Origin of the sequence: Butyrivibrio sp. VCD2006, from assembly GCF_000423925.1 — a bacterium.
GTDB lineage: Bacteria > Bacillota > Clostridia > Lachnospirales > Lachnospiraceae > Butyrivibrio.
The window spans coordinates 1-107,488 of sequence record NZ_KE384105.1 but is presented as its reverse complement, the minus strand read 5'-3'; the positions used below and the strand labels follow the sequence as shown (position 1 = coordinate 107,488).

Annotated in this window: 96 protein-coding genes, 2 tRNA genes, 2 pseudogenes and 1 riboswitch; of the genes and pseudogenes, 86 read left to right on the top strand and 14 right to left on the bottom strand. The window is 41.3% G+C overall.

What is annotated here, in order from left to right:
- Window positions 1–1,299: leucine-rich repeat protein (locus G586_RS0117500; RefSeq protein WP_026528746.1), on the top strand; the 1,299-nt coding region annotated here is incomplete at its 5' end.
- Between the two features lie 58 nt (window positions 1,300–1,357).
- A complete protein-coding gene (locus G586_RS0117495) occupies window positions 1,358–2,233 on the top strand; it encodes an NAD-dependent epimerase/dehydratase family protein (protein WP_026528745.1) in 876 nt (291 codons plus the stop codon).
- 83 nt (window positions 2,234–2,316) lie between these two features.
- Here the strand turns inward: G586_RS0117495 and G586_RS0117490 are convergent, their stop codons facing one another.
- On the bottom strand, window positions 2,317–3,153 hold the full coding sequence (locus G586_RS0117490) for a DegV family protein (RefSeq protein WP_026528744.1): 837 nt from the start codon (window positions 3,151–3,153) through the stop codon (window positions 2,317–2,319).
- Between the two features lie 149 nt (window positions 3,154–3,302).
- Between G586_RS0117490 and G586_RS0117485 the strand changes: the two genes are divergently transcribed.
- The 3 genes from G586_RS0117485 to G586_RS0117475 are packed head-to-tail and all read left to right on the top strand — an operon-like array spanning window position 3,303 to window position 5,920.
- Complete coding sequence (locus G586_RS0117485; RefSeq protein ID WP_026528743.1) at window positions 3,303–3,779, top strand: DUF5721 family protein; 477 nt, start codon at window positions 3,303–3,305, stop codon at window positions 3,777–3,779.
- Window positions 3,780–3,831: 52 nt separating this feature from the next.
- A complete protein-coding gene (locus tag G586_RS0117480) occupies window positions 3,832–4,911 on the top strand; it encodes a S66 family peptidase (protein WP_051204884.1) in 1,080 nt (359 codons plus the stop codon).
- Window positions 4,904–5,920 (top strand): acyltransferase family protein, encoded by a 1,017-nt coding sequence (locus G586_RS0117475; protein WP_196811631.1) that lies wholly within the window; start codon window positions 4,904–4,906, stop codon window positions 5,918–5,920. The genes G586_RS0117480 and G586_RS0117475 overlap by 8 nt, the downstream gene beginning before the upstream one ends.
- Window positions 5,921–5,986: 66 nt before the next feature.
- On the opposite strand, the gene G586_RS0117470 is transcribed toward G586_RS0117475, so the two are convergent.
- From G586_RS0117470 to G586_RS0117460, 3 genes are all read right to left on the bottom strand, one after another.
- Window positions 5,987–6,745 (bottom strand): hypothetical protein, encoded by a 759-nt coding sequence (locus G586_RS0117470; protein ID WP_026528740.1) that lies wholly within the window; start codon window positions 6,743–6,745, stop codon window positions 5,987–5,989.
- Window positions 6,746–6,759: 14 nt separating this feature from the next.
- On the bottom strand, window positions 6,760–7,053 hold the full coding sequence (locus G586_RS0117465; protein WP_026528739.1) for a DUF1294 domain-containing protein: 294 nt from the start codon (window positions 7,051–7,053) through the stop codon (window positions 6,760–6,762).
- 228 nt (window positions 7,054–7,281) lie between these two features.
- Window positions 7,282–8,505 (bottom strand): argininosuccinate synthase, encoded by a 1,224-nt coding sequence (locus G586_RS0117460; protein WP_026528738.1) that lies wholly within the window; start codon window positions 8,503–8,505, stop codon window positions 7,282–7,284.
- Window positions 8,506–9,137: 632 nt separating this feature from the next.
- Between G586_RS0117460 and argC the strand changes: the two genes are divergently transcribed.
- The 13 genes from argC to G586_RS0117395 all read left to right on the top strand — a co-directional run bounded on the left by argC (window position 9,138) and on the right by G586_RS0117395 (window position 23,990).
- Window positions 9,138–10,193: an N-acetyl-gamma-glutamyl-phosphate reductase gene (gene argC, locus G586_RS0117455; RefSeq protein ID WP_026528737.1), complete on the top strand. Its 1,056-nt coding sequence runs from the start codon at window positions 9,138–9,140 to the stop codon at window positions 10,191–10,193.
- A gap of 57 nt (window positions 10,194–10,250) precedes the next feature.
- Window positions 10,251–10,694, top strand: coding sequence for a GNAT family N-acetyltransferase (locus G586_RS0117450; protein ID WP_026528736.1), 444 nt, complete (start codon window positions 10,251–10,253; stop codon window positions 10,692–10,694).
- A 58-nt stretch (window positions 10,695–10,752) separates the two neighbouring features.
- Window positions 10,753–11,976: a bifunctional ornithine acetyltransferase/N-acetylglutamate synthase gene (gene argJ / locus G586_RS0117445; RefSeq protein ID WP_026528735.1), complete on the top strand. Its 1,224-nt coding sequence runs from the start codon at window positions 10,753–10,755 to the stop codon at window positions 11,974–11,976.
- A gap of 135 nt (window positions 11,977–12,111) precedes the next feature.
- The gene (gene argB / locus G586_RS0117440) at window positions 12,112–12,996 is read left to right on the top strand and encodes an acetylglutamate kinase (RefSeq protein WP_026528734.1); all 885 of its coding nucleotides are present in this window, start codon (window positions 12,112–12,114) and stop codon (window positions 12,994–12,996) included.
- A gap of 103 nt (window positions 12,997–13,099) precedes the next feature.
- Entirely contained in the window at window positions 13,100–14,281 is a 1,182-nt protein-coding gene (locus tag G586_RS0117435) for an aspartate aminotransferase family protein (protein WP_442852459.1), read from the top strand.
- Between the two features lie 56 nt (window positions 14,282–14,337).
- Window positions 14,338–15,876, top strand: a complete 1,539-nt coding sequence (locus G586_RS23665) for a sugar ABC transporter substrate-binding protein (RefSeq protein ID WP_051204883.1) — start codon at window positions 14,338–14,340, stop codon at window positions 15,874–15,876.
- A gap of 179 nt (window positions 15,877–16,055) precedes the next feature.
- Complete coding sequence (locus G586_RS23660; protein WP_051204882.1) at window positions 16,056–16,805, top strand: helix-hairpin-helix domain-containing protein; 750 nt, start codon at window positions 16,056–16,058, stop codon at window positions 16,803–16,805.
- Window positions 16,806–16,827: 22 nt separating this feature from the next.
- On the top strand, window positions 16,828–17,508 hold the full coding sequence (locus G586_RS0117420) for a response regulator transcription factor (RefSeq protein WP_026528732.1): 681 nt from the start codon (window positions 16,828–16,830) through the stop codon (window positions 17,506–17,508).
- Window positions 17,509–17,569: 61 nt separating this feature from the next.
- Window positions 17,570–19,042 (top strand): sensor histidine kinase, encoded by a 1,473-nt coding sequence (locus G586_RS0117415; protein WP_026528731.1) that lies wholly within the window; start codon window positions 17,570–17,572, stop codon window positions 19,040–19,042.
- An 8-nt stretch (window positions 19,043–19,050) separates the two neighbouring features.
- On the top strand, window positions 19,051–19,989 hold the full coding sequence (locus tag G586_RS0117410) for a GerMN domain-containing protein (protein WP_035773493.1): 939 nt from the start codon (window positions 19,051–19,053) through the stop codon (window positions 19,987–19,989).
- A gap of 36 nt (window positions 19,990–20,025) precedes the next feature.
- Window positions 20,026–22,254 carry a ComEC/Rec2 family competence protein gene (locus tag G586_RS0117405; RefSeq protein WP_026528729.1) on the top strand — a complete coding sequence of 743 codons (2,229 nt, stop codon included), beginning with the start codon at window positions 20,026–20,028 and terminating at the stop codon, window positions 22,252–22,254.
- Between the two features lie 192 nt (window positions 22,255–22,446).
- Window positions 22,447–23,469, top strand: a complete 1,023-nt coding sequence (locus G586_RS0117400; RefSeq protein WP_026528728.1) for a bacteriophage abortive infection AbiH family protein — start codon at window positions 22,447–22,449, stop codon at window positions 23,467–23,469.
- Window positions 23,470–23,693: 224 nt separating this feature from the next.
- Window positions 23,694–23,990, top strand: coding sequence for a hypothetical protein (locus tag G586_RS0117395; protein WP_026528727.1), 297 nt, complete (start codon window positions 23,694–23,696; stop codon window positions 23,988–23,990).
- Window positions 23,991–24,517: 527 nt separating this feature from the next.
- Here the strand turns inward: G586_RS0117395 and G586_RS0117390 are convergent.
- Entirely contained in the window at window positions 24,518–24,922 is a 405-nt protein-coding gene (locus G586_RS0117390) for an amino acid-binding protein (protein WP_026528726.1), read from the bottom strand.
- Between the two features lie 89 nt (window positions 24,923–25,011).
- On the opposite strand from G586_RS0117390, the gene holA reads away from it, so the two are divergent.
- From holA to G586_RS0117375, 3 genes are all read left to right on the top strand, one after another.
- Window positions 25,012–26,028, top strand: a complete 1,017-nt coding sequence (gene holA / locus G586_RS0117385) for a DNA polymerase III subunit delta (RefSeq protein ID WP_051204881.1) — start codon at window positions 25,012–25,014, stop codon at window positions 26,026–26,028.
- Between the two features lie 128 nt (window positions 26,029–26,156).
- A complete protein-coding gene (locus G586_RS25805) occupies window positions 26,157–26,915 on the top strand; it encodes a DUF1653 domain-containing protein (RefSeq protein WP_081674446.1) in 759 nt (252 codons plus the stop codon).
- Window positions 26,916–27,046: 131 nt separating this feature from the next.
- A complete protein-coding gene (locus tag G586_RS0117375) occupies window positions 27,047–28,072 on the top strand; it encodes a glycosyltransferase family 2 protein (RefSeq protein WP_026528724.1) in 1,026 nt (341 codons plus the stop codon).
- A 160-nt stretch (window positions 28,073–28,232) separates the two neighbouring features.
- On the opposite strand, the gene G586_RS0117370 is transcribed toward G586_RS0117375, so the two are convergent.
- A complete protein-coding gene (locus G586_RS0117370) occupies window positions 28,233–28,949 on the bottom strand; it encodes a phosphatase PAP2 family protein (protein ID WP_026528723.1) in 717 nt (238 codons plus the stop codon).
- A gap of 130 nt (window positions 28,950–29,079) precedes the next feature.
- Window positions 29,080–30,057, bottom strand: coding sequence for a diacylglycerol/lipid kinase family protein (locus G586_RS0117365; RefSeq protein WP_026528722.1), 978 nt, complete (start codon window positions 30,055–30,057; stop codon window positions 29,080–29,082).
- Between the two features lie 159 nt (window positions 30,058–30,216).
- On the opposite strand from G586_RS0117365, the gene glyA reads away from it, so the two are divergent.
- Window positions 30,217–31,455: a serine hydroxymethyltransferase gene (gene glyA, locus G586_RS0117360; protein WP_026528721.1), complete on the top strand. Its 1,239-nt coding sequence runs from the start codon at window positions 30,217–30,219 to the stop codon at window positions 31,453–31,455.
- A 764-nt stretch (window positions 31,456–32,219) separates the two neighbouring features.
- A complete protein-coding gene (locus tag G586_RS0117355; protein WP_051204880.1) occupies window positions 32,220–33,509 on the top strand; it encodes a glycoside hydrolase family 3 N-terminal domain-containing protein in 1,290 nt (429 codons plus the stop codon).
- A 115-nt stretch (window positions 33,510–33,624) separates the two neighbouring features.
- Here the strand turns inward: G586_RS0117355 and fliD are convergent, their stop codons facing one another.
- On the bottom strand, window positions 33,625–34,419 hold the full coding sequence (gene fliD / locus G586_RS25225; RefSeq protein WP_026528719.1) for a flagellar filament capping protein FliD: 795 nt from the start codon (window positions 34,417–34,419) through the stop codon (window positions 33,625–33,627).
- Between the two features lie 147 nt (window positions 34,420–34,566).
- Between fliD and G586_RS0117345 the strand changes: the two genes are divergently transcribed.
- From G586_RS0117345 to G586_RS0117290, 12 genes are all read left to right on the top strand, one after another.
- Complete coding sequence (locus tag G586_RS0117345; protein WP_026528718.1) at window positions 34,567–34,995, top strand: hypothetical protein; 429 nt, start codon at window positions 34,567–34,569, stop codon at window positions 34,993–34,995.
- An 81-nt stretch (window positions 34,996–35,076) separates the two neighbouring features.
- Entirely contained in the window at window positions 35,077–36,720 is a 1,644-nt protein-coding gene (gene rlmD, locus G586_RS0117340; protein WP_155834260.1) for a 23S rRNA (uracil(1939)-C(5))-methyltransferase RlmD, read from the top strand.
- Between the two features lie 116 nt (window positions 36,721–36,836).
- Window positions 36,837–37,073: a hypothetical protein gene (locus G586_RS0117335; protein WP_026528716.1), complete on the top strand. Its 237-nt coding sequence runs from the start codon at window positions 36,837–36,839 to the stop codon at window positions 37,071–37,073.
- A 126-nt stretch (window positions 37,074–37,199) separates the two neighbouring features.
- On the top strand, window positions 37,200–38,066 hold the full coding sequence (locus G586_RS0117330) for a phosphate ABC transporter substrate-binding protein (RefSeq protein ID WP_026528715.1): 867 nt from the start codon (window positions 37,200–37,202) through the stop codon (window positions 38,064–38,066).
- A gap of 9 nt (window positions 38,067–38,075) precedes the next feature.
- Window positions 38,076–38,978, top strand: a complete 903-nt coding sequence (gene pstC / locus G586_RS0117325; protein WP_026528714.1) for a phosphate ABC transporter permease subunit PstC — start codon at window positions 38,076–38,078, stop codon at window positions 38,976–38,978.
- Window positions 38,968–39,831, top strand: a complete 864-nt coding sequence (gene pstA / locus G586_RS0117320) for a phosphate ABC transporter permease PstA (RefSeq protein WP_330363295.1) — start codon at window positions 38,968–38,970, stop codon at window positions 39,829–39,831. The genes pstC and pstA overlap by 11 nt, the downstream gene beginning before the upstream one ends.
- A 2-nt stretch (window positions 39,832–39,833) precedes the next feature.
- Window positions 39,834–40,592 carry a phosphate ABC transporter ATP-binding protein PstB gene (pstB, locus tag G586_RS0117315; protein WP_026528712.1) on the top strand — a complete coding sequence of 253 codons (759 nt, stop codon included), beginning with the start codon at window positions 39,834–39,836 and terminating at the stop codon, window positions 40,590–40,592.
- 43 nt (window positions 40,593–40,635) lie between these two features.
- On the top strand, window positions 40,636–41,289 hold the full coding sequence (gene phoU, locus G586_RS0117310) for a phosphate signaling complex protein PhoU (protein ID WP_026528711.1): 654 nt from the start codon (window positions 40,636–40,638) through the stop codon (window positions 41,287–41,289).
- Window positions 41,273–41,935 (top strand): HD domain-containing protein, encoded by a 663-nt coding sequence (locus G586_RS0117305; protein WP_034446596.1) that lies wholly within the window; start codon window positions 41,273–41,275, stop codon window positions 41,933–41,935. Before phoU ends, G586_RS0117305 begins: the two co-directional genes overlap by 17 nt.
- Window positions 41,936–42,052: 117 nt before the next feature.
- The gene (locus G586_RS0117300; protein WP_026528709.1) at window positions 42,053–43,849 is read left to right on the top strand and encodes a Na/Pi cotransporter family protein; all 1,797 of its coding nucleotides are present in this window, start codon (window positions 42,053–42,055) and stop codon (window positions 43,847–43,849) included.
- Window positions 43,850–43,858: 9 nt separating this feature from the next.
- Complete coding sequence (locus G586_RS0117295; RefSeq protein ID WP_026528708.1) at window positions 43,859–44,527, top strand: response regulator transcription factor; 669 nt, start codon at window positions 43,859–43,861, stop codon at window positions 44,525–44,527.
- The gene (locus tag G586_RS0117290; protein WP_026528707.1) at window positions 44,524–45,849 is read left to right on the top strand and encodes a sensor histidine kinase; all 1,326 of its coding nucleotides are present in this window, start codon (window positions 44,524–44,526) and stop codon (window positions 45,847–45,849) included. Before G586_RS0117295 ends, G586_RS0117290 begins: the two co-directional genes overlap by 4 nt.
- Before the next feature lie 2 nt (window positions 45,850–45,851).
- Here the strand turns inward: G586_RS0117290 and G586_RS0117285 are convergent, their stop codons facing one another.
- Window positions 45,852–46,664 (bottom strand): helix-turn-helix domain-containing protein, encoded by an 813-nt coding sequence (locus G586_RS0117285; protein WP_026528706.1) that lies wholly within the window; start codon window positions 46,662–46,664, stop codon window positions 45,852–45,854.
- Window positions 46,665–46,870: 206 nt separating this feature from the next.
- Here G586_RS0117285 and G586_RS0117280 point away from each other — a divergent pair, with 206 nt between their 5' ends.
- The 6 genes from G586_RS0117280 (at window position 46,871) to G586_RS23640 (ending at window position 52,166) form a co-directional block, all read left to right on the top strand.
- Window positions 46,871–47,221 (top strand): plasmid mobilization protein, encoded by a 351-nt coding sequence (locus tag G586_RS0117280; protein ID WP_026528705.1) that lies wholly within the window; start codon window positions 46,871–46,873, stop codon window positions 47,219–47,221.
- A 162-nt stretch (window positions 47,222–47,383) separates the two neighbouring features.
- A complete protein-coding gene (locus G586_RS0117275) occupies window positions 47,384–47,656 on the top strand; it encodes a hypothetical protein (protein ID WP_022755230.1) in 273 nt (90 codons plus the stop codon).
- Window positions 47,657–47,707: 51 nt separating this feature from the next.
- Window positions 47,708–48,004 (top strand): hypothetical protein, encoded by a 297-nt coding sequence (locus G586_RS0117270; RefSeq protein ID WP_022755229.1) that lies wholly within the window; start codon window positions 47,708–47,710, stop codon window positions 48,002–48,004.
- A 75-nt stretch (window positions 48,005–48,079) separates the two neighbouring features.
- Window positions 48,080–49,132 carry an ORF6N domain-containing protein gene (locus G586_RS0117265; RefSeq protein WP_035773523.1) on the top strand — a complete coding sequence of 351 codons (1,053 nt, stop codon included), beginning with the start codon at window positions 48,080–48,082 and terminating at the stop codon, window positions 49,130–49,132.
- A gap of 13 nt (window positions 49,133–49,145) precedes the next feature.
- The gene (locus G586_RS23645) at window positions 49,146–50,906 is read left to right on the top strand and encodes a recombinase family protein (protein WP_081674444.1); all 1,761 of its coding nucleotides are present in this window, start codon (window positions 49,146–49,148) and stop codon (window positions 50,904–50,906) included.
- A gap of 219 nt (window positions 50,907–51,125) precedes the next feature.
- Window positions 51,126–52,166 carry a DUF3089 domain-containing protein gene (locus G586_RS23640; RefSeq protein ID WP_051204879.1) on the top strand — a complete coding sequence of 347 codons (1,041 nt, stop codon included), beginning with the start codon at window positions 51,126–51,128 and terminating at the stop codon, window positions 52,164–52,166.
- On the opposite strand, the gene G586_RS0117250 is transcribed toward G586_RS23640, so the two are convergent.
- A complete protein-coding gene (locus tag G586_RS0117250) occupies window positions 52,136–52,534 on the bottom strand; it encodes a hypothetical protein (protein ID WP_155834258.1) in 399 nt (132 codons plus the stop codon). The two genes, G586_RS23640 and G586_RS0117250, sit on opposite strands and share 31 nt — an antisense overlap.
- Window positions 52,535–52,681: 147 nt before the next feature.
- Here G586_RS0117250 and G586_RS0117245 point away from each other — a divergent pair, with 147 nt between their 5' ends.
- From G586_RS0117245 to G586_RS23630, 10 genes and pseudogenes are all read left to right on the top strand, one after another.
- Window positions 52,682–53,545: a sensor histidine kinase gene (locus G586_RS0117245; RefSeq protein ID WP_026528702.1), complete on the top strand. Its 864-nt coding sequence runs from the start codon at window positions 52,682–52,684 to the stop codon at window positions 53,543–53,545.
- Complete coding sequence (locus tag G586_RS0117240; protein WP_026511605.1) at window positions 53,546–54,385, top strand: response regulator; 840 nt, start codon at window positions 53,546–53,548, stop codon at window positions 54,383–54,385. It abuts the gene before it with no gap.
- Window positions 54,386–54,435: 50 nt separating this feature from the next.
- Window positions 54,436–55,329: a phosphatase PAP2 family protein gene (locus G586_RS0117235; protein WP_026528701.1), complete on the top strand. Its 894-nt coding sequence runs from the start codon at window positions 54,436–54,438 to the stop codon at window positions 55,327–55,329.
- Between the two features lie 50 nt (window positions 55,330–55,379).
- Window positions 55,380–56,189, top strand: a pseudogene (locus G586_RS27110) (acetolactate decarboxylase).
- Window positions 56,190–56,403: 214 nt separating this feature from the next.
- Window positions 56,404–56,625, top strand: coding sequence for a hypothetical protein (locus G586_RS0117225; RefSeq protein WP_155834256.1), 222 nt, complete (start codon window positions 56,404–56,406; stop codon window positions 56,623–56,625).
- 80 nt (window positions 56,626–56,705) lie between these two features.
- Entirely contained in the window at window positions 56,706–56,912 is a 207-nt protein-coding gene (locus G586_RS0117220; protein ID WP_026528699.1) for a helix-turn-helix domain-containing protein, read from the top strand.
- A gap of 106 nt (window positions 56,913–57,018) precedes the next feature.
- The gene (locus G586_RS0117215) at window positions 57,019–57,588 is read left to right on the top strand and encodes a hypothetical protein (protein WP_035773491.1); all 570 of its coding nucleotides are present in this window, start codon (window positions 57,019–57,021) and stop codon (window positions 57,586–57,588) included.
- 61 nt (window positions 57,589–57,649) lie between these two features.
- A pseudogene (locus tag G586_RS0117210) lies at window positions 57,650–57,832 on the top strand (recombinase family protein); the annotation flags it as partial.
- A 55-nt stretch (window positions 57,833–57,887) separates the two neighbouring features.
- On the top strand, window positions 57,888–58,013 hold the full coding sequence (locus tag G586_RS27255; RefSeq protein WP_255346265.1) for a hypothetical protein: 126 nt from the start codon (window positions 57,888–57,890) through the stop codon (window positions 58,011–58,013).
- A complete protein-coding gene (locus G586_RS23630; protein ID WP_155834254.1) occupies window positions 58,010–58,246 on the top strand; it encodes a GNAT family N-acetyltransferase in 237 nt (78 codons plus the stop codon). The genes G586_RS27255 and G586_RS23630 overlap by 4 nt, the downstream gene beginning before the upstream one ends.
- Window positions 58,247–58,447: 201 nt before the next feature.
- Here G586_RS23630 and G586_RS0117195 read toward each other — a convergent pair whose 3' ends face one another.
- Window positions 58,448–59,683, bottom strand: coding sequence for a lanthionine synthetase LanC family protein (locus G586_RS0117195; RefSeq protein ID WP_026528695.1), 1,236 nt, complete (start codon window positions 59,681–59,683; stop codon window positions 58,448–58,450).
- Between the two features lie 231 nt (window positions 59,684–59,914).
- Between G586_RS0117195 and G586_RS0117190 the strand changes: the two genes are divergently transcribed.
- The 19 genes from G586_RS0117190 to truA all read left to right on the top strand — a co-directional run bounded on the left by G586_RS0117190 (window position 59,915) and on the right by truA (window position 84,906).
- Complete coding sequence (locus tag G586_RS0117190) at window positions 59,915–60,193, top strand: hypothetical protein (protein WP_026528694.1); 279 nt, start codon at window positions 59,915–59,917, stop codon at window positions 60,191–60,193.
- A 62-nt stretch (window positions 60,194–60,255) separates the two neighbouring features.
- Window positions 60,256–62,823 carry a DUF4135 domain-containing protein gene (locus tag G586_RS0117185; RefSeq protein ID WP_026528693.1) on the top strand — a complete coding sequence of 856 codons (2,568 nt, stop codon included), beginning with the start codon at window positions 60,256–60,258 and terminating at the stop codon, window positions 62,821–62,823.
- Window positions 62,817–64,742 (top strand): RiPP maturation radical SAM C-methyltransferase, encoded by a 1,926-nt coding sequence (locus G586_RS0117180; RefSeq protein WP_026528692.1) that lies wholly within the window; start codon window positions 62,817–62,819, stop codon window positions 64,740–64,742. The genes G586_RS0117185 and G586_RS0117180 overlap by 7 nt, the downstream gene beginning before the upstream one ends.
- Before the next feature lie 11 nt (window positions 64,743–64,753).
- On the top strand, window positions 64,754–65,266 hold the full coding sequence (locus tag G586_RS0117175; protein WP_026528691.1) for a hypothetical protein: 513 nt from the start codon (window positions 64,754–64,756) through the stop codon (window positions 65,264–65,266).
- 24 nt (window positions 65,267–65,290) lie between these two features.
- Window positions 65,291–67,471: an ATP-binding cassette domain-containing protein gene (locus tag G586_RS0117170; protein WP_051204876.1), complete on the top strand. Its 2,181-nt coding sequence runs from the start codon at window positions 65,291–65,293 to the stop codon at window positions 67,469–67,471.
- 4 nt (window positions 67,472–67,475) lie between these two features.
- A complete protein-coding gene (locus G586_RS0117165; RefSeq protein ID WP_035773490.1) occupies window positions 67,476–69,662 on the top strand; it encodes an ATP-binding cassette domain-containing protein in 2,187 nt (728 codons plus the stop codon).
- Between the two features lie 207 nt (window positions 69,663–69,869).
- The gene (locus G586_RS0117160) at window positions 69,870–71,129 is read left to right on the top strand and encodes an ATP-binding protein (RefSeq protein ID WP_026528688.1); all 1,260 of its coding nucleotides are present in this window, start codon (window positions 69,870–69,872) and stop codon (window positions 71,127–71,129) included.
- A gap of 437 nt (window positions 71,130–71,566) precedes the next feature.
- Window positions 71,567–73,651, top strand: a complete 2,085-nt coding sequence (locus G586_RS23625) for a PAS domain-containing hybrid sensor histidine kinase/response regulator (RefSeq protein ID WP_051204875.1) — start codon at window positions 71,567–71,569, stop codon at window positions 73,649–73,651.
- A 3-nt stretch (window positions 73,652–73,654) separates the two neighbouring features.
- A complete protein-coding gene (locus tag G586_RS23620) occupies window positions 73,655–75,274 on the top strand; it encodes a response regulator (protein ID WP_051204874.1) in 1,620 nt (539 codons plus the stop codon).
- Between the two features lie 21 nt (window positions 75,275–75,295).
- Complete coding sequence (locus G586_RS23615; protein ID WP_051204873.1) at window positions 75,296–75,658, top strand: response regulator; 363 nt, start codon at window positions 75,296–75,298, stop codon at window positions 75,656–75,658.
- A 53-nt stretch (window positions 75,659–75,711) separates the two neighbouring features.
- Window positions 75,712–77,382: a response regulator gene (locus tag G586_RS0117140; RefSeq protein WP_026528687.1), complete on the top strand. Its 1,671-nt coding sequence runs from the start codon at window positions 75,712–75,714 to the stop codon at window positions 77,380–77,382.
- 274 nt (window positions 77,383–77,656) lie between these two features.
- Window positions 77,657–78,097: a chemotaxis protein CheW gene (locus G586_RS0117135; RefSeq protein ID WP_026528686.1), complete on the top strand. Its 441-nt coding sequence runs from the start codon at window positions 77,657–77,659 to the stop codon at window positions 78,095–78,097.
- A 10-nt stretch (window positions 78,098–78,107) separates the two neighbouring features.
- Window positions 78,108–78,572 carry a chemotaxis protein CheW gene (locus G586_RS0117130; RefSeq protein WP_026528685.1) on the top strand — a complete coding sequence of 155 codons (465 nt, stop codon included), beginning with the start codon at window positions 78,108–78,110 and terminating at the stop codon, window positions 78,570–78,572.
- Between the two features lie 190 nt (window positions 78,573–78,762).
- Window positions 78,763–79,467, top strand: a complete 705-nt coding sequence (locus G586_RS0117125) for a DNA alkylation repair protein (RefSeq protein ID WP_026528684.1) — start codon at window positions 78,763–78,765, stop codon at window positions 79,465–79,467.
- A 128-nt stretch (window positions 79,468–79,595) separates the two neighbouring features.
- On the top strand, window positions 79,596–80,138 hold the full coding sequence (locus tag G586_RS0117120) for a glutathione peroxidase (protein WP_026528683.1): 543 nt from the start codon (window positions 79,596–79,598) through the stop codon (window positions 80,136–80,138).
- A 206-nt stretch (window positions 80,139–80,344) separates the two neighbouring features.
- Entirely contained in the window at window positions 80,345–81,526 is a 1,182-nt protein-coding gene (locus tag G586_RS0117115) for an aldo/keto reductase (protein WP_026528682.1), read from the top strand.
- Between the two features lie 129 nt (window positions 81,527–81,655).
- Entirely contained in the window at window positions 81,656–83,395 is a 1,740-nt protein-coding gene (locus G586_RS23610) for a bifunctional diguanylate cyclase/phosphodiesterase (RefSeq protein ID WP_051204872.1), read from the top strand.
- Between the two features lie 78 nt (window positions 83,396–83,473).
- On the top strand, window positions 83,474–84,079 hold the full coding sequence (gene thrH / locus G586_RS0117105) for a bifunctional phosphoserine phosphatase/homoserine phosphotransferase ThrH (RefSeq protein ID WP_026528681.1): 606 nt from the start codon (window positions 83,474–83,476) through the stop codon (window positions 84,077–84,079).
- Between the two features lie 74 nt (window positions 84,080–84,153).
- The gene (truA, locus tag G586_RS0117100; RefSeq protein ID WP_026528680.1) at window positions 84,154–84,906 is read left to right on the top strand and encodes a tRNA pseudouridine(38-40) synthase TruA; all 753 of its coding nucleotides are present in this window, start codon (window positions 84,154–84,156) and stop codon (window positions 84,904–84,906) included.
- Between the two features lie 2 nt (window positions 84,907–84,908).
- On the opposite strand, the gene G586_RS0117095 is transcribed toward truA, so the two are convergent.
- A complete protein-coding gene (locus G586_RS0117095) occupies window positions 84,909–85,553 on the bottom strand; it encodes a hypothetical protein (RefSeq protein WP_026528679.1) in 645 nt (214 codons plus the stop codon).
- 308 nt (window positions 85,554–85,861) lie between these two features.
- On the opposite strand from G586_RS0117095, the gene G586_RS25210 reads away from it, so the two are divergent.
- The 11 genes from G586_RS25210 to G586_RS0117035 all read left to right on the top strand — a co-directional run bounded on the left by G586_RS25210 (window position 85,862) and on the right by G586_RS0117035 (window position 99,238).
- Window positions 85,862–86,953: a polysaccharide deacetylase family protein gene (locus tag G586_RS25210; protein ID WP_051204871.1), complete on the top strand. Its 1,092-nt coding sequence runs from the start codon at window positions 85,862–85,864 to the stop codon at window positions 86,951–86,953.
- 24 nt (window positions 86,954–86,977) lie between these two features.
- Window positions 86,978–87,961 (top strand): polymer-forming cytoskeletal protein, encoded by a 984-nt coding sequence (locus G586_RS26370; RefSeq protein ID WP_026528678.1) that lies wholly within the window; start codon window positions 86,978–86,980, stop codon window positions 87,959–87,961.
- Complete coding sequence (gene pyrH / locus G586_RS0117075) at window positions 87,961–88,653, top strand: UMP kinase (protein ID WP_035773489.1); 693 nt, start codon at window positions 87,961–87,963, stop codon at window positions 88,651–88,653. Before G586_RS26370 ends, pyrH begins: the two co-directional genes overlap by 1 nt.
- Before the next feature lie 23 nt (window positions 88,654–88,676).
- A complete protein-coding gene (gene frr, locus G586_RS0117070; protein ID WP_026528676.1) occupies window positions 88,677–89,228 on the top strand; it encodes a ribosome recycling factor in 552 nt (183 codons plus the stop codon).
- 317 nt (window positions 89,229–89,545) lie between these two features.
- Complete coding sequence (locus G586_RS0117065; protein WP_026528675.1) at window positions 89,546–90,274, top strand: isoprenyl transferase; 729 nt, start codon at window positions 89,546–89,548, stop codon at window positions 90,272–90,274.
- Window positions 90,275–90,278: 4 nt separating this feature from the next.
- Window positions 90,279–91,106 carry a phosphatidate cytidylyltransferase gene (locus G586_RS0117060; RefSeq protein ID WP_026528674.1) on the top strand — a complete coding sequence of 276 codons (828 nt, stop codon included), beginning with the start codon at window positions 90,279–90,281 and terminating at the stop codon, window positions 91,104–91,106.
- An 8-nt stretch (window positions 91,107–91,114) separates the two neighbouring features.
- Entirely contained in the window at window positions 91,115–92,260 is a 1,146-nt protein-coding gene (dxr, locus tag G586_RS0117055; RefSeq protein WP_026528673.1) for a 1-deoxy-D-xylulose-5-phosphate reductoisomerase, read from the top strand.
- Window positions 92,261–93,316 (top strand): M50 family metallopeptidase, encoded by a 1,056-nt coding sequence (locus G586_RS0117050; protein WP_026528672.1) that lies wholly within the window; start codon window positions 92,261–92,263, stop codon window positions 93,314–93,316. It begins immediately after the preceding gene.
- A 12-nt stretch (window positions 93,317–93,328) separates the two neighbouring features.
- Complete coding sequence (gene ispG / locus G586_RS0117045) at window positions 93,329–94,384, top strand: flavodoxin-dependent (E)-4-hydroxy-3-methylbut-2-enyl-diphosphate synthase (protein ID WP_026528671.1); 1,056 nt, start codon at window positions 93,329–93,331, stop codon at window positions 94,382–94,384.
- Window positions 94,385–94,399: 15 nt separating this feature from the next.
- Entirely contained in the window at window positions 94,400–98,962 is a 4,563-nt protein-coding gene (locus G586_RS0117040; RefSeq protein WP_026528670.1) for a PolC-type DNA polymerase III, read from the top strand.
- Window positions 98,963–99,166: 204 nt separating this feature from the next.
- Window positions 99,167–99,238: transfer RNA gene (locus tag G586_RS0117035), tRNA-Glu, on the top strand.
- A gap of 111 nt (window positions 99,239–99,349) precedes the next feature.
- Here G586_RS0117035 and G586_RS0117030 read toward each other — a convergent pair.
- Complete coding sequence (locus G586_RS0117030; protein ID WP_026528669.1) at window positions 99,350–99,898, bottom strand: hypothetical protein; 549 nt, start codon at window positions 99,896–99,898, stop codon at window positions 99,350–99,352.
- Between the two features lie 225 nt (window positions 99,899–100,123).
- On the opposite strand from G586_RS0117030, the gene G586_RS0117025 reads away from it, so the two are divergent.
- Complete coding sequence (locus G586_RS0117025) at window positions 100,124–100,594, top strand: MATE family efflux transporter (RefSeq protein WP_026528668.1); 471 nt, start codon at window positions 100,124–100,126, stop codon at window positions 100,592–100,594.
- A gap of 320 nt (window positions 100,595–100,914) precedes the next feature.
- Complete coding sequence (abc-f, locus tag G586_RS0117020; protein WP_026528667.1) at window positions 100,915–102,453, top strand: ribosomal protection-like ABC-F family protein; 1,539 nt, start codon at window positions 100,915–100,917, stop codon at window positions 102,451–102,453.
- A gap of 39 nt (window positions 102,454–102,492) precedes the next feature.
- On the opposite strand, the gene G586_RS0117015 is transcribed toward abc-f, so the two are convergent.
- Window positions 102,493–102,564, bottom strand: a tRNA-Glu gene (locus G586_RS0117015).
- A 269-nt stretch (window positions 102,565–102,833) separates the two neighbouring features.
- Between G586_RS0117015 and G586_RS0117010 the strand changes: the two genes are divergently transcribed.
- From G586_RS0117010 to G586_RS0117000, 3 genes are all read left to right on the top strand, one after another.
- On the top strand, window positions 102,834–105,065 hold the full coding sequence (locus G586_RS0117010; RefSeq protein ID WP_207640728.1) for a putative bifunctional diguanylate cyclase/phosphodiesterase: 2,232 nt from the start codon (window positions 102,834–102,836) through the stop codon (window positions 105,063–105,065).
- 147 nt (window positions 105,066–105,212) lie between these two features.
- Window positions 105,213–106,682, top strand: coding sequence for a xylulokinase (gene xylB / locus G586_RS0117005; RefSeq protein WP_026528665.1), 1,470 nt, complete (start codon window positions 105,213–105,215; stop codon window positions 106,680–106,682).
- Window positions 106,683–106,752: 70 nt separating this feature from the next.
- A riboswitch (THF riboswitch) is annotated at window positions 106,753–106,846 on the top strand.
- A gap of 70 nt (window positions 106,847–106,916) precedes the next feature.
- Window positions 106,917–107,488, top strand: a 572-nt coding sequence (locus tag G586_RS0117000) for a folate family ECF transporter S component (protein WP_026528817.1), incomplete at its 3' end; no start/stop codon positions are given.

Here is a 107,488-nt window from a genome sequence, read left to right as displayed (position 1 = left end):
AGTGGAAGTGAGACACCGGGCGATGAAATCGAAACTCCTGGAAGCGGAAGCGAGACCCCAGGTGATGAAATCGAAACTCCTGGCAGTGGAAGCGAGACCCCAGGTGATGAAATCGAAACTCCTGGCAGTGGAAGTGAGACACCGGGCGATGAAATCGAAACTCCTGGAAGCGGAAGCGAGACCCCAGGTGATGAAATCGAAACTCCTGGCAGTGGAAGCGAGACCCCAGGTGATGAAATCGAAACTCCTGGCAGTGGAAGTGAGACACCGGGCGATGAAATCGAAACTCCTGGAAGTGGAAGAGAGACTCCGGGCGATGAAATCGAAACTCCTGGTAGTGGAAGTGAAACACCCGGAAGCGGAAGCGAAACACCGGGCGATGAAATCGAAACTCCTGGTAGTGGAAGTGAAACACCCGGAAGTGGAAGCGAGACCCCTGCCGATGAAGTCGAAACACCCGGAAGTGGAAGCGAGACCCCTGCCGATGAAGTCGAAACACCCGGAAATGGAAGCAATCCACCCATAATAGGTAAAGTGAATCCGGGTAGTGAAGACGAAAATCAAAGTGGTGATAGTGAAACTCCTGCAGTTGGAATTGAGACTCCTGAGGTAGGTAATGAGAATCCGAGTAATGATGATGAAGACCATGCTACTCAAAATGAGAATGCCGACGGTAGCGAAGTTTCAACAGATGCAAATGAAGATGTAGATAATGCGAGCCGGAACGAAGTATCTGAGAATCCTGAAGCAAATGCTGGAACATCAGGATTAACGCAGACACAATCCGATCAGGCTAATATACCTTCTGAGCAGAGCATAGCTAATGATTCTGATACTGCAAATAACAAAGAGGCGTCACTACCCGCAAGCGGTAAGATAAATGTCGGTGATAAGGAGTATGCTGTATCCTCAGCAGGAACAGTTGCCGTTGCTGCATGTGAAAATAAAAAAGTAAAATCTGTAAGCATATCAGGCACAGTTTCATATAATGGCGTTACTTACAAGATTACTGAGATTAAGAATGGCGCTTACAAGAACTGCAAAAAGCTTAAGAATGTTACAATTGGCAAAAACATCAAGAAGATAGGTGCCGGTACATTCAAGGGATGCAGCAAGCTTGGCAAGATAAAAATATTCGGAAACAGTCTTTCATCTGTAGGAGCAGGAAGCTTTAAGGGAATTAAGAAAGATGCAACAATCACTATTGTTTGCAAGAATAAAAGGACCTATGACAAGCTTGTTAAGATGATAATAAAAGCCGGAGCTAAAACAGCAAAGTTTAAATTCAAAAAGAGTTGATAAACAATAAAGGATTTCGAAAGCGAAATCCTTTATTCATAAGAAAATAGGAGGGTCTATGAAAATACTAGTTGTTGGTGGGACAAGATATTTTGGAATTCCGATGGTAAATGCTTTGCTATCAAAGGGGCATGATGTGACTATTGCTACAAGAGGAAATGCAAAGGTTGGTTTTGAAGGCGAAGTAAGTCATGTTATTTTCGACCGGACGGATTCGCTGAGTGTGAAAAGCGCTTTGGAAAATCAAAAGTTTGATGTGATCATTGACAAGATTGCCTATGGCTCTAATGATGTAAAAGCTCTGTTGGAAAATGTAAGCTGTGATAGATATATTCAGATGTCCACATGTTCTGTTTATTTGAAGGACCATGCAAACATCAGTGAAGATGAGTTTGTGACAAGCGAATATCCATTGGAGTGGATGGACAGACTTCCTGATTACGCTAGGACAAAGCGCAATGCAGAGAGGGCTGCGCTTGAATACATGGACTTATCTGATTGCACTTTTGTGAGGTATCCGGTAGTTCTTGGAGAAAACGATTATACCGGAAGGCTTCGCTTTTATGTGGAGCATATTAAAAATGAGCAGCCCATGTATGTTGATGATCTAGACATGGCAATGTCTTTCATACATGAAAAAGAAGCAGGAGAGTTTATTGCTTATCTTGTTGACCATCCCATTAGCGGTGCTGTAAACGGTTGTTCCAATGGAACTGTAAAGATTTCCGATATTATCAATTATGCAGAAAAGAAGCTCGACAATAAGGCTATTCTTAATGAGAACGGCGAGGCCGCACCATTTAATGGACTTAAGGATACACTGAGCTTTAGTACGAAAAAAGCTAAAGCGGCAGGCTATACTTTTTCGGATTTGGATAGTTGGATATATGGGCTGATTGATATGCTGGAATTTCAGATAGATAAAAGTGAATAATTATAGGATGTCTTATTCTGTTCAAATTAAAGAGGGCTGTGAAGAATATTTTTCACAGCCCATTACTTTAGTATTTCTTAGTTTTAGCATGTAACCACAATTCCGCCATCGCCTGCGTAAGTGGTGGCAACACCTGCTCCGTCGACTACGAGAACTTCTTTAAACGAAACCTTTGAAAGAATAAGATTCTTTACAACTTCGGCGCGTTCATAGCAGTTGATGTGGGTGATCATGAGGGCCTTTTCTTCGGGATTCTTGGTTCTTTTAGCTACGATATCAGACAGCTTGATAAGTGCCTTCTTCATACCGATTCCCTGGCCGCACTGTGCGATTGTACCCTCTATGGCATAGCAAACGGGTTTGATATTCAGAGTGGTAGCAACAATAGCTTTCATGCCTGTAAGTCTTCCGTTTTTCCTGAGAGTGTCGAGCGAATCAAGGACAAAGTATGTGTCCATCCCGTCTCTGTATGCTTCAACCTTCTCGATAACCTCTTCAAAGGGAAGGCCGGCCTCTGCATATTCCATGATTTTATAAGTGACATTGGTCTGTCCGCAGCAGGCTGATAAAGAATCAAAAACATGAATGTTCTTTTTTCCGATGTCTTCGTGATAAATATCTCTTGCAAGAAGAGCACTGTTATAACTGCCGCTGAGCTTGGATGAAAGGGTTACTACATAGATATCATCGGCATCACAGTCATATGCCTTCATGTATCTGTCGGGTGAAGGGCATGCTGACTTGGCACAAGTCTCTGATTCAGCCACTCTTCTGATATAATCAAGCTGATCAAAATTCTCATCATCAAGGACTGTATAATCGCCAACATGAAGGATGAGAGGCACTATCTCTATACGTTCATCTTTATGGTACTCTGCAGGCAAATCAGTACAACTGTCTACAACTATCTTATAACTCATATTTCTTCCTAACCTCCGATAAAATCTATTCGGATACAATGTAGTTTTTTATACTAGATATATTAACATAATTGAGGCATCTATGATACATCAATAGCCGCTAAAGTGGTATTATGTTATAGATGAAGAATTGAAAAAGGAAATATCACATGATTGCATTACAGATAAAGAATACAAAACATTTCATGTCGGCTCTTTTGGCATCGGAAGCCTTTGACAGCTTTCTTCTTGAAGGCGCTGAGCTTTTCACCGCTAATTCCTACACAATCGATGGTCATGTAAATAAGGAGTTCTACGGGGATGAAGAGGAAATTCCCTATGACCTTTCTGAGTGGAAGAATATGAGAAGTGTATGCTATGACCTCATCAAGGGCAAGCACACACCTCTTGGATTTAAATTCATTTTTTGTGCTACGCCTGATAAAAAGACAGAGCTTTTGGATGCACAGTCTGCAGATGCAGTTTCTAACCTGGTTTTTATAGTAAAATTCAAGGAGGGACATATAACCCTTACAACAGGGGTGGCTCTTTCCGGATTTTTACTGGACAAATCCTACGAGAAAATCTGGGATGAATATATGAAAAGCTTCCTTACAAAGACTCGTATTGAATTTGAGGAACTCTGAATTTTACTGAATCCAAACATCAATAAAATTACAATTTTGCCTGGAGGTAAACATGATTAGAAAACCTGAATATATAAAGCCCGGAGACAATATTGGTATTACAGCTCCTTCCTTTGGCCCCTCAAGCGAGCCATACTATTCGATGTACAAATTTGCAAAAAGGAATCTTGAGAACAGAGGCTACAAAATAACAGAAGGTGACACGCTTTTTAAAAATGACGGAATCGGTATAAATACTGATCCGAAGGTAGCTGCTGCAGAGCTTACAGAGTTTTATAAAAGAAGTGACATAGATGCGATAATCTCAGCAGGTGGCGGAGAGCTTATGTGTGAGACAATCTCCCATGTTGATTTTGAAGCACTTAAGAGTGAAAAGCCTAAGTGGTTTATTGGCTATTCCGATAACACCAATTTCATTTTTCCTCTTGTGACAATTTCAAGAGTACAGGGAATATACGGCCCATGTATTTCAGGATTTTCCAAAAAGTGGGAGCTTCCGGAGACTGATGCGATTGCTCTTTTGGAGGGAACGAAGAATGAGTTTTCGGGATATGAGCGCTTTGTGGATCCTTCAAAGGAAGAAAAGCCCGAGACAGAGCCTGACTATACGACTTTTAACTTTGATGTTCCCTATGAATACAATTCTGACAAGGTACTTAAGAACTTCATTTGCAAAGATGGAATGGCTAAAGAAGCAGGCGCTGAAGCTGAGATTGGCTTTGATGGAATATTATTAGGTGGCTGCCTCGATATTCTTGCAACCCTGGTGGGTACAAGGTTCGATAAGGTAAAAGAGTTCAAGAAAGAGTATAAGAACATTATCTGGGTACTTGAGGCATGTGATCTTAATCCCATGGCTTACAGAAGGGCTATGTGGAATTTGAAAGAGGCAGGATGGTTTGACGATGCTGCCGGATTTATAATCGGACGCCCTATAACTGCATTCGGACAGGAGATGATGGGAGCAGATCAGTATAATGCTGTTACTGACATCGTTTCATGTTTTGATGCTCCTATAATCATGGATGCGGACATAGGACACATTGATCCCATGATACCTGTGATCATGGGGGCCAAGGCAAAAGTAACTGTACGGGGAAATGATCTTAAGATCAAATATGAAAATGACTAGACAAGAATCTGGAAACTGTTTTGACTATATAAGATATTATGCGGCTTTTTGTGTGATGTTTTTGCATTTCACAGGGATTGTCGGGTATCACATGCCAGATGTTAAGCTGCAGATGACAGTGCTGAGAGGAATCTCAACCTTCTTTCAGCCGACTGTTATTCTTCTTACTATGAGTGGGTTTCTGGTATCCGCCTCCTTTGAGAGGTCGGGAGCTTTGGCATTGCCTTTTCTTAAAAAGAGAATAAAGCGCATTTACCTGGATATGTGGCTCAGCATGGCTGTATTTGTTGCGGTTTATTATTTTATTGTGGGAGATAAGTTTGACAGCTCCATGATAAAATGGCTGATTATTCAGGGCGTGGGCTTTGCCAATACTCCGAGCTGCCTTAAGGACTTCGCGACAGGAAGCTTTAACGGGACTATGTGGTTTTTTACCGTGATCATTCAGCTCTATGTAGTAATAGTTGCTGTGAAAAAGCTTGCGCGTGGCAGCAGGAGCCTGGGACTTTGGCTCTCTGTTACAGTTTTCTTTGGAGCACTCAATGTGCTTTCCGGAGTGTTTGTTCCGGGGCTTTCCGAGACTGTGCAAAAGCTGTTTGAGAGGACCTTCATTCCCTATGCTTTTTGGTTTTTGGTGGGAGTTCTTTTTCAGACCTGCAGACTCTATGAAAAGGAGAATATCAAAGTAATTTGTGCGGCGTTTCTCCTTCTTCAGATAATTTTGAATATTCTTCCGGAATGCGGATTTGGATACTATACTGATTTCCTAAGAGGAACAGTGACAAGCATACTCACGATTCTGGCGGCATATTGCCTGCCCGCTAAGAGAGTGAAGCCTGATATCACATACGGGTTATACCTGTATCACTGGCTTTTCCTTAATCTGATCATTCATTACGGACTTCATGAAAAATGGAATGCCGTGCTTAATGTATTTATCTTTACGGTTGGTACTATTATTTGTGCGTATGTTTTCAGAATTCATGGGAAAAATAAAAAAGCCATGTAGATTAAATTGAACATGGCTTTATTTTTGCTGATATTTCATTTTTCGGCAGCTTCTTTTACAGATAGTTCATTTTTGGGCAGCTGCCTTTGCAGCCAGACGCCTTCTGATTTCTTTGATGTTATTCCTGTAGGCAAAGGAAACCTTGAGCTTAACGCCTGTATCCATTGTGACTGACCCAAAGCCCTCGCTCTGAATATGATTAACATTGATCATTGAATTCTGGGAAATGGGGCACATTGCAGTAAATATCTCACACTGCTCGTACAGATTATAAATATCCGTAATAAGTGAAATGCTTCTGTTTTCCGTCAGATAAATTGTGAGCTGATGCGTGGCTATCATCTCAGCGTAGATAATGTCATTTTCTCTTGCATAAATCGTCTGGTTTTCACCTCTAAGCTCCAGTGTTGGTATCGGATCACCAAGACGCTCCTCACACAATGAGAGGATAGCTTCAAGCTCCTTCACCTTGATGGGTTTTTCTATAAAAAGGAGCTCATCTTCAATTGCTGCTTCCTTTGCAAGTTCTTTGTAATCGTGTTTGGAAGAACACATAACTACATTTTTAATGCCGCCTATTTCAAAGAGCAGTTTTGCTACATCAATTCCTGTTTTGAACCTCTCATCATCAGGATCAGGCTCTGCCATATCAATGAAAATAATATCGTATACCTGCGGAAAGCGCAGGAGAGCAGGGATGTTGCCATAAAGGTCAGTGTAAAAATGCTCCTTGCCTTCACTCTGATAGCGATCTGACTGTCGACGAAGGAGACGCTCCATCTGCTTTCTGTCAGCTATGTTGTCATCAAAAACTGCTATATGCATACGAAACCTCGAGTTTATCTGAATAGTATTTCTATGGGAGACATCTTAATCGCCACCACGATTCCAACCTGAATAATAAGAATAAGAGGCATTCCTACGACAAAATACCAATGCTTGGTTTTATGCCTGAAAATGGACATGCCAAGAATACTTCCGATGCTTCCGCCCATAAGAGCGAGAAGAAACAGAACTGATTCGGGAGTTCTGAAAGAATTCCGCTTAGACTTCCTCTTATCATTCCCCATAATAAGAAAGCTTATTAAGTTAATTATTCCCAAATATGCCAATAAATATTCCAGTGAGTTCATGAAAGATATTTTAAATCATAAAAACCTGCTACGCAATAACACACCCGGAATTCTTGTGTCCTTGTAAGGCATTAAAATACAGTGCTTACTTGGCGCTGATGCTCAAACAGCTCTGCTCTCCATAAGGTACTCACAATAGTGACGGGGCAGGTGAACTATGCCAGCCTGCCCCGTCATAAGGAGTTTTAGTCGGTTATTTCGGCGCAGCCAGTATAAGCTGCGTGAACATTATTTTTTACTTTCTACTTCCTGCATCTTCATTGCGCGAACCTTGCAGGAGAGACCGAAGAGGTTGATGAAACCTTCAGCATCGTGGTGATCGTAAAGGTCACCTGTCTTGAAGGATGCGATTGACTCATTGTAAAGTGAGTAGGGTGATGATGTACCTGCCTTGATGATGTTGCCCTTGTAGAGACGGAAGGTAACTTCACCGGTTACATACTTCTGAGTTGACTCGATGAAAGCCTGCTCAGCTTCACGAAGAGGTGTGAACCATTTTCCTTCATATACAAGATCAGCAAACTTATTGCCCATATCCTTCTTCATTGTATAAGTGTCACGATCAAGGATGAGCTCCTCGAGCTGCTGATGTGCCTCGTAAAGGATTGTTCCGCCGGGAGTCTCATATACGCCGCGGGACTTCATTCCTACTACACGATTTTCTACGATATCAACGATACCGATTCCGTTCTCACCACCAAGCTTATTGAGAGTGCGGATGATATCGGAAACCTTCATCTCTTTTCCGTTAACTGACTTCGGAACACCACCTTCGAAGGTCATGGTAACTGTTGTAGGCTCATCGGGAGCATCCTCAGGTGTTACGCCGAGTACTAAGAGGTGCTTATAGTTTGGAGCCTGTCCGGGATCTTCAAGTTCAAGACCTTCATGAGAAATGTGCCAGAGGTTACGATCACGGCTGTAGCTGCTGTCAGCAGAGAAGGGAAGGTTAATTCCATGTGCTTTGCAGTATTCAATCTCGGACTCACGTGAATCCATTGTCCACTTGTCACTTCTCCAAGCTGCGATGATCTTGATGTCAGGAGCAAGAGCCTTGATACCAAGCTCGAAGCGGATCTGATCGTTACCCTTACCGGTAGCACCGTGGCAGATAGCAACAGCGCCTTCTTTTCTGGCTATTTCAACAAGCTTCTTTGCGATAAGAGGACGAGCCATGGAAGTACCAAGGAGATATTTGTTCTCATATACAGCGTGTGCCTGAACGCAGGGAACAACGTACTCATCACAGAACTCATCAATAACATCAAGTATGTAAAGCTTAGAAGCACCACAGCTCTTAGCTCTCTCCTCAAGTCCGTCCAGTTCTTCTTCCTGTCCGCAGTCTATGCAAACGCAAATAACTTCATAATCATAATTCTCTTTGAGCCACGGTATGATCGCCGTAGTATCCAAACCACCTGAATATGCAAGTATTACCTTTTCTTTCGCCATAACTTCCTCCTTACTTATATACGGTCGAACAATCTGCTTTGTGGGCTTTTCAATATATATCTGATATTTGCTTGCGTTGAACCGGACACTCCGGTAAGCCCTGGTCACAAATCGCTGCGTGCATGGGCACTTGCGATTTGTAGGTCTTACCTCCGTGGTTCATAGCCAGCAAAGTATCAGATATATACTGATGCGCCCCCGAAGCAGACCGTTCGACCTTGTTATCAATATGAATATTAGTTTGAATCGTGAAAGCCGGGTTCTCAACAGAGAACGGTGTCGCCTCCGTAATTCATAAGGCGAATATACATCATTGAAAAACATATTGCAATAGTTTTATGCATAAAAATTTATAAAATGCACGTCTAAGTGAATAAATATAAATAATGCTTGCATAAAATACATGAGTTGATTATACTAAAGTGCAAAGCATATAATGAATTGTGCATGGGAACGAGATTGAATGACTATTCCGTTATGCATAATTAAATGAATATTATAGAGAAACTGGTGTGTTGACTTGCCTATGAGAAGTGAGACAATACATTAGTAATATTCATTTGTTGTATATGATAATAGAGGACAAAAGGTCGGGCCTCTTGTCTAATCTAATATATAAAGGAAGGTAGATTATGGTTAAGGTTGGAATTATTGGAGCGACCGGATATGCGGGAGCAGAGATAGCAAGGCTGGTTTATTCACATCCGCAGGCAGAGATAGTGTGGTATGGTTCCAGGAGCTATATAGATGAGAGATTCAGTTCTGTTTATGGAAACTTCTTTAATATAGTAGATGCTAAATGCCTCGATGATAATATGGAAGAACTTGCTAAGGAAGTGGATGTTATATTCACCGCAACACCCCAGGGCCTTTGCGCAGGACTTGTTAATGAGGAGATTCTTAATAAGGTAAAAATCATTGATCTCTCAGCTGACTTCAGAATCAAGGATGTCGCTGTATATGAGAAATGGTACGGAATAGAGCATAAGTCGCCTCAGTTCATTGAGGAAGCGGTATACGGACTTTGCGAGATCAACAGAGACAAGATAAAAGGTGCAAGACTGATCGCCAATCCCGGATGCTACACAACCTGCTCGATTTTGACAGCATATCCTCTTATTAAAGAGAAGCTGATCGATCCCAAGACACTTATTGTTGATGCGCTTAGCGGAACATCAGGTGCAGGAAGAGGAGCAAAGACAGCGAATCTGTTCTGTGAGGTTAATGAGAGTGTAAAGCCCTATGGTGTCACCAATCACAGACATACACCTGAGATTGAGGAACAGCTTGGCTATGCGGCAGGAGAGGAGATACTGATCAATTTTACTCCTCATCTCATTCCTATGAACCGCGGTATCCTTGCAACCGAATATGCATCACTTGTGAAAAAAGAAGACGGAACACTTCCTGCTGCAGCTGATATCAGAGCAGCTTATGAGAAGTACTACAAGGATGAGAAGTTCATAAGACTTCTTCCCGATGGTGTTTATCCTGAGACCAGATGGGTTGAGACAAGTAATTATGTGGACATAGGCTTTAAGATTGATGAGAGAACAGGCCGCGTCATCATGATGGGTGCTATTGATAACCTGGTTAAAGGTGCGGCAGGTCAGGCGGTTCAGAATATGAATATTCTGTTTGGACTTGATGAGAGCATGGGACTTGATTTTGTACCTGCTTTCCCGTGATGAATTAAGGCTAAAAGCCTATATTTCTAAAACATAGTCCGTATGGAGGAGTGTTGTATGGTTCGGACAATGACTATAGATGATTATGAAGAAGTTTATGCACTGTGGAATTCAATTGAAGGATTTGGAATAAGGTCATTAGATGATTCCTTTGAGGGAGTTGAGATTTTCTTAAAGAGAAATCCAAATACCTGCGCTGTGGACGTGGAAGATGGCAGAATTGTAGGAGCGATTCTTTGCGGTCATGATGGCAGAAGAGCATGCTTTTATCACGTGTGTGTTAATAAAGAATACAGACGTCACGGAATCGGCAAGAAGATGGTTGAATTTTGCATTGAGAGATTGAAGGAAGAGAAGATTAACAAGGTTTGCCTGAACGCCTTTGTTACCAATAAGGTTGGAAATGCTTTTTGGCAGAGAATGGGGTGGACACTCAGATCAGACATGAACTACTACGATTTTACCCTCAATGAAAATAACCTTACGATATTCGTTAAGTGAAATAAAAGATATTGTCTTCTCTTTTAGAGAAGCTTTCGGATGAGAAATGGAGGCAGATATGAAAATAATTTCAGGTGGTGTTACAGCAGCAAAGGGCTTTAAGGCAGCCGGTACAGAGGCCTGTATTAAGTATAAAAACCGCAAGGATATGATGCTTATCTACAGCGAATCATCTTGCACTGCGGCAGGAGTTTTTACAAGTAATGTTGTAAAAGCTGCTCCTGTTTTATGGGACAGGGAACTGTGTAACGGAATCCATCCGGTTCACGCTATCGTCGGTAATTCGGGAATTGCCAATGCCTGCACCGGAGAAGTAGGAAGAAAGGTGTGCGCCGAAACCGCTGCTGAGGTTGAACTGCTTTTGAATCTTCCTGAGAATTCAGTTCTTGTGGCATCAACCGGAGTAATCGGAATGCAGATGAACATGGATGCTATAAAGAACGGTATTGCCAAGATGGTGCCTGAGCTTTCGGATACTGAGGAAGCAGGAACAACAGCCGCTGAGGCGATTATGACAACAGATACTCATTCCAAGCAGATGGCAGTTGAGTTTGAGGCTGCCGGCAAGACCTGCAGAATGGGAGCTCTTGCTAAGGGATCAGGAATGATCCATCCCAATATGTGCACCATGCTTTCCTTCATAACTACAGATATTTCAATTTGTCATGAACTGCTTCAGAAGGCTTTAAGGACTGTTGTTGTTGATACATTTAACATGATCTCGGTTGACGGAGATATGTCTACCAATGATTCTCTTATGGTTCTTGCGAACGGTGAGGCAGGTAACCCTGAGATTACTGAAGAAAATGAGGACTATGAGGCATTTGTTGAAGCGCTTTTTGCTATCTGTAAAGAGATGGCGAGAATGCTTGCGGGAGACGGAGAAGGCGCAACAGCACTTTTTACAGTACATGTCTCTAACGCTGATACCAAGGAGAATGCCCGCACTCTTGCAAAATCAGTTATCTGTTCATCACTTACTAAGGCAATGATCTATGGCCATGATGCTAACTTCGGACGTATACTTTGTGCCCTTGGCTATTCGGGAGTTATCTTTGATCCTGAAAAGGTTGAGCTTACTATCGAGAGTACAGAGGGCAGCGTACTTTTATATAAAGATGGCAATCCGCAGGGATTTGATGAGGAGTATGCTACAAAGGTTCTTTCAGCTAAGGAGGTTATCGCAAATGTAGATATGCACTCCGGAAGCGAGGAAGCAAGTGCGTGGGGATGTGATCTCACTTACGATTATGTAAAAATCAATGCCGATTATCGTTCATAATATGACGAAATGACATAGATGAGGTGTCTTAAGGAGCTGGGGACCGTTATCGCATGTATTTTGGGCGATTACGGACCCTGTATCCGACCGGGCAGAGTCAGATATAAACTAGCGTTTATGGAGGTGGATTGAAAAATGGATAATCATATGCAGGAAGTTTTGAAAAAAGCTGAAGTGCTTATCGAAGCACTTCCCTATATTCAGAAGTACAACAGGAAGATCATCGTTGTTAAGTACGGCGGAAGTGCCATGGAGAGCGAGGAGTTCCAGAAAAATGTCATTAAGGACGTTACTCTTTTAAAGCTCGTTGGCTTTAAGCCTATAATCGTTCACGGTGGTGGCAAGGCTATCAGCAAATGGGTCGGAAAAGTCGGCAAAGAAGCTGAGTTCGTTAACGGACTTCGCGTTACTGATGAAGAGACTATGGAAATTGCAGAGATGGTGCTGAATCGCGTGAATAAGTGTCTTGTCAGAATGGTACAGGAGCTTGGAGTTAAGGCAATCGGTATAAGCGGAAAAGATTCAGGACTTCTGAAGGCAAAGAAAAAGCTGTCAGGTGGTCAGGATATTGGATTTGTCGGAGAGGTTGAGACTGTAGATCCCAAGATTTTATATGATCTTCTCGATAATGACTATCTTCCTATTGTTGCTCCTGTAGGTATGAATGAAAATTTTGAAACATTCAATATCAATGCAGATGATGCAGCATGTGCTATTGCAAAGGCTGTTCATGCTGAGAAGCTTGCATTCCTTACTGATATCGAGGGTGTTTACAGGGATATCAATGATCCTTCAACCTTTATCTCAAGGATGACCTGCTCTGAGGCAGATGCACTGATTTCAAGCGGAACTATCGGAGGCGGCATGCTTCCCAAGCTTGCCAACTGCACAGATGCTGTAAAAGAGGGCGTTCAGAGAGTGCATATTCTTGACGGAAGAATACCCCATTGCCTGCTTCTTGAGTTCTTTACCAACAAGGGTGTCGGAACCATGTTTATGCCGGACGAGGCAACTGAATAAATCACTCAATTAGCAATTATCAATAATACAGAAAACAAAAGCCTTCTCCCTGGGGGAGAAGGTGTCAGCGAAGCTGACGGATGAGGGCCATATAATGAATACTATGAAAGATTATATAGCAGAAGCTGAACGCGATCTGCTCCATACCTATAACCGTTACCAGGTAGTACTTGATAAGGGCGAAGGTGTTCACCTTTATGATATAGAAGGAAAACAGTATCTTGACTTTGTTTCCGGCATAGGAGTATTTGCTCTTGGATACGCTAACAAGGAATACAATGATGCTTTGAAGAGCCAGATAGATAAGGTGATTCACACCTCCAATTATTACTACAATGTACCTGCCATAAATGCGGCCAAAAAGCTTAAGGCTGTATCTGGCATGGACCGCGTATTTTTCACAAACAGCGGTGCGGAAGCTGTTGAGGGTGCTCTTAAGGCTGCAAGAAAATATGCATTTTTAAAGGATGGTAAAAATGATCATGAGATTATCGCCATGAATCATTCCTTCCACGGAAGAACCTTCGGAGCATTATCAGTAACGGGCAATCCGCACTATCGTGAAGCATTCGAGCCTATGATCGGCAATATCAAATTTGCTGATTACAACGATTTTGACAGTGTTATGCAGCAGGTTACGGATAAAACCTGTGCGATCATAATGGAGACTGTTCAGGGAGAGGGCGGAATCCACCCTGCAACAGAGTACTTCCTTAAAAAGGTGAGAGCGCTCTGTGATGAAAAGGATATCTTGCTCATTCTTGATGAGATCCAGTGCGGCATGGGAAGAACAGGATACATGTATGCATGGCAGAAATTCGGTGTAAAGCCGGATATCATGACAACTGCTAAAGCACTTGGCTGCGGTGTGCCCGTAGGCGCTTTTCTTATGACTGAAAAGGCAGGTCAGAATTCTCTTGTTGCAGGTGACCACGGAACCACTTACGGTGGCAATCCTCTGGCATGTGCAGCTATAGACAAAGTCCTTGATTTATTCGATACTAACCATATAATAGATAACGTGAGAGAGGTTTCGGATTATCTCGAGGAGAAGCTTGAAGAGCTGAAAAACCGTTACGATTTCATCATTGACAGAAGAGGTAGCGGACTTTTACAGGGACTTGAGCTTGATCGCCCGGTGGGAGAGATTATTACCAAGGCTTTGGATAACGGTCTTATCCTTATCAATGCTGGGACAAATGTGATTCGCTTTATTCCTCCGCTTGTGATTACAAAAAGCGATGTGGATGAAATGATTAAAATACTGGAACCTTGTCTTTCTTAGTTCTGTAGATCGTAGTGATCATCAGAACTTCATACATACACTTAGTGAGGTATTTAATGAAGATAAGATTCAGGCTGCTTGGAGCTGTTCTTATATTAGCACTGCTTGGAGCAGCTTTTTATTATTCAAGATCAGGTGAAAATCTCCATGAGGAGCGCACAATTTTTGGAGCAAATGACAAGACAACAGTCAGACTCTGGTACACAGATGAAGCTATGACGGACTATCTTACTGGAAAAGCCGTTGAGTTCAACAAAAAGAGTAAGACTGCCAGAGCCGAGATCCAGTGCGTGTCAGGTCTTGAGTATCTCGAGGAGATAAACAAGGCGTCTGTTCAGGGCGATAATTATCCCGACGTTTTTATCATGACTCATGACAGTCTTGAAAAAGCGTACCTTGCAGGACTTGCAGAGGAGATTAGAAAGCCGGAGATTTTCAGTGATGATTCTCTTGGTTTTTCTGATGCTGCAAAAAATGCGATCACTTATAAGGGAAAATACATCGCATATCCTTACTATTTTGAAACAAGCTCACTTCTTTATAACAGAACATATCTTGAGGACGAGGTTCGTGCCCGCAGACAGGCTGAAATAGATGCCGCAGAGGGCGAACTTGCTCAGGCAGCAGCTGATGCAGGAGAGATAGAGGGCGAGGATATTACTCAGTCAGAGGATGCCGGAACAGTGAATAGCCCGGAATTTGAAGAAGGAGAAATAGGTGAGGCTTCCGAGGAATCAGTTCTTTCTGATGAAGAGGTTAATGATGGCGTTCAGAAGATGCTTCCTACCACAATAGAAGATATTCTTCTGTTTGCTGACAACTATAATGCTCCGGATAGTGTAGAATCAGTCTTCAGATGGGATGTTACCGATATCTTTTACAATTATTTCTTTGTAGGTAATTACCTTAACCTCGGCGGACAGGCAGGTGATGATATCAGCCAGATCGATGTTTACAATGAAAACACTATTAACTGCATGAGCTTTTATCAGCAGCTCAATCAGTTCTTTGCTATAGACGAGAGCGTTGTTACTTATGACAAGGTTTTGCAGGATTTCATAGATGGCAAAACAGTATTTACTGTTGCTACCTCTGATGCTGTTGCCAAGATAGAGGAGGCTAAGGCGTCAGGTAAATGTAACTTTGAATATGGTGTTACTACAATGCCTGCGCTTAATGGCAACTATGGAACCAGAACCATGTCAGTTACAGATTGCCTTGTAATCAATGGATATTCCGAACATCAGGATAAAGCCAATGATTTTGCTGCTTTCCTTTGCGGCGAGAACACCGATGCATGCTACTTATCCAGCGGCAAGCTTATCGCACATGAGGGAATTCCTTATGGCAACGATTCCCTTGATTCATTTGTTGATGTTTATTCCAAATCAGTACCTATGCCTAAGCTTATGGCCACCAGTAACTTCTGGGTTCAGCTTGAAATTGCTTTTGCAAACATCTGGGAAGGTGCGGATGTGAATGATACGTTAAAGACATTATCCGAGAACGTTAAGCTGCAGATAAATGGCACTGCAGTAGAGGAGGAACGACTTCCTGACGCCACGGTTGTTATTACTGAGGGACAGGAAGAATAAGGTTCATTATTCTTTTGTTGTATATATATACAAAAGAATTGTCTAATGAGTTGACTTTTTTGTAATTGTTACGAAAATATTACAGCTATCTTGCGTAAGAAATTCTTTTCCGCTATTATGATTAGTGGACGCGTATCTTATGTCCATGCGTGGTGGGGCCTCCACATTGTGGAGGAAACATGCATAAAATTATTACAAAAAGTTTTATTTTTTTAAGCTTGCTTGGAATGCTGTTTACGTCCGGTTGCAGTCGTAAGAATGACGAAATTGTACTTGTTGAACCGGAAAGGGCAGCAGTTATGTCCGATCAGTCTGAGGAAGCAGGTGATACCTGCAGCACTTCTGAGACCTCGGACGTTGCAGTAGAGACCACAGAAAGCGCAGAAGCAGCTGAGGATACTACTGCTAAGGAGGATACTCAGATACCACCGCAGACCGTGATGGTCCATGTTTGCGGTGCCGTGTTGTGTGAAGGTGTCTATGAGCTTCCATCAGGAAGCAGAGTAGTAGATGCAGTGAGGGCAGCAGGTGGTTTTTCAGAGGAAGCGGACAGCGAGTATGTCAATCAGGCACTTGTTCTTTCTGATGGGGTTAAGGTGAGAATACCTACTCTCGAGGAGACAACATCTTTTGGACAAAGCGGTGACGTGGCTCTTGATACTTCCATAGAACAGGGAAGTGATACAGCAGGAATATCCGGCATGTACGACAATAGTTCATCGCAGAGCGCCGAAGGCGGTAAGGTCAATATCAATACTGCTGACGAGGCACAGCTTTGTACTATTCCCGGGATTGGACCTGGCAGAGCAAAAAACATCATTACCTACAGACAAGAAAATGGTAGATTCGGAACTATCGAGGATATCATGAAGGTTTCAGGTATCAAGGATAAGTTCTTTACAAAAATCAAAGATCATATAACAGTTTAACGATTTTAATGGAGTGGAAGAAATGGCAAAAAAGGTACTGGTTGTTGATGACGAGAAGACAATTGTAAAAGGTATTCGATACAGTCTCGAGCAGGACGGTATGAAGGTTGACAGCGCATATGATGGCGAAGAGGCCTTGCAACTGGCTCACGCCAATACCTATGACATTATTCTACTGGATGTTATGCTTCCCAAAATGGATGGCTTTGAGGTTTGCCAGCAGATAAGAGATTTTTCCTCAGTACCGATCGTAATGCTTACTGCCAAGGGCGATGATATGGATAAGATACTTGGTCTTGAGTACGGAGCTGATGATTATATTACAAAGCCCTTCAATATCCTTGAGGTTAAGGCCAGAATCAAGGCTATAATGAGAAGAACCACCAAGCCTGAGACGCAGGCTAAGGTTCAGAGCTTCGGCGATCTTATGATCAATGAGGAATATAGAAGAGTTTATGTTGGCGATAAGGAAATAAATCTTACAAGCAGAGAGTTTGATGTGCTTGAGTTTTTGGTATCTACTCCCGGAAAAGTTTACAACAGAAGTGAACTTCTGCACGCTATCTGGGGAGAGGATTTCCCCGGTGATGAGAGAACTGTTGACGTTCATGTGAGGAGACTTAGGGAGAAGCTTGAGGTTAATCCAAGCGAGCCCAGGTATGTTAGAACGAAGTGGGGATCCGGCTATTATTTTCAGGCATAATGCTAGCAAAGAACGTGATATTGTTGTTTGCTACCTATAAGGCAATAATTTTGGAGCCAAGATGATATACAACCCATTTAAAAGTCTTAGATTCAGAATATTTTTGATCGTTTTTCTCACGGGGCTGATTTCATGCCTCGTGATTCATTCTGCTATTCTCGAGAGCTACGAAGATCGTGCTGTCAATGTCAGAGAATCAGAGGTTTCCACACAGCTGATGATCCTGGCGAATCACCTGATCAATTACAACTATTTTTCAGATACTACCTCTGATGTTATAAATGCAGAGCTTGATTTGCTTGCCAATCTTTATGACGGAAGAGTGATAGTCATTGACAGTGACCTTAAGATCCGCAAGGATACTTATGGAATCAGTGAGGGCAAGACCATCATCTCTGATGAGGTTGTCAGATGTCTGAAAAACGGAACCTCAGGATCAACGGCAGTATACGATAAGAACAATGGCTATATTGAAATGACTGCACCTATCACTGAGACACTCACCTATGAAAGCGGTGATGTGGCCCGTGAGCTTAAGAAACAGGATGTCGTAAGAGGCGTTCTTCTGATAAGTGTATCAACTGATTATATTACGGCGACTATGGATATACTGACGAGAAGGGCCATAACAATTGAGCTTATAGCTATCATCGTAATTCTGGTTATGGCGGTGTACATGTCGGGAAGACTGCTTAAGCCCTTCGACAGGATTACTGCAGCCATCAATGATGTTAAGGCCGGTTACACGAATGAGCCTATTTCGGGAGCTAACTATTTCGAGACAGAGCATATTATTCAGGCGTTTAATCAGCTTCTTCAGCGAATGAATGCTCTTGATGCATCAAGACAGGAATTTGTTTCAAACGTATCACATGAGCTTAAAACACCTATCACATCCATGAAAGTTCTGGCAGATTCGCTTATTATGCAGGATGATGTTCCAAATGAAGTATACAGAGACTTCATGGAGGATATCGCCGCCGAGGTGGACAGAGAGAATCAGATAATCAATGACCTTCTTGAACTTGTAAGAATGGACAAGAAGGCTACACCTCTTAACATTACATCTGTTGATGTAGTGCAGATGATGGAGATCATTCTTAAGAGAATAAGACCTATAGCCAGGAAGCATAACATAGAACTGACACTGGAAACTACAAGAGAGATAACAGCAGAAATAGATGAAGTAAAGCTTTCACTTGCTCTCATGAACCTCGTTGAAAATGCTGTTAAGTATAACAAGGATGACGGATTCGTAAAGGTAAAGCTGGACGCTGATCATCAGTATTTTACCTGTGAAGTCAGTGATTCGGGAATCGGTATTCCCGAGGACAGCCTTGATAAAATTTACGAGAGATTTTACAGAGTTGATAAGTCCAGGTCCAGGGAAATCGGAGGTACCGGACTGGGACTTTCCATAACACATAATGCAATTTTGATGCACAGAGGAACCATACAGGTTAAGAGTGAGGAAAATGTCGGAACTACCTTTACAGTCAGAATTCCTCTAATCTATATGCAGTCACTGGAATAAAGAAGGATATGAATACTACATTAAAAAGATTAGCCAACTTAATATTGTGCGTTATGCTTTTGGCATTCTGTCTTACCAGCTGTGCAAACACAGATAAAGAGGAGGACCCTAACAGTGTTCAGGTGTACTACCTCAAATCCGATGAAGCAGGAATGGTTTGTGAGGACTACCATGTGCTGTCCGATATGAGTAACACCAAGGCAGTCATTGAAGAGCTTTTGGCTAAAATGAGAACCATGCCCGAGAAGCTTGAGTATGAAGCCCCGATCTATGGACCGGTCAATCTGCTTGATTACTCACTTAATGGTAATGTTCTGACTCTTAATTTTGCAGGAAGCTATACCGCTACGGAGAAGACTACCGAGATACTGGACAGAGCTGCTATGGTAAGAACGCTCACACAGGTTCCCGGGGTTGAGTATGTGACATTTACTGTTGAGAGATCACCGCTTCTTGATGGAAACGGCAATATTATCGGTAACATGTCTGCAGACAACTTCGTTTATAATGCCGGAAATGAGATAAACACTTATGAAAAGGTAGAGCTGGTGCTCTATTTTGCCACTGATGACGGAGAGGAGCTTATTCCTGTCTATAGAAGTGTGGTATATAACAGTAATATTCTCATGCAGAGACTTGCTATTGAACAGCTTTTAAAGGGACCTAATACCGACCTTGCGACTGCAACTCTTAACCCGCAGACAAAGATCAACTCTGTTTCCGTAAGAGACGGAGTGTGCTATGTGGATTTTGACTCCGGAATAATGGCTCAGCAGGGAAACGTTAATCCTAAGGTTGCTTTATACTCTCTTGTTAACACTGTATGTGAAACCGCAGACGTTAACAAGGTTCAGATATCCGTGAATGGACAGACAAATGTTACCTTCATGGAGAAAATATCCCTTGATAAGATATTTGAGAGAAACCTTGATATAGTACGAGAATAATCTGCTTTCACGGTTTTGATTTGTTGGGAAAAATAAATGAAACGACCGCTATGCGTGGTTGGGGGACTTCTCGCGGCGGCTGTCTTTTTTCTTCTGCTTGTAATGCAGGCGGAGGAAGACTCTTACCTGCCTGATCAGGCAGCTATCACCATTACCGGAAAAATATGTGGTAAAGAAGAGAAAATAAGCTCGTTTTCAGGTGAGAAACAACTTATTTTATATCTGAAAACGGAAAACGGCAGGAAGGTTATGCTCTATCTTGACGATACAGAGTATAAGCTTCCTATGGGATGCACCTTGAAGGCTTCTGGAAAAGTGAGAAATTTTCAAAGAAGCACTAATCCCGGAGAGTTTGACAGCCAAAGCTATTACAGAATATTGAAAATTGAATATAGTCTTACCGATGTTAAGATCATCGGAATTGGAGGAAAAGAAAATAAAGCGGAGGAATTCCTTTATAAGACGAGACTTTATCTTGAAGGTCTTCTCGATAAGGTTCTGAGCCCTGAGGATTCAGGGGTTATGAAGGCAATTCTCCTTGGGGATAAGAATTACCTCACGGATGACATTAAAGAGGAGTTTAAGAGAAATGGAATTATTCATATTATTGCAGTATCGGGAATGCATATCTCTATCATAGGAATGTCGCTTTATAAGCTCCTGAGGAAGATAGGAATGAGGATCTCACTCTCTGCTGTGATCGCGACCGCCATAATGTATTCATATGGAATAATGTGCGGAATGAGCACCTCTGCGTTCAGGGCCATTATGATGTTTGCTGTACATCTTGGAGCGGATATTATAGGCAGAACTTATGACATGCTTTCAGCAATGGCGCTTTCGGGAATAATACTTTTGATTTCATGCCCGCTGTATCTAAAGCACAGCGGATTCCTTATGTCATTTGGAGCTGTTATAGCACTGGGGTATGTGCTTCCGGCGATGCCTGATGTTTTTAGAACAGGCAGGTTAAAGCTATTGGGAGCAAGCATTTCCATAATGCTGGTCACGCTTCCTGTCAGTATGTGCTTTTACTACACGTATCCGATCTATTCTGTTGTTCTTAATCTTTTTGTTCTTCCACTAATGTCTTCGCTTATGCTATTGGGAATACTGAGTATTGCTTTTGCGGCATTTCTCTTTCCGGCAGGCTTTGTCATAGGAAGAGGATGCCATCTGATAATAAAATGGTTTATTTTGTGCTGTCTGGCTGGAAGCTCGCTTCCGGGGAATACCTGGTATGCGGGACACGCTGAGATATGGCAGGTGATTTTTTATCTGATCATTTTGGCTGCGTTTGTATTCATTAAGGAAAAAACGCATAAGCATGCTCCATCGCCCGATCCTGATGAGAGGCGAAGAGATACTTTAAGAGAGCAAAGATTTGATAAAATACGATACGCACTTTTAGTCCTGGGGCTTTTTGTATTATGCCTTAGAATCAGACCGGACCTCAGAATAACTGTTCTTGACGTTGGTCAGGGGGACGGAATTGTTATCGAAACTAAGAAGTCCAGAATTTTGATCGATGGTGGAAGTACATCTAAGAAGAATGTAGCGAAATACCAGATTGTTCCATTTCTGTCTTATGAAGGCATAGGTGATCTTGATGCAGTCGTCTTAACTCACGAGGACGAGGATCACATGAGCGGAATACTTGAAATGATGGATATGATGGAGGAATGTCGAAGCAACATAAGGATCAGGAACCTAATACTTCCGTGTATCGATAACGATTCAAAAGGGAATAACTACAGGAAGCTTGAAAAGCGAGCAGAAGAACTAAGAATTCCTATTTCATATATGAAGCAGGGTGATGAGATCAATTTTGATAAAGAAATGCTGTTTAAGTGCATAGGTCCTGTATCTGGCATGATAACTAATGAACCAAACGCTTATTCAACAATTCTATTACTTAAGTATGGTGGTTTTAGTGCTTTGTTTACAGGTGATGTAGAGGGTACCGGGCAGGATAATCTCAAGGATTACATCAGACATCATTCTGAGGAATTTGAGAATTTAACACTTTTGAAGGTTGCACATCATGGTAGTGAATATACGACTGATAAGGAGTTCCTTGAACTCATAAAGCCTAAAATATCACTTATCAGCTGCGGAGTTAATAATCGCTATGGACATCCTCACAGGGAACTCTTGGATAGGTTGGAAGAGATAGGCACCCGTGTATACAGAACAGATCTGGGAGGAGCTATAACTATTTCTTTAGATAGGAACAGACTAAAGATTAACAGTTATGTTGACTGATGAGTGGTTATTAAAAATCCAATTAAAATAAAGAATTAAATATAAAATTTGATACAATTTAGGTAAGATGGGAATATAGAAAAGGCTACAGTCAATTAACAGATTGTAGCCTTTTTTTATATGATATTTTGTTTTTTGTTAACAATGATATGTTAAAATATTGTCTTAAATATGTATGTTAAGGAGAATGGTATGAAAACAAAATTATATGTTTTAGGAAACGGTTTTGATTTGGAACATGATTTACCAACAAGGTATAAGGATTTCAAATCATATTTGGAAATCCATAATAAAGAGTTCTTAAATAAATTAGCTAGTGTATATGATGTTTTTATGGTTGAAGATCATTATATTGAAGACGATTATACTAATCCGTGGCCAAAGGAGTATTTCTTTGATAACTCGGAAAAGTGGTGGCAGGACTTTGAGAATAGTCTTGGGAATGGTGAGGAATTTGAATATAATTTTAGAATAATGGCAGAAAATATGATAGATAACATGCGTGATGATGACGGTGACCCTATGCCGGACATAGAAAGTACACTGGAAACTGAGTTTGAAAAAAATTATTCTTTTATGGAGCGGCTAAATGATAATGTTCTGGATTGGATTAGAAGCATAGAAGTAGATAAAGCCAATAAACGCACGGATAGATTTTCTAAAAATGATGCCTATTATTTAGTGTTTAACTATACCAACACTTTGGAGAAAGTATATGAAGTAGATAGAAGCGATATTTGTTACATACATGGAAGTGCCGGTGAAGGCCGTGTGATAATGGGGCATGGAAATAAAGAGGCTTTATATACCGCAGAAGAGAACTATAAAATAAAAAAGAATGATAAGTATAACTCAATGAATAATGAAGCAGAGATAGACTGGGCAATATATAGTTTTTATAAAGCGTCTTTTAAGGATACCGAAAACATAATAGAAGAAAATGAATATTATTTTTCTAAATATGGCAATGTAGATGAGGTGCACATTTTGGGGCATTCGCTTGGTGAAGTGGATTGGCCATATTTTGCAGAAATAAAAAGGAATATAAAGCCAAAAGCTAAGTGGTATTTTTATGAGCATTGTGAAGAAGGTGAAGCTGATGCTAGAAGACAAAAGGAATTTGAAAATAGAAAATGCATGTTAGTAGAAAGCTTTGGAATTGATCCGGATTGTGTTCATATACTTGATGCGAAAGAATTTTGGAATACAAAATAATAACCGCGGAAGACGGCGTAATCACTGCATCCGTGAGTAATGGTAGCTAAAAATAAAGACATGCATTGATTAATTGGCTTATTGCCATAAAATGTGTCAGGGGCATGATTTGAGAGTCTTGTCAAGTACGAGTTATGAACGATATTGTGCACGTTCTGTAAACACAAGCCAAAACTATTCCTATATAATTGGTTTCAGGAGCTGAGGGAGAGATGAGGTGAGCAATGAAAAAGATTTTTGCAGGCATCATTCTATTTATGGTGCTGCTGGGAGCATTGGGTTCCATGGGGACGGTAAGTGCTTCGTCAGCTGAGGATTCAGCTGTTGTATATCAGACAACAGAAGATTCTGAAAATGCAGAGTTGGAAAACAGTGAGGGGGATATAGGTGATGAAGAGGCTGAGGTTCTCGGCGAGAAGCGAGACCAGTCTGATAAATTCGTCCTTGGTATCGAAATCGCTATTTCTCTGACTTTTGCGGTTGGACTCATTGCGGCCAGCCACGGCGCCGATGTGAAATAGGAAGGTATGAAATTACATATATTACCATTTTAAAGACCGCAGATAGGGGAATCTGCGGTCTTTTTCTTTGAAAATTGTTTTGAGGTCTAAAACTTCCAAAAACCGAAAGGCCGCTAAGCCTCGGCCTCTTCTGGATATTTCAAAGTTTTTTTATCTCTGGGGCACCGGACAGGTTTGCTTCTTACTTCCGTTCCTCAAAGCATTCCAAAATCTTGCACTGGTTATATACATGTGTGATTTTGCATAACTCATAGTTTTCAGGAAAAAGCACTGCCGGTATCTCCGGTTTTCGTTCCCTATAGCTGAGAGATGATTTTTCTTATGCCCATAAATATTTATTGTGCGCGCGAAGAAAACCATTTTTTTTCGTAGCGCGCGATAAACAATAAATATATGGGCATTAGAAAAATCTCTCGAAGATAACGAGAATGAAAACCGGAGATACCGGCAGTGCCTTTTCCTGAAAATTACTCAAACATGATGCAAAATCACACATGTATATAACCAGAGGCAGTTTTAGCTAAGTATTATATGGATTTATATCCTTTGTTCACCAAAATGTTTTCTACAGCATAAATATCATCTGTGTGCATTACCATGATGGGAAGTCCTGATTCACGATTGAAAGAAAGATAAATATAGTTGACATTTATATTGCTCTCATAGAGGGACTTAAGGATATTGTCGAGAGCTCCGACAGCGTCGGGACACTCAATACCGAGAACATGGGTTGTTTTGCAAATATAGCCTGCTTTTCCAAGAACTTCGATACATTTCTCCGGATCTGATACAACCATTCTGATAATGCCGTATTCAGCCGAATCATTTGTTACCGATCCCAGGATGTTGATATCATTTTCTCTGAGAATACCGGTGATGTTCTGAAAACAACCTTTTTTGTTTTCGGCGTAGATAGATACCTGTTTTAACATTGTGACTCCTCCCGAAAAGATTAAGCCGAATTTAAGCTCATTTATGTTATAATATACAACATATTGTGATTACGGGGCAAGGAAATAATATGGCTGCAAAGAAGACGACAGACTATCCTGTCAAGCAAAAGCAGATAAATGAAGATATACAGACGGGGAAATTCAGACCATGTTATCTTGTGTATGGTGACGAAGCTTACCTGCGGAATCAAAACAGGAATAAGCTTAGGGAAGCCCTCCTTGGCGGCGGAGATAAGATGAATCTTCAGCACTATGAAGGAGCCGGCCTCAACCCCGCTGAGATAATTGATATGGCTGAGACGCTGCCGTTTTTCGCTGAGAGACGAGTGATAGTCATAGAGGACAGCGGCTTTTTTAAAAACGGATGTCCCGAACTTGCGGATTACCTCAAGAGTCCGGCAGAGACGACGGTATTTTTATTCGTGGAGTCATCGGTTGATAAGCGCAAGGATATGTACAAGGCTGTCAGCAAAATAGGTCTTGATATCAACTGCGAGACCCCGGATGAGCAGATGCTTTACAAATGGATCGCCGGTAGGATGAAGGCTGAGGGCAAGGTGATTTCTACCAGAGCTATTGCATATTTTATAAATCGTGTCGGAACAGATATGTCCAACATGGTACATGAGATGGAAAAGCTTACCAGTTACTGCCTTGAACGTGGCGAAGTAACTGAAAAGGATATAGATGCTGTATGTGCTAACTGGCTCACCAGCAGGATATTTGAGATGACAGATGCCATAGTAATGAAAAATCAGGCTAAGGCCATGAACATTTACTATGAGCTTCTGGCACTTAAAACCGCGCCGGAGCAGATACTTGCGCTTATCATGAGACAGTTTAACCAGCTTCTTCAGGCAAAAGAGCTTAGCGAGCTTTCGATAAACAGAAGTGATGTCGCTTCAAAGCTCGGTGTTCCGCCGTTTGTTGCAGACAAGCTTATGGGATGGGCCAGAAGCTATTCCATGAAGGACCTTAAGGATTCCCTTGATATGTGTCTTTCAAGCGATGAAGCTGTCAAGTCAGGACGCCTGGACAGAATTATCAGTGTCGAAATGATAATTGTAAAATCGTCATCGAGATGACGTAAAGTTAGCCTTTAATGGTACTCCATAGCCTTTATTTATGGTAAAATTGATAAGTGTGGTTTTTACTTTATATCATTTTTTTGGTATGAAATGCACCGCAAGGTTGCACACAGGAGGTAATCATTTTGCATAGACCGGTTCCACAGGAATTATACAGGCATTTTAAGGGTGGTAAATATCAGGTTATCACTATTGCGAAGGAAGCAGACACAGGTGAGGAGAAGGTAGTATATCAGGCTCTGTACGGAGATTATACTGTATACTGCAGGCCACTTTCAGAGTTTGTTTCTGAGGTTGACAGGCAAAAGTATCCCAATGCTGATCAGAGGATGCGTTTTGAACTGTTTTCCCCTTATGACAGCGAGGATAAGATGGACAGGGATAAGCCTCTTCTCAGAAAGGGGAATGCGCATAATGATGTGGTAAGCCCTTCGGCAGAAAAGCCTAAAACCGATGATATTAAGAGACGTGCCATTGATATGCTGAAAAGTGTGGACACGCCGGTAAAGAGAGCAGAGAAGGTTGTTCCGGAGTCTAAGAAGGAAGAACCAAAGACGGATCATAAGAAAGAGGATACTTCTGCAAAAGCACAAACAGACGACGATAACAAGATCAACAGTAACTATATGAGCCGCACTATCGAGGAGGAAGCCGAGGACTTTGGAATGAATCCTTTGGTGGTAAGATTTCTTGATGCGGGAAGCTCCGCTGAGAGGATAGAGGTGCTGAATCTTATAAGACCCGTTGTCACAAATGATATGATAGATATTATGGCTATGTCCATAGATACCGAGATTCCGGGTGATGATCCCGATACAAGGTGTGCAGAGCTTAGAGAATGCCTTTTGACTAAGCAGAGATTTGAAGTCACAAGACTTCGCTGACATACTGAGAGAAAAGTTTATAGAGGAGCTGGGGACCGTTATCGAACGTATTTTGGGCGATTACGGACCCCGTATCCGACCGGATTTCGATAGATTTACAATTTTAGTTTATAGAGGAGATTTGGAAAAGAATGAAGTTATTAAGTGTAACTGTACCGTGTTATAACTCACAGGAATATATGAGGAAATGTATAGATTCACTTCTTGTTGGTGGAGAGGATGTTGAGATCCTCATTGTTAATGATGGTTCAAAGGATAACACTGCAGCTATAGCAGATGAATATGCTGAGAAGTACCCTACAATCTGCAGAGCTATCCATAAGAAGAATGGCGGACACGGATCCGCTGTTAATGCGGGACTTGAGAATGCAACAGGCCTGTATTTTAAGGTTGTTGACAGTGATGACTGGGTAAAGGAGATCGCTTACAGAAAAATCCTTACTACACTTGAGGAGTTTGTAAGCGGTGGAGAGAAGCTTGACCTTCTTATCAGCAATTTTGTTTATAACAAAGAGGGAGAGCAGCGCCATAAGGTAATGCGCTATAACAGAATGTTCCCCATCGAGGAGCTTTTCACATGGGATGATGTAAAGAGAATATCCATAGGACATTATCTTCTTATGCATTCTGTTATTTTCAGAACAAAGCTTCTTCGCGACTGCGGATTAAAGCTTCCGGAGCATACATTCTACGTAGATAATATCTATGTTTTCAACCCGCTTCCGTTTGTAAAGACAATGTACTATCTGGATGTTAATTTCTATTACTACTACATAGGAAGAGCTGACCAGTCCGTTAATCAGGAGATAATGATCTCCAGACTTGACCAGCAGGTTCGCGTAAATAAGCTGATGGTAGACTATTATGTAGAGAACATCGGAATGATAAGATCAAACAGAAAGCGTTATCGCTACATGTTCAACTACCTTGAAATAATCACAGCTATTTCGACAATACTTATGATTGCTTCAGGTACCAGAGAAAATCTTGAGAAGCGCAAGGAACTCATGAGATATATAAGATGCAGAAGCTTTCTTCTGTATTGCAAGCTTCGCTATCGCATAGAGGGTGTGTTTGTTTATCTCCCAGGAAAAGGTGGCAGAAAGATCACACTTGCAGGATATAAGATAGCTCAGAAGCTTTACAACTTTAACTAACCTATTTTTATACGGCGGTAGCCTCAGAACAAGGAATCGAAGATTTCGAGTCTGCAATAGGTTAATTTGAAAAGTAAAAAAAGGATAGAAAAAACCCTCACAGCACTTTAACTGTGAGGGTTTAATTTTTTACTTGTCGATAGCCTTGAAACGAGAAATCTCAGATCCCTGCTCGTCTGGCGTTCATTCTCTTATCATATCTGTGATAAGCGTTAACCACCAGTTCGCTCTTGTAAACTACCAGGTTGGTAATTACTGCAAACAGGATTCCGCCGATTACATCGATAACGGAATGCTGCTTGATAAACATTGTAGACAGAATAATCAGTATGCAGAAGACAAGTGAGCTGTTCTTAAGCCATTTGTCAAACCTCTTGGAATTGTTAACTGCAAGATGTGTTCCAATCGCGTTGTACACATGGATGCTCGGCCAAAGATTGGTAGGAGTATCCGTTCTGTACAGTCCCTGAATCATCTGTGTAAAAATGTTATCCCTGGGCATTACAGCGGGTCTCATATACTGTATGTTGGGCCATATGGATGATATTATCAAAAACAGTGTCATTCCCGTAAAGAAGAATGCTGCATTCTTAAAAAAGTCCTCCATGTCATACATCAGAAGGAAAAGGCAAAAGAAGAATGCACAGTAGAAAAACCATCCAAAATATGGGATGACAAAAATCTCAATGAACGGAATCTTGTCATCTAATGCTGTATGTATTTCTGTATAATGAAGCTCTTTTGTGCCTTCCAAATGGAAGAACCATGTGAGATAGACAAATGCGTATATGATAACCGGTATGAGGCATCTGATGGTATCGTCCAGTCTCGCTTTGGTCCAAGGCTTATCAAACCACTTTGATGTTCTCTTTTTCATAAATAAATTCACCTTATTATGATAAAACTGTTTTCTCGTTACCGATTTCTACTATATCGCAGAGGACTGTTTAATTCAAACGTAAAACTGTACAAAAAGTATAAAAAATCTATAAATTCCTGTACGTTTTTCACGATAAAAGATTCAGCTTTTGCTTCAGGCAGCTAAGTGTAATAGCGTCAGATTTAAGGAGGACTTCTCCGTCTGTATGAACCCACATGGGAATGGCGGTTTTTATCTTTATTTCCTTTGCTCTTATGTGGTCGACACCTTTTTGCCCGTAATGTTTACCAAAAAACGCTAGCGGCAGTACTTTGAATATCTGGAAGGTGCCGATATCCCCACCGACAATCAGGTCAAAATAGCCATCCTGAAGATCCGCGTCAGGTGCGAAATTGAAGCCGCCGCCTTCATAGTGGTGGATCATGGCTGCAGCAAATATCAGATGATCAATATGTAGAGTCTGACCATCATCAGTTTCAATGTCGCAGGAGGGCTGATCCGCATGAAGAATCTGGCGCACAGCAATGGAGCCGTAGGTGAGCTTTCCAAGACCTATCTTATTTAGGAAATTCTTTGTGTTTGAAGAAAGCGCTTCCTCACATACTGCTGCATCGAAGCCAATTCCGGAACTGACATCAAATCGTCTGTCCTGCGCAATTCTCTCATCATGAAGCCGAGAGAGAGTTCTGGTCATGTGGTCGTAGTGAACGTTACCTATATCAAGCTTTCTCACAATTTCTTCTTTGAGAATCTGAGTTATGAGTTCTTCAGTCTTTTTGGGAAAATTAAGATCTCGAACAAAATCATTGCCGGAACCAAGTGGCACAACACCAAGACGTACCCTGTCAAAATCCTGAATGCCGGAGATGACTTCATTCAATGTTCCGTCACCACCCATAACAACGATATTTATGGGGGCGTCATCGGAAGAGGAGCCTACTTTTTTCTCGGTAAGACGCTTTACGACATTCATGGCATGCCCCGGTCCCTTAGTGAAAACTACCTTGTAGGGCTTCCCCATGGCCTTACATTTTTCCTCAAAGAGATTGTATATGTTCTTACCGTGGCCGGATCTGGCTGACGGATTAACTATGCAATAAAACATTTATGAAAATACCCCCGAAATACCTTTTTTCATATGATGTGACTTGGATAAGTATAGCATGAAAATAGCTTTGACGTATGACTTTTTATATGCTATGATACATTCCGATTACTTTAACACATTAAAACTTGAAACTATAAAAGCGGAGGAGATTCAGGTATGTATTCTTTAGATGAAGTTAAAAATGTCGATCCAGATATCGCTGCCCTCATCGAGGAGGAGATGCAGCGTCAGAACGATCATATTGAGCTGATCGCTTCTGAAAACTGGGTAAGCAAGGCTGTTATGGCTGCTATGGGAAGCCCTTTGACAAACAAGTACGCAGAGGGACTTCCGGGTAAGCGTTACTACGGTGGTTGCTATGTAGTAGATAAGGTTGAGAACATCGCAAGAGACAGAGCAAAGGAACTCTTTGGATGTGATTACGCAAATGTTCAGCCCCATTCAGGCGCTCAGGCAAATCTTGCGGTTCAGTTCGCACTTCTTCAGCCCGGCGACACAATTCTTGGTATGAATCTCAGTCAGGGTGGTCATCTTTCACACGGAAGCCCGGCTAACATCTCCGGTACTTATTATAATGTAGTAGCTTACGGTGTTGATGATAACGGTTTCATTGACTATGAAGAGGTTAAGAGACTTGCAAGAGAGCATAAGCCTAAGCTTATTATTGCAGGTGCTTCAGCTTACTGCAGAGAGATTGACTTTAAGAAGTTCCGCGAGGCAGCTGATGAATGCGGCGCTGTACTTATGGCTGATATCGCTCACATTGCAGGACTTGTTGCTGCAGGTGTTCATCCCAGTCCCTTCCCGTATGCAGATGTTGTAACAACCACAACACATAAGACATTAAGAGGACCCAGAGGAGGACTCATCCTTTGGAATCAGGAAGCTCAGGATAAGTTTAAGTTCAATAAGGCTGTATTCCCCGGAATCCAGGGCGGCCCTCTTGAGCACGTTATCGCAGCTAAGGCTGTATGCTTCAAAGAGGCACTTTCTCCTGAGTTCAAGGAGTATCAGAAGCAGATCGTGAAAAATGCGAAGGCTTTAAGTGAAGGACTTATGAGCAGAGGTGTTCAGATCGTTTCCGGAGGAACTGACAATCACCTTATGCTTATCGATCTTACAAACTTTGATCTTACAGGTAAGGATGTTGAGGCATGGCTTGATGATGCACACATCACAGCAAACAAGAATACAATTCCCAACGAAAAGCAGTCTCCATTCGTAACAAGCGGAATCAGACTTGGAACTCCTGCTGTTACAACCCGTGGAATGAACGAAGAAGATATGGATAAAATTGCTGAGGCAATTTCAATCGTAATCAAGGGTAAGGGTGAGAAAAACGACGAAGCAAGAGCAATCATCAAAGAATTGACTGAAAAATATCCTCTCATTTGAATAATTTATAAAATCGTAAGAGCTGGTCTTAATTTGTTTATGATTAAGACCAGTTTTTTATTGGGATTTTATACTTTATTTCGAGAAAAACAATCGGTATTTTGAATTGTGAGAATATTCTAACAATAGACTACAATTTATCAGAAAACCAACATTTATACACGAAATAATCTAATATCGAAAATAAATAATAAAAAATGTATTGACAATTATATCCCACATGTGTATACTACGATTAAAGATAAGAGAAAGAGAAAACTTCTTTCAAAGAATTCAGCGAAGGAGCTGAAAGAAATGGAGGTATGGTCCAAAGGGAAATTAAGTTTTTACTCTAATCTTAGTTTTTAAATTTTTCGGAAAGGAAGGTAAGGACCGCCGAACTATTTAACACCACTAACAATAGTGAATTTCCATCACAACGAGCTTTAGTACATGACATAGTGGCGAAGAACTAGCCGTCGAACTAGCCGTCACAGCATACGAGTGCAAAGGTTAATGGAAGGAGCAGAGTTGAGAACGTGGAGGTAAGTCCATTGGACAACGAAACACAATTTGAACATGAGTAAGGGCGAGTGTATAGATGAAATGCATTCGCCCTTATTCTTTTTGTGTAAAGGCTGCCTGGTAATTTAAATGTGACAAAATTTTCACTATATTTTGATACAATATTTTGTGGTAAACATCCTCCCGGATGGTAGAAATTGTGTTTTTGGTATGCTATACTTTATCTAAGTTTTTTAGGGGATTTTCCATGGGGAGGATATATGGAAGATAAGATGAATATTAGCAGCGGTTCTGAAAGAGACGTTCGTAGGGAGCTCAGGAGACAGCGCAGGATCAAGGCCCAGATTACAGCCTATGTAATAACCGGGTTTTTGGGAGTTGCAGCAGTATCCGGCTCTTTTCTTGGTGTAAAATCCGTCATTAAAGCTGTTAAGGCATATAATGCTTCAGTAGAGGAGGCTGTCGCTGAAGCTAAGCAGGTCGGAGCCGAGCAGGCAGCTGTCGCTTCACCTGAGGAGAATATTACTGAATCAGAGGTTCAGAGTACGGATACCATGCTTGATCATGTTGTGGATACCTGTATCTCGGAGATGCCTCTTGAGGATAAGGTTGCGGGACTGTTTATGATTTCTCCGGAGCAGCTTACCGGTGCGGAAGCTGTAATAAAGGCCGGAGCTGTCACACAGGATGCGCTTTCTACATACGCCGTAGGCGGTCTTTTCTATGTTTCCAAAAATATCAAGGATGAAGCTCAGATCAAGGATATGCTTGGTTCTACTATGTCAATGAGTAAGTATCCTATGTTTATTGCAACCACAGAGGTTGGCGGAGAGAAGAGTCTTGTAGCAAACGGACTTGGCCTTGAGCAGGTTGCATCTCCCGCTGAGCTCGGAGCAGCAGGTAATGCTGATGAAGCCTTTAATACAGCTTCCAGAGTTGCTGATTATCTTAACGGCTATGGCTTTAATCTTAACATTGGAGTAAATGCAAATCTTTCGGATTCAGGCGTGTCATTTGGTTCTGACCCGCAGACCGTATCAGCAATGGTTGCCAAAACTGTTGAGGGACTTCAGTCATACGGCGTTTCTGCCGGACTCCAGTATTTCCCTGAGACAATGGACAGTGGCAGTCCTATAGAAGGTCTTCAGGATGCTCTTAGCCCGTTCAGAGCAGGTATAGATGCAGGTGCAAGTATGATAATGGTCTGCACGGCTTCTTCAATGGGCATTACCGGTGATGATACACCTTCATGCCTGAGCAGTACTGTAATTCAGGATGTACTTAGAGGACAGCTTGGATATGACGGAATCATTATTACTGATTCACTTGCAGATCTCGCCGGAAGATATTCCTCAGCAGACGCTGCAATAGCAGCTATTCAGGCCGGTGCAGATATGATATTCCTGCCTGAGAATTTTGTGGATGCTTACGAGGGACTTCTTTATGCAGTACAGAACGGTGTTATCAGTGAAGACAGAATAAATGAATCACTTAGAAGAGTATACAGAGTTAAATATGCCGGTAAGGTTGAAGAGATTGCCGGAGAGTAACATTTAATTAAAATACCATAGTAAATCAATATGCCGCCGCATCAGCAGAATGCTGATAGCGGCGGCTATCTTTAAGTACGCCTTTCGGCGGACATTCACTCGTAAATCCAGATAATTATACAAATGAATCTAATATTGAGGACAGGTCTGAGTTCAAAGCACCTGATTTTGAATAGGTCGAAGAATTCGATGCTGCCCTTGATGCTGAGGTTTCAAGACTGGTTGCTGCCAGTGATACTTTGTAGCCAAAGCCTGCCTTTTGTGAGAATAGATTCTGAACTGCTTCGGCACCTGCAGCCTTCAGCTTGTCCTTATCAATTGATAGCTTTCCATCATCCTTAACGGTAATACCTATTGAAGAGAGTTCATCCTTATAGGACCCCGTGATCTTCGTGAGATAGCTTGCTCTTGTACTTGTTGTTACATCAGAAACATCGCCTGTAGATCCTACAAGTGTGTTGTAGCTGCTCACGAAGTTTTGCACAGCACCTGTAATCTTTGAGCTGTTGTAATCAAATACCTTGGATTCTGTACCATCTTCGGCTTTAACTGTTTGCCATGACTTTTCATATATAGAGTCATCGCCTGTTTTGAAGAGAGTGTCAACCTTGGAGGCTACATCCTTGGCATTCGAAGAAATAGCAGAGTACTGTTTCTTTTCAGCTGCTTTTGATTTATCTGTCTCTGTGCTCTTACTTGAGGATTCTTTTTCTGATTTATTGGTAGAGGTAGCGTTTTCGCTATCTATTTTTTTATAATATGCTGAAACCAGCTTCCCATAACTTCCGCTTTTTATAGAGGAGTAATCGGAAAGCAAATTCGACAGTCCGGACATATAATTCGTCGAAGAAGAGCTGCCGGACATACTGCTAAATAAGGTGGAATAATCCATATTAACGTTTATTCCCATAAACATCACTCCTTTGATCTGCGGGAAAAGAGTTTCCCGGAAAAACAGCATCCATGCTGTTCGTATAATACTCCTACTTTATTTTTACACCGACAGCCCTGTTTTTTCAAATGAAAAGACAATTAACAGTATTAAGAATGTGTAAAAATGAGCGTTTTTGCGACTTATCATGCTAAGCGTTTTGTGGTTTACAAAAGAGATTATGCTAGTGTAGAATATAATGGATATCGACACAGAAGGAGAGGCTTTTACGGATTTATGTCATCAATTATTCAAAGTGATCAGGTTTTTAATAATGAAGTTTCTTTTTGCAAGGTTTATAGCAAGGAGAGCAAAAGAATATTAGAGGAGCGTTTCCTTCAGAACCGCATCTCTTATTATATTGACTGGCAGGACAAGAGCTTCTTTCAGAGACTTTTTGGTGTTGATAAGGACAAGATCATGTGCACGATCCGCATTAACAGAGCGGATGTAGAGCGTGCAAGGGAGCTTGTTTCAGGTCTTGAAGATATAAAGCTCAGAGACTTTGGTGATAAGAGGAATAAGGGCTCTAAGAATAAACCTAAAAAGAAATAATACTAACCTCCGGCCCTACCGGAGGTTTTGTGCACTATAGGAATCAGCGTGCGGAAGCATAGATGATGGAAGGATTTAGTAATGAGTAGTGAAAATAAAGAAAGAAAAGTAGCCACTAACGGAAATAATAAAAAAGGTATGACATCAAAAGTAGCTTCAAAGAAGAATACCGATAAAACAACTTCTTCTAAGAAGACTTTGGCAAAAACTGCAGATACAAAAAGAACTACAACCAGGTCAGCAGCTGCAAAGGGAACTACAACCAGATCAACAGATACAAAAAGGCCTGCCAAGGGCGCTGCAGACAAGACTTCCAAGTGCCCTGTATCCAAGAAGTGCGGCGGATGTCAGATGATAGATGTTCCTTACAAGGAGCAGCTTAAGAGAAAGCATAAAAGAGTTGAGGAGCTTATCGGTAAGTATGGCAAGGTTGAGCCCTTTATCGAGATGGATAAGCCTGAGCACTACAGATGTAAGGTACATGCTGTTTTTACTCATGACAGAAAGGGTAATCCGGTTTCCGGAATATATAAGGAGGGAACACATGATGTTGTTCCCGTTGATGCATGCTATCTTGAGAACGAAAAGGCAGATGCCATTATTGCAACCATCCGTGGAATGCTTAAATCCTTCAAGATCAAGACCTACGATGAGGATAACGGCTATGGACTTTTTAGGCATGTGCTGATAAGAGTTGGCCACAACACAGGCGAGATAATGGTTGTTCTTGTGCTTACATCACCTATCCTTCCTTCAAAGAACAACTTTGTAAAGGCGCTTCTTAAGGAGCATCCCGAGATAACCACGATAGTTATAAATGTAAATGACAAGCACACCAGCATGATTCTTGGTGATAAAGAGAAAGCTATCTATGGCCCGGGCTTTATCTATGATACAGTTTGCGGGATGAAGTTTAAGATATCTCCCAAATCCTTCTATCAGGTAAATCCTGTTCAGACGGAGAGACTTTACTCCAAAGCCGTTGAACTTGCGGGTCTTACAGGAAAAGAGACTGTTCTTGACTGTTACTGCGGCGTTGGAACTATCGGCATTATCGCCAGCCCTCACGCAGGCGAGGTAATCAGTGTTGAGATCAACAAGGATGCTGTTCGTGATGCAAGATTAAATGCAAAAATGAACGAAATTAAGAATGTAACAGTCTATGAAAATGATGCCAGCAAATTTATGGTTCAGATGGCAGAGGCAGGTGACCACGCTGATGTGGTATTCATGGATCCGCCCCGTTCCGGATCAACTGAGATTTTCTTGGGTTCCATGTTTAAGCTGAATCCTGACCGTATAGTATATATTTCCTGCAGCCCAGATTCCCTCGCAGATGACCTTGAAATCATCACAAAGAACGGCTACAAGGCTGAGAGAATCATACCTGTCGACATGTTCCCGTTTACCAGGAGTGTTGAGACTGTTGTTCTTCTGTCCCAACAAAAGCCTGATGATCATATCGAGATAGAAATTAATCTTGATGAGATTGATGCTACAAGTGCAGAGACAAAGGCCACATACAAGGAAATCGAAGAATGGGTGCATAAACACTATGGATTTCATGTGACAAATCTGAACATTGCGCAGGTGAAGCAGAAACATGGGATTATAGAAAGAGAGAATTACAATAAGCCTAAATCAGAAAACAGCAAGCAACCGGGATGCCCGGAAGAAAAGGTTAAAGCGATTGAAGAAGCTCTAAAACATTTTCAGATGATATAAATAAAAACTCGTGACTATCGGTATTTGGTGGCCACGAGTTTTTTTACGTACATTTTACCAATGTTGATAATGGATTTTACATGTATCTGCTAGCATTGCGCTAGGAGGTGAAGAGTATGTCTAAAATATGGAGTTTTGTAAATGACTTGAAGGTCAAGAAGAATCATAAAATCACAATGTTTATGTGGCTTACAACAATACTATATGGATTAACTGGCGGTTTGATATGGGGATTGATTGGAAGATTGATATTACCTGAAATAACTTGGCTATTTTGCTTTATAGGGTACCCTGCGGTGTTCATGGGACTGCTTGGCGGGGCAATCTATCTATACAATCATGAGTTCATATGATTTTTCAAGACTTTTACTGAACTTTTACATAAAGATGGCTATGGATTTTACATTAGGCGAATAATATTGTCATTGTAAAAAATACGGCGCCAAATAATGTAAGTTTAGAAAGGAATGAAAAATATTATGAAGAGAAGGATAATTGCTATTATGGCAGCAGTAAGCATGATGACATTTGGGCTAGTAGGATGTGGAAGCAATAGTCCCCAAAGTGCTGATGCTGCAGAGCAGGGAAAAAATGTGGAATCTGTAGAATTAAATGGAACTATTAAACTTGCAGGCTCAACTTCTATGGAAAAACTTTGCGAGGCTATGGCTGAGAGTTTCATGGAGAGAAACCCAGGAGTGACAGTTACCGTTGAATATACTGGCTCAGGTGCAGGTTTGGAATCTCTTGCAGCCGGTTCTGTAGATATCGGAAATGCTTCCAGAGGCCTGAAGGATGAGGAAAAGGCAAGTGGTGCAGTAGAAAATATTGTGGCAATTGACGGTATTGCAGTGATTACTAATAAGTCTTGTAGTATCAAGGATGTGACATCAAAGAATCTTGCTAAAATCTATTCGGGCGAAATTACAGACTGGGCTGAGCTTGGTGGTAAGGAGCAGCCAATCATTGTAATTGGTAGAGAGGCAGGTTCAGGCACAAGAGATGCATTTGAAGAGTTACTTGAAGTAAAGGATGGTTGCGTGTATGCACAGGAGTTGGATTCAACAGGAGCAGTTCTTGCAAAAGTAGCAACTACACCAGGAGCAATCGGTTACGTCTCGCTTGATGTGGTTGATGACACCGTGTCAGGATTAAAGATTGATGGAGTGGAGCCAACAGAAGAAGAGATCCTAGCAGGAAATTACATGCTTCAGAGACCGTTTGTAATGGCTACAAAGGGCGAAATGTCAGGGCAGAATGAACTGGTTCAGGCTTGGTTTAACTATATCAATTCTGATGATGGTAAGGAAGTTATCAAACAAGTTGGACTTATTATTCCACAATAAGGGGTATACATGAAGAGAAAAGCATTTATAGAAAAAACTGCCAAAACATTATTCGAGCTTTGTGCAGTAGTGGCTATATTTGCAGTTTGTGCAATTACTATCTATATGTTCATGAAAGGTGCCCCGGCTTTAAAGGAAGTCGGGGTTTTTGATTTACTTTTTAAAACCATATGGAAGCCAACTGTAAGTGAACCATCTTATGGTATTGGATTTATTATTTTGGCTTCGGTAGTAGGAACTACCACTGCACTTTTTCTTGGAGTTCCGATAGGATTGTTAGCTGCAGTATATATATCAGAAATGGCAGGAAAAACAACAGGAAACATTGTACGAACTGCAATAGAATTATTGGCTGCCATTCCATCAGTAATATATGGATTAATTGGAATGATGGTACTTAATCCGATTATGTTTAGATTTGAGCAAATAATATTTGAAGACGATAGTTCTCATCAGTTTACTGGAGGAGCAAACATGCTTTCTGCAATTATTGTACTGACAATCATGATTTTGCCAACGGTAATAAGCGTAAGCACATCGTCGTTAAAAGCTGTATCTGACACTCTTAGAGCAGCGTCGTTAGCACTTGGTGCAACAAAAGAACAGACAATATTCAAAGCAGTTATTCCAGCGGCGAAATCAGGAATACTTACAGGTGTAGTGTTAGGTACAGGTAGGGCACTTGGTGAGGCAATGGCTATAAATATGGTTGCAGGGGGAGCAGTTAATATTCCGTTACCATTTAATTCTGTTCGTACTCTTACCACTCAAATTGTAAGTGAAATGGGTTATGCCCAAGGTACGCATAGACAAGTATTATTCACAGTGGGATTAGTCTTATATATTTTTATCATGATTGTGAACTATGCATTGCTAAGAGCAAGGAAAGCGGGGATTGATGATGTCGATTAGTAGAAGAAAGTTTATTGATTGTATCCTGCGCTTTTTAATATATATCTGCTCGATATTTTCAGTACTTTTGTTACTTGGAATTATTGGATATGTGTTAATAAGAGGTATTTCTGCGGTTAACATAACATTTCTTACTTCAGTAACAAGCGTATTGAAAGGAACTGTGGGGATTGCAGGTAATATTGTAAATACATTACTGATTATTCTTATCACCATGATAATTGCAACTCCAATCGGTGTAGGTAGTGCAATATATCTTAATGAATATGCAAGGCCTGGGAGAGTTGTAACAGCAATAGAATATGCAACAGAAACCTTGAGCGGTATTCCATCCATTATCTTCGGCCTATTTGGAATGATGTTTTTTGGAGAAAAGCTCGGATTAGGTTATTCACTTTTGACAGGATCTTTAACATTGATTCTCATGGTGCTCCCTTTGATAACACGAAATACGCAGGAAGCATTAAAAACTGTACCAAGTTCGTATCGGAATGGTGCAATCGGACTTGGAAGTGGCAAATGGCACATGATACGAACAATACTTCTTCCAAGTGCTATGCCGGGAATAATCACAGGAGCAATACTTGCCATAGGAAGAATTGTGGGAGAATCAGCGGCACTTTTATTTACAGCCGGAAGTGCCAAGTTATTACCCCAAGGGATTAGCGGACTTTTAGCTAAACCATTTCAGTCTGGAGGAACCCTTACTATTCAGATGTATCTATCTGCCACAAGTGAAGGTGATTTCGAAACAGCATTTGGAATAGCTGTAGTGCTTTTGATTATCGTATTGGCTATAAACCTTGCAACAAAAGCATTAACAAAACGATTTGATGTGACAAGAAAGGAATAGTAATGGGAGAAACAAAAATCAGTGTTAATGATTTGAATTTATATTATGGACAAAATCATGCATTAAAAAATGTAAGCATGGAAATAAAGGAGAAGGCTATTACGGCATTTATTGGACCATCAGGTTGCGGTAAATCTACCTTTTTGAAAACTCTAAACAGGATGAATGATTTAGTTGAGGGAGTAAGGATTGATGGGACGGTAAAAATCGATGGAGAGGATATTTATGGTAGAGATATAGACACTACGCTGCTTAGAAAAAAAGTAGGCATGGTATTTCAGCAGCCAAATCCATTTCCAATGAGTATATATGATAATGTGGCTTATGGTCCAAGAGTCCATGGCATTAAGGATAAGAAAAAGCTTGATAAAATTGTAGAAGATAGCCTGAGAGGAGCTGCGATTTGGGAAGAGGTGAAAGACAGATTAAAGAAATCCGCTTTATCACTTTCCGGGGGACAGCAGCAAAGAATATGTATAGCCAGAGCTCTGGCCGTAGAACCTGAGATTCTGCTGATGGATGAACCTACATCGGCTCTTGATCCTATCTCTACCACAAAGATTGAAGACCTTATGGAGGAATTAAAAAAGAACTATACAGTAGCTGTGGTCACACATAATATGCAGCAGGCCGTGAGAGTATCGGACTATACTGTATTTTTTCTTGTAGGTGAGATGGTGGAATTTGGCACAACCAAGCAGATTTTCTCTTACCCAAATGATAAAAGAACTGAGGATTATATCACCGGAAGGTTTGGCTAATATGCTTAGTGAATTAGTAAGAATTATAGAAGGGAATATTCGAATGAGAAGTAAATTTGATGAACAGCTTTTAGAACTTAATCATAAGATGATTGAGATGGGAAACAATATAATATCCTCGATTCAGAAGGCTATAGAAGCGTTGGTAGCCCGAGATATTGATCAGGCAAAGCTGATTATGTATGGTGACGCAGAAATTGATCATCTCCAGAAAGTAATCGAAAGTATATGCTTTAATCTTTTGATACAACAGCAGCCAGTTGCAAGAGATCTTCGAACAGTGACAGCAGCAATGAAAATGGTTACTGACATGGAGCGAATAGGTGATCATGCAGCAGATATTTCGGAAATGACTATACTTATGGGGCAGAATAGTCAAATAGATAAGTTTAATCATATTTCAGAGATGGCAAGCGAGACAATGATAATGCTCAATCATAGTATTGAAGCTTATGTAGAAAAGGATGTTGTAAAAGCTAGGGAAGTTATTGAACATGATGATATTGTTGATGAGTTGTTTGTAAAGGCAAAAAAGGATGTTATCCAACTTATCTTAAATAATCCTGAAGAAGGTGAGGAGGCAGCCGATATTTTGATGATAGCAAAGTACTTTGAACGAATAGGGGATCATGCAACAAATATAGCAGAGTGGGTAATTTATTCACTAAAGCAGAAGGAGAATGAAGATGAAGTATAAAGATATTAAAGAGAATGAAGAGGTACTGGCATTAATAGCAAAGGGAAATGAAAACCTTGGAATATTGGGGTATACAGACCATTCAGAAGTACATGCAGCTTTGGTAGCCGAGCGTGCTACCAATATTCTTGAGATTCTTGGATACAGTAAGAAACAGATTGAACTTGTTAAGGTGGCTGCATTTATGCATGACATTGGGAATGCCATCAATCGTAGTAGGCATGCAGAGTATGGTTCATTACTTGCAAATGACATATTAAAGAAAACAGGCATGGATAGGCAGGAGAGACTTACAGTGGTTTCTGCAATCGCCCATCATGACGAGTCAACAGGTGGAGCTACAGATGTAATATCAGCTGCACTCATTATAGCAGACAAAACAGATGTTAGAAGAAACAGGGTGCGTCAGAAACCAAAAGCCAACTTTGATGTTCATGATAGAGTGAATTATGCTGTTACCAAAACAGATCTTATTATTGATAAGGATAAAAAGCAAATTTCATTAAATCTCGAAATTGATGAGAAAATCTGTACCATGTATGAATATTTTGATATTTTTCTCGGTAGAATGCTGATGTGTAGAAAAGCTTCAGAACTATTGGGAGTAACGTTTAGATTAATGGTTAATGGAAATAAAGCATTGTAATAGTAAGCAAAGTTTATAATTTTACATAGATTTTACATAGGACATTCATACATTTTACTTTCATTCAGTATGCTAATAATTGGCGTATTTTTTTAGCATACCCAGAAAGGAATTTGTATGGATATTTTTAATGTTCTAAATATGATAGGTGGGCTATCCCTGTTTCTATATGGAATGAGCATGATGGGGAATGAACTGTCAAAGATGGCAGGCGGAAAGTTGGAAATAATTCTTGAGAAGCTTACTTCAAAGAGGATATTTGCGGTGTTGCTTGGCGCAGGAGTTACGGCAGTTATTCAATCATCATCTGCAACTACTGTCATGGTAGTTGGATTTGTAAATTCAGGCATTATGAAGCTAAATCAGGCTGTAGGTATTATTATGGGGGCAAATGTGGGTACAACTATTACATCCTGGATGCTTTCACTTACAGGAATCGAGGGAAGTACCATTTGGCTTAAGATGCTAAAGCCTTCATCATTTTCGCCTATATTAGCGGCAATAGGTATTATTTTAGTTATGTCAAACAAAGAAGAATCTAAGAAAAAGGATGTTGGTGGAATCTTACTTGGATTTGCGATTCTCATGTTTGGAATGGAAACAATGAGTGGAGCTGTGTCTGGGCTAGCAGACAATACTTCTTTTACAAGAATGATGACAGCTTTTAGGAATCCTATACTTGGAATGGCTGTTGGAGCAATTCTAACGGCAGTAATTCAAAGTTCATCTGCATCTGTTGGTATTTTGCAGGCACTTTGTTCTACCGGAGCTGTACATTATGCAGTAGCGCTTCCGATTATTATGGGGCAGAATATCGGAACCTGTGTAACCTCAATTATTTCATCTGTTGGGGCAAACAGAAACGCACGTCGCTCAGCGATGATTCATTTATATTTTAATCTTATAGGAACAATTATTTTTATGGTTGTATTCTATTCTTTGAATACAGTTATAGATTTTGTTTTTTTAGATAAGGCTGCTAATGCAGCAGGGATAGCTGTGATTCATAGTTTATTTAATATTGGTGCGACAATACTTCTTTTCCCATTTGCGGATAAACTTGTAAAGCTGGCTGAAATAACCATGCCAGATGGAGCAGAAGAGCCGGAGGCTAAAAAGGATTCTATCATTATTGACGAGAGATTCTTGGACAGGCCGGCATTTGCAATGGAATTATGCCGTGGAAAAGTAAGAGAAATGGCAGAGTATTGCCAGAAATCTATCACCTTATCACTGGAAGCCCTATTAGAATATGATAAGAAAAAGGTTAAGGAAGTTAAAAGACTTGAAGCTGTAGTCGATAAGTACGAGGATGCAATTGGCTCATATTTGGTAAAAGTATCAAGTAAGAATATTTCAAAATCAGATAGCCAAAGTATGTCCATTATTTTGCATAGTATCAGTGATCTTGAAAGGATTTCAGATCATGCCTTAGAGATTGTTAAATCAGCAGAAGAAATAAAAGATAAGGGCTTAGAGTTCAAGAAGGGGCAGCTCAGAGAAATGAAAGCTCTTTGTGGAGCTGTTAATGATATATGTGCACTAACAGTTGATAGCTTTTGTAGAAATGATGTAGAGCAAGCTACTCATGTTGAGCCTCTTGAAGAAGTTATTGATACACTATGCAAGACCATTAAGGAGAATCATATTAATAGATTGAAGAAGGGAAAGTCTACTATTGAGATGGGATTTATTTTGGATGATGTATTGACCGGTCTGGAGCGAGTATCTGATCATTGTTCAAATATAGCTGTTGAAATGATAACTATTTTAGATGATGATTATAATACGCATGAGTATTTTGAAAGCTTATCTAGTGAAGACAGAAAGAGCTTCAACAAGGAGTATGAAGAACTGATTAAGCAGTACCCCATCAGTAAGAAAGAGATAGAACAGTCTAAGGACGCACAATAGGAGAGAAGAATGGCGCTTATTTATATAATTGAAGATGATGACAGCATAAGGGAAATCGAAGAGCTGGCCCTCATAAATGCGGGGCATAAGGTATTAGGATTTTCATGTGCAAAAGATTTTTATGACAAGATGAATGATGTGATTCCGGATTTATGCTTAGTGGATATTATGCTTCCGGATGAGAGTGGCAATGAAATAGTAAAGAAGCTTAGAAAAAATCCTGAGACAAAGAAGCTTCCTGTGATTATGGTTACAGCTAAAACAACAGAGCTTGATTTAGTTAGAGGAATTGAGGATGGTGCTGATGATTATATCAAGAAGCCATTTTCGGTTATGGAACTAATCTCAAGGGTGAAAGCCCTGCTTCGTAGAACTCAGGCTGAGGATATAAAAGAACTTAGGCTGGACGAACTAGTTATAAATAATGAAAAGCATGAGGTTACAATCAGTGGAAATCATGTTGAGCTAACCTATAAGGAGTATGAGTTTTTGTCTTTTCTTGTATTAAACAAAGGAATCGTACTGAACCGTGACACTATCATGGAGCAGGTATGGGGAGCTGATTACGAGGGGGAATCAAGAACTATAGACATGCATGTAAAAACTCTTCGTCAAAAATTAGGGGATTATGGTAGTAGAATCAAGACCGTGAGAAATGTAGGATATGTAATCGAATGAAAATAAGAATAAATATAAGACTGGTTGGAATTGCGATATTAGCAATTATCGCAACAGTTATTGGAATTACAATTATATATTACAATCTCTTTGAGGGGCAGGTGCGATCAGATCTATCTGTCAGTGCGAAACTTCTAAAGGATACCAAATATTTTGAAACAGTAGATATTGATGTAGATCAGATAGATTTATCTACTGATTTAGATGAGCTGCGTGTAACTTGGATTGATAAAGATGGAACTGTTTTATATGACAATGATGCCTCAGCGGAGCTATTGCAAAATCATTTTGACAGACCAGAGATACAGGCGGCTTTTGAACAGGGTGAAGGGGAAGCAGTTAGAAGATCTGACACTATGAATGAGGATACTTTCTATTATGCGTTGCGTTTAGATAATGGAACGGTTCTTCGTGTTGCTACCAATGCACAGAGCATTTGGGCGGTATTCATATCAGCGATACCAATTATTTTATTAATTATTCTCCTTATCATTTCAATTTGCATAGCGATTTCTCATCTGCTTACAAAACAGTTTTTAAAACCAATAGAGATTATGGCGGAAAATTTGGAGAATGCTGATTATGAATCACCGTACAGGGAATTGGATCCTTTGGCAGAAATGCTTCGCACCCAGCATACAGATATTTTATCTGCTGCAAAAGCCAGGCAGGATTTTACGGCTAATGTTTCACACGAGCTGAAGACACCGCTGACCGCTATTTCTGGTTATGCTGAATTGTTAGAGGGAGGAATGGTAGGCGCTGAGAAGCAGAATCATTTTTATCAGGAAATCAGAAAGAATGCCGACAGATTACTTGCATTGATAAATGATATTTTGAGACTCTCGGATTTGGATAGGAAAGATTCTGAGTTACATTTTACCGAGGTTGACTTATATGAGACTGTCTCAGAATGTATGGAAGTCTTATCAGTTAATGCGAAACAAAGAAACGTGACAATAGAGCTTGAGGGGAAAACGAGTATTGTTTGCGGAAACAAAGATATGCTCAAAGAGTTGGTTGAAAATCTGGGGCAGAATGCAATCAGATACAATAATCCTAATGGCAAGGTAAAGATTTCTGTGGGAACAATTGATGGTCAGGTTGCGCTTACAGTTAAGGACAATGGAATAGGAATACCTGCTTCAGAGCAGCAGCGAATTTTTGAACGATTTTATCGTGTTGATAAAAGCAGATCAAAAGCTACAGGTGGAACAGGGCTTGGTCTTGCGATTGTAAAACACATAGTTGAGATTCATGATGCCAAAATTGAGTTAGATAGTGCACCTGGGGTAGGAACGACTATATCTGTGTTGTTTTAGGATTATTTTTTCTTCTTCCCGCGTCCATTTCCTTTAACCGGTTTGCAGAGATCAGAGTAGCGCTGCAAAATGTCGGTAAAGGTCTTGAACTCGTATGGATCCATCTTAGTAAAATTGATTTTGAAGAGTTTGCTATACATGACCATCTGAGCCTGAGTGACATTGTCGGCGGTCTTTAATTCCTCAAATGAGTCAAGGATATCGTCAACAGGTGTGGTTGCATCACCGGTTTCTGCATCTTTGCCATGGGCATCTCGTATAGCTTTTGCTATTTTGACAATGTCGTTTCCAAGAAGATTGTTGAAGTAGTTGTCTTCAGATATGGTTGCTGCTTCTAAGGTTTTCATGTAATGATCTTCATCGGAAATGCCTTTATTTTGAAGCCGAACTCTTGTCTGTTCAATCATTTTGTTGATGTTTCGAAATTGCATTCCGGCAAGATTATCAACGTAGATTTCCATGTCCGAAAGAAAATTTATAAAATCCGGGTGCTTAATCATTTCACAAATCAATCTGACATTAAGCTTCCCACTTTTTAGTAAATCTACAGTTTCATCATCCAGTCCAAGTTCATCTATAGGAAATAGATGTTGTTCTCTATTTTCAGTAAGTCCCAGAAGATAATCTGATGTTACTCCATAAAAATCTGCAAGTGTGATGATGGCCTTGTGAGAGATTTCTTTGTAATCATCTGTTTCATAATTTCCAAGTGATGCTCTGGATATTCCGGTCTGCTCTGACAATTCTTGCAGAGACAGGCCTTTTTCTATTCTCAAATCTTTTAGTTTTTCCTGAATTGATAATTTACACTTCAATGCTTTATTCCCCCAGTGCTTTTCCAAAAGTTCTTGTATATGTAAATCATAACAGAATGTAAGTTGGCTATAAATGATGAATTCCAATATCGTGGAAAATTTTGAGAAGAGCAGCTATTTCCTACCTCTTGGATATACGGAGTAGGGCTTCTAAATCTTGGATAATTAGTCCATGAACAACGATAACGAGAGGAGGTGAAAAGCAAATGTTGTTAAATCAGGGATACGTTCCATGTAACAAACAGATTCATATCAAGATTCCTGAAAATGAATTGCAGATGATTCATGACAGGATGGAGAAGATAGGAGTCAAAAACATGAGCGCCTATATTAGGAAGATGGCAATCGATGGATATTACATTCACATAGACTTCAGTGAGTTATTAGAAATCATCAAACTTCTAAAAATTGACAGCAACAATATCAACCAGATTGCAAAAGTTGCCAATTCATGTGGCACTGTAGATGGCAAAACAATTTCAGATATGAAGGAGAATCATGAACGAGTTTTGAAGAAGGTGGAAAAGACTTTTAACAAATATTTGGACATTTATTGACTTCGTTTTTAGCCTGCTTTGCAGGCGTAGCTTGTCGATGAAAATCGGCAATCAGGGGGATTGGGGCACACTCCCCAACAAGCAAAATCGCATCAGGTGTACACCGATGCACTGCTTGCCAATTTGTGAAAAGCGAAAAAATAGGATGAAAGGAAGGAGAATATGGGAAGGAATTACTTTGAAAATCCATCTTGTAATGTAGCTTTTGAAAGATGCATCGATGTACTTGCTGAGCTAATTGAAAAGTATGCCGGTAAGTTTGCTATGGATGATATAGACTATGACTATTGCGTATATATTGGCAATACGCCGGTCACAATTGTTTATTCATACGAAAAAATTGGTAACCGACTCAAAGATTATTATAGGCAATGTTATCACAATCAAGACTCAGGGATGAAATCAGAAAAGAGTATGTGCCAAAAAGCAAGTTGACAGTGGCACAGTGCAGAATTACAATGGTGTCAGAAAGCGAGGTGGCACAAGATGAAGATTACAACTCTTGATGAAGCCCTTAAGAGAATAAAAGAATTAGAAAAAGAGGTTGCCGAGCTTAAGGCGGAAAATGAAAAGCTTCGAAAGCGTAACTTCGGTGGTCGCAAAAAACATGATGAAGCTTGGATGGCAGCATACAATGATTTCGTATTGAAGTATGAGAGTGGCATGACTCTTATGGAGATTGTGGCAGAGGGGGATGTCAGCAGAAGAACAGCCTATCGCTATCTGGCATATTATAAAGAACTGCAGAAAATTGCAGGGACTTCAAAAAGTGTTCAGAAGTGAACACTTTAAATATTAAGGTTAAGACATAGAATCTTGAGGTCAAAAAATTTGACCTCAAGATTTGGAAAGGAAAATATGGACGGTAAAAATAAGAAAGCGGTTGAGAATACTGAAATAGTTCCAGTAGAAATCACGGAAGAACTTTTGAAAGAAAAACTATATGAGGTACGTGGCGTAAAGGTGATGCTTGATTCAGATTTGGCAGAAATATACGGATATACTACAAAAGCTTTGAATCAGCAGGTGAAAAATAATCAAGATCGCTTTGATAATGAGTTTACTTTCAAATTGACTCGAGATGAATGGAAGGACTTGAGGTCAAAAAATTTGACCTCAAGTTGGGGCGGCTCAAGATACCTTCCTAATGTTTTTACGGAACAGGGCGTTTATATGCTAATGACTATTCTGAAGGGAGAGCTTGCGGCAAAACAGAGTAAGGACTTAGTTAAAACTTTTAAGAAAATGAAAGATTATATTCTTGGAAATCAGAGCCTTATCGGTCAGCGCGAGGTTATGCAGATTTCGATACAGACTATGGAAAACACTTCAGAGATTTCAAACTTGCGTATGGATATAGGATCCGTTGAAAGGCAGATGTCCGATGTAATGGAACAGCTGGGGGAGGTAGTTACTAAATCAGAATTGGCAGATATGATGAATGGTTTTGTTAATAATGAAGATAATGGATGGCTTATGTTTAATACTAAGTATTGCAGTGCCGCTGTTGCTTATTCTTCCATATACAGCCAAGCGAAAAAGTCAATATACTTAGTCGATAACTATATAGGTCTTAGAACGCTGGTGTTACTGAAAAATGCGCCTGCAGGAACTGATATTAGAATATTCAGCGATAATATAGGGAGTGGTAAACTTCACAATGTTGAGTATACGGATTTCTGCAAAGAATACCCTAATATTAAACTCACCATGCAGCACACCGGTGGAATTTTTCATGACAGATTTATTGTTCTTGATTACGGAACAAAAGATGAACGTGTATTTCTGTGCGGTGCATCGTCAAAAGATGCAGGTGGTCGTATCACAAGTATTGTAGAAGATTTTGGAATAGATAAGTATAAACCGATGATAAAGAAATTATTGCAAAATGGATTATTGCAACTTCCATAGGAGGATGTTCTAAATGAAGAAACAAACAAAATGCTATATCTACACCCGTGTTTCTACAGCAATTCAGGTTGACGGTTATAGCTTGGACGCCCAACGAGATAAGCTAACCAAATATGCTGAATATCAGGATATGGAAGTTGTAAAAGAGTTTTCTGATGCAGGCCACTCCGGCAAGAATATAAATGGTAGACCGGAGTTCTCAAGGATGCTTGAAGAAATCGCAAGTGGTGCGGATGGAATAAGCTACGTTCTCGTTTTTAAGTTGTCAAGATTTGGAAGAAATGCAGCTGATGTTCTCAGTTCATTACAGCTAATGCAGGATTATGGTGTTAATCTGATCTGTGTAGAAGATGGAATAGATAGTTCTAAGGAAGCAGGAAAGCTTATGATTTCAGTTCTATCGGCTGTCGCTGAAATTGAGCGAGAAAATATTCTTGTTCAAACAATGGAAGGACGAAGGCAGAAAGCAAGAGAAGGTCGCTGGAATGGTGGTTTTGCTCCCTACGGATATACGCTTGTTAACGGGGAACTCATAATTGCAGAAGATGAAGCTGAAATCATTCGTATTATTTTTGACAAGTATATTCATACCAATATGGGTGTCAATGGTGTGGCAGATTACCTAAACACGCATGGATATAAGAAGAAAAAGCGTCAGAATAATACACTTGATGCATTTGCAAGTTCTTTCATAAAGGGGGTGCTTGATAATCCTATTTATATGGGAAAGATGCCTTATGGCAGGCGCTCTAATGAGAAAATTCAAGGAACGCGAAATGAATATCATGTTGTAAAACAAGACGAATATGATTTATATGATGGAATTCATGAGGCTATTATTTCAGAGGATGACTTCAGACTTGCAGCTCAAAAACGTAAAGAAACTGGAGTAAAAAGAGAAAAGACGCATAGCCTTGAGCATGAACATATTTTATCGGGAATATTACGGTGCCCTGTTTGTCATGGCGCTATGTATTCTAATGTTAATCGTAAAAAGAAAGTTGACGGCACATACTATAAGGATTTCTTCTATTATGCATGTAAGCATAGGCTTAAAGTCGATGGTCATAACTGTAGCTACCATCATCAATGGGGGCAGGATAAAGTAAATGCTGCCGTAGAAGAGGTTATATATAAGCTCGTCAATAACCCAAAGTTTCAAGATGCTCTCAAAACTAAAGTGGGAGCAAAAACAGATACAGAAGAGTTGGAAAAAGAAAGAGAAATCTGTCTGACCAGACTTCGACAGACAATCGGTGCTAAGAATAAACTGGCTGAGCAGATGGACGCTCTTGATGTTAGTGACAGGTTCTATGACAGAAAATATGATGATATGCAGGAGCGCATGAATAAGCTATATGAGGAAATTGGTGCAATAGAAGATGAGATTGATACCATCTCCCTGAGAATCGAAAACATAAACAAGAGGCAGCTTTCCAAAGACTCTATCTATCGCATCCTTAAGAGCTTTGATAAAATATACGGTGAATTCACAGATGCAGAAAAGAAGCGCTTTATTAACTCTTTTGTAGAGCGTGTTGAAATCTTTGAAGAGGAACAGGAGGATGGTCGCTTCTTGAAGAGTATCAAATTTCGGTTCCCGGTATACTACAATGGGGCCGAGACACAGGAAGTGGATCTTTCTGATTCTGGTTGGGACTATCAAAGAAGCCTCGAGACGGTCGTCTTGCTTTCCAAGGGCGAGATACCCAGTAAGAAAGTTAAGGTAGAAATATCGTTAGAGGGCATGGATACTGATGGTTTCAAGAGGTAACCAGGAACAACTCTGGAAAAGGAGAAGGCTATTACTGAGGCACTGAAGCATTTTAATATGATATAAAACACAGACACACATTGGAAAAATGTATCCAATGTGTGTTTTTGTTTTGTACATCACGGTATTTATACATTTTTAACAAAAGAAATAAACGCAAAATGGTAAAATGATACTGTATCTATTGTTAAAAAATGGTAATCAGAAAGGAGCAATCAAATGGGAAATAAGGGATTAAGAATAATGTTGACTATTCTTTTGATAATGGCGGTAGCATTTCCTTCGAAAATTACTGCTAAGGCAGTAAAAGTTCTGCCTTTCACAAGTCCTTTGGATTACTCGCTTTCTGATAACTGGCTGTATGATGGTGCTTATCTGGAGAATTCCGTGGATGTCTTTATTGTTGCGCCAACAGTAGATACCAGCAGTGAGAGCAATTCGGCTATTACACCAAAATACAAAACAAAATTCAGAAATGCCATGAATCAGCAACAGGCCATTTATGCAAAGACAGCAAGGATATATGCTCCGTACTATAGGCAGGCTTCCATTAATGTTTATGCCATGGAAGATTCTGCGGCAAAAGAGCAGGCAATGAAGAATGCATATATGGACGTATCAGCGGCGTTTAAGTATTACATAGAACATAAGAATAACGGCAGACCGCTTATTCTTGCAGGCTTCTCACAGGGGGCAGATATGTGCTACAGGCTCCTTGAAGAATACTATGGCGGAAGTGAAGAAAGAGCTATAAATCTTAGAGAAAATCTGATTGCTGTATATGCAATAGGATGGAGCATGACGGAAGATATGATAGCGAAGTATCCGCAGATAGTTCCTGCAAAGGAAGAGACTGATACCGGTGTTGTAATAAGTTTTGACTGTGAGGATGGAACTGTTACAGATTCTATGGTTATACCTGCAGGAACAAAGGCAATATCAATCAATCCTCTTAACTGGAGAACGGATAGTACAGTGGCTTCTAAAAAGCTTAATAAAGGAACTGTTACTCAGGATAGCAAGACGGGTGCGATTCTTTCCGTGGAAGCGGGAAAGTACGGTGCATATATTGACCCGGTAAGAGGTTCACTTGTAGTAACGGGTATTGATACCAGTCAGTATCCTAAAGTTCTTGATATTTTCCCTGATGGAAGCCTTCATCTTTATGATAATTTCCTTTTCTTTGTAAATCTTCAGGAGAATGTACAGAAACGAACAGAAAGTTTTATTCAGAAAAAGGTTTCTTCAAATGCTGCCTGAAGAAGGAAATAACACTTTGCCGGGACAAGCTTAGTATTATCCCAGCGTATCTTAAACCACTTCGGGCGAAAGCCCAAATGGAAAGGTGCTAAAGAGCCATCCTTAAGTTCAACAGGAACTGACCTTTCAAAGGTAAATTCACCAAGCAACCGGCTTTTTTCTTCGGCCAATCCATATTTTCTCATCAGATCAAGTATTTGCAAGGCAGCTCCCTTTTCAAAAGATTTTCTGATAGATTTTTCAGAACGCTCCTTTAGCATAATTTCAATAGAAAAGATTTTCCCCATGGTCCCATCCGGATATATATCAAATTGATAATCAAAACCAGCCGGTTCAATCCTTAGAACCTCTGTAATCTGAGATATCATTGTTTGGTCAAAGGCTGTGAATCCCACTTTGTCGAATATATCCTTTATGCCATGGCGGTCCATTACTATGTCTTATTTATCAATCTGATAGGGAACCTATGTATATTTTTTGCCGATGCGAAGCAGGTTGAGATTGTATGTGACGCAATGTCGCGAATTTTTATATATTTTTCTGTTGCGATAATAGCAGTAAGTATATTTTGCGATGAGAATAGTAATCTAACAATTCCTCATGGATGTGATATTCCGGTAAGGCAGATAGCATGCATGGTAATTCCAATGATATTTGCTTTCTGCATATCTCTTTTTCTCCCTAAACTGCATTTATACTCTGTTGCATGGTCTGTTTCACTTAATCTGATCTACTATATGAACCTTATAGATACGCAGGAGCGGCTTGAAGAGGAAGAGAGAAAGCTTGAGTTATCCAGGGCGGCTCAGATGGCAATTCAGATGCAGCCTCATTTTGTTTTTAATACGTTGTCTTCCATCAAAACATTATGTCGTACAGATCCGGAGGCTGCAGAAGAAAGCATTGATAATCTGGCAGGGTATCTTAGGGGCAATATTGATGCGCTTTCCTGTGAGGGCTTGATACCCTTTGACGAAGAGATGCGACATATTCATCAGTACGTAGCATTGGAGCATGCCGATCCGTCACAGAGTTTTTCTTTTGATTATGAGCTTAATGTCAGGGATTTTTCCGTACCACCATTATGTGTTCAAACCTTGGTAGAAAATGCGGTAAAGCATGGAGCACTTGTGCATCGCGATGGTACTGGAAAAGTGTTTATGTCTACGGATATGTTGGGTGATTATATTCAGATTGTTATTACTGATAATGGACCTGAACATGTGGACCTGACTGATGCTCAGAAGCAGAAAAAAGGAATTGGTATCAGTAATACAAAGAAACGCCTTCAGACACTATGTGATGGGAGCTTGTCAATCAGTTCAGATAGTCAGGGAACAAAGGTGGTAATAATGATTCCACAAAAGGGGAGGAAGTAAATGTACACGCTCACTGTAGATGACCGCGAACTGACGGTCAAACTATTGCTTTCGATATTGCGAAAACTTGATCCGAAAGGAACACATATAGGTGCCACAAGTCCTGAAGAGGCACTTAGACAGATAAAAGACCGACAAGTTGATGTAGCATTTCTTGATGTTGAAATGCCGGGGGAGGTTAATGGCCTTGACCTGGGACGAAGGCTTAGGCAGATTTACCCAAAGCTTAACATTGTCATTATCACAGGACATAAGGAATATGCCATAGAAGCTTTTGAACTGGACGCAAGCGGGTACTTGCTTAAACCTATAACCGAAGGCGCAGTGGAGCATCAACTGTCAGTGCTGAGATTTGAACAGGAGAATAAGGAAGAGGGAAAGCCAGGGGGAAAGGTTAGAATCAGATGTTTTGGTACTTTTGAGGTCTTCCATAACGGAGTTCCGGTAGACTTTTCTTATTCCAAGAGTAAGGAACTTCTTGCCTGTCTGGTGGATCGACATGGAGCTATGTGCTCTAATGATACAATGATTGGTTGCCTCTGGCCGGATGAACCGGCTAATCAACAGACCAAGGCAAGAATAAGAAAATATGTTAAGGATCTGAGGGATACGTTTGCCTCAGTTGGTATAGAGGACATTATACGACATAAAGACCGTGTGGGTGTAGGAATTGATATTTCTAAGGTGGACTGTGATTATTACAGGTTTCTGGAGGGTGATCCGGGAGTAACCCATGCTTTTAATGGTAAATACATGATTCAATATTCTTTTGCTGAAGAAACAAGAGCTGAGCTTAATCGGCATAAGCAGGATTTTAATGAAGAGTCATCGATAGAATAGAAAAATGTGAAATCTGAAAGATTAGCGTATGAGCAGAAAGGATCAGGGCTATGGAAGAGAAAAAGATTATGACAATGCCAATGAAATTCTTTTGGAGCGTAGTTATTGTCTGTATTCTTGGTATAATTATTGGTTCGGTATGGGATTTTAACATCAATGTGGCACTTGCCAATAAAACTGATATTGGAGCTTTTTTTGCAACATACGGTTCCTACTTTTCTTACTGTCTGTATCCGGCTGCCGGAGCATGTTTTTTTGTGGGACTAAAGAAAAAAGGTGAGAAATATAACATGCTGGCATGGGTGCTTGTTATTTTGTGCTGGTTTATGGCTGTATATTATTCAAACAGTTACAACGGAAAAACTGTAAGAGCTCTTTTTAACTATACAGCAGGTGAAAGCTCACCGTTTCTTTCGATTCTAAGCTGGCTGTTCTGGGCGGTGCTTTATGGATGGGTGCCTTTTGTAGTAGTAAGGCTCCTTAACGATGCAGATCCGGATAAGCTTATTGCGGTAGGAGCTGCCATCATTGTAGCCGGTACTGCAGCTGATAATGTAAATCTATGGCTTAAGCAGGTCGGTTCAAGACCCAGATACAAATACCTGATAACTCTTGATGATCCCATGAGTGAATTCAGGAATTGGTGGCAGATGATACCTAATCTGGCAGGAAGTGATGACAGCTTCAAGAGCTGGCCTAGTGGAAACATGACTATAGCCAGTATGATGTTTGCGCTTCCGATGCTGACTGATGTATTTAAAAACAGGAGCGAAAGAAAGAACATAGTAGCTTTTGTGATCGCTTGCATATTTGTAATAGTCTATGGATATAACCGCATTCATATGACCAATCATTTTTTGACTGATGTATGTTTTGGAACACTCATCACATATCTGATCTATAGTGTGATAAGCACGGCATTCATGAAGGTGGCGAAATCGTGATTATGTAGATGTGAAAAGGATACAGGAGCAAGGCTTTATGAAAAAAAAGAATGAGTCTTATAAGTATGTTACTTATTGGCACTTTAATGACTGCAGCTTTAACTGGCTGCGGAAAAGATGCATCTGAAACTAATAACAGAGAGTCGATAAATCAGGTATCTCTTTTACAGGGGCTGACATTTGGTGATTACAATGGAAGTCTGTCAGCAAAAGAAGTGAAAGCTCTGGGTGATACTGGAATAGGCACCTTTGATGGCCTTAATGGTGAGCTTGTAATGTTAGACCGGTGTGATATACAGAGCAGCCGGAGATGGAAGCGTTGAAGCAGTACCGGATACGGAGACCATTCCCTTTTGTGATGTGACTTTTTTGATAATGATAAAAGTCAAACACTTACAGATGTTCAGGACATTGATGCTCTGAAAGGAGCTCTTGATCAGAAGGTAAATGAATTTGGCAGCAACCGCTTCTACATGGTCAGAATAGACGGCACATTTAAAGAAATGAATGTTCGCAGTGAACTTGCTCAGACAAAACCTTATGAGCCTCTTGCAAAGGTGCTTGAAACAGATCAGACCTTCTTTGATTACACTGATATAAAAGGGACAGTTGTTGGATTATATTGCCCGGTATATATGGACAGGCTCAATGCTGTTGGATGGCATTTCCATTTTGTTTCGGATGACAGAAAATATGGCGGACATATGCTGAATCTAAAATTCGACAGCACAGAAGCAAAGTGGGATTATACTGACGGCTTTTCCATGGTGCTTCCTGAAAACGAAATGTTTAATGACTTTGACCTTACTGTAGATCAGTCAGATGATATAAAGAGGGTAGAGACCGGGGACGGTGAGTAATAGGCAAGTATGATAATATATCGGTTTTGGCTGATTATTAAAGAAAATGTATGGTGTACCAAAATATTAGTGGAATATTAGCGGATTGTTACTTTACATGCCAATATTGCACTGATATCATTACAAGTGTAAAAAGAATGCGCTAGCGATTTAAGCAACCTTGGTTAAAATTCCGGGTTGCTTTTTCTTTTGGCATATTGTAAAGCGTCACAAAATGAAACGAAATGAAACCAAAATGACACTAAATGCACCCTTAGATGTTACTGCAAGACTGATGGTGAAGTACGGTCCAGGGTTGCTTAAGAGGTTGGAGAAGGAAAACATGGTCTTGTATATGATAGATTACGAGTTCTGCACGGATGGGGCAGAATCAGATTCTTTCACAAATGATCCTGATGTTGTACTTGGCTATTCTTATGTAGTAAGTGTTGCCTGACAACAATGAATTACACGTTGTGTACAAGAATTATTTATGGTAAACTTATACACAACGTGTAATTGAGAAAGGGGCATCTCATGGATGATAAAGCGAAAAAAATAAAAGAACTACGCGAAAGTACTGGTATGAACCGCAAGGAATTCTGCGAGTATTTTAATATTCCTTACAGGACTGTTACTGAGTGGGAGCGTGATATGAGGCATGCACCTGATTATGTTGTGAGGCTTTTGGAGTATTACATAAGGATGGAAAAACTGCTGAAAAAGGATGATGAGAAGGAATAATTGTCTTGGAATCAGTATGTTTAAACAGGTCGAAATCGACCTGTTTATAATCTGAATGATCCTAACCCCCTCGAATTCGAGGGGGTTAAAAGAAGTGAGGAGCAATATGGAAAAAGGAAACAAATCAAGAAATGTATCTGTAATTAAGGATGCAGATGGAAACAGCATTGTCATGATAAATGACATTATCTTTAAGGGTAAGCGAAGCCTGAACTGGGAAGATGTCGAACAGTATCTTAAAGATTATGTGGGAGAGTTTTACTCAATAGCAGAGGATGGAGAAATCATATATATTGGGACAACTCTTCCAGGGGAATATGCCGGATCTGTTTATACCAAGAAGCTGAAAGGTGCGGTTGCTAAAGCTAAGGCAAATGCTGCACAGGGAATACCGGAAATGATTGAAATAGCTACGAATGGGGTGTTCGAAGAAAACAGGAAGAAAAAGCATGGCCGTGATGCTAAGAATGGATGGTATAGGTATGATACTCGTTTTGGATTACCAATCTATGGTGAAGATGATGAAATCACTGGATACAATATTTTTCACGCCAGACTATTGATAAGACATGCAGGCAGTGGGAAGAAATATCTATATGATGTTATGGAAATAAAAAAAGAAACGAGCAAGTCCTGTCAGGCCGAAGCCCTACCCGGTGAAAAACCCATTTCTTAATCCTTATCTTAAATAGGTTTGTTACAGTTGTCAACGGAAAAATGGAGGGAGATGACAATTTATGACAAAGACAAAGAAAACTAAGTGTTACATATATACAAGAGTATCCACAGCTATTCAGGTTGATGGATACTCTCTGGAAGCTCAGAAAGAGAAAATTAGAAAGTATGCTGAATACCAGGATATTGAAATTGCAGGCGAGTATTCTGATGAAGGATTCTCCGGTAAGAACATAAAGGGCAGGCATTATTATTCTGACGGATACTACACATCCATATCCCGGAATTGCAATGTTTAAAATGGTCTGGAGGATGGCAAGAGCTCTTGGCTTTAGGAACTTCAGCGACATTGTGAAGAAGTTCCAGGCTGGAAGAGCAAGTCTTGAAAAGACATATAGGGATAAAAGAAACAGTTTGTACAGATAGAACTGCTTGCCGTAAAAAAGGAATATCAGGGTAAGGGATTTATGCGTCCGCTGGTTGAGACTGCATTCGAAGTGGCTGATGAGGCTGGCTTACCGGTCATAGTATCAACTGATGCCAAGCTTAAGAAAGAAAAGTATGAGCATATTGGCATGAAACATGTGGGTACAAGAACGCTTGGGGAAAAGAGCTTTATGTATGATCTTGTAAGAGAAAATGAAATAATAAATTTTTGAGAAAAGTTAGCAATAACTAACAATAAGTAGTATCATGAAGTATAGTAAGTAACAGATTGGGGATGAAGAAGTAACGGAGAGCAGTCTGTATGAGCAATACTCTTAAAAAATCTTCTATATTTAAGCGTTTTTATTCTGAATTGGCTGCGAAATACGGAAAGAGGTAGAACCTGAAAATGGATTTCAAATAAGATCCGGACCCTAAAAGAAAACAGAGGGTATCCTGTCAGGTGCATAAAAGCGAAGGAATTCATAGCCTATTCCTGAAGAACCAAAGAAAAGAGATGTATCTGTCTTTGGGATAGCAGGATTTAGCATGTAATTAGCTGCACTTCTTTTGGTGCGCTCATTTTTCATAAGGTCAAGAAGACATCCTGCAGCTTCGTAGTCGGAGAAATCCTTCTTGCTGTTATATCTCGTAAGAAGATATTCACAGATAGCCGATTTGCCACAGCAAAGATGATCCTCTGCTCTAAGAAGAGACATAAGACATGATTCATGTACAAGAGAGAGTATAGAATTTCTTTCATCTGCTAAAATATCGCTCTCAAGGCATAAAAGCCCGAGCCCAATGCCTGCAGCGCCTGAGCAGATACCGTGGAGTGATGTTACATCTGTAGCTTTGGGGCGAAGATCAGGCCAATCATGAAGATCAGAGTTATAGGTATGATATTCAAACTTAAGTGCATCATGAAAAGCCTTAATGTATTCAGGCATTTTTTCTTTCGATACGGGGATAGCTGATTTCTTTAGCCTTTCACTGCCCTTTATAAGGGCAACAGCTATTCCAAGCATCCCATGACCGAGCCCGCTTATGGGCTTTTGGCATTTTATTGTATCCCATAATAATACCGTTTCCGGATTAACTTCCCATGCTGTCTGAAAAGGTAGTGTCTTACAGGACAACAAAAAATCCATGGCTTCTTCTATTTTCCCAAGGACAGTCTCATAGATGGAAGCGTCGCTTAGGGCTTCATCATCATAGAAATCCAAAAGTTCACACAAAGCATAAATATATCCGGACAGTCCCAAATAAAAGTCAGGAGAAGCTTCCTTCGCTGGAGAGTAGTAAGGAATAAGGTTCATAGCCTGGTTAAAAAGGGAAGTGTTTAACTGACCTGTGATTTTATGTATCAAAAGAAGGGAATGAATTATCCCTGAAAGTCCGCAGGCAAGGGAAATGTCCATAGTGATATTGCCCGTTTCCTGCAAGGGGAGAACTGACAACTCTTCTGAAATACATGCATAGGCTTTATCGCGATATGCCTTGTATTCGAAGCGCTTTTCCAAATTCTCTTCAAATACCTCTGCAGCGCTTAAGAAGACAGCGCGTCCCAGAGCTCCGCTCATAAATGAGAGATTCTCAAAGCCGGAATCAGCGTCCGGTATCCCGGAAGCAATAAAAAGTGCTTCATCAAGAGCGGCCTCTTTACTCATGATATTACGGCATTCTTCTTTCAAATTTATCAGGGATAAACGCATAGTATTCATGAGATAAGTATAGCATCACGGATTAAATAATTTAATGCTTGGCGTTGCTAAATGTGAACTTAAGATAATATAAAAAAATTATAAAAAATAGTTGATTTAGACAGCAAAAATCGATGATTGTGCTAGTATATAAAAAGAGTTGCATATGTACTTACCAATTTAAAGGAGGTATTTTTTATGACAATTAAAGATTTTTACGACAAGGCTGCTGGTGATGACGCTATGAAGAAAAAGATTGCTGAGATGACTAAGGCCGGCAAGTCTCTTGAGGATTTCATCGCTGAATTTGGTATCGAAGGTACAGTTGATGATTTGAAGGCTTATGCTGAGACACTCAGTCAGGAAGGAAAGCTTGACAAGTCTCAGCTCGATGCAGTTGCAGGTGGAACAACACCCGTTACTACAATTACAACAGTAGGAGTTGCTGTAGGAACATATTCCTTGGCTGCTTGCTAAGATAGATGCTTTGGGCCCTTGGGGACGTATGTCCTCAAGGCGCTTTTTTCTTATGGGGAACAATGAAAAATGTGTTTAGCTTTTTAAAGCCATTTATTGAAGGAGAAAGAGCCGGCTTTTTAGCAAAAGGGGAGTTTACTGAAGAGGGCGCTCAAAGCGCACTTGACTTGCTTGAAAAAAGGCTGATAAATCTTGTAGACCCGATTGTTTCGCAGATGTATACAGACGAGCTTTATAGAATCGTTCCTGCAGCAATCATAGGTCTTTCTTTCGTGAGCAATGAGGATAAAGAAAAGGCCCGGGATGAAGTAATAAGGCGAATTAACGGGGGAGAGAATCCTTTTTCGAAATATCCTGATCTAGATTACTATCGCAGACTCATATGCGATAATTTCCAAATATTTATTGATACATTTTTAAAAAGGTTTTCCTTAAACAGTGAGCGGATACAGAGAGAGCTTTTGGGTGGCTGCAGAAGCGGTAAAATCACCGGACTGTCAGCATCAGGTGCAGACTGTCATCTACATGGCTGTAGCGCTCTTAAAGTCGAAACAGAGGGTGGAGTTTTTTATTATAAGCCTCGGGACTGCAGACCTGACGAGCTGTTTTACAGGCTTGCAGACAGATTTTTCAGCGGGAAAATCCGTGCTCCGTTCGCTCTGTCTGTAGACGGAGAATACGGATTTATTGAAGAAATTAAGAGTATTGAGCTGAAAAATAAAGAGGATATTGCCTCTTTTTACTATAATTTTGGTATTTTGCTTTCATTGTTTCGGTGCCTTGGAAGCACTGACATGCATTTTGAGAATATAGTTGCATCAGGAATATATCCGGTGTGTATTGATCTGGAAACTATCATAACTCCTATCCACAATCTCTGTCAGGGAACGGATTATAAGAGTATTGACGAAATAGATCCCATCGTAAAAAGTATTATGTTTTCTTCGGCAAATACAATGGTGCTTCCCATGGTTTTGCAGGGGAAGGAACAGATGAGTCCGCTTTATAGCAAAAAGGGCGGCTCGCTTCCGATATTTGACAAAGAAAAGCAGACCATACAGGGATATGAAAAAGAGTTCATGGACGGCTTTTCACAGGGGTATGACATTATTCGTGAGAATAAGAAGGAGTTAACGGGGCTCCTTGATGAGTATAGGAATATGAGTGCCCGCTTTGTCCTTCGCACAAGCTCATATTATGCGCTGACACTTCAGGAGATGCATTCCAAGGAGTTCCTTGAGGACAGAAAAAGAAGGGACAGGGAGCTTGATAAGCTGAGTATAAGGTTAAATGACCTTGCAATTGACGATGTAAGTACGCTTACTGCATGGGAAAGGAGCAATCTTGAAGAGGGGGATATTCCGTTCTTTTCCATGAAGGCAGATGGACATAGTCTCTATGGCGATCCGCGGGATAGCTTTCTCATAGATAATTTTTTTGATATCTCAGCATTAGAGCATGCAAAGCTGTGTCTCTCCAATATGGGGGATGACAATAAGGCATTTGAGATGGATTATCTTCGCGTCAGACTGCTTCAGGCTGTAGATAAGGCAGAGAAAGAAAATGATGAGCCTGTGCAGATTGGAGAAGCGGATTCGCCATTGACAGTAGATGATGCAAAGGCCCTGGCCAGGGAATTATCAGAGAAAATATCAGAGCTTAAGGTTGCTGTCTCCGGAAAGGATGCAATTTTCCTTAGCTATGATAAGAACTATACACCGCAATATTCTAAGGGATTTCGAAAAGGATTGCAGGGAATTGCAGTTTTCTTTGAGGAATACTTAAGAACTGTGGATAGTGATGATATAACTGCAGGAAATATCCTTGAAATATGTAATGAGGATACCAAAAGACTGTTATCGCGAGGAGAGAGCGATGATCTGATAAAGCTTTGTGATGAGGGCTTTGAACTTCCTGATGTTGTTGCAGCACTTGCAATTGTGGGCAAGGAAGTTGCTTGCGTAAAATGGGCTTTTGAAAAAGTCTTATCAGAGCTTGATACCATGGCTGATAAGCTTTTCTTAGACGACTCCAAAGAGACGGGCTATGGAATGCTGAAGGGGAAGGCAGGACTTTTGTATTTGCTATCCCTGTGCTGTGAACACATACAGGATGAAAAAAGGAAGAATAAATGTATCGAAAAATGCAGTCTGCTTATCAGTGAGCTTCTTAATGGATACAGTAAAAAGCTTGGAGCATGGCCTGATATAGAGAAGTGTGATAAGCCTCTTTTTGCAACCTGTGATCTGGAAAAAGGAGTGCCGGGAATAGGGCTTATGGCAGCAGGGAGCCTTCGCGTAGTTCCGCAGGCTAAGGAACTCTTGCAGCTTGCAGCTGACAGTATAAGTAGCTATGAGCTTCTTGAAACAGACACGCTTCTTAACGGAAATGCCGGCGTAGTGCTGTGTCTTCTTGAAGCGGCGAAGACATTTAAGGATAAGTCGTATTTAGTAAGAGCTGGACAGTTTCTTAAGAAAATGAGTGAAAGAGCAGTAAAAAACGGCGGCTTCAGGGTGCTGCCTGGTACGCTGACAGGCAGTCCCGATCCATCACTGATGGATGGTTATGCCGGAATTGGATACGCTTTGCTTAGATATATAAGGCTTGTTACAAAGGAGGAAGAATGGTAGTAAAAGATGATATTAAGTGGGAAATAGACGGCAAATATGATGTTGTGCTTTTGTCAGCGCCTTTTTTGTATCCACCGCAGCCTTCCTTTGCGCTGTCCTTGTTCAAGGAAAGGCTTAGCGGCTCGGGAATATCCTCCAAAGTGATTTATCCGATGTTTTTTATGTCGCATGTTTTGGGTAAAGAGATAAGCATGGAGTCAGCCATTTATCCCGGAATTGTCGGAATTCCGGAGTTTTGCTTTGCCCATCTTACGGATGTTGAGTTTAACTATTCTGTTAATGATTACATAAAAGGACTTATCATCGAAGAACTTCTGGAGGATAAAAAGGGCTTCAGGGAGTTTATACATACTGTTCGTGATGCAGCCGAACTGTGTGTGGAAGTGACTGCTCAAATGATAATAAGCCTGGGGGCAAAGGTATTGGCTGGGAGCTCTATTTATTCACAGCAGAATGCTACTTTTGCGATTTTTAAGCGTGTTAAAGAGCTTGATCCCAGTATAAAGACAATTATGGGTGGTACCAATTTAAGAGACCAGGCCGGAGCAGCAGTTTTAAGACATTATAAAAGTGTTGATTATGTCTTCTTTGGAGATGGTGACGAGGTTTTTGATGTTGTTTGTCAAAAGCTGATTGATGGTGATGAAACAGACATGCCCTATGGTGTAGTCAGGTATGGGACAGAGCTTGGGAGCGTAGTACCGGCAAGAGTAACAAAGGACATGAATAAGGTTCCCTATCCTGATTATTCGGATTTTATTGAGGAATGGGATAGGGAGCGTAGTGGTTATTACGGTAAGTCAATTCTTGTAAAAGAGAATGGAGAGCCGCTTATGGAAGGCGACTATGTAATTTATGTGGAAGGCTCAAGAGGCTGCTGGTGGGGGGAAAAGCACTGCTGTACCTTCTGTGGCCTTAATGGTGACAAAAACATTTACCGTGCAAAGTCACCGGAGCGCCTTTATGAAGAACTAAAAGAGCTTAATGCGCGATACCCCGGAAAGTATATTCAGCTTACGGATAACATTATGAGTATGGAAGTATTGCATGAGCTTATTCCGAAGATGGCAAAGAATAAGGAGAAGTACAAGCTCATAGGTGAGATAAAAACAAACATAAAAGAAGAGGACATAAAAAGGCTTGCAGAAGCAGGATTTGTAAAAATGCAGCCTGGAATAGAGAGCCTTAATGACCATATGTTAAAGCTCCTTGGAAAGGGGAATACAGCGGTCAATCACATAGCTTTTTTGAAATATGCAAGGTATCACGGACTTGAGCTTGCCTGGAATATTCTTGATGCAATTCCGGGTGAAACGGATGAGGACTACTATGAGCTCTATGAGCTTTTACCAAAGCTCTATCATTTCAAGCATCCCCTTGGACCATATTCAATCCTCTTCCAGAAATTCTCTAAATATGATGAGGATCCTGCTGCCTATGGTCTTGAGCTCACACCATATCGCGCATACAGGTATATGTTCGGAGATGATCCCGATAGATACAATAATATGATTTTGTACTATGAGCTGACAGGCGGAAGCTTTAAGGAAGAAAAAGCAAGACGCAAGGAGCTGTATGAAAAGCTTGACGAGATGGTGGAAACCTGGAAAAGACTGGATGAACTTCCTGATTTCCATGGCCTGACAATGGATGATGACGGGGAAGGAATTTTCATAATGGACACAAGGCCCTGTAGTAAGAGTCCGTTTACTATGCTGACGGGGATTCAGAGTGAAATATACAGACTTGCGTGGGGACCTGTATCCTACAAAAAAATCTGTGAAGAATTAGGTGATAAGTACAGTGAAGATGAGATAAAGGAAGCACTGAATATACTTACTGACAGCAATTTGATGTTATATCTGAGCGACAGATATCTTGCACTGGCACTTCCTTCAGGTAAGAAAGAGGAAAACTAAAGGAGGCAGATATGGGATTATTTAGAAAAGAAAGCATGGATCAGCTGAGTATCCAGGATGAAAAGGGAGAGTATATAAGTACTACGGACAGCAGAGGATGGCTTATTCTTATCGCATTGCTAATCTTATTTGTCGGTTTCTGGAAATGGGCATTTACCGGGAGCCTGCCTCTTAGTGTGAATGGTCTGGGGTACTCTGAGTATAAGGATGAAACGGCATATATTTTTATTGATCCGGATGAGTTTATTAAAAGAGATATTGAAGTAGGTGATGAGGTACATCTCTCTTTCCCGGATTCAAAGAGCGTGCGGGGAAAGGTTATATATATTTCGGAGCTTCCTCTTTCAGGCGAAGAAATAGAGAAAGAGTATGAATATAACGACTGGGTTGTGCAAAAGGTTATGAACGGACAAAACTATTGTTATGTCATATGGATCAATGCGGAAGAAGAACTGGAAGAACGCACAATTTTTAATGCTGAGATCATAGAGAAAAATGTTCGGCCTATTGAGTATTTTTTGTAATGAAAAGAGATGAGGAAATAGCTGATGAATGCTGAGGATAAATCAAAAAAGCTTCATTATCATCATATTAAGGTTCCTGTTGTATTGCAGATGGAATATGTGGAATGCGGTGCCGCCTCTTTGTGTATGATTCTGGCCTATTACGGCAAATATGTCCCCCTTGAGCAAGTCAGAAAAGACTGCAATGTGTCAAGAGACGGTTCAAAGGCATCACTGATTCTCGCTGCCGCAGAACACTATGGCCTGCAGGGAGATGGATATCGCTATTCTGTCGAGAGCTGTATGACCAAGGTGAAAATGCCGGCAATTATACACTGGAATATGTCTCATTTTGTAGTTTTAAGAGGCTTTGGCAAGAATAAGGCATATCTTAATGACCCAGGACGCGGAGAAATTACGGTATCAATGGAGGAATTCAACAGGAGCTTTACCGGTATTGTTCTCGAATTTTCTCCTACAGAAAAATTTGAAAAGGGCGGTAAGCGTCCCGGAGTTTTGGCATCACTGCTTTCGTGGATGAAACAGAGTAAGGACGGCGTAGCCTTTGTACTTTTGAATGCGCTGATCATAGCCATGATAGGCCTCCTTGTTCCTGCTTTTCAGAGAATGTTTCTGGATGATCAGCTTGATGGTTATCATAGAACCGGTGGTTTATTGATTTACCTGCTGATATTCGGAGCTGGATTTATGGAGCTTGCCGCGGATAGTCTGAAAGAACTGTATAACTACAAGATTAAGGGGAGATTTGGTGTAAGGGCTAACATGGCGTTTTTCAAACATCTGTTAGAGCTCCCCATGGACTTTTTTATGCAGAGAAGTCCCGGTGAGCTTATTGGACGCCTTACTCTAAACTCAACCATCACCCAGTCATTATTCGATAAATTGGTTCCGGTTTTGGTTCAGATGTTAATGGCGGTGCTTTATTTTCTTGCTATGATGAAAAGTAATATCGGGCTTGCTATTCTTGCGACATTTCTGGTTTTGCTCAATATATTTGTAACCAGGTTTGCCTCTGCATCCACGGTACGCTACATGCAACAAAGACTGAATTCCTCAATGCAGATGGATGCTGTAATGGTATCAGGAATCGACATGATAGAGACCATTAAAACCTCAGGAGTTGCAGGAGGCTATTTTGCAAGATGGGCTTCGTGGCAGGCTAAGGTTAATACAGGAAAAACAAAAGAAAATCTTACGGCATCCATTCTTGTCGGTTTTTCGCTTTTTATACAGGATCTGACAGGTGCCTTAATACTGATGTTCTGTGCGCTTTTGATAATGAAAGGGTATATGACGGTAGGCGTTCTTCTGGCTTTTCAGACCCTGGCAACTAAACTTGCAGAGCCTGCAAAGAACATTTCGGAAACCATAAAGAGCACGAAGGAGCTGACAACCTCCATAAATAAGCTTGAGGATGTAATACGGTATGAAAAGGAGGATACATTTAAGGAAAAGTTCATATTGGATGGCGAAGAACAAATAATACTGTCCGGAGATATAGAGATTAAAAATCTGACCTTTGGATATTCGAAAGCAGTGGATCCACTGTTTGAAAATCTGAATATTTCGATTAAAAAAGGAGAGAGCATAGCATTTGTTGGCAGCTCAGGAAGCGGGAAATCCACAATGGCAAAGCTTCTGACTGGTCTTGTGCATCCCTGGAGCGGTGAGATTCTGTTTGATGGTACACCAATAAACGATATAGACAGTGCGGTATACCATGCTTCTGTTGCCATGGTAAATCAGGAGTGTGCTATTTTCCATGATTCCATAAGGAACAACATCAGCCTGTGGGACAGAACGATAATGGATGGAGAAATCACTGATGCTGCTGAGGAGGCTGCTATACATCACGATATTTTGAATATGTCTGGCGGCTATGAGCATAGGGTTTCCTCAGGCGGTATTAATCTGTCAGGAGGACAAAGGCAAAGGATTTCAATCGCCAGAGCACTTGCTCTTAACCCCAGCATACTGATTCTTGATGAAGCGACAAGTGCGCTGGATGCCATGACTGAGCATCATGTAATGAAATCAATACAAAGCAGAAAGATAACAACCATAATAGTAGCGCACAGACTCTCTACAGTGCGCAGCTGTGACAGGATAATTGTTTTTGATCACGGAAAAATAGTTGAGGCAGGTACACACGAGGAGCTTCTTGATAAAAAGGGCAAGTACTATGAGCTCGTGTCAATGGTGTGAGATTATGATTAGTGATGAAAAGATTAGAAATCGAAGAAAAAATGATAATGAGCGTCTTGATAATGCGTATTCTTCATTTGAGGAGACTTTTAAATCAAGAAAGGAAAAGGGCACGTTTAAAAGCGAAGATCCTAAGCTTGACAGACCGATAGCTCTGTACAATATCTGCAGATATCTTAGGATTGATGCACCTTCCTTTGATCCCTACAGCTCAAACAGCGAGAAATATATGCTGGATGTTCTGCGAGAAAACGGAGTTATGCAAAGACCCTGTGAACTTTTGAAGGGATGGTACAGGAATGCAGTTGGCGCTTATATGGGAGAGCTTGAAAATGGAAGAGTAGTTGCTGTTTTGCCGGATAAGCTCGGAGTATATTACTACCATAACCCGGAAACCGGTAACAGAGTCATTGTCACGAAAAATAATGAAGATGGTATTAAGCGGGCAGCATTTATTTACTACAGGCCTTTGCCACAGAAAAAGCTGAATTCATATGGACTATTTCAGTTCATGATGGAGACGGTTGATCTTAAGGATATTATGCTTGCTATTTTTACCGCACTTTTTGTTGCACTCATTGGTCTTATCATTCCTCTGGCCAATTCGCTCATGCTGGAACAGATTATCATAACAAAAAATGCCAAGATGGTCTTCTCATTATCATCCTTTTTAGTCAACGCTATTATTGCCAGATATATAATCAGTATTTTGCAGAGTCTTACACAAAACAGAATTTCACAGAGAATGACCCTGTCTGTACAAAGTGCCATGTTCGCAAGAACTCTTGATCTTCCGGCGTCATTTTTCAGGAATCATCATACAGGAGATGTTTACGGTGCGCTATCATACATTGAACCGCTTTGCACAATATGGAGTAATATCTGGTTTTCCAGTGGAATTGCCCTGGTGTTCTCCGGTCTGTATATTTTTCAGATGAAAGCTGCCGTACCCGGGATGCAGTTTCCTGCTCTTTGTATTTTGATATTGGAGCTGATTATTCAGATCAATGGAATATACGGGCTTAGGAAAAATGTCAGCGACAGGCTAAATAGCACAGTTGCTACGAATTCACTGGCCCTTGATATTCTCTCAGGAATTGAGCAGATCAAGGTCTTTGGAGCACAGAAGAGAAGCCTTGCCCGCTATGCGGAGGTTTACAAGCATCAGGCAGATGCAGAATACAGACCGCCAATTCATGTCAAATTACAGAATGCACTTCTGCCTGCTGTCAATATCTTTGGAATGGGTATTCTGTTTTACTTTGCGGATGCTTTGAATCTTAACGGCAGAGAGTTTGTGTATTTTTATACGGCTTATGGTCTTGCAAATGCTGCTGTCATGGGTATTGCAGGCCTTGGATCCCAGATTGCATCCATTGAGCCCATAATGAGAATGCTGGCTCCGATTCTGGAAACAGAGCCTGAGATTATTTCGGGCGGAAGAGATATAGGTACCTTAAAGGGCAATGTGGAGCTTGAAAATATTGAATTCCGGTACAGTCATGATGCTCCGCCTGTACTGAACAATCTGAATTTTTCTGTAAAAGCAGGAGAGTATGTTGCTATCGTCGGAGGCTCGGGATCAGGAAAGACCACACTGACAAGACTTCTTCTTGGATTTGAGAAGCCCCAGACCGGGGCGGTATATTATGACGGAGATAACCTGAATAACCTCGACCTTGCATGTGTGAGGCAGCAGATAGGCGTAGTACTCCAGAATGGAAAGCTCTTTACGGGCAACCTTTTTACCAATATTGCAATCTCCACTCCGGGACTTACGGAAGAGGAGGCCTGGGATGCAGCCGAGAAGGCAGGGATAGCTGAGGATATCCGGGAAATGCCCCTTGGTATGTTTACAATTGTAAGTGATGGTAACGGAGCTCTCTCAGGAGGACAAAAGCAAAGGCTTCTGATAGCCCGTGCTATTGCTCAGAAGCCCTCAATGCTTATATTGGATGAGGCAACAAGTGCCCTTGACAATGTGACACAGAAAAAAGTAACGGATGCACTTTCTGACCTTAATTGCACAAGGATCGTAATCGCTCATAGATTGTCAACCATTAAGGACTGCGACAGAATCGTAGTTCTTGAAAAGGGTCAGATTGTGGAAGAGGGCAACTATGAAGAGCTTATGCAGAAAAACGGTGAATTCGCAAAACTCGTGAAATACCAGCTGTTAGAGACAGCTTAATGTTTTTTATACAGTGTGACCGTGTCTTTGATTCGCTGTAAAGTGTCCAAAAGCCATGAAATACTGATGCTATTTGCTAATACGACTAATACGGAATCAGATTACATATTAGTCATTTGTCTATTGAAATAATTAATGGATAGCGATAAAATATGACTAATCAGGAATTATATTCCGTATTAGTCGAATTTGCTTAAGGAGAATGGCATGGATTATATTAAAAGAGCTATTGAAGAAGTGGTTGAGCACTCAGCAAAAACTTTTAAGTGCATACTAGTAACAGGCGCAAGACAAACAGGAAAATCGACTTTGGTGAAGCATCTGTATTCAGATATAAAGCAGGTTTCCTTTGATGATCCTTTTGTTGAGGAACAGGCAAAGAATAATCCGGAGATGTTCTTATCACTAAACGAACCGCCTGTCTTTTTAGATGAAATTCAATATGTGCCATCTTTATTTAGATATATAAAACAAAGCAGTGATAATAGTGATTCAAAGGGATTATTCTATCTTTCAGGATCACAGCCATTTAAACTGATGGAACTGGCATCTGATTCATTAGCCGGTCGAGTAGCAATTATCGAATTGCCGCCTTTATCGCTTAGAGAAATCATGAAAAGTAATTATACAAGTCCTTTTCTTCCAACAATGGAATATGTACAGGACAGAAATAAAGAGGCTATAAAGCCATCTAATATATGGAAAATAATCCACCGGGGCGGGTACCCTGAAATGCAAGATCCCGACATGGATTGGGCGATGTTTTTTTCGAGTTATGTAAAGACTTATTTAGAACGTGATGTTAGAGAATTAGCAGCTGTACAGGATCTAGATGCTTTTCGCAGATTTATGGTTGCATGTGCTGCCAGAACCGGTCAGATGCTTAATTATGCAAATATTGCAGATGAAGTCGGTAAGGATGCCAATACTATAAAGAATTGGATTTCTATTTTAGAGGCTTCCGGTATTGTATATATACTTGAACCATACGCTAATAGTGCACTTAAACGTGCAATCAAAACTCCAAAGCTTTACTTTAGGGATACCGGACTGGCTGCATACCTCACAAGATGGCTTACTCCCGAAACTTTAGCGACAGGGGCAATGAGTGGGGAGTTTTTTGAAACATTTGTGATTTCAGAGATCCTAAAAAGCTATTCTAATAGGGGATTAGATTATCGTTATTTTGTATCTTACTACAGAGGAAAAGATAAGAAAAAAATCAAAAAAAATGGTGCAGAAACTTATGAAGAAGCAGAGATTGACTTTATAATCGAGCAGGATGGAGTTCTATATCCAATTGAAATCAAGCAAAGCGCTAACGCTTTGGCTGATATGACATCTGCTTTCCAAGTACTTGATAAGATACCGGAAAAGAAAAGGGGCACAGGCGCAGTTATATGTATGTGTCCCATGCCAGGTTCGCTGAGGGAAAATGTACTTCAAATTCCATATTGGTTTATTTAAAAAAATAGCTACTGTTCAATCTTCCAATCATTTCAAAAGATATGAAGATTAGTTTGGACAATGGTTCGCAAATCGAGACAGTAGTCCTTTTGACTAGGACCGAAGGGACGACGTCGAAAGGGTAACGCTGTCCATGCGATAGCTGTCCACGATTGGCGAGTGCGAAGCACGAAGACAGAGTGGAGACAGCGAACCGCAGAAACCGTAGTTCTCTTGACGAGAACTTCATTGTAAAAAAGTAGTGGGAATCAATTTATAAAGTAAAAGTAAGAGGTGTTCTTAACAGATACCTCTTATTTTTTTGCTTATAAATGATTAAACATTTATAAATTTTCGTAATAAGGCTCTGTTTAGGGGTATAATCTGAGTAGCCGGATATGTTGATTACGCGAATTGACCAGACTGAAAATGGATTCAATTTACGGAAGGTAGAGCATATGAGTAACTCAATCTATAATGGAAATCTTTCCGATAAAATGCCGGATGAGCAGATATTTACTGCAATAGAGTGGCTTGCTGAACAGATGCCCGGAGGCTTCTTTATTTACAGGGCTGATGATAAGCAGGAAATACTCTATGTTAATCAGGCAACGCTTCTGATATTCGGATGCGAAACACTTGAGGAATTCAAGGATCACACCGGCTATACTTTTCGCGGTATGGTTCATCCTGAAGATTTTGAGAATATTCAGGCATCTATAGACGAGCAGATTGCTGCTGAGGATAACGAGCATAATCTTGATTATGTTGTTTACAGAATAATCAGGAAAGATGGCGTAGAAAGGTGGGTTGATGATTACGGTCGATTCACTTATCTTCCGGGCTTCGGCAATGTCTACTATGTTTTCATATCCGATATAACTGAAACAAGGATAGCGCAGGAACAGGCTGAGAGAAATGAACAGCTCGAAAGACTCCTTATTGAGGCTGAGCAGGCCAATAAGGCAAAGACGGCGTTTTTGTCAAATATGAGTCACGAAATCAGAACGCCTATCACAGCGATACTTGGAATGAATGAATTGATCCAGCGTGAGTGCAATGACCCTACGATTTTAGAATACTCCGAAAATATCAGAAAGGCGGGCACAAGCCTTCTTAGGATAATAAGTGATATTCTGGATTTTTCCAAGATAGAGACAGGCAGGATGGAACTTGTGGTGGAGCCTTATTCTGCAAAGGCTCTGTACGCTGATCTGTACAATCTTGTGCAGCTGAGGGCAGAGGTAAAGGGAATTGCTCTTAAATTTGAGGTTGATCCACAGCTACCATCAATGCTTCTTGGCGACGAAATAAGGATAAAACAGGTTATTTCCAACCTGCTCACCAATGCCATCAAGTATACGGAGAGGGGCTATGTAAAGCTCATAGTATATCTTGAATCAATACAGGATGGAGTTGCAAATATAGAGGTCACTGTATTGGATACCGGAATTGGAATCCGTGAGGAGGAAATGGTAAGGCTCTTTGAAGCATTTGACAGGCTCGATGTCAGGAAGACCAGAACAATCGAGGGTTCAGGACTTGGTCTTGCCATAGCAAAGCAGCTTCTGTCACAGATGGATTCAAAGCTGGAAGTAGAAAGTGAATATGAAAGAGGGTCAAGATTTTCATTTTTCCTGAAGCAGAAAATAATCGATGAAGCGCCTCTTGGAGACATAGATTTTAGCCAGATAGAGAAGGATAGGATAAACGCCCAGAAAAAGCACAGCTATTTTGTTGCTAAGGATTTGAAAATCCTGATTGTTGATGATACTCCCATGAACCTTCAGGTAATAAAAGGCCTTCTCAAGCGAACCTGTATGAATATTGATACTGCATCAGGCGGGTCGCAGTGTCTTTCAAAAATAGAAAAAGAACCTTATGACATGGTTTTTCTGGATTACAGAATGCCGAATATGAACGGTGTTGAGACTCTTTCGGAGATAAAGCGGAGGTTCCCTGATTTCTATGAAAAGGTGCCGATAATATCTCTGACTGCAAGTGCGATAGCAGGTGATAAGGAAAAGCTTATCGCTGCCGGATTTACAGATTATCTCGCAAAGCCGGTAAATATCGATGAGATGGAGAGCATGCTGCTCAAATACCTGCCTAATGACAAGATAACTATTATTGATCCTTCCGCAGAGGCCAAAGAGGAGTCAGATGAGGATGACGAGCTTCAAGAGATACCTAAGGTTTTGCGGGAGCATAGCGGTATTGATGTTGAGAAGGGCCTTGGGTACTGCGGGGATGCAGATGATTATATGTATGCCATCAGCACCTATGCCAAGTCTGTAGAGGATAAGGCGGCGCAGATAGAAAAGAATCTCTCGGATAATGACATAGAAAAATATATAATCAATGTCCATTCTCTAAAGAGCACCTCACTTGCAATAGGAGCAATGTCCGTGTCGGAAAAAGCCAAGGCACTGGAGGCAAAAGCCAAGGAGGGTGAAACAGGAAACCTCGAAGCAGATACCGTTGAACTTTTGACAGAATACAGGGAACTTAAGAATGTTTTGGATAAAGCACTTAAGGAGTAAAAAATGGGTGATGATAACAGCAGACTGATCAAAGAGGAACAGGAAAGAAACAAAATGCTGGAAAAGGCCTTGGAGGAGGCGGAGCACGCCAATATGGCAAAGACCGCTTTCCTCTCAAATATGAGCCATGAGATAAGAACTCCAATGAATGCTATCATAGGACTCTATAATATTGCGCTCAAAAATCCTGACCTCCCTGATGAAACAAGAGAAATACTAAATAAAATAGGTGCCAGTGCAAATCACCTTTTGTCACTTATCAATGATATCCTGGATATGAGCCGTATTGAGTCCGGCAAGGTCACCATTAAGAGGCAGGACTTTTCCTTCGGAGATATGGTGGAACAGATAAATACCATGGTAGAATCACAGTGTGTTGATAAGGGGCTGGAGTTTGTCTGCCATATAAAGGGCCATGTGGATGATTACTACATTGGAGATGAGATGAAGCTCAAGCAGGCACTCATCAATATTCTCGGAAATGCTGTCAAGTTTACTGATGCTCCGGGAACAGTGTTTTTCCTGGTGGAAGAGGAAAGCCGTAATAAAAAGAATGCCAATGTCCGTTTTACGATTAAGGATACAGGAATCGGAATGGACGCAGATTATCTGCCTAAAGTATTTGAGCCCTTCTCACAGGAGGTTGAAGGAGCAAGTAATAAATTCGGAAGCACCGGCCTTGGAATGGCAATCACGAAGAAAATCGTGGAGATGATGAATGGCACCATAGAAGTCGAATCAACCAAGAATGTCGGGACAACCTTCACGGCAGTCATTCCTCTTGGTATAAGTGAGGAGCATGGCAGCGGTGACGAGTTTGATCCCGGAAAAATAAAGACGCTGATCCTGGACGATGATGTAACAGCCTGTGAGCATGCGCAGCTTGTTCTTGGCAGGATAGGAATTGCGGCTGATTTCTGCCTTAGCGGCAAAGAAGCACTTTCCATGATTGAAAAGAGCAAGGCCAGGCAGGAGCCCTATCAGCTTTTTCTTGTTGACTGGAGAATGCCTGAGATGGACGGAATACAGGTGACAAGATCTCTGCGCGAGGAATATAAGGATGAGGACACCACGGTTATCCTGACAACCTATAACTGGGATGAAATTCTTGATGAGGCATTAAAAGCGGGAGTTGATGCTTTTCTTGCAAAACCGCTTTTTGCAGGGAGTATCAGAAAAGAGATTAAAGAGATAATTACTGATAAGAGGAAGAGATACCGTGAAGCAGCGAAGGTGGCGCTAAAGGGCAGGAAGGTGCTTATAGCTGAAGACATGGATATTAACGCACTTATCATGAAGCAGATGCTCAAGATGAGAGAAATAGAGGCGGATCACGCATCAGATGGTCTTGAGGCAATAAAGTTATTTGAACAGAGTCCAGTGGGCGGATACGACGCTATTCTAATGGATATCAGAATGCCAAAATGCGACGGACTTAAGGCAACTGAAAGAATCAGGAAGCTTGACAGAGATGATGCAAAGACTGTACCTATTATCGCACTTTCAGCAAATGCATTTGATGAGGATGTGGAATTGTCATTAAAGGCGGGGCTTAATGCGCATCTGTCAAAACCGGTTGAGCCTGATGCTCTGTTTGGAACATTGGAAAAATTCATTAAGTAAAGCGTGATGGGGGATTAGATTATGGCTGTGATTTTACTTGTTGATGATGATGAAGATATTCTTGCAATGAGCGGAAGATGGCTTGAAAAGGCAGGCTATGAAGTAATAAAGGCAATGTCAGGAATGGAGGCACTCAGCGTGCTTTCAGATAAAAAGATTGACCTGGTACTGCTTGATTATGTCATGCCTGAAATGAATGGAACGGAGACACTTCGAAAAATCCGTGAGGATGAGAGGTTTAAGGACCTGCGAGTCGTTGTCAGAACAGGGATGCAGGATCAGGAGATAGAGGAAGAGCTTGAAAGCTTAAATCCTCAGAAGGTTTTGCCTAAATCCGAGGGGAAAGCCGCATTTCTTGACGCAGTAGCACAGGTTCTTATGTAAGGCCATAGATGAAGCGTATTACCTGATTCATGAAAGAAGGAGTACAAAGCTGAATGGAAAACAATAATTCCAGGGTTCTTATAGTTGACGATATGCTTGCAAACAGAATAATCCTTGCTTCACTTTTGGCTTCTAATGGCGTTTCATCCGATCAGGTTGAGACCGGTAAGGAGTGTATAGAACTGTGTCAGCAGAAGTCCTACGATCTAATCCTTTTGGATCATAGAATGCCTGACCTTGACGGAGTTGATACTCTTGTCAGGCTTAAAGACATTTTTAAGGAGCAGGGGCGTAAGACTCCCGTTGTGTGTCATACGACAGAAGAAGGACGAAGTAATATCAATCTGTACAAGGCCGCGGGATTTGCAGATGTGCTTATAAAGCCCATCGATCCCAAGCAACTTTCTGAGATACTTCTGACCTGGCTTGCCAAGGAAGATGAGGAGGTAAAAGAGGAGCAGGAAAAGAAGCAGCAGGAGCAAAAGGAGAAGAGCGAGATTCACGTCAGAGAAGAGGTGGAAAAGCTTCCGCTGTGGCTTAAGAACACATCACATCTTGATCTGGTTCAGGGCATAGCAAACTGTGAGACAGCTGAGGATTATATGGAAACCCTTACGGTTTTTGCAGCCTCGATAAAGCAAAAGACGAATGAGATTCTCGATTTCTGCGAAAAAAAAGATTGGGAAATGTATACCATGAGAGTTCATTCGCTCAAAAGTGTTTCTGCTCTTATAGGTGCAAGGAAGCTTAGCGAGTTTGCATATGAGATGGAACAGGCCGGGAAAAACGCAAGGTATACGACCATACTCGACGAGAACAGGTATCTCATGGAGGAATACAGAGCCTTTCAAACTGTGCTGGCACCGCTCATTGAGGATAAAACCGCAAAGAAGGCGCAGGAAGAAAAGGAGCCTGAAAAGAAAAAGGAAAATAAACCTGAGCCAAAAGAGAAATTCGTTCTTTTTATTGAAGGAATATCAAGCATTTCTAATAAAGGACTTGCACAGAAGCTTGAAAATGCAGGATTTACTGTTATCAGATGTGATGCTGATCCCGGAAAGATCATCACTCATAGATCAGCAGCTAATATCGTAATCTATTATCCCGGAGACGATGATAAATCGCGCATTACGGTAATAATGAATCATCTTGGAGAAATGTGTCGTGACGACAACAAAATCCTCTGCCTTGTGGGAGAGGGCAGTGACCTTGAGTTTGCCATGTCGCTTGATGGCTCGGATCGCGTTTCAAAGACCTATAAGCGACCTGTAAATGTTGATTCTTTTGTAAATGATATGGAGAGCTTCTCTTTTATTGAGGATGTTTACCACCAGAAAAAATCAATATTTGTGGTGGACGATGATCCTGATTTCCTTAAGATAATGGAGAACTGGTTATCGCCAATTTATAACGTTTATATGTTCTCAACCGGTGAGGATGCCTTGGATGGGCTGTCCTCCTATATGCCTGATCTGATACTTTTGGACTACGAGATGCCCGGCATGAATGGCTACGAGATAATGAACGCAGTTAAATCCAATCCTGAAACGTGCCAGATTCCTATTATATTTCTCACAGGTAAAAATGACAGAGAGCATGTATTTATGATACTTGAGAATAAGCCGGATGGTTATCTTCTTAAGTCCTCCCAGAAGGAGACTCTTACAGACGCCATAAGCAGGTTCTTTGCCGAAAGCGCCTTTAAGGAATCGCTGGAGGTTTGAGTAATAACATGTGATCAGGAAGGCATGAAATAATTTATCGGAAACTTTTAAATATTACGAAATAAAAATTTATTTTTAACTAAATATTAAGCACCTCTATTTCAGATAATATCTGGCATAGAGGTGCTTTTTATTTTATGAAAGATTTAATTTCTTAAGATTTTCCTTATTGACAGCGGGTTCAGAATAGGTATAATCGAACCATTGTGCATAAAGGAAAAGAATATGCTTTATGAGTCTGTTGCGTTAATAGTATAGAAATGTGAGGTTAAAAATGGAATTATTGGAAATCATTGCAACTGATAATAATAGCACCCAGCCGGATAGCACTAAGGCTCTCATAGCCGGCATCAATGAGGAGACCTATGCAATTCCTCTTTCATCTGTTTTGACTATTGAAAAGGTGAATTTAGCGGACATCAATAAGGTTGAATCTGAAGATGTTATTTATCTTAGAGAGCGTATTATTCCTCTTGTTTATCTTGATAAATTATTCAAGATTGAGTCAGCAGGTGCAAACGATGGAACAATCACCGTAGTTGTATGTATGCAAAATGATGCATGCTTTGGACTTGTTGTAGATAAGCTTTACGGACAGCAGGATATCTTTACAAAATCTATGGGAATCCTTAATGATAACGAATTTTTTGCAGGCGCTTCTATCCTTGAGAATGATGTAGCCCTGATTCTTAATATACAGTCATTTGCAGCATAAGGAGGTAGACATGTCAGAATTAGCAATATATAAGAATGAAAGTCAGGAAGAAAGATATCTCGTTTTTAATGTAAATAAAGAGCTTTACGCAATAAATGTATCACGTATCGATAACATAATCATGATGCCTTCAATCAGAAGAGTACCTTGTGCTCCCAAATGCTTTAACGGTATCATCAATCTTCGCGGTGAGATCATTCCTGTTATGAGTCTTGGCAGAAGACTCGGCGCGGCTACAGATGAACTCACAAACAGAAGCCGTGTCATAATTGTGAAAATCGGAAACGACGAGCTTATGGGTGTAATCGTTGACGGAGTTAAGGAAGTACTTACTTTTTCTGATAATGAAATAGAGCAGCCTTCTCCTTTCCTCAGAAAAGAGACAACCCTTGTAACAGGTGTTGGAAAGAAGGATGACGAGCTTATTTCTATTATTGATTCTGAATCACTTCTTGATCGTGAGATGGTATCATAAAAAGTTTTGCCAGCATATCTGCAGCGGCAGGTCAATTTGACCTGCCGCTGTTTTTGCGTGTGAAAAATTCATTTTACCTTTCCTATATTTTTAAACTTCGCACATAGTGTCTATTGGGTGATATAATTACAATTATAAATTATTCAAATAACGATAATACAGTATGGATGTTTTTTGAAAGGGTAACATTATGATAACAGAAGAAATAAATACACTTTTATTTGAAAAACAGGATATAAAATACCGTGATTTTCAGGTAAAGCTTATTCCTGGATATGTACCTGATTCAATGATAGGTGTTCGTACTCCGGAGCTAAGAAAACTTGCAAAGGAATTTTCGAAAAGAGAAGATATAGATGAATTCTTAAATGATCTTCCGCATCAATATTTTGATGAAAGTCAGCTCCATGCCTTCATTATCTCGGGAATGAAGGACTATGACAGCTGCATGGAAAAGCTGTGCGCATTTCTGCCTTATGTAGATAACTGGGCAACCTGCGATCAGATGTCGCCCAAGGTATTCAAGAAGCACAGGTCTGAGCTTTTATTAAAAATAAATGAATGGCTAAAGTCAGAAGAAACCTACACAATCCGCTTTGCTGTAGGGATGCTTATGGAGCACTTTCTCGATGAGGATTTTGACATATCATATCCCGAGCTGGTGGCAGGACTTCGCTCGGATGAGTACTATGTAAACATGATGATAGCCTGGTATTTCGCAACGGCACTGGCAAAACAGTATGAGGCAGTAATACCGTTTATTGAGAATAAAAGGCTCGATCCCTGGACGCATAACAAGGCCATTCAAAAATCAATTGAGAGCTATAGGATTATCGATGAACAGAAGGCTTATCTTAGAAGTCTCAAAGTACCTACGACTTCCAAAAGAAAATAAAAAATACTTGACAAAATAAATTGCACACAATATAATGGCATTAAATAAAACAGAAACAGCTAACAACACAACAACACAAAAAAGCTATTTTAACCATAACAGCAGTTTAATTATTTTGGAGGTCCGGCATGGGATTTTACGATTATTCAGTAACCAATACTAAGGGCGAAGAGGTTTCCCTTGAGACTTATAAGGGCAAGGTAGTCCTTGTTGTAAACACAGCTACAGGCTGCGGCTTCACACCTCATTACAAGGATATCGAGGATATGTACGAGAAATTCCACGATCAGGGATTTGAGGTTCTTGATATTCCCTGCAATCAGTTCGCAGGTCAGACACCCGGAACCGATGATGAGATTCACGAGTTCTGCACACTTCACTACAACACCAAATTTCCTCAGATGAAGAAGTCCGAGGTTAACGGAGAGAATCAGCTTCCTCTTTACAAATTCCTTAAGGAGCAGAAGGGCTTTGAAGGATTTGGTAAAGGACCCGCAGCTCTTGCAATGGGTGTAATGCTTAAGAAGATTGACAAGGATTACAAGAATAATCCTGATATCAAATGGAATTTCACCAAGTTTGTTGTAGACAGAAACGGTGAGGTTGTTGCCCGCTTCGAGCCCACAGAGAAAATGGAAAATGTAGCTGCATGCGTTGAGAAACTCATGTAATACAAACACAGATACATCCCCCTTGTTCACATAGCACATTTAATTAAGAATGCTCCTCGTATGTAGGAGCATTTTTAGCATATTGAACTTTGAAGATAATATGTAATAATTAGAGTGTTCGTAATCAAGATAATTATGCTGCGACATTTCGGGATAATTGGCTGAGCAGTAATGTAATTTAAATATATTTTGGCAGGAGATTTAGTATGAAATATAGGAAAAACAAGTTAGGTGAGGATCTGTCTTTACTGGGCTACGGCTGCATGAGATTTACAAAAAGCGGAGCCGGAATTGACATGGAGAAGGCTGAAAAAGAAATCATGAGAGCCTATGAGCTCGGCGTGAATTATTATGATACAGCTTATATTTATTCAGGCAGCGAAGTTGCAATAGGCGAGATTTTTGAGAAAAATCACATACGTGAGAAAATCAATATTGCGACAAAACTCCCTCAATATCTGATAGCCAACAAAGATGCCATTGAAAAGTACTTCAAAGAGCAGCTTTCAAGACTTCGCACCAGTTATATAGACTATTATCTGATGCACATGCTATCCGACATAGAAGCGTGGAATAAGCTAAAAAAGCTGGGCATCGAGGAATGGATTGCCGAGAAAAAAGCCTCCGGTGAAATAAGACAGATAGGCTTTTCTTTTCATGGAAATTCAGAGATGTTCATAGAAATTCTGAATGCATATGATTGGGATTTTTGCCAGATTCAGTACAACTATCTGGATGAGGTTTCTCAGGCAGGAAGAAAAGGCCTGATGGCAGCAGGAGAGAAGGGGATTCCTGTAATAATAATGGAGCCCTTAAGAGGCGGCAAGCTGGTTGATCTTCTTCCTGATAAAGCTAAAAAGATGATAGCTCAGGATGAAAAACACAGGACCGCACCTGAGCTTGCGTTCAGATGGCTTTGGGATCAGCCGCAGGTGACCGTAGTCCTTTCCGGAATGAATTCCATTCCCATGGTTGAGGAGAACTGCCGGGTTGCATCCGAGGTTGAAGCAGGCGAGTTTACCGAAAAGGATTTTGAGCTTATAGAGAACATCAAAAATAGCATAAATGAGACTCTTAAGGTGGGCTGCACAGGCTGCGGATACTGTATGCCATGTCCAAGAGGTGTCGATATACCGAGCGCATTTAGATGCTATAACGCTATGTATATGGATGATAAAAGAAGCGGAAGATGGGAATATATGCGTATGGTTGGCATGCGCAAAACGCCGGCACTTCCTTCACAATGTGTGGCATGCGGAAAATGTGAGAGCCATTGTCCTCAGCATATTCATATCATCGAAGAACTCAAAAACGCTGACAGAGCGCTCAGACCCCTTCCGTATAGAATACTTACCGTTGCTGCTAGAAAATTCCTATATAGAAAATAACACCAGCTTATTTCAATAACAAAATGGTTATCATTTTTTAATCATAAGTTAATTCTTTTCTAAGTCTGCATAAGATACAATTATTTTGTGGTAGTCTGAAAATAGTTTTTATGTAAGGGGGAAGGTCATATGTCAGATGGGAAGAAGAAAAGCGGACACGTGACTATTACCAGGAAAAACGGATGGATTCCAAATGATGTTCCGGCCGGATTCTTTGTGTATATTGCTGATGAGAACGATGAAATTGTTTTTGCGGATTCTAATATCATCAGAATGTATGAATGCGATTCTATGGAAGAGTTTATGGAACTGACAGGCGGCCGGTTCCGGGGAATGGTATATCCTGAGGATTATGGAATTGCTCAGGGCACCATTAATAAGCAGACTGTTTTTGGTGCCATGCGTCATGATTATGTGCGTTACCGCATCATGACAAAGCGTGGAAATATCAGATATGTAGAAGATTTTGGTCATCTTGTTCATTCAGAGAATGGGATGAATTATTACTATGTGTATATAGTTGATATAGACCAGAACGAATATTACAACACAAATAAGAACAGCTATGCCGAGTCTCAGGTTCTTGAGATGAATCAGGATATGGATGCGCTCACAGGTATGTGGAACCAGGCGCATTTTTATAAGGTTGTTCAGGAGAAAATGACGGATATGCAGATAAGAAGACAGGGCATAACCGTCATTTATTTTGACCTGAATCATTTCAAGCTTTTCAATGAAAAATATGGCTTCCAAAAGGGTGATGAGCTTCTTTACGATATTGCGAAGCTGCTCTGGCACTCGTTTTTGGAACGCATGGTTGCGAGATTTTCAGAGGACCATTTTGTTGTCTGCACATTTTCAAGGGATGTGGAGCCGGTGGTGAGAAAAATCCATGATGATGTGTCGAAGCTTGTGCCGGGAGCAAAGCTGGAGATTAAGGCGGGCATCTACAAGGTGGAGCCTGATTGTAATGATATTGGTCTTGCATGCGATCATGCGCGCCTTGCCTGCAGAAACATTAAGACCAGATATGACATACCCTATGCCTTCTACAATGAGGACATCCATACAAGGCTTCAGATGCAGCAGTTTGTTCTTGATAATATAGACAATGCTGTGGAGAACGAAGACATAAAGGTGTTCTATCAGCCTGTAATTCGTACAAGGACAGGTGAGATTTGCGGTTATGAAGCCCTGGCCAGATGGAAGGATAAGGAAAAGGGGCTTATACCACCCGGAGGATTTATTGAAATTCTTGAAGAACACAGGCAGATACACAAGCTTGATATGTTTATAGTAAAAAAGGTTTGCGAGGATTATGCAAAGCTCCGTGACAGCGGAGAAATGCTTGTGCCTGTTTCGATTAACCTTTCAAGACTTGATTTTAATCTGTGCAATGTTATCGATGAGGTAGAAAAATACCGCAAGGAAGTTGATATGCCGATAAATATGCTGGATATAGAAATCACGGAAAGCGCCCTTACTGAAGATGATGAGCTGATAAAAAGAGCCATTAATCATTTCAGGGAGCTTGGCTATCAGGTTTGGATAGATGATTTTGGAAGCGGTTATTCTTCACTTACAACTATTTTGGAATATAAATTTGATACCCTAAAGCTTGATCTGGCATTCCTCAGACAATATGACAGGAATCCAAAATCCGGAGCAGTACTTGGATTTATTGTTCAGGCGGCTCACAGTATGGGGCATGTGACACTTACAGAGGGTGTTGAGACAGAAGAGCACTTTGAATTCCTAAAGACAATCGGCTGCGATAAGGCACAGGGATATCACTTCGGTAAGCCTCAGCCCATGGAGGAATCAAGAAAGCATACAAAATTTGCAGGGATGACTTGGGAAAAATACTGATTAATTATTCATTTTTTATGAATTTATGGTAAACTACTAAAAAATCGAAAAGAGAGCATCAGCGAGGAGGATGAAAAAATGTACGTTACTTGTTTGGACCTTGAAGGGGTACTGGTGCCGGAGATCTGGATCGCTTTTTCAGAGGCAACAGGAATTCCGGAACTCAAAAGAACAACCAGAGACGAGCCTGATTATGACAAGCTCATGAAATTCAGAATCGATATTCTTAAGGAGCACGGCCTTGGACTTAAGGAGATTCAGGATACTATCGCAACTATCGATCCGTTGCCGGGAGCTAAGGAGTTCCTTGACGAGCTCAGATCAATAACTCAGGTTATTATCCTTAGCGATACCTTCACTCAGTTTGCATCACCTCTTATGAAGAAACTGGGATGGCCCACAATCTTCTGCAACAGCCTTGAGGTTGCAGAGAACGGAGAAATCACAGGCTTTAAGATGCGCTGCGATCAGGGTAAGCTTTCAACCGTAAAGGCGCTTCAGAGCGTTGGACTTGATACAATAGCAAGCGGTGACAGCTTTAACGACCTTGGTATGATCAAGGAAAGTCAGGCAGGCTTCTTATTCAGAACAACAGATCAGATCAAGAAGGATTTCCCGCAGTTCCCTGCATTTGAGACATATGATGAGCTCCTTGCAGCAATCAAGGAACAGTTATCAAAGTAAATGAGATTTGAAAATCGGATGGCGACATCCGATTTTCTTACACTAAAAAGCTTTTTAAATCAGGAGAATAATCGATGAAACGTAATTACAAATTCACACTCAGCTATGATGGAACAAGATTTTTTGGGTGGGAGAGGCAACCTAATAAGGATATGACGATACAGGGAAAACTGGAGGCTGTTCTCTCCAGAATGGTAGGTCTTCCTGAGGGCGAATCCGTACAGGTTATCGGAGCCGGGCGAACCGATGCCGGAGTTCATGCGAGAGCAATGACAGCCAATGCGATGCTGGACACGGATCTCACAGAAGAGGAGATTCAGCGTTACATGAATCAGTATCTTCCTGAGGACATCAGCGTAAATGATGTCAGGACATGCTCTGAGAGATTTCACAGCAGGTATAATGCGCTTGGTAAAACCTATAGATATACCTGTTACTATGGGGCTTCAAAGCCTGTTTTTGACAGGAAATATGTTACTGTTTTAGAGGAAAAGCCTGATGTGGAGCTTATGAAAAAGGCTGCCGAATACATCATCGGAACACATGACTTCAAGAGCTTTTGCGGCAATACAAAGATGAAAAAATCCACGGTAAGATGTGTTGATAATATAAAAATTGAGGAGAGTGGTCCTCAGATAAGATTATATTTCCACGGAAACGGATTTTTACAGAATATGGTGAGAATAATGACGGGGACTCTTCTGGAGGTAGGGTATGGAAATATCAGACCTGAGGAGCTTAAGGACATTATCGAAGCTACTGACAGACAAAAAGCAGGCCCCACAGCACCGCCGCAGGGCCTTTGTCTTATGAAAGTAGATTATTAATATCAGAGTTCATCTGCAACTGTATAGGTGATGATATAGTTATCATATTCCGGATGAATCATTCCAAGCTCTTGAGAATTGGAGCTTCCGCTTCTGAAGGAATATGCGCTGTCACCAAGATTTACATGATCAAAACCAACGGGAGTTCCGTCCTTGAAGAAAACGGTTCTCACGTTAACAAGACTTACATCTTCGGAAGAATAGTTTGTGCCGGTTATCTCAAGCACACCATCCTCGTTTGCAGAAGCGTCAACATTTACTGCGTCATATTTGCAGCTATTTGTAGCGGCTGTAGTAAGCTTGTATGAGATCCCCGAAGCATTTTCGAGATCAGAATTTTTAAACTGACCATAGAGAATGAAAGTCTGGCCGTTTTTTATTGCGGGGGCAGTATCTGATACAGCTTTTACAGTATCGCTTTCGGAGGAAGCGGCAAAGAAATTCGCTGTTACGGTCAGATCAATACCTGAGATATTTTTGGCGATAAGAACATACTCAGAGTGCATGCCGTCAGTATCACTAATAAGATACTCGCCATTAATCTGAATTCCGTCAGAATTATTTGCGGCTGTTGAAATAAGTGCTGAATCAGAGAAAATGCTGATAACTACAGCGATTGTAATGATTATTCCGTAGATTTTCCTCATACCTGAGTTCCTCCTGTTGCTTTGGTGTTATAAGGATAGCAAACGATAATAAACATCCCGTAAAGTAAATCTAAAAAATTTATATACTGAAACGTTTTCGCGTTCCAAATTTTTTTTGGAATCTTTAGTACTTTTTCCATATTGACAAAAAAATGCAGGAATCTATTTTGTTTTTTCTTTTTGTACCCCTTAAAATATGGTATAATCTTTTTTGGCTATATACATAGTCAGGTGTCCGGAGATATCAGTTTTTCACGGCACCGGTGTCTTTTAGACATAACAGCAAGTTGGAAATGTGGTAATAAAATATGGCAACGAACACGGAGGGTCACAGATCAGACGAGGCTCGTTCCAGAAGAATCAGCTTTTTAAGGAAACTGATTCTTGTATCCATTGCAGCTTCATGCCTCATTCCTACCGGCATTTGCATATTTCTGGTTATGAAAAACAGTCATACCAACAGAATGCTGGAGAAGGCCAAGTCTGAACTTTCCTGGTACGAAGAGCACTATGGGGAGGAAGCACTTGCTGACGGGGAGACAGATAACCCGGTTGAATGGCATCCTAAGAGCGCGGAGGACATCGCGGAGGATGTTCGGGAGGAAGAGAAGACAGAGAGTGATGAGACTCCGGAGGGAGAACCGGAGACTGACGGGGAACTGACAGAGTCAGAACCGGAGGCAGATGGTGCACCTACCGAAACAGATGAGGCACCGCCGGAAGAGACATCATCACAGGAGACTTCTGATGAAGAGCAGGGGGAGCGGGACGACAAGAGAAGAGTTTATATAACCTTTGATGACGGACCAAGTACATCTACAAATACAATACTTGATATACTGGACAGCTATGGTGTTAAGGCTACCTTTTTTGTCACCGGCAAGGAAGGGGAGGAGTACGAAAGTGTTTACAGACGGATAGCGGGGAGTGGTCACACGTTGGGGATGCATTCTTACAGTCACAAGTACAGTGAACTGTATGAATCTCTTGATAGTTTCTCAGCAGATCTGCATAAGCTTCAGACTTATCTCTATGAAACGACCGGAGTCTGGTCGCAGTATTACAGGTTTCCCGGAGGAAGCTCTAATACGGTGAGCAAGGTAGAAATGGGTAAGCTTATCAATTACCTTGACCTTGAGGACATCACCTATTTTGATTGGAATGTTGCCAGTAGCGACGACAGAGGCGGCGTCAATAAGGACATAATAGTTGCCAATGTCATGACAGGTGTTCCCAAGTTCAATGAAGCTATCATTTTGCTTCATGATTCGGCGGATAAACCTGCTACGGTAGAGGCATTGCCTGAGATCATTGAACAGATTCAGGCGATGGATGACACAGTGATAGTGCCGATAACTGATGACACGTTACCGGTTCAACATATCAGCAATTCTCAGTAATTTTTTGAAACGGAGGAAAAAGTAATGGGATTTTTTTCAGAGCTGAAAAGTGATCTCTCTCAGGCTGCAAAGACAATTATGCCTGAGGAAAGTGAGGAAGCGCAGAGCCTGAATAAAACTGCAGAGAAGGTAGCTGCGGCAGAGGAAGATACTGCTAAGGCTAAGACAGAAGCAGACGTTAAGAAGGATCTGAACGAAATGCTTGATCACCTTGATGAAATCAAGCTCGACGAAGGCGTAGCAGATGGGGAGCCTTCAGAGGAAGAGGCTGCTGAGCCTGCTCCGGAGCCGGTTAAGGAGACAATCGTACCTGAAGAGCCTGTGGCTGAGGTGGTTGTACCCGAGGAAGAGGCTGAGCCCGAAGAAGAAATCAGCAACTTCGAGGAGGAAGAAGAGGATACAGTAGCTGACCTTTCAGCATCACTTAGCGCAATTGAGTCAATTGCACAGGAGAAGGCTGAACAGGCACCTGTATACGAGGAGAGAAAGTCTACAAAATATAATAATGGGGGATTTGGAACAATGGATATTCAACAGCAGACACCTACAGATGAAGTAGCCAGCATTACAGAAGGTATGAAAATAGTTGGTAATCTTGAGACAACAGGTTCACTTGACCTTGTTGGTAAGATTACAGGCAACGTTACTTGCCTTGGCAAGCTCAACGTAACAGGTGAGATCGAGGGTGATTCCAGAGCAGCAGAGATTTATGCTGAGGCAGCAAGAATCACTGGTGAAGTTAGAAGTAACGGCAGTGTTAAGATCGGCCAGAGTACAGTAGTTATCGGTAACATCTTTGCTACAAGCGCTGTTATCGCAGGCGCTGTAAAGGGTGACATCGATGTTCCCGGCCCTGTTGTTCTTGATACAACTGCTATCGTTATGGGTAACATCAAATCTCAGTCAGTACAGATCAACAATGGTGCTGTAATCGAAGGTAACTGCTCACAGTCTTATGCTGAGGTTAATCCTTCTGCATTCTTTGAGGGACTTAAGGGACAGAAATAATGAGAATACTTTTAAAATTAAGCGGCGAAGCGTTGGCAGGTCCTAATAAGACCGGTTTTCACGAGGACACTGTCAGAGGCGTTGCTCTTCAGGTTAAGAAACTTGTTGATGACGGAGTTGAAGTAGGAATAGTTATCGGAGGCGGTAACTTCTGGAGAGGGCGTACCAGTGAGAACATCGACCGTGTGAAGGCTGATCAGATCGGTATGCTTGCTACCATCATGAACTGTATTTATGTCTCTGAGATTTTCAGAAGCGTAGGTATGGATACCAACATTCTCACTCCTTTTGAATGTGGTTCATTTACCAAGCTTTTCTCTAAGGACAGAGCAAATAAATATTTTTCAAAGGGAATGGTTGTATTCTTCGCAGGAGGCACAGGACATCCGTATTTCTCAACAGATACGGGATCCACACTCAGAGCCATCGAGATCGAGGCAGATGTTATTCTTCTTGCCAAGGCTGTTGATGGCGTCTATGACAGTGACCCTGCTACCAATCCGAACGCTAAGCGCTACGACACTATAAGTATTGATGAAGTGGTTGCAAAGAATCTCCAGGTTGTTGATATGACAGCCTCCATCATGGTTAAGGAAAATCATATTCCTATGAGGGTATTCGCACTTCAGGAAGAAAATAGTATAATAAAAGCAGCAAGTGGTGATTTCAATGGAACCACTGTTACAGCTTAAACTATAATCCGGAGGATAAGTGTATGAATGAAAAAGTTAAACCCTATGAAGAAAAAATGACTAAGGCTTTTGATTTCCTTGCGCAGGAACTTGCTTCCATACGTGCAGGACGCGCAAATCCGCATGTTCTTGATAAGCTTAAGGTGGATTACTATGGAACACCCACACCTATTCAGCAGGTTGGTAACGTTTCAATCCCCGAGGCACGTATGATTCAGATCGCACCTTGGGATAAGAGCCTTATAAAGGATATTGAGAAGGCTATTCTTGCATCTGATATAGGTATTACACCCAGCAACGACGGAACTGTAATCCGTCTGATCTTCCCTGAGCTCACAGAGGAGCGCAGAAAGCAGCTGGCTAAGGATATCAAGAAGAAGGGCGAGGATGCTAAGGTTGCAGTTAGAAATATCCGCCGTGACGGAAATGATTCTTTCAAGAAATTAAAAGGCACCGACGTTTCAGAGGATGAGATTGCTGAGCTTGAAGAAGATCTTCAGAAGATGACAGACAAGTTCGTTAAGAAGATCGACGAAGCTGTTGAAGAAAAGAGTAAAGAGATAATGACGGTTTAATTGTGAGAATCCGGCAGATACTAAGTCCGGTTCGAATTTGTTACACTAAACGGATTTAAGTGTAACTACCGTAAAATTTTGATACTTCAAAAGAGCCTGTGGGTTATAGCACAGGCTCTACTTACATTTATGGAGTTTCTTTGCTAGAAAGAATTAAATTTATATGCCTTCCCCCTTTGGGGCGCACGACATCCGGGGGATGTCGGTTCTGCGCGGACCGAAGCGGAGCGAAGACAAGGTGTCAGCGAAGCTGACGGATGAGGGGCGCAGCTTACGAATGAGGAACTAAGCTGACAAATAAGAAGCCAGGAGGCAAAATGGACGAGAACACAAAAATTCCACAGCATGTTGCGATAATATTGGATGGCAACGGAAGATGGGCCAGGGCAAAAGGCCTTCCCAGAAATTATGGACACAAGCAGGGAGCCAAGGCAGTCGAGGATATCCTTGAAGTGGCTGATGATATGGGCATAAAGTACCTGACGGTCTATGCTTTTTCCACAGAGAACTGGAATAGACCTGAGACAGAGGTGTCTGCGCTTATGATGATTCTTAGAACGTATCTTAAGAGCAGTATCAAGAAGTCTATGAAAAACAATGTTCGTTGTCAGGTAATCGGTGAGCGCAGTAAGCTTTCTGAAGATATTCAGGATGCTATCAACGAACTGGAGACAGCTACTCGTGGTAATACAGGGCTCACATTTACGATCGCCATCAATTACGGAAGTCGTGATGAGATTGTGCGTGCAGTAAGAGAGATATCAGAGGAGTGCAAGGAAGGCAAAGTAGCACCGGCAGATATCACCGAGCAGATGATTTCAGAGCATCTTGATACAAAGAATTTGCCTGACCCCGATCTGCTTATTCGCACCTGCGGTGAGCAGCGCCTTAGTAACTTCCTTCTGTGGCAGTGTGCTTACACGGAATTTTATTATACAGATATTGCATGGCCTGATTTTAATGAGGCTGAGCTTCAGAAGGCCGTAGATGCATACGGCGGAAGAAACCGCAAATATGGCGGTCTAAAGGATAGTGCAGAGGAATAACATTATGAAGACTAGAGTAATAAGCGGAGCAGTTTTACTGGTTTTGCTTATAGTGACACTTTTGAGCGGCGGATTTGTTACCGGAGGAGTATTACTCCTTGTATCGCTCGTAGGATATCGCGAACTCACAAGAGCACTGGGAGTTCGAGGTAAGAATGAGAAGACAAATCTTCCTGAGATTTTAGGTATGGCAGCAATCTGCATCTATTATGCGTTATTGTTTTTTAAGGGAGGCGACATGAACTTCCTTGTGGCGATGATCATGATACTGTTTGCGGCAGAGGCGGCAATCTTTGTTTTTTCTTATCCTAAATATAAAGCCACGCAGCTTATAAATGCGGTATTTTCATTCATTTATGCACCGGCTATGCTTTCATTTATTTATTTACTGAGAGCATTTCCGACGGGAAGATTCCTTGCGTGGATACCCTTTGTTGCCTGGATATGTGATACATGCGCTTATTTTGCAGGCAGTGCTTTCGGTAAGCACAAGCTTTGCCCTGTTCTTTCACCGAAGAAGACAATAGAAGGCGCTGTGGGAGGAATCCTTGGCAGTGTCATTTTTGGAATTGCCTATGGGTATGTGTATGCAAAATACGCCGATCCTGCGACATCCGCGAGTCTTAGTATGTTCAGCTTTGCAGTGATAACCTTCGTTGCAAGCATTTTGTCACAGATAGGAGATCTTGTGGCATCAGGAATCAAGAGAGAGCACGGCATAAAGGATTACGGTAATCTTATTCCGGGACATGGCGGAATTATGGATAGATTTGACAGTGTAATATTCATTACGCCGTCCATATACTTTTTATCAATATTCTTTTTAATGTGAGGTTTTAAATGGGAAGAAAAATTGTATTACTGGGTTCGACCGGTTCAATAGGTACACAGACACTTGATGTTGTAAGGGCTAATCCCGATGATCTTAAGATAGTCGGTATTGCAGCTAACAGAAGTGTTGATAAGGTTGAACAGCAGGTAAGGGAATTCAGACCCAAATATGTGGCAATGTATGATGAGGATGCCGCTAAGGAGCTTAAAATAAAGCTCGCGGATGTACCTGTTCAGATCCTTTCCGGTATGGAGGGACTTGTAGAGATATCTCAGGTGCCTGAGGCTGATACGGTGCTTACTGCAGTTGTAGGCATGATCGGTATTCGTCCTACAATGGCTGCAATTGAGAGCGGTAAGGACATTGCTCTTGCAAACAAGGAAACTCTTGTTACCGCAGGTCATATCATTATGCCACTTGCTGAGAGAATGAATGTTAAGATTCTTCCGGTTGATAGTGAGCACAGTGCTATTTTCCAGTCCTTGAACGGTGAGCCTAAGAGTAAGTTGGAAAAGATCCTGCTTACAGCATCGGGCGGTCCTTTCAGAGGTAAGAAGCGCTCTGAGCTCTCGGAGATGTCTGTTGATGATGCGCTTAAGCACCCCAACTGGGACATGGGCGTCAAGGTTACCATTGATTCAGCTTCTCTTGTAAACAAGGGCCTTGAAGTAATGGAGGCAAGATGGCTTTTTGATGTATCACTTGATCAGATACAGGTTGTTATCCAGCCGCAGAGCATAATACATTCCATGGTTCAGTTTGTGGATGGTGCAGTAATGGCACAGCTTGGAGTACCGGATATGAAGCTGCCTATTCAGTATGCGCTTTTCTATCCCGACAGAGTACCTTTGGATGAAAAGAGACTTGATTTCTATGAACTCTCACAGATCACATTTGAGAAGCCGGATACAGATACTTTCCTTGGCTTAAAACTGGCTTATGAAGCAGCCAGAGCAGGCGGAAGTATGCCTACTGTATTTAATGCTGCGAATGAGATGGCTGTAAAGAAGTTTGTTAACAGGGAAATTAAATTCCTTGATATCTATGATATGATTTCAAGTGCCATGGAACATCACCAAAAGATTGAGAATCCTAATCTTGAAGAGATTCTCAGGGCTGAGGCCGATACATATGAATATCTGGAGAAGAATTAAATGTTAGTTAGTTTGATACTGTTTATTTTAATATTTGGAACACTGGTTACAACTCACGAACTTGGACATTTTCTGATTGCTAAAGCGAATAATATCAGAGTCCTGGAGTTCATGATTGGAATGGGACCTGTCATTTTTAAGAAGCAGAAGGGTGAGACACTTTACAGCTTAAGACTTCTTCCTATTGGCGGCGCATGCAGATTCGAAGGGGAGGATGACATAGGACAGGAAGAGCATGATTATGATGACAGAGCTTTTCCCAATGCAAATGTATGGGCAAGGATTGCTGTTTTATTCGGTGGTCCGTTCTTTAACTTCATAACAGCAATGATCATAGCTGTTATAGTTGTAGCAAATTCACCCTGGGCATTTCCTGTGATATCGGGTCTGACCGAGGGCGATTCCGCGGCTGCTGAGGCAGGCCTTCAGGAAGGCGATATGATCGTAAAGGTCGACGGTGAGAAAATACATCTTGCTTCTGAGGTGACAGTTATTTCTCAGTTCAGCAGGGGCGGCGTGATGCAGATTGACTATATGCGTGATGGCCAGATGTACCACACAGAGCTCACACCTCATTATGACGCTGAGCAGGACAGATATTTTATGGGTATCTATCTCGGAAAATATGAGAGAGTAACAGGACCCAAGGTAATAGCTTACGCATTCTATGACATTCTTTATTATTTTAAGACGACTTACAGAAGTCTTGCTCTGCTTGTGCAGGGCAGACTTTCCCTCGGTGATGTATCAGGGCCTGTTGGAATGGTGAAGATTGTTGATGAGACCTATGAAGCAGTCAGTCCGTATGGTCTGTCTTCAGTTGTTCTCACAATGCTTGAGCTTTTGATACTCCTTTCGGTTAACCTTGGAGTAATGAACCTTCTTCCTTTCCCTGCACTTGATGGAGGAAGACTGGTCTTCGCATTTATTGAAGTTATTAGAAGAAAACCCATCCCCCGCGAGAAGGAAGGAATGGTTCACCTTGTGGGAATGGTTGTACTCATGGCGTTTATGGCAGTTGTAGTCATAAGTGATGTTTCAAAGTTCATGAAGTAACAGGAGGCAAAAATGGCATATCGCGATAATACAAAGGTAGTCCATATTGGTGATAAGGTAATAGGTGGCGGCAATCCCATCATGATACAGTCGATGACAAATACACCGACAGAGGATGTGGAAAAGACAGTAGCCCAGATTCTTGCACTTGAGGCAGCAGGCTGCGATATAGTTCGCTGCACCGTTCCTAATCAGGAGGCTGCCGATGCCATTAAACAGATAAAGAGCCGCATTCATATTCCGCTTGTAGCTGATATTCATTTTGACTATAAGATGGCTATCGCTGCTATGGAGAACGGTGCGGATAAAATCAGAATAAATCCCGGTAATATCGGTTCAAAGGACAGAATCGAGGCTGTTGTTAAAACAGCTAAGGAGAGAAATATTCCTATAAGAGTCGGAGTTAACAGCGGATCTCTTGAGAAAGACCTCCTTGAAAAATATGGCGGAGTAACCGCTGAAGGTCTCGTGGAGAGTGCACTCGATAAGGTGCGCATCATAGAAGCTTTTGGCTATGACAATCTGGTTATAAGCATCAAGTCTTCAAATGTAATGCTCTGCGTGGATGCTCATAAGAAGCTTGCGGAAAAGACCAATTATCCGCTTCATGTAGGAATTACCGAGGCAGGTACTCTTTATGGCGGAAACATCAAGTCATCAATCGGACTTGGAATAATCCTTAATGAGGGAATAGGTGATACTATTCGCGTATCACTTTCAGGCGACCCCACTGAGGAAATCCGTACAGCCAAGATGATACTTAAGACTCTCGGCCTTCGCAGTGGCGGAATAGAAGTTGTTTCATGTCCTACCTGCGGAAGAACCAAGATTGATCTCATCGGACTTGCCAACGAGGTTGAGAAGATGGTTCAGGAATTCCCGCTTGATATCAAGGTTGCGGTTATGGGCTGCGCAGTTAACGGCCCCGGTGAGGCAAGAGAAGCTGATATCGGAATTGCAGGTGGCATTGGTGAAGGACTTCTCATTAAAAAAGGAGAAGTCATCAGAAAAGTTCCTGAGGCAGAGCTAATAGATGCCCTGCGCGAAGAACTTAAGAATTGGAAGTAAAGGGTAATACCACGTATGAGAAAACCATTCCTTGAGGTGTTTCAGACATTAAAACTGGACCCACACACAAAAGAAGAACTGTCAGATGTGCAGGTTGAGAAGATATCCACCACAGAGAAGAAAGATCTCGTACGCATCTATTTATCCAGCAACCGTCTAATCGAAAAGGCGGATGTGGTCAAGGCTGAGAAGGAAATCAAGAAGCAGCTTTTCAGAGAGACTAATCTCACTGTTAAGATATATGAGAGATTTTTCCTCTCGGCCCAGTACACGCCCCAGAACCTTCTGGAGATGTATAAGGACAGTATTCTGCTGGAATTCAAGAATTATGATCCAATTGAATATACGATCCTGAAAAATGCGGATTTCTCATTTCCGGAATCAGACAGAGTTGAGCTGATACTTGAGGAGTCTGTTATTGCTGAGAAAAAATCTGCGGACATTCAGCGTATTCTGGAGAAAATCCTGAATGAACGCTGCGGTTTTGCTGTGACAATGGGTATCACCTATAAAAAGTCACAGGCAAAGAAGAAGGAAATTGACTACTCCAAGGAGACCGCAAAGCTTGCTCAGAGACTTGAGGAAGCTGAGGAGAGGTCAGAGCAAAAGCACCAGGAGAAGGAAGAAGCCAAGGCTGCCAAGAAAGCAGCTGAGGGCGGAGCAGAGAAAAAGGCTGCTTCCGGCAGTGCTGGTTCTGACTCCGGGAGCAAGTTTGGAGGCGGTGTCAAGTCCGGCAGTAAGTTTGGACAGGGCGGCAGCAAGTTCTTCAAAAAAGGCGGTACAGGTGGTGGCTTTAAGCGCTCTGACGATCCCAATATTATCTACGGTCGAGACTTCGAGGACGACACTATAACCATGGAAGAAATCGTCGGTGAGATGGGAGAAGTCACTGTCAGAGGTAAGGTAATAAGCTATGACAGACGTGATATTAAGAATGAGAAAGCTATTCTCATGTTCGCCATGACTGACTTTACCGACACCATAACAGTTAAGGTATTTGCCAAGCAGGAGAATGTTCCGGAGCTAGAGCAGGATATTAAGAAAGGTGCTTTCCTTAAGGTGAAGGGAATTGCCATGGTCGACAAATTTGACCATGAGGTAACAATCCAGAGCGTTGCCGGAATCCGTAAGATTCCCGATTTTACCACTAAGCGTGTGGATGAAGAGGAACTTAAAAGAGTGGAGCTTCACTGCCATACCAAGATGTCGGATATGGACGGAGTGTCCGAGGTTAAGGACATAGTAAAGCAGGCCTATAAATGGGGAATGCCCGGCGTTGCCATAACTGACCACGGCGTTGTTCAGGGACTTACAGATGCAAATCACGCCTGGGAGGACCTGTGGAAGGAAGAAAAGACAAGACGTAAGGAAGCAGGAGACAAGAACCCTGACAGACAGGATTTCTTCAAGGTTATCCAGGGCGTTGAGGGCTATCTTGTCGACGACTTAAAAGAGATAGTAATAAACAACAATGGCCAGAAGATTGAAGGCTCTACCTTTGTTGTGTTTGATATAGAAACTACGGGATTTTCACCCGTAAATAATAAGATCATAGAGATTGGTGCCGTCAAGATGAAGGACGGTGTGATTTTGGACCGCTTTTCAGAGTTCATTGATCCTCTGGAGCCTATTCCGTTCAGAATCACCAAGCTCACAAGTATCACCGATGACATGGTTATCGGCTGCCCCACAAGGGATGAGATAATTCCGAGATTTGTTGAGTTTTGCAAGGATGCTATCCTTGTGGGCCACAATGTTGGATTTGACATTAGCTTTATAAATGAAAACTGCAAGCAACTCGGAATAGATGTGGATTACACTACAGTTGATACAATGGGTCTTTCGAGAGCATTTTTCCCAAGGCAGGCTAAGCATAACCTGGACGCACTCTGTAAGACGCTGAATGTGGTAAATGAGCATCATCACAGAGCGGTTGATGATGCGGAGTGTACCGCCAAGATTTTTCAGAAGTTCATACCGATGCTTGAGAATGAGGGCGCAGATGACCTTACCAAGGTAAATGCCCTCGGTGCTTCAAATCCCGAGCTTGTTAAGCACCTCAGGACCCATCACATCATACTTCTTGCCAAAAATACAGTGGGAAGGGTTAATCTCTATACGCTCATAAGTAAGTCGCACGTTGAGTATTTTAGCCGATTCCCGAGAATTCCCAAGAGTGAGCTCATTAAGTACAGGGAAGGACTTATCATAGGCTCAGCCTGCTGTGCCGGAGAGCTTTACGGTGCTGTTGTTGAAGGGCGCGCTGAGGATGAGATAGCAAAAATAGTTGATTTCTACGATTATCTTGAGATTCAGCCCGTTGCCAATAATCATTTCATGGTGGATTCGGAGCGATACGAGGATATCAACTCCGATGATGACATCAGGGAGATCAACAAGAAGATAGTAAAGCTGGGTGAGCAGTATGGTAAGCCTGTTGTTGCGACCTGCGATGCTCACTTCTTAAACCCTGATGATGAGATTTACAGAACCGTTATCATGGCGGGAAAGGGTATGAATGATGAGGAGCCCGCTCCTTTGTATGTGCGTACTACAGCGGAGATGCTCTCTGAATTTGATTACCTTGGAGCTGCCAAGGCAAGAGAAGTGGTAATAGAGAATACCAGAGATATCGTGAAGAGGTGCGATAGTATTTCACCTGTAAGACCTGACAAGTGTCCTCCTGTAATCGAGGATAGTGATGGAATCCTTACGAGAATCTGTTATGACAAGGCTCACGAGATTTATGGTGAGGACCTTCCGGAGATAGTTGAGGAGCGACTTGAGAGAGAGCTTAATTCAATTATCAAGAACGGATTCGCGGTTATGTATATTATTGCGCAGAAGCTGGTTTGGAAGTCTGTGGAGGACGGCTACCTGGTTGGTTCCCGTGGTTCCGTAGGATCATCCTTCGTTGCTTTTGCATCAGGTATCACCGAGGTTAATTCACTTTCACCTCATTATGTGTGCCCTAAGTGTAAATACAGCGATTTTGATTCTGAGGATGTACTTAAATATGGTGGTAACTCAGGCTGTGATATGCCGGATAAGAGATGCCCCAAGTGCGGACATATGATGAATAAGGATGGTTTTGATATACCCTTCGAGACCTTCCTTGGATTCAAGGGTGACAAGGAGCCTGATATCGACCTTAACTTCTCGGGAGAATATCAGTCCAAGGCTCATAAGTACACTGAGGTTATTTTCGGATACGGACAGACCTTCAGAGCAGGAACTATCGCCGGTCTTGCCGACAAAACAGCTTACGGCTTTGTAAAAAAATATTATGATGGTCTCGGTGTCGGTAAAAGACGCTGTGAAATTGATAGAATTACGCAAGGGTGTATCGGAATTAGAAGAGGTACCGGTCAGCATCCCGGCGGTATCATAGTTCTCCCGGTGGGAGAGGACATTAACTCCTTTACTCCGGTGCAGCACCCTGCAAACGATATGACAACCGCAACTATAACTACACACTATGATTATCACTCGATCGACCACAACCTGCTAAAGCTCGATATTCTGGGACACGATGATCCGACCATGATAAGATTCCTTCAGGACTGTACAGGCCTTGATCCTAAGACTGTGCCTCTTGATGATCATAATGTTATGGAACTTTTCATGAGTACGAAGTCTCTCAACATAGAGCCTGACCAGATCGGTGGAACGAAGCTCGGATGCCTCGGTCTTCCTGAGTTTGGTACTGACTTCGCGATGCAGATGGTTATCGATGCGCAGCCTACATCGCTGTCGCATCTTATCAGAATTTCAGGTCTATCACATGGTACAGACGTATGGCTTGGAAATGCCCAGACCCTCATCCAGGAGGGCAAAGCGACCATCGATACCTGTATCTGTTGTCGAGACGATATCATGATCTACCTGATCCAGAAGGGCATGGATAAGTCACTTTCCTTCAAGACCATGGAGTCTGTTCGTAAAGGTAAGGGACTAAAGCCGGAGATGGAAGAGGCCATGATCGCAGCAGGAGTGCCAGACTGGTACATTTGGTCCTGTAAGAAGATCAAGTACATGTTCCCGAAGGCCCACGCCGCAGCTTACGTTATGATGGCTTGGCGTATCGCTTACTTCAAGGTATATGTGCCGCAGGCCTTCTACGCAGCCTGGTTCTCCATAAGAGCAAAGGCTCTTAGCTATGAGCACATGTTCCAGGGCGAGGGAACCCTTAAAATGTGGATGAACACCTACCGCGCAAAGGGAGATGAGATGACAAATGCCGAGCAGAACGAGCTCGCAGCCATGAGACTTGCGGAGGAGATGTACGAGAGAGGCATAGAGGTTATGCCGATCGATATCTTCAAGGCGGCATCCAGATCCTTCCAGGTATTTGGCGACAAGATCATGCCCAGCCTCCTTAGTATAGACGGACTTGGTGAAAAAGCTGCCGATCAGATAGTTGAAGCTGCAAAGGACGGTCCCTTCATTTCTAAGGATGACTTTAAACAGCGAACCAAATGCCCTCAGGCAGTAGTAGATAAAATGGCTAACATGGGACTTCTTGGAGATATTCCGGAGTCTAACCAGATAAGTATATTTGACTTTATGATGGGATAAGTGTTGAATCACCTTATGATAGGGCAATTCCAGAATCACTTTGGCTTCCCCCTTTGGGGGAAGCTGTCGACGTAGTCGACTGATGAGGGGTAATTCTTTCATAGAAACTTCAAAAAAACTTTTTTATTTTTTTTAAAAAAGTACTTGCATTTATTTTGAAGTTGTAATAATATAATCAAGTCGCTAAGCGACAGACAACTAAATGGCTCGTTGGTCAAGCGGCTAAGACGCTGCCCTCTCACGGCAGAATCAGCGGTTCGATTCCGCTACGAGCTACTGACTGTGTAAACAGCCCAACCCTAGATCCCAGATCACTAATGTGATTTGGGTTTTTTATTGTAAAAAATGCCATCTCAGAACGAGATGGCATTACTTTTCTGTTCTCACTTATTTAATTGTGAAATCAAACTGTACATAATTTGATCTGCTGGCGGAAACATAAAATTCCACATACATTACAGTGTTCTGGTAGCAAGCGATATCAACACTTCTTTTCTTTCTGGCCAAGCCGGTATTTTTTGATCCAAACAACCCGCTATCAGCTATGCGCTCAGAATATAAATATCCATCAGGCTCCATTCTCTTTTGCAAAATATGGAAATATCCATTCGCGTAGGTTTTCTTTTTGTTAGCGTGTACTTTAGTTACGGTAAAAGAATAGGCCTTTTCCTTGGGAGCCATAAATCTGATAATTCCAAAGGCTCCGGAATTCTTTCTTTTCTTGATTTTGAATCTATAGTGTCCCGGTTTTACCACATGAGCAATGCTGTCCAGATAGATTGGATCATCATTACTTAAACTGGAAAAAGTTTTAAGCGTTTTCTTTTTTACTTTAGCTTCTACAGTAATAGGATTAGCCATAACGGTAGAAACTAAAATTGCTGCAAACAGCAGGGACAAAAATCTGACAACAATACTTTTTGAACTCTTACCCATTTTACAACCCTCCATGAGAAAACATTAGTTTTTGCCTTTTCTATCAAAGAAACTACATTCCCTGAATGATATTGTAGGTGTCTGCAAATGAAAAAACTATTAATTATTTATAAAAAAATAAAATGGTTTTTGTTTGCATATAGCAAATCGAACTACTAAAATGCTTAATGTTGAAAAAGCGTGAATACGCTTTAGAACTAAAGGATTTTAGGGAAGATGAACGTTATGGAAAAAGAAGATAAGAGAATATATGTGTTAAGTAAGGAAGAGCCTGCAAGGGCAGTTCTGAAAATGGGATTGCCGCTTATAGCCGGGATGTTCATTATGGTTATGTATAACCTTGTGGACACTTACTTCATAGGACTTACAAGAGATGACTATCAACTTGCGGCTGTGAACCTTGCATACCCTGTAATGATGGTGGCAATAGCGGTATCAAACATTGTAAGCAGCGGTGCATCCTCTATGTGCCGAATGTCATTTCAGGGTATGGGAAAAGCGCAATATGCATTCATTATTACCTTTATCAGACAGCTCATTCTTTATGTGCCGCTTCTGCTTCTACTTAACAGAGCCTTTGGCTTTGGCGGAATGATCTGGGCACAGACTGTTACAGAGGTTATCATGATGATTGTATCGGTCATCCTTCTGACAAGAGTGATAAATAAAGAAAAAAGCGAGCTTCAGGAAGTATAAGAAATAATGAGAAATCATATATTGCCTTTTATAAGAAAAGGTGATAGCCTAGATACAGCAAAAAACGAAAGGCGCACAGATTGTGTGTAGGTGAAGGAATGATAATTAGATAATTTGATTTGGTGAACATGAACGAAGAAAAGCTATGGCCCATAAGGGTCTGTTTGTGTATGCCGGATTAGATTATCGTATTCATTTTGAAGCCGCCCATAAGGGATGCTCTCTTTCGGCATATATTTGGACTTCATTTGTACGTTTAATCTGCTTTCGGTATGGGAGCAGATTTTTTTGTGCCATTTAAGATAACGGAGGTGATGTGTATGGCACAGATACAAGTGACAGATTTAACTTTTTCATACGACGGAAGTGCCGATGATGTCCTCAAGGACGTGACATTCAATATCGATACGGATTGGAAGCTGGGGCTTATTGGAAGAAATGGTAAGGGTAAGACAACCCTTTTGAATCTTTTCATGGGAAGATACGATTACCGTGGCAGCATCAAGACAGGAACCTGCTTTGACTATTTTCCCTATTTGGTATCGGAAGAGGATTTAAAGCAGAATGCAGCAGAGCTTATGGATAAATGGAAACCGCAAGTCGAGCTTTGGCAGGTACTCATTCAGATGAACGAGCTCCAGATGGATGCGGAATGTTTGTATCGTCCCTTTGGTACGCTCAGCTTTGGGGAGCGCACAAGAGTCATGCTGGCGGTTTTGTTTGCGGCAGAGAATGAGTTTCTTTTGATAGACGAGCCGACCAACCATCTGGACAGCAGAGCGCGTGATATTGTGAAGTCATATCTCGCTTCGAAAAAGGGCTTTATCCTTGTCTCACATGACAGAGACTTGCTTGATGGCGTGTGTGATCACGTCCTTGTGCTTAACAGGTCTACCATAGAGGTCCAAGCAGGTAATTTTTCGTCCTGGTGGGAAAACAAGGAGCGGAAGGATGCTTTTCAGCAGGCGGAAAACGAGAAGCATCTTAAGGAAATCGGTAAACTCAAGGTTGCTGCAGACAGAAGCAGCAGATGGGCGGAGAAGAGTGAAAATTCGAAGATAGGATTTGATCCCGTGAAGGAGCATGACAGGAGTATTTCGTCCAGATCCTTCATAGGTGCGAAGACAAAAAAGATGCAGGCTCGCGTTAAGTCCTACGAAATGCGAATAGGTCGTGAGATAGAAGAAAAGGAAGGCCTGCTCAATGATATTGAGAAGGTAACTGATCTTAAGATCAATCCCCTCAGATTCCATAAGGAAGTGCTGATAAATGCAAATGATTTGTCGCTTCGATATGAGGGTGCTGAGAATGAACTGTTTTCAGGATTACGTTTTCAGGTAAAACGCGGTGATAGAATAATTCTTTCCGGTGAGAATGGATGTGGTAAATCCAGTATTGTAAAAGCAATTTTACAAAAGATGAACTATGGAGAATATAAGACAGATTCAGGTCTCATCGTATCCGGGAATCTTGATGTCGCGTCAGGAATGACAATATCTTATATCAATCAGGATACATCATTTTTATCTGGTTCACTTAGAAAGTTCTGCGAATCGCATGGGCTAAACGAAAGTCTTTTCCTTGCGGTACTAAGACAGCTTGATCTTGGACGTGAACAATTTGTAAAAAATATTGAGGATTTTTCTGAAGGTCAGAAAAAGAAAGTTTTGATTGCAGCGAGCCTCATCACACCTGCACATCTATATATCTGGGATGAGCCACTCAATTTCATTGATGTGTTCTCAAGGATGCAGATAGAAAAACTGATCCTTCAATTTGAGCCAACAATGCTGCTTGTGGAGCATGATGTAAGATTCCAGGAAAAGGTTGGAACGGATGTTATAAGAATCGGAAAGTGATAACAAAAAATCCCAAGTCAATGACTTGGGATTTTTAAATAGCTCGTAGCGGAATCGAACCGCTGATTCTGCCGTGAGAGGGCAGCGTCTTAGCCGCTTGACCAACGAGCCATATTTCTTATATGTCTTGCGACAGCTTGTTTAGTTTATTACAATTTCAGAATAAATGCAAGCTTTTTTTAAAATTAAAAAAATAATTAATGGTATAATAATTCTGGTAGCTTAAAACCCGTGATTTTTACGCAGTTATAGTGCTTTTTATGTTGTGAGAGGCTGGTAAAATGCTTAAGAGACGGGAAAAAGTATTATTATATTCGATCATTGTTTCCTTTGTAGTGTACTTATTTAGTACAATGCTAGGGAATGATTTTTTTATAGATATGTTTTCTCCGATCACTGTTGGACTGGTTCTTATCCTGCTGGTATCAGAGATAGGAAGACTTGGCCAGTTCAAGTGGTCTACTGTTGCCATGGCTACAGGTATATTTATCTGGTTTGTGGCAGACATTCTTTTTCTTATTAATGACTTCTTTTTGCCGACTCCGGGAGCAATAACGGAATTTGTTGAGGATCTGTATCTTTTTCCTGATGCTTTTTTTGCAATATGTATAAGCGTTTATATGATATCCAAATTGATCGATTCCAGGATTGAGATAGCCTTTCTTTTGAGTAATAGTCTGTGTTTTGCGATTTCTCTTTTTGTAGTCATACTAAGATTCCACATTTATGCAGCAGGTGTTGAAAGCCGTAATCCTCATTGGAAGGAGCTGATATTCTTCTTTGTCAGCTTCTTTATAATGATGATGTGTTTTGAACTTGTTATGCATCTGGAACCAAGGCAAATTTTAAGGGGGCCCTTCTGCACTACAATCGGTATTTTCGGATATGCGGTTCTTGATATTGAATACGATTTTCTCCGTTCTATAGGACTTGATGCTGAAAATGATATTACAAATCTTTTATACGTATTATGCATGATTCTGATGGGAGTTGGCACAACTTTTCAGATAATTAATAAATACGATTACAAGTTTAAAAGGCGTGATTTTTCTAAAGAAGCCACAACCAAGCGGTTTGTTTTCATAGTTCTTATGATTGCCTTTGACATTGTGCTTGTTGCAACAGAATTTCTTACACAGACCTTAGGAACGTATATCATAATAACTCTCTTGTCATATCTGATAACCAATTATGTTCTTCATGCGCAGTTTTTAAGTGAAGAGCTGCTCAAAAATCAGCAGGAGCAGAACACCATACTTGAGGAACGAATACAGGAAAAAACCAAAGATCTTGAGAGTGCAAATGAAAGACTGAATGTTATTTCCATAACTGATATGCTTACGGGACTTCTGAACAGACGCTCTGCAACTGAGTTTCTTGAAAAGAAGCATAAGGAATGTGATGAGGAGAAGTCAAAATTCGCAGTTTTCTGCACGGACCTTAATCACTTTAAGCCTGTCAATGATACTTATGGACATGAAATGGGCGACAGGGTTTTGAAAGAGATTGGTAGTCGGCTTAACAGTCTGCCTGCAGAGTATACGTCCTTTAGAATGGGCGGAGATGAATTCCTTGTGGTTCTAAGCGGAATTACAGAACAAACGGATTTGAAAAATGCTGCCGATTCACTTAGGGAGCTTTTTAATACACCAATAATTCTTGATAAATATATTTTCAATCTCTCGGCCAGCATAGGAATTGCTGTCTACCCTGATGATTCCGATGACTGGACGCAGCTTCTGAACTATGGCGATAATGCCATGTACGAAGTGAAAAAGAGTGGCAATAAAGATGACTATAAATTTTTTGATGCAAGGATGGTTCAGGCATTGGCCAGAAAGCAACTGATCAGAATGGCTGTTGAGCACGCTGATGTCAGCAGGGATTTTTTCCTGCACTATCAACCACAGGTGGAGACAGAATCCGGAGATATTATCGGAGTTGAGGTGTTCCCCAGATTAATGGGAGAGCTTGAAATCGTATCACCGACAGAACTTATTCCTATTGCTGAAGAATGTGGATTATTGCCATCCCTTGGTATATGGATAGTACGTCAGTCTTTTAAGACGATATCTGAATTTAACAGTAAGTATAATACAGAGCTTGCGCTTACGATAAATCTTTCAACTCAGCAGCTTATTGATGCCGAGTTTATCGAGGAGCTTGAGCGGTCCCGGGAAGAATTTGATATTAAGATTGAAAAAATCATACTGGATATTTCAACAGATTTTATGATGGGATCAACGAACTCTTCAAGGGATACGCTGGAGGCTTTTCATAATTACGGCTTCAGGCTGAGTCTCAATGACTTCGGCGGCACCAGTATAAATCTGAAGTATTTAATGAATTGCGGCATTAACTATATTAAGCTGTCCCGCGACCTGATACAAAAGATAGATATCGATGACGGTGTCAGAATCCTGGTTGAATCTATAGTTGGTTTTGCCAAAGCTATGAATATTACAGTCGCAGCAGTAGGAGTGGAAACCGGGAGACAATGCCAGACACTAAGCGAAATGGGAATAACCAAAATGCAGGGTTATCTTATCAGCAAACCTTTAAAGCAGGATGAATTCGAAAAGCTTTTGGCTAAAGGGAAAATAACCTGGTAGGTTATGGGAACAACTGCAATAATTAGTGATTAAACAGCAAAAAGTGTAATGCACCTCTTATAAAAAACATTTATAATTAACATTGTGACTTTATGGTCTCTAAAAATAAACTAAAAGCAAAAACAAAATGTTAATGGGAGGTTGTATATGCTTTATATAGGTGTAGATCTTGGAACATCATCAGTTAAGCTTGTTCTCATGGATGAGACAGGCAAGATTCATGGTACTGCAACAAAGGAGTACCCTCTTTATTTCCCGCAGCCCGGCTGGTCAGAGCAGAAACCCGAGGACTGGTATGCTCAGGCGGTTGAAGGCTTAAAGGAAGTTCTTAAGGACGTAGATAAGTCTCAGGTAGCCGGTATCAGCTTCGGCGGCCAGATGCACGGTCTTGTTATTCTCGATGAGAATGATAACGTTATTCGTCCTGCAATTCTTTGGAACGACGGCAGAACTCAGAAGCAGGTTGATTACCTCAATGGTGAGATCGGCAAGGATAAGCTCTCTGAGTACACAGCTAATATTGCTTTTGCTGGCTTCACAGCTCCCAAGATCCTTTGGATCAAAGAGAATGAGCCCGAGAACTTTAAGAAGATCAAGAAGATAATGCTTCCCAAGGATTATCTTGCATATAAATTCTCAGGTACTTTCTGCACAGACTACTCTGATGCATCAGGTATGCTTCTTCTTGATGTTAAGAACAGAAAGTGGTCAAAGGAGATGTGTGACATCTGCGGAATCACTGAGGATATGCTTCCTCAGCTCTTCGAGAGCTATGAGAAGGTTGGTGAGCTTAACGCAGAGCTTACAGCTGAGCTTGGACTTAAGAGCGGCGTAGTAATCGCAGCAGGTGCAGGAGACAATGCGGCAGCAGCTGTTGGAACAGGCACTGTTGGCAACAACAGATGTAACATTTCACTTGGTACCAGCGGAACAATATTTATGTCATCAGACAGCTTTGCTGTTGACAGCAACAACGCACTTCACTCATTTGATCATGCTGACGGTAGCTTCCATCTTATGGGCTGCATGCTCAGCGCTGCCAGCTGCAACAAGTGGTGGATGGATGAGATCATCAAGACCAAGGATTATGCTGCAGAGCAGAAGGGTATTGAGAAGCTTGGCGAGAACCATGTATTCTTCCTTCCTTATCTTATGGGTGAGAGATCTCCCTGGAATAATCCTAACGCACGTGCTACCTTCACAGGCATCACAATGGATACAACAAGAGAGGATATGACACAGGCTGTTCTTGAAGGTGTTGCTTTCGCTACAAGAGATATGTACGAGGTTGCCAAGAGCATCGGTGTTGCACCTGAGCGCACAATGATCTGCGGTGGTGGTGCTAAGAGTCCTCTTTGGAGAAAAATGATCGCCAACATTCTTAATATAGAAGTTGATGTTCCTTCTTGTGAAGAGGGTCCCGGAATGGGCGGCGCTATGCTTGCTATGGTAGCTTGCGGCGCATACAAGAGCGTTGTAGAGGCAGCAGCTGCAATCGTTAAGGTTGATAAGACTGAGAAGCCCGATCCTGAGCTTGTTAAGAAGTACGAGGCAAGATATCAGCAGTTCAAGACAATCTATCCTGCTCTTGCAGATACTTTTGATAAGATTATTTAATGGTGAAATTTTATAAAATTTGATTGACTATAAGCTTTTTGTGGTTATAATAAGTTCGTAACAAAAAATTAGCAGAGTAGAATTCGGTGCGTTAAGTGCCATCCGGACAGGGACTGCCGGAAGGACGAAGGCTTGCCGCGGTATCGGATTCGGTTCCCACTGTAGCATATCGAAAGTGTTATGAAGTTTTACACCTCCTTGTGCATACTGTGGAATGCATAGGGAGGTGTTTTTATGCAAAAAAATGCAACATTAGAAACAAACGGTAGTATTAACAGATGGATGGGTTCACTTGCTGAATTCAAGAGCCTCAGGAACGTAGTGTTCTGCGGACTGATGGCTGCAATTGCAGTTGCTCTTGGCTACGTCACATCAATACAGCTTGGCCCCTACATCAAGGTAGGATTCTCTGGTTATCCAAACCAGATAGTTGCCTGCTTCTTTGGACCCGCAGTAGGTGCAATCTTTGGCGCTGTGCTTGATATCCTTAAGTGGTTCGTAAAGCCCACAGGAGCTTTCTTCCCCGGATTCACAATAAGCGCTGCTCTTGGCGGAATTATTTACGGCTTCGCTTTTTATAAAAAGAAGATAACTGTAGTGAGAGTGTTTGTGGCGCATCTCATTGTCACAATTTTTGTGAATATCTTTCTCAACACACTCTGGCTTACAATGTTTTATAATCAGGCGGCCATGGCAATACTTCCTATGAGAGTGGTGAAGAATGCGTGCATGCTTCCGGTTGACACATTCCTTACATATACAATACTTAAGGCAATGGAGAGGACCGTTAAGCCCTTATTACAGAA

What these genes read in the sequence shown, in the direction of transcription:
- G586_RS0117495 (WP_026528745.1), top strand. Translation starts at nt 1,358, where the DNA reads ATGAAAATACTAGTTGTTGGTGGGACAAGATATTTTGGAATTCCGATG.
- G586_RS0117490 (WP_026528744.1), bottom strand. Translation starts at nt 3,153, where the DNA reads ATGAGTTATAAGATAGTTGTAGACAGTTGTACTGATTTGCCTGCAGAG.
- G586_RS0117485 (WP_026528743.1), top strand. Translation starts at nt 3,303, where the DNA reads ATGATTGCATTACAGATAAAGAATACAAAACATTTCATGTCGGCTCTT.
- G586_RS0117480 (WP_051204884.1), top strand. Translation starts at nt 3,832, where the DNA reads ATGATTAGAAAACCTGAATATATAAAGCCCGGAGACAATATTGGTATT.
- G586_RS0117475 (WP_196811631.1), top strand. Translation starts at nt 4,904, where the DNA reads ATGACTAGACAAGAATCTGGAAACTGTTTTGACTATATAAGATATTAT.
- G586_RS0117470 (WP_026528740.1), bottom strand. Translation starts at nt 6,745, where the DNA reads ATGCATATAGCAGTTTTTGATGACAACATAGCTGACAGAAAGCAGATG.
- G586_RS0117465 (WP_026528739.1), bottom strand. Translation starts at nt 7,053, where the DNA reads ATGAACTCACTGGAATATTTATTGGCATATTTGGGAATAATTAACTTA.
- G586_RS0117460 (WP_026528738.1), bottom strand. Translation starts at nt 8,505, where the DNA reads ATGGCGAAAGAAAAGGTAATACTTGCATATTCAGGTGGTTTGGATACT.
- argC (WP_026528737.1), top strand. Translation starts at nt 9,138, where the DNA reads ATGGTTAAGGTTGGAATTATTGGAGCGACCGGATATGCGGGAGCAGAG.
- G586_RS0117450 (WP_026528736.1), top strand. Translation starts at nt 10,251, where the DNA reads ATGGTTCGGACAATGACTATAGATGATTATGAAGAAGTTTATGCACTG.
- argJ (WP_026528735.1), top strand. Translation starts at nt 10,753, where the DNA reads ATGAAAATAATTTCAGGTGGTGTTACAGCAGCAAAGGGCTTTAAGGCA.
- argB (WP_026528734.1), top strand. Translation starts at nt 12,112, where the DNA reads ATGGATAATCATATGCAGGAAGTTTTGAAAAAAGCTGAAGTGCTTATC.
- G586_RS0117435 (WP_442852459.1), top strand. Translation starts at nt 13,100, where the DNA reads ATGAAAGATTATATAGCAGAAGCTGAACGCGATCTGCTCCATACCTAT.
- G586_RS23665 (WP_051204883.1), top strand. Translation starts at nt 14,338, where the DNA reads ATGAAGATAAGATTCAGGCTGCTTGGAGCTGTTCTTATATTAGCACTG.
- G586_RS23660 (WP_051204882.1), top strand. Translation starts at nt 16,056, where the DNA reads ATGCATAAAATTATTACAAAAAGTTTTATTTTTTTAAGCTTGCTTGGA.
- G586_RS0117420 (WP_026528732.1), top strand. Translation starts at nt 16,828, where the DNA reads ATGGCAAAAAAGGTACTGGTTGTTGATGACGAGAAGACAATTGTAAAA.
- G586_RS0117415 (WP_026528731.1), top strand. Translation starts at nt 17,570, where the DNA reads ATGATATACAACCCATTTAAAAGTCTTAGATTCAGAATATTTTTGATC.
- G586_RS0117410 (WP_035773493.1), top strand. Translation starts at nt 19,051, where the DNA reads ATGAATACTACATTAAAAAGATTAGCCAACTTAATATTGTGCGTTATG.
- G586_RS0117405 (WP_026528729.1), top strand. Translation starts at nt 20,026, where the DNA reads ATGAAACGACCGCTATGCGTGGTTGGGGGACTTCTCGCGGCGGCTGTC.
- G586_RS0117400 (WP_026528728.1), top strand. Translation starts at nt 22,447, where the DNA reads ATGAAAACAAAATTATATGTTTTAGGAAACGGTTTTGATTTGGAACAT.
- G586_RS0117395 (WP_026528727.1), top strand. Translation starts at nt 23,694, where the DNA reads ATGAAAAAGATTTTTGCAGGCATCATTCTATTTATGGTGCTGCTGGGA.
- G586_RS0117390 (WP_026528726.1), bottom strand. Translation starts at nt 24,922, where the DNA reads ATGTTAAAACAGGTATCTATCTACGCCGAAAACAAAAAAGGTTGTTTT.
- holA (WP_051204881.1), top strand. Translation starts at nt 25,012, where the DNA reads ATGGCTGCAAAGAAGACGACAGACTATCCTGTCAAGCAAAAGCAGATA.
- G586_RS0117375 (WP_026528724.1), top strand. Translation starts at nt 27,047, where the DNA reads ATGAAGTTATTAAGTGTAACTGTACCGTGTTATAACTCACAGGAATAT.
- G586_RS0117370 (WP_026528723.1), bottom strand. Translation starts at nt 28,949, where the DNA reads ATGAAAAAGAGAACATCAAAGTGGTTTGATAAGCCTTGGACCAAAGCG.
- G586_RS0117365 (WP_026528722.1), bottom strand. Translation starts at nt 30,057, where the DNA reads ATGTTTTATTGCATAGTTAATCCGTCAGCCAGATCCGGCCACGGTAAG.
- glyA (WP_026528721.1), top strand. Translation starts at nt 30,217, where the DNA reads ATGTATTCTTTAGATGAAGTTAAAAATGTCGATCCAGATATCGCTGCC.
- G586_RS0117355 (WP_051204880.1), top strand. Translation starts at nt 32,220, where the DNA reads ATGGAAGATAAGATGAATATTAGCAGCGGTTCTGAAAGAGACGTTCGT.
- fliD (WP_026528719.1), bottom strand. Translation starts at nt 34,419, where the DNA reads ATGGGAATAAACGTTAATATGGATTATTCCACCTTATTTAGCAGTATG.
- G586_RS0117345 (WP_026528718.1), top strand. Translation starts at nt 34,567, where the DNA reads ATGAGCGTTTTTGCGACTTATCATGCTAAGCGTTTTGTGGTTTACAAA.
- rlmD (WP_155834260.1), top strand. Translation starts at nt 35,077, where the DNA reads ATGAGTAGTGAAAATAAAGAAAGAAAAGTAGCCACTAACGGAAATAAT.
- G586_RS0117335 (WP_026528716.1), top strand. Translation starts at nt 36,837, where the DNA reads ATGTCTAAAATATGGAGTTTTGTAAATGACTTGAAGGTCAAGAAGAAT.
- G586_RS0117330 (WP_026528715.1), top strand. Translation starts at nt 37,200, where the DNA reads ATGAAGAGAAGGATAATTGCTATTATGGCAGCAGTAAGCATGATGACA.
- pstC (WP_026528714.1), top strand. Translation starts at nt 38,076, where the DNA reads ATGAAGAGAAAAGCATTTATAGAAAAAACTGCCAAAACATTATTCGAG.
- pstA (WP_330363295.1), top strand. Translation starts at nt 38,968, where the DNA reads ATGTCGATTAGTAGAAGAAAGTTTATTGATTGTATCCTGCGCTTTTTA.
- pstB (WP_026528712.1), top strand. Translation starts at nt 39,834, where the DNA reads ATGGGAGAAACAAAAATCAGTGTTAATGATTTGAATTTATATTATGGA.
- phoU (WP_026528711.1), top strand. Translation starts at nt 40,636, where the DNA reads ATGAGAAGTAAATTTGATGAACAGCTTTTAGAACTTAATCATAAGATG.
- G586_RS0117305 (WP_034446596.1), top strand. Translation starts at nt 41,273, where the DNA reads ATGAAGATGAAGTATAAAGATATTAAAGAGAATGAAGAGGTACTGGCA.
- G586_RS0117300 (WP_026528709.1), top strand. Translation starts at nt 42,053, where the DNA reads ATGGATATTTTTAATGTTCTAAATATGATAGGTGGGCTATCCCTGTTT.
- G586_RS0117295 (WP_026528708.1), top strand. Translation starts at nt 43,859, where the DNA reads ATGGCGCTTATTTATATAATTGAAGATGATGACAGCATAAGGGAAATC.
- G586_RS0117290 (WP_026528707.1), top strand. Translation starts at nt 44,524, where the DNA reads ATGAAAATAAGAATAAATATAAGACTGGTTGGAATTGCGATATTAGCA.
- G586_RS0117280 (WP_026528705.1), top strand. Translation starts at nt 46,871, where the DNA reads ATGTTGTTAAATCAGGGATACGTTCCATGTAACAAACAGATTCATATC.
- G586_RS0117275 (WP_022755230.1), top strand. Translation starts at nt 47,384, where the DNA reads ATGGGAAGGAATTACTTTGAAAATCCATCTTGTAATGTAGCTTTTGAA.
- G586_RS0117270 (WP_022755229.1), top strand. Translation starts at nt 47,708, where the DNA reads ATGAAGATTACAACTCTTGATGAAGCCCTTAAGAGAATAAAAGAATTA.
- G586_RS0117265 (WP_035773523.1), top strand. Translation starts at nt 48,080, where the DNA reads ATGGACGGTAAAAATAAGAAAGCGGTTGAGAATACTGAAATAGTTCCA.
- G586_RS23645 (WP_081674444.1), top strand. Translation starts at nt 49,146, where the DNA reads ATGAAGAAACAAACAAAATGCTATATCTACACCCGTGTTTCTACAGCA.
- G586_RS23640 (WP_051204879.1), top strand. Translation starts at nt 51,126, where the DNA reads ATGGGAAATAAGGGATTAAGAATAATGTTGACTATTCTTTTGATAATG.
- G586_RS0117250 (WP_155834258.1), bottom strand. Translation starts at nt 52,534, where the DNA reads ATGATATCTCAGATTACAGAGGTTCTAAGGATTGAACCGGCTGGTTTT.
- G586_RS0117245 (WP_026528702.1), top strand. Translation starts at nt 52,682, where the DNA reads ATGTCGCGAATTTTTATATATTTTTCTGTTGCGATAATAGCAGTAAGT.
- G586_RS0117240 (WP_026511605.1), top strand. Translation starts at nt 53,546, where the DNA reads ATGTACACGCTCACTGTAGATGACCGCGAACTGACGGTCAAACTATTG.
- G586_RS0117235 (WP_026528701.1), top strand. Translation starts at nt 54,436, where the DNA reads ATGGAAGAGAAAAAGATTATGACAATGCCAATGAAATTCTTTTGGAGC.
- G586_RS0117225 (WP_155834256.1), top strand. Translation starts at nt 56,404, where the DNA reads ATGAAACGAAATGAAACCAAAATGACACTAAATGCACCCTTAGATGTT.
- G586_RS0117220 (WP_026528699.1), top strand. Translation starts at nt 56,706, where the DNA reads ATGGATGATAAAGCGAAAAAAATAAAAGAACTACGCGAAAGTACTGGT.
- G586_RS0117215 (WP_035773491.1), top strand. Translation starts at nt 57,019, where the DNA reads ATGGAAAAAGGAAACAAATCAAGAAATGTATCTGTAATTAAGGATGCA.
- G586_RS27255 (WP_255346265.1), top strand. Translation starts at nt 57,888, where the DNA reads ATGGTCTGGAGGATGGCAAGAGCTCTTGGCTTTAGGAACTTCAGCGAC.
- G586_RS0117195 (WP_026528695.1), bottom strand. Translation starts at nt 59,683, where the DNA reads ATGAGTAAAGAGGCCGCTCTTGATGAAGCACTTTTTATTGCTTCCGGG.
- G586_RS0117190 (WP_026528694.1), top strand. Translation starts at nt 59,915, where the DNA reads ATGACAATTAAAGATTTTTACGACAAGGCTGCTGGTGATGACGCTATG.
- G586_RS0117185 (WP_026528693.1), top strand. Translation starts at nt 60,256, where the DNA reads ATGAAAAATGTGTTTAGCTTTTTAAAGCCATTTATTGAAGGAGAAAGA.
- G586_RS0117180 (WP_026528692.1), top strand. Translation starts at nt 62,817, where the DNA reads ATGGTAGTAAAAGATGATATTAAGTGGGAAATAGACGGCAAATATGAT.
- G586_RS0117175 (WP_026528691.1), top strand. Translation starts at nt 64,754, where the DNA reads ATGGGATTATTTAGAAAAGAAAGCATGGATCAGCTGAGTATCCAGGAT.
- G586_RS0117170 (WP_051204876.1), top strand. Translation starts at nt 65,291, where the DNA reads ATGAATGCTGAGGATAAATCAAAAAAGCTTCATTATCATCATATTAAG.
- G586_RS0117165 (WP_035773490.1), top strand. Translation starts at nt 67,476, where the DNA reads ATGATTAGTGATGAAAAGATTAGAAATCGAAGAAAAAATGATAATGAG.
- G586_RS0117160 (WP_026528688.1), top strand. Translation starts at nt 69,870, where the DNA reads ATGGATTATATTAAAAGAGCTATTGAAGAAGTGGTTGAGCACTCAGCA.
- G586_RS23625 (WP_051204875.1), top strand. Translation starts at nt 71,567, where the DNA reads ATGAGTAACTCAATCTATAATGGAAATCTTTCCGATAAAATGCCGGAT.
- G586_RS23620 (WP_051204874.1), top strand. Translation starts at nt 73,655, where the DNA reads ATGGGTGATGATAACAGCAGACTGATCAAAGAGGAACAGGAAAGAAAC.
- G586_RS23615 (WP_051204873.1), top strand. Translation starts at nt 75,296, where the DNA reads ATGGCTGTGATTTTACTTGTTGATGATGATGAAGATATTCTTGCAATG.
- G586_RS0117140 (WP_026528687.1), top strand. Translation starts at nt 75,712, where the DNA reads ATGGAAAACAATAATTCCAGGGTTCTTATAGTTGACGATATGCTTGCA.
- G586_RS0117135 (WP_026528686.1), top strand. Translation starts at nt 77,657, where the DNA reads ATGGAATTATTGGAAATCATTGCAACTGATAATAATAGCACCCAGCCG.
- G586_RS0117130 (WP_026528685.1), top strand. Translation starts at nt 78,108, where the DNA reads ATGTCAGAATTAGCAATATATAAGAATGAAAGTCAGGAAGAAAGATAT.
- G586_RS0117125 (WP_026528684.1), top strand. Translation starts at nt 78,763, where the DNA reads ATGATAACAGAAGAAATAAATACACTTTTATTTGAAAAACAGGATATA.
- G586_RS0117120 (WP_026528683.1), top strand. Translation starts at nt 79,596, where the DNA reads ATGGGATTTTACGATTATTCAGTAACCAATACTAAGGGCGAAGAGGTT.
- G586_RS0117115 (WP_026528682.1), top strand. Translation starts at nt 80,345, where the DNA reads ATGAAATATAGGAAAAACAAGTTAGGTGAGGATCTGTCTTTACTGGGC.
- G586_RS23610 (WP_051204872.1), top strand. Translation starts at nt 81,656, where the DNA reads ATGTCAGATGGGAAGAAGAAAAGCGGACACGTGACTATTACCAGGAAA.
- thrH (WP_026528681.1), top strand. Translation starts at nt 83,474, where the DNA reads ATGTACGTTACTTGTTTGGACCTTGAAGGGGTACTGGTGCCGGAGATC.
- truA (WP_026528680.1), top strand. Translation starts at nt 84,154, where the DNA reads ATGAAACGTAATTACAAATTCACACTCAGCTATGATGGAACAAGATTT.
- G586_RS0117095 (WP_026528679.1), bottom strand. Translation starts at nt 85,553, where the DNA reads ATGAGGAAAATCTACGGAATAATCATTACAATCGCTGTAGTTATCAGC.
- G586_RS25210 (WP_051204871.1), top strand. Translation starts at nt 85,862, where the DNA reads ATGGCAACGAACACGGAGGGTCACAGATCAGACGAGGCTCGTTCCAGA.
- G586_RS26370 (WP_026528678.1), top strand. Translation starts at nt 86,978, where the DNA reads ATGGGATTTTTTTCAGAGCTGAAAAGTGATCTCTCTCAGGCTGCAAAG.
- pyrH (WP_035773489.1), top strand. Translation starts at nt 87,961, where the DNA reads ATGAGAATACTTTTAAAATTAAGCGGCGAAGCGTTGGCAGGTCCTAAT.
- frr (WP_026528676.1), top strand. Translation starts at nt 88,677, where the DNA reads ATGAATGAAAAAGTTAAACCCTATGAAGAAAAAATGACTAAGGCTTTT.
- G586_RS0117065 (WP_026528675.1), top strand. Translation starts at nt 89,546, where the DNA reads ATGGACGAGAACACAAAAATTCCACAGCATGTTGCGATAATATTGGAT.
- G586_RS0117060 (WP_026528674.1), top strand. Translation starts at nt 90,279, where the DNA reads ATGAAGACTAGAGTAATAAGCGGAGCAGTTTTACTGGTTTTGCTTATA.
- dxr (WP_026528673.1), top strand. Translation starts at nt 91,115, where the DNA reads ATGGGAAGAAAAATTGTATTACTGGGTTCGACCGGTTCAATAGGTACA.
- G586_RS0117050 (WP_026528672.1), top strand. Translation starts at nt 92,261, where the DNA reads ATGTTAGTTAGTTTGATACTGTTTATTTTAATATTTGGAACACTGGTT.
- ispG (WP_026528671.1), top strand. Translation starts at nt 93,329, where the DNA reads ATGGCATATCGCGATAATACAAAGGTAGTCCATATTGGTGATAAGGTA.
- G586_RS0117040 (WP_026528670.1), top strand. Translation starts at nt 94,400, where the DNA reads ATGAGAAAACCATTCCTTGAGGTGTTTCAGACATTAAAACTGGACCCA.
- G586_RS0117030 (WP_026528669.1), bottom strand. Translation starts at nt 99,898, where the DNA reads ATGGGTAAGAGTTCAAAAAGTATTGTTGTCAGATTTTTGTCCCTGCTG.
- G586_RS0117025 (WP_026528668.1), top strand. Translation starts at nt 100,124, where the DNA reads ATGGAAAAAGAAGATAAGAGAATATATGTGTTAAGTAAGGAAGAGCCT.
- abc-f (WP_026528667.1), top strand. Translation starts at nt 100,915, where the DNA reads ATGGCACAGATACAAGTGACAGATTTAACTTTTTCATACGACGGAAGT.
- G586_RS0117010 (WP_207640728.1), top strand. Translation starts at nt 102,834, where the DNA reads ATGTTTTCTCCGATCACTGTTGGACTGGTTCTTATCCTGCTGGTATCA.
- xylB (WP_026528665.1), top strand. Translation starts at nt 105,213, where the DNA reads ATGCTTTATATAGGTGTAGATCTTGGAACATCATCAGTTAAGCTTGTT.